This window comes from Vagococcus sp. (assembly GCF_052102835.1).
Lineage (GTDB): Bacteria > Bacillota > Bacilli > Lactobacillales > Vagococcaceae > Vagococcus.
Window position 1 is genome coordinate 57,672 of record NZ_JBQEIL010000006.1, and the last position, 110,577, is coordinate 168,248.

General features: G+C 33.7%; 108 protein-coding genes and 3 pseudogenes (1 of these 111 cut by a window edge). 17 read left to right on the forward strand and 94 right to left on the reverse strand.

The window, feature by feature from the left end; translation table 11 throughout:
• The 4 genes from ACTJFD_RS07345 to ACTJFD_RS07360 form a co-directional block, all read right to left on the reverse strand.
• Window positions 1-381 carry the 5' portion of a hypothetical protein gene (locus ACTJFD_RS07345; protein WP_442260690.1) on the reverse strand. It extends 303 nt beyond the left edge of the window, so only the first 381 of its 684 coding nucleotides appear in the window; its start codon is at window positions 379-381; its stop codon lies off the left edge, out of view.
• 1,096 nt (window positions 382-1,477) lie between these two features.
• Complete coding sequence (locus ACTJFD_RS07350) at window positions 1,478-1,801, reverse strand: DUF3784 domain-containing protein (protein ID WP_442260691.1); 324 nt, start codon at window positions 1,799-1,801, stop codon at window positions 1,478-1,480.
• Window positions 1,802-2,117: 316 nt separating this feature from the next.
• Window positions 2,118-3,239 (reverse strand): YncE family protein, encoded by a 1,122-nt coding sequence (locus ACTJFD_RS07355; protein ID WP_442260692.1) that lies wholly within the window; start codon window positions 3,237-3,239, stop codon window positions 2,118-2,120.
• Window positions 3,240-3,253: 14 nt separating this feature from the next.
• The gene (locus ACTJFD_RS07360; RefSeq protein WP_442260693.1) at window positions 3,254-3,562 is read right to left on the reverse strand and encodes a hypothetical protein; all 309 of its coding nucleotides are present in this window, start codon (window positions 3,560-3,562) and stop codon (window positions 3,254-3,256) included.
• 161 nt (window positions 3,563-3,723) lie between these two features.
• On the opposite strand from ACTJFD_RS07360, the gene xerS reads away from it, so the two are divergent.
• Window positions 3,724-4,800, forward strand: a complete 1,077-nt coding sequence (gene xerS / locus ACTJFD_RS07365) for a tyrosine recombinase XerS (protein ID WP_442260694.1) — start codon at window positions 3,724-3,726, stop codon at window positions 4,798-4,800.
• A 60-nt stretch (window positions 4,801-4,860) separates the two neighbouring features.
• On the opposite strand, the gene ACTJFD_RS07370 is transcribed toward xerS, so the two are convergent.
• The 21 genes from ACTJFD_RS07370 to ACTJFD_RS07470 form a co-directional block, all read right to left on the reverse strand.
• Window positions 4,861-5,811, reverse strand: coding sequence for an alpha/beta fold hydrolase (locus tag ACTJFD_RS07370; protein ID WP_442260695.1), 951 nt, complete (start codon window positions 5,809-5,811; stop codon window positions 4,861-4,863).
• A complete protein-coding gene (locus ACTJFD_RS07375) occupies window positions 5,808-6,458 on the reverse strand; it encodes a TetR/AcrR family transcriptional regulator (RefSeq protein WP_442260696.1) in 651 nt (216 codons plus the stop codon). Before ACTJFD_RS07375 ends, ACTJFD_RS07370 begins: the two co-directional genes overlap by 4 nt.
• 99 nt (window positions 6,459-6,557) lie before the next feature.
• A complete protein-coding gene (locus tag ACTJFD_RS07380; protein WP_442260697.1) occupies window positions 6,558-7,034 on the reverse strand; it encodes a GNAT family N-acetyltransferase in 477 nt (158 codons plus the stop codon).
• A gap of 5 nt (window positions 7,035-7,039) precedes the next feature.
• A complete protein-coding gene (locus ACTJFD_RS07385) occupies window positions 7,040-7,432 on the reverse strand; it encodes an MmcQ/YjbR family DNA-binding protein (RefSeq protein ID WP_442260698.1) in 393 nt (130 codons plus the stop codon).
• A gap of 160 nt (window positions 7,433-7,592) precedes the next feature.
• Window positions 7,593-7,772 (reverse strand): 50S ribosomal protein L32, encoded by a 180-nt coding sequence (gene rpmF / locus ACTJFD_RS07390; RefSeq protein WP_442260699.1) that lies wholly within the window; start codon window positions 7,770-7,772, stop codon window positions 7,593-7,595.
• A 56-nt stretch (window positions 7,773-7,828) separates the two neighbouring features.
• Window positions 7,829-8,395, reverse strand: a complete 567-nt coding sequence (locus ACTJFD_RS07395) for a YceD family protein (protein ID WP_442260700.1) — start codon at window positions 8,393-8,395, stop codon at window positions 7,829-7,831.
• 91 nt (window positions 8,396-8,486) lie between these two features.
• Window positions 8,487-9,416, reverse strand: a complete 930-nt coding sequence (dnaI, locus tag ACTJFD_RS07400; protein ID WP_442260701.1) for a primosomal protein DnaI — start codon at window positions 9,414-9,416, stop codon at window positions 8,487-8,489.
• A 3-nt stretch (window positions 9,417-9,419) separates the two neighbouring features.
• Window positions 9,420-10,838 (reverse strand): replication initiation and membrane attachment family protein, encoded by a 1,419-nt coding sequence (locus ACTJFD_RS07405; RefSeq protein WP_442260702.1) that lies wholly within the window; start codon window positions 10,836-10,838, stop codon window positions 9,420-9,422.
• Between the two features lie 24 nt (window positions 10,839-10,862).
• Window positions 10,863-11,321 (reverse strand): transcriptional regulator NrdR, encoded by a 459-nt coding sequence (gene nrdR / locus ACTJFD_RS07410; RefSeq protein WP_442260703.1) that lies wholly within the window; start codon window positions 11,319-11,321, stop codon window positions 10,863-10,865.
• Between the two features lie 121 nt (window positions 11,322-11,442).
• Window positions 11,443-12,057 (reverse strand): dephospho-CoA kinase, encoded by a 615-nt coding sequence (gene coaE / locus ACTJFD_RS07415; RefSeq protein WP_442260704.1) that lies wholly within the window; start codon window positions 12,055-12,057, stop codon window positions 11,443-11,445.
• A 16-nt stretch (window positions 12,058-12,073) separates the two neighbouring features.
• Window positions 12,074-12,904 carry a DNA-formamidopyrimidine glycosylase gene (gene mutM / locus ACTJFD_RS07420; protein WP_442260705.1) on the reverse strand — a complete coding sequence of 277 codons (831 nt, stop codon included), beginning with the start codon at window positions 12,902-12,904 and terminating at the stop codon, window positions 12,074-12,076.
• 12 nt (window positions 12,905-12,916) lie between these two features.
• Entirely contained in the window at window positions 12,917-15,565 is a 2,649-nt protein-coding gene (polA, locus tag ACTJFD_RS07425; protein WP_442260706.1) for a DNA polymerase I, read from the reverse strand.
• A gap of 97 nt (window positions 15,566-15,662) precedes the next feature.
• Entirely contained in the window at window positions 15,663-16,772 is a 1,110-nt protein-coding gene (locus ACTJFD_RS07430) for a DUF1648 domain-containing protein (protein ID WP_442260707.1), read from the reverse strand.
• Window positions 16,769-17,161 carry a GntR family transcriptional regulator gene (locus ACTJFD_RS07435; protein ID WP_442260708.1) on the reverse strand — a complete coding sequence of 131 codons (393 nt, stop codon included), beginning with the start codon at window positions 17,159-17,161 and terminating at the stop codon, window positions 16,769-16,771. The genes ACTJFD_RS07430 and ACTJFD_RS07435 overlap by 4 nt, the downstream gene beginning before the upstream one ends.
• Before the next feature lie 133 nt (window positions 17,162-17,294).
• On the reverse strand, window positions 17,295-17,981 hold the full coding sequence (locus ACTJFD_RS07440; protein WP_442260709.1) for a Bax inhibitor-1/YccA family protein: 687 nt from the start codon (window positions 17,979-17,981) through the stop codon (window positions 17,295-17,297).
• Entirely contained in the window at window positions 17,974-18,465 is a 492-nt protein-coding gene (locus tag ACTJFD_RS07445; protein ID WP_442260710.1) for a MaoC family dehydratase, read from the reverse strand. Before ACTJFD_RS07445 ends, ACTJFD_RS07440 begins: the two co-directional genes overlap by 8 nt.
• A 40-nt stretch (window positions 18,466-18,505) precedes the next feature.
• The gene (gene murC / locus ACTJFD_RS07450; protein ID WP_442260711.1) at window positions 18,506-19,843 is read right to left on the reverse strand and encodes a UDP-N-acetylmuramate--L-alanine ligase; all 1,338 of its coding nucleotides are present in this window, start codon (window positions 19,841-19,843) and stop codon (window positions 18,506-18,508) included.
• A gap of 131 nt (window positions 19,844-19,974) precedes the next feature.
• Window positions 19,975-20,760, reverse strand: coding sequence for a hypothetical protein (locus tag ACTJFD_RS07455; protein ID WP_442260712.1), 786 nt, complete (start codon window positions 20,758-20,760; stop codon window positions 19,975-19,977).
• Window positions 20,761-20,908: 148 nt separating this feature from the next.
• A complete protein-coding gene (locus ACTJFD_RS07460) occupies window positions 20,909-21,232 on the reverse strand; it encodes a hypothetical protein (protein ID WP_442260713.1) in 324 nt (107 codons plus the stop codon).
• 144 nt (window positions 21,233-21,376) lie between these two features.
• Window positions 21,377-21,769: a RidA family protein gene (locus ACTJFD_RS07465; protein WP_442260714.1), complete on the reverse strand. Its 393-nt coding sequence runs from the start codon at window positions 21,767-21,769 to the stop codon at window positions 21,377-21,379.
• A 308-nt stretch (window positions 21,770-22,077) separates the two neighbouring features.
• The gene (locus ACTJFD_RS07470; protein ID WP_442260715.1) at window positions 22,078-22,515 is read right to left on the reverse strand and encodes an OsmC family protein; all 438 of its coding nucleotides are present in this window, start codon (window positions 22,513-22,515) and stop codon (window positions 22,078-22,080) included.
• Between the two features lie 211 nt (window positions 22,516-22,726).
• Here ACTJFD_RS07470 and ACTJFD_RS07475 point away from each other — a divergent pair, with 211 nt between their 5' ends.
• Window positions 22,727-23,005 carry an amphi-Trp domain-containing protein gene (locus ACTJFD_RS07475; RefSeq protein ID WP_442260716.1) on the forward strand — a complete coding sequence of 93 codons (279 nt, stop codon included), beginning with the start codon at window positions 22,727-22,729 and terminating at the stop codon, window positions 23,003-23,005.
• A gap of 42 nt (window positions 23,006-23,047) precedes the next feature.
• On the opposite strand, the gene cbpB is transcribed toward ACTJFD_RS07475, so the two are convergent.
• From cbpB to ACTJFD_RS07525, 10 genes are all read right to left on the reverse strand, one after another.
• Window positions 23,048-23,512: a cyclic-di-AMP-binding protein CbpB gene (gene cbpB / locus ACTJFD_RS07480; protein ID WP_442260717.1), complete on the reverse strand. Its 465-nt coding sequence runs from the start codon at window positions 23,510-23,512 to the stop codon at window positions 23,048-23,050.
• A 28-nt stretch (window positions 23,513-23,540) separates the two neighbouring features.
• Window positions 23,541-24,059: a metallophosphoesterase gene (locus ACTJFD_RS07485; protein WP_442260718.1), complete on the reverse strand. Its 519-nt coding sequence runs from the start codon at window positions 24,057-24,059 to the stop codon at window positions 23,541-23,543.
• A gap of 4 nt (window positions 24,060-24,063) precedes the next feature.
• Window positions 24,064-25,425 carry a ribonuclease PH gene (gene rph, locus ACTJFD_RS07490; RefSeq protein WP_442260719.1) on the reverse strand — a complete coding sequence of 454 codons (1,362 nt, stop codon included), beginning with the start codon at window positions 25,423-25,425 and terminating at the stop codon, window positions 24,064-24,066.
• A 4-nt stretch (window positions 25,426-25,429) separates the two neighbouring features.
• The gene (gene racE, locus ACTJFD_RS07495; RefSeq protein ID WP_442260720.1) at window positions 25,430-26,245 is read right to left on the reverse strand and encodes a glutamate racemase; all 816 of its coding nucleotides are present in this window, start codon (window positions 26,243-26,245) and stop codon (window positions 25,430-25,432) included.
• 35 nt (window positions 26,246-26,280) lie between these two features.
• Entirely contained in the window at window positions 26,281-27,315 is a 1,035-nt protein-coding gene (tsaD, locus tag ACTJFD_RS07500; protein WP_442260721.1) for a tRNA (adenosine(37)-N6)-threonylcarbamoyltransferase complex transferase subunit TsaD, read from the reverse strand.
• A gap of 15 nt (window positions 27,316-27,330) precedes the next feature.
• The gene (rimI, locus tag ACTJFD_RS07505; protein WP_442260722.1) at window positions 27,331-27,783 is read right to left on the reverse strand and encodes a ribosomal protein S18-alanine N-acetyltransferase; all 453 of its coding nucleotides are present in this window, start codon (window positions 27,781-27,783) and stop codon (window positions 27,331-27,333) included.
• A gap of 2 nt (window positions 27,784-27,785) precedes the next feature.
• Window positions 27,786-28,319 (reverse strand): ribosomal protein S18-alanine N-acetyltransferase, encoded by a 534-nt coding sequence (rimI, locus tag ACTJFD_RS07510; RefSeq protein WP_442260723.1) that lies wholly within the window; start codon window positions 28,317-28,319, stop codon window positions 27,786-27,788.
• The gene (gene tsaB, locus ACTJFD_RS07515; RefSeq protein ID WP_442260724.1) at window positions 28,303-29,016 is read right to left on the reverse strand and encodes a tRNA (adenosine(37)-N6)-threonylcarbamoyltransferase complex dimerization subunit type 1 TsaB; all 714 of its coding nucleotides are present in this window, start codon (window positions 29,014-29,016) and stop codon (window positions 28,303-28,305) included. Before tsaB ends, rimI (ACTJFD_RS07510) begins: the two co-directional genes overlap by 17 nt.
• Window positions 29,017-29,099: 83 nt before the next feature.
• A complete protein-coding gene (locus ACTJFD_RS07520) occupies window positions 29,100-30,260 on the reverse strand; it encodes a hypothetical protein (RefSeq protein ID WP_442260725.1) in 1,161 nt (386 codons plus the stop codon).
• Between the two features lie 234 nt (window positions 30,261-30,494).
• Complete coding sequence (locus tag ACTJFD_RS07525; protein ID WP_442260726.1) at window positions 30,495-31,844, reverse strand: acetaldehyde dehydrogenase (acetylating); 1,350 nt, start codon at window positions 31,842-31,844, stop codon at window positions 30,495-30,497.
• Window positions 31,845-32,055: 211 nt separating this feature from the next.
• Here ACTJFD_RS07525 and ACTJFD_RS07530 point away from each other — a divergent pair, with 211 nt between their 5' ends.
• From ACTJFD_RS07530 to ACTJFD_RS07545, 4 genes are all read left to right on the forward strand, one after another.
• A complete protein-coding gene (locus ACTJFD_RS07530; protein WP_442260727.1) occupies window positions 32,056-32,832 on the forward strand; it encodes a helix-turn-helix domain-containing protein in 777 nt (258 codons plus the stop codon).
• Window positions 32,833-32,845: 13 nt separating this feature from the next.
• Window positions 32,846-33,391: a GNAT family N-acetyltransferase gene (locus tag ACTJFD_RS07535; RefSeq protein ID WP_442260728.1), complete on the forward strand. Its 546-nt coding sequence runs from the start codon at window positions 32,846-32,848 to the stop codon at window positions 33,389-33,391.
• Window positions 33,392-33,886: 495 nt separating this feature from the next.
• Window positions 33,887-34,429, forward strand: coding sequence for a TetR/AcrR family transcriptional regulator (locus ACTJFD_RS07540; RefSeq protein ID WP_442260729.1), 543 nt, complete (start codon window positions 33,887-33,889; stop codon window positions 34,427-34,429).
• Window positions 34,430-34,569: 140 nt separating this feature from the next.
• A complete protein-coding gene (locus ACTJFD_RS07545; RefSeq protein ID WP_442260730.1) occupies window positions 34,570-35,484 on the forward strand; it encodes a DUF5692 family protein in 915 nt (304 codons plus the stop codon).
• A gap of 54 nt (window positions 35,485-35,538) precedes the next feature.
• Here the strand turns inward: ACTJFD_RS07545 and ACTJFD_RS07550 are convergent, their stop codons facing one another.
• The 21 genes and pseudogenes from ACTJFD_RS07550 to rhaB all read right to left on the reverse strand — a co-directional run bounded on the left by ACTJFD_RS07550 (window position 35,539) and on the right by rhaB (window position 61,537).
• Entirely contained in the window at window positions 35,539-35,907 is a 369-nt protein-coding gene (locus ACTJFD_RS07550) for a hypothetical protein (RefSeq protein WP_442260731.1), read from the reverse strand.
• A 258-nt stretch (window positions 35,908-36,165) separates the two neighbouring features.
• Window positions 36,166-37,002 (reverse strand): annotated as a pseudogene (locus ACTJFD_RS07555) (sugar ABC transporter permease); the annotation flags it as partial.
• A gap of 70 nt (window positions 37,003-37,072) precedes the next feature.
• Window positions 37,073-38,339: pseudogene (locus ACTJFD_RS07560) on the reverse strand (extracellular solute-binding protein).
• A gap of 97 nt (window positions 38,340-38,436) precedes the next feature.
• A complete protein-coding gene (locus ACTJFD_RS07565) occupies window positions 38,437-40,188 on the reverse strand; it encodes a glycoside hydrolase family 13 protein (RefSeq protein WP_442260732.1) in 1,752 nt (583 codons plus the stop codon).
• 25 nt (window positions 40,189-40,213) lie between these two features.
• Window positions 40,214-41,881: a glycoside hydrolase family 13 protein gene (locus tag ACTJFD_RS07570; protein WP_442260733.1), complete on the reverse strand. Its 1,668-nt coding sequence runs from the start codon at window positions 41,879-41,881 to the stop codon at window positions 40,214-40,216.
• Between the two features lie 174 nt (window positions 41,882-42,055).
• Complete coding sequence (locus ACTJFD_RS07575; protein WP_442260734.1) at window positions 42,056-43,024, reverse strand: LacI family DNA-binding transcriptional regulator; 969 nt, start codon at window positions 43,022-43,024, stop codon at window positions 42,056-42,058.
• A 117-nt stretch (window positions 43,025-43,141) separates the two neighbouring features.
• Complete coding sequence (locus tag ACTJFD_RS07580; protein WP_442260735.1) at window positions 43,142-44,224, reverse strand: hypothetical protein; 1,083 nt, start codon at window positions 44,222-44,224, stop codon at window positions 43,142-43,144.
• 69 nt (window positions 44,225-44,293) lie between these two features.
• Window positions 44,294-44,944, reverse strand: a complete 651-nt coding sequence (locus ACTJFD_RS07585; protein ID WP_442260736.1) for a YfbR-like 5'-deoxynucleotidase — start codon at window positions 44,942-44,944, stop codon at window positions 44,294-44,296.
• Window positions 44,945-45,055: 111 nt separating this feature from the next.
• Window positions 45,056-45,949: a ribokinase gene (rbsK, locus tag ACTJFD_RS07590; RefSeq protein ID WP_442260737.1), complete on the reverse strand. Its 894-nt coding sequence runs from the start codon at window positions 45,947-45,949 to the stop codon at window positions 45,056-45,058.
• 151 nt (window positions 45,950-46,100) lie between these two features.
• Complete coding sequence (locus ACTJFD_RS07595) at window positions 46,101-46,490, reverse strand: alpha-L-rhamnosidase C-terminal domain-containing protein (RefSeq protein WP_442260814.1); 390 nt, start codon at window positions 46,488-46,490, stop codon at window positions 46,101-46,103.
• Window positions 46,476-48,835 (reverse strand): annotated as a pseudogene (locus tag ACTJFD_RS07600) (family 78 glycoside hydrolase catalytic domain); the annotation flags it as partial. The gene ACTJFD_RS07595 and the pseudogene ACTJFD_RS07600, both read right to left, overlap by 15 nt.
• A 49-nt stretch (window positions 48,836-48,884) precedes the next feature.
• Window positions 48,885-50,075, reverse strand: a complete 1,191-nt coding sequence (locus tag ACTJFD_RS07605) for a Na+/H+ antiporter NhaC family protein (protein WP_442260738.1) — start codon at window positions 50,073-50,075, stop codon at window positions 48,885-48,887.
• 139 nt (window positions 50,076-50,214) lie between these two features.
• Window positions 50,215-50,742, reverse strand: coding sequence for a hypothetical protein (locus ACTJFD_RS07610; RefSeq protein WP_442260739.1), 528 nt, complete (start codon window positions 50,740-50,742; stop codon window positions 50,215-50,217).
• A gap of 97 nt (window positions 50,743-50,839) precedes the next feature.
• Window positions 50,840-52,975, reverse strand: a complete 2,136-nt coding sequence (locus ACTJFD_RS07615) for a hydantoinase/oxoprolinase family protein (protein ID WP_442260740.1) — start codon at window positions 52,973-52,975, stop codon at window positions 50,840-50,842.
• Window positions 52,976-53,019: 44 nt separating this feature from the next.
• Window positions 53,020-53,817 (reverse strand): 3-keto-5-aminohexanoate cleavage protein, encoded by a 798-nt coding sequence (locus ACTJFD_RS07620; protein WP_442260741.1) that lies wholly within the window; start codon window positions 53,815-53,817, stop codon window positions 53,020-53,022.
• Window positions 53,814-55,235 (reverse strand): four-carbon acid sugar kinase family protein, encoded by a 1,422-nt coding sequence (locus tag ACTJFD_RS07625; RefSeq protein ID WP_442260742.1) that lies wholly within the window; start codon window positions 55,233-55,235, stop codon window positions 53,814-53,816. The genes ACTJFD_RS07620 and ACTJFD_RS07625 overlap by 4 nt, the downstream gene beginning before the upstream one ends.
• 48 nt (window positions 55,236-55,283) lie before the next feature.
• Window positions 55,284-57,242, reverse strand: coding sequence for a glycoside hydrolase family 127 protein (locus ACTJFD_RS07630; RefSeq protein WP_442260743.1), 1,959 nt, complete (start codon window positions 57,240-57,242; stop codon window positions 55,284-55,286).
• On the reverse strand, window positions 57,242-57,925 hold the full coding sequence (locus tag ACTJFD_RS07635) for an aspartate/glutamate racemase family protein (RefSeq protein ID WP_442260744.1): 684 nt from the start codon (window positions 57,923-57,925) through the stop codon (window positions 57,242-57,244). Before ACTJFD_RS07635 ends, ACTJFD_RS07630 begins: the two co-directional genes overlap by 1 nt.
• An 87-nt stretch (window positions 57,926-58,012) precedes the next feature.
• Window positions 58,013-58,834 carry a rhamnulose-1-phosphate aldolase gene (gene rhaD, locus ACTJFD_RS07640; protein WP_442260745.1) on the reverse strand — a complete coding sequence of 274 codons (822 nt, stop codon included), beginning with the start codon at window positions 58,832-58,834 and terminating at the stop codon, window positions 58,013-58,015.
• A 34-nt stretch (window positions 58,835-58,868) separates the two neighbouring features.
• On the reverse strand, window positions 58,869-60,122 hold the full coding sequence (gene rhaA, locus ACTJFD_RS07645) for an L-rhamnose isomerase (protein ID WP_442260815.1): 1,254 nt from the start codon (window positions 60,120-60,122) through the stop codon (window positions 58,869-58,871).
• A 5-nt stretch (window positions 60,123-60,127) separates the two neighbouring features.
• Window positions 60,128-61,537 carry a rhamnulokinase gene (rhaB, locus tag ACTJFD_RS07650; RefSeq protein ID WP_442260746.1) on the reverse strand — a complete coding sequence of 470 codons (1,410 nt, stop codon included), beginning with the start codon at window positions 61,535-61,537 and terminating at the stop codon, window positions 60,128-60,130.
• Between the two features lie 199 nt (window positions 61,538-61,736).
• On the opposite strand from rhaB, the gene ACTJFD_RS07655 reads away from it, so the two are divergent.
• Complete coding sequence (locus ACTJFD_RS07655) at window positions 61,737-62,597, forward strand: AraC family transcriptional regulator (protein ID WP_442260747.1); 861 nt, start codon at window positions 61,737-61,739, stop codon at window positions 62,595-62,597.
• A gap of 81 nt (window positions 62,598-62,678) precedes the next feature.
• Here the strand turns inward: ACTJFD_RS07655 and ACTJFD_RS07660 are convergent, their stop codons facing one another.
• The gene (locus tag ACTJFD_RS07660; RefSeq protein ID WP_442260748.1) at window positions 62,679-63,869 is read right to left on the reverse strand and encodes a coenzyme F420-0:L-glutamate ligase; all 1,191 of its coding nucleotides are present in this window, start codon (window positions 63,867-63,869) and stop codon (window positions 62,679-62,681) included.
• 118 nt (window positions 63,870-63,987) lie between these two features.
• On the opposite strand from ACTJFD_RS07660, the gene ACTJFD_RS07665 reads away from it, so the two are divergent.
• Window positions 63,988-64,881: a LysR family transcriptional regulator gene (locus ACTJFD_RS07665; RefSeq protein WP_442260749.1), complete on the forward strand. Its 894-nt coding sequence runs from the start codon at window positions 63,988-63,990 to the stop codon at window positions 64,879-64,881.
• 38 nt (window positions 64,882-64,919) lie between these two features.
• On the opposite strand, the gene ccpA is transcribed toward ACTJFD_RS07665, so the two are convergent.
• The 3 genes from ccpA to ACTJFD_RS07680 all read right to left on the reverse strand — a co-directional run bounded on the left by ccpA (window position 64,920) and on the right by ACTJFD_RS07680 (window position 66,978).
• Window positions 64,920-65,921, reverse strand: coding sequence for a catabolite control protein A (ccpA, locus tag ACTJFD_RS07670; RefSeq protein WP_442260750.1), 1,002 nt, complete (start codon window positions 65,919-65,921; stop codon window positions 64,920-64,922).
• A gap of 208 nt (window positions 65,922-66,129) precedes the next feature.
• Window positions 66,130-66,534 carry a YtxH domain-containing protein gene (locus ACTJFD_RS07675; RefSeq protein ID WP_442260751.1) on the reverse strand — a complete coding sequence of 135 codons (405 nt, stop codon included), beginning with the start codon at window positions 66,532-66,534 and terminating at the stop codon, window positions 66,130-66,132.
• 15 nt (window positions 66,535-66,549) lie between these two features.
• The gene (locus ACTJFD_RS07680) at window positions 66,550-66,978 is read right to left on the reverse strand and encodes a DUF948 domain-containing protein (protein ID WP_442260752.1); all 429 of its coding nucleotides are present in this window, start codon (window positions 66,976-66,978) and stop codon (window positions 66,550-66,552) included.
• A gap of 116 nt (window positions 66,979-67,094) precedes the next feature.
• On the opposite strand from ACTJFD_RS07680, the gene ACTJFD_RS07685 reads away from it, so the two are divergent.
• Entirely contained in the window at window positions 67,095-67,988 is an 894-nt protein-coding gene (locus tag ACTJFD_RS07685) for a mechanosensitive ion channel family protein (protein WP_442260753.1), read from the forward strand.
• Between the two features lie 15 nt (window positions 67,989-68,003).
• Entirely contained in the window at window positions 68,004-68,393 is a 390-nt protein-coding gene (locus ACTJFD_RS07690) for a PH domain-containing protein (RefSeq protein ID WP_442260754.1), read from the forward strand.
• Window positions 68,394-68,493: 100 nt separating this feature from the next.
• Here ACTJFD_RS07690 and ACTJFD_RS07695 read toward each other — a convergent pair whose 3' ends face one another.
• From ACTJFD_RS07695 to ACTJFD_RS07760, 14 genes are all read right to left on the reverse strand, one after another.
• Window positions 68,494-69,048, reverse strand: coding sequence for a DNA-3-methyladenine glycosylase I (locus ACTJFD_RS07695; protein ID WP_442260755.1), 555 nt, complete (start codon window positions 69,046-69,048; stop codon window positions 68,494-68,496).
• 220 nt (window positions 69,049-69,268) lie between these two features.
• The gene (locus ACTJFD_RS07700; protein ID WP_442260756.1) at window positions 69,269-70,048 is read right to left on the reverse strand and encodes a DUF3800 domain-containing protein; all 780 of its coding nucleotides are present in this window, start codon (window positions 70,046-70,048) and stop codon (window positions 69,269-69,271) included.
• A 77-nt stretch (window positions 70,049-70,125) separates the two neighbouring features.
• Window positions 70,126-70,929: an HAD family hydrolase gene (locus ACTJFD_RS07705; protein ID WP_442260757.1), complete on the reverse strand. Its 804-nt coding sequence runs from the start codon at window positions 70,927-70,929 to the stop codon at window positions 70,126-70,128.
• A 108-nt stretch (window positions 70,930-71,037) separates the two neighbouring features.
• Entirely contained in the window at window positions 71,038-72,768 is a 1,731-nt protein-coding gene (locus ACTJFD_RS07710) for a class I mannose-6-phosphate isomerase (protein ID WP_442260758.1), read from the reverse strand.
• A gap of 22 nt (window positions 72,769-72,790) precedes the next feature.
• Window positions 72,791-73,213, reverse strand: a complete 423-nt coding sequence (locus tag ACTJFD_RS07715) for a PTS sugar transporter subunit IIA (protein ID WP_442260759.1) — start codon at window positions 73,211-73,213, stop codon at window positions 72,791-72,793.
• Between the two features lie 17 nt (window positions 73,214-73,230).
• Window positions 73,231-74,055, reverse strand: a complete 825-nt coding sequence (locus ACTJFD_RS07720) for a PTS system mannose/fructose/sorbose family transporter subunit IID (RefSeq protein ID WP_442260760.1) — start codon at window positions 74,053-74,055, stop codon at window positions 73,231-73,233.
• Window positions 74,055-74,864: a PTS mannose/fructose/sorbose/N-acetylgalactosamine transporter subunit IIC gene (locus ACTJFD_RS07725; protein WP_442260761.1), complete on the reverse strand. Its 810-nt coding sequence runs from the start codon at window positions 74,862-74,864 to the stop codon at window positions 74,055-74,057. Before ACTJFD_RS07725 ends, ACTJFD_RS07720 begins: the two co-directional genes overlap by 1 nt.
• Window positions 74,865-74,866: 2 nt before the next feature.
• On the reverse strand, window positions 74,867-75,367 hold the full coding sequence (locus ACTJFD_RS07730; RefSeq protein WP_442260762.1) for a PTS system mannose/fructose/N-acetylgalactosamine-transporter subunit IIB: 501 nt from the start codon (window positions 75,365-75,367) through the stop codon (window positions 74,867-74,869).
• A 91-nt stretch (window positions 75,368-75,458) separates the two neighbouring features.
• Window positions 75,459-76,169, reverse strand: a complete 711-nt coding sequence (locus ACTJFD_RS07735; protein ID WP_442260763.1) for a GntR family transcriptional regulator — start codon at window positions 76,167-76,169, stop codon at window positions 75,459-75,461.
• A 238-nt stretch (window positions 76,170-76,407) separates the two neighbouring features.
• Window positions 76,408-78,390, reverse strand: a complete 1,983-nt coding sequence (pbp4, locus tag ACTJFD_RS07740) for a penicillin-binding protein PBP4(5) (protein ID WP_442260764.1) — start codon at window positions 78,388-78,390, stop codon at window positions 76,408-76,410.
• A 380-nt stretch (window positions 78,391-78,770) separates the two neighbouring features.
• On the reverse strand, window positions 78,771-79,487 hold the full coding sequence (locus ACTJFD_RS07745; RefSeq protein ID WP_442260765.1) for a YebC/PmpR family DNA-binding transcriptional regulator: 717 nt from the start codon (window positions 79,485-79,487) through the stop codon (window positions 78,771-78,773).
• A 92-nt stretch (window positions 79,488-79,579) separates the two neighbouring features.
• Entirely contained in the window at window positions 79,580-79,963 is a 384-nt protein-coding gene (locus ACTJFD_RS07750; RefSeq protein WP_442260766.1) for a DUF1722 domain-containing protein, read from the reverse strand.
• 78 nt (window positions 79,964-80,041) lie between these two features.
• Window positions 80,042-80,269: a hypothetical protein gene (locus tag ACTJFD_RS07755; protein ID WP_442260767.1), complete on the reverse strand. Its 228-nt coding sequence runs from the start codon at window positions 80,267-80,269 to the stop codon at window positions 80,042-80,044.
• A gap of 287 nt (window positions 80,270-80,556) precedes the next feature.
• Window positions 80,557-82,086, reverse strand: a complete 1,530-nt coding sequence (locus ACTJFD_RS07760) for an L-lactate permease (protein WP_442260768.1) — start codon at window positions 82,084-82,086, stop codon at window positions 80,557-80,559.
• 281 nt (window positions 82,087-82,367) lie between these two features.
• On the opposite strand from ACTJFD_RS07760, the gene ACTJFD_RS07765 reads away from it, so the two are divergent.
• Window positions 82,368-83,780 carry a CAP domain-containing protein gene (locus ACTJFD_RS07765; protein ID WP_442260769.1) on the forward strand — a complete coding sequence of 471 codons (1,413 nt, stop codon included), beginning with the start codon at window positions 82,368-82,370 and terminating at the stop codon, window positions 83,778-83,780.
• 58 nt (window positions 83,781-83,838) lie between these two features.
• Here ACTJFD_RS07765 and ACTJFD_RS07770 read toward each other — a convergent pair whose 3' ends face one another.
• Window positions 83,839-84,729: a LysR family transcriptional regulator gene (locus tag ACTJFD_RS07770; protein ID WP_442260770.1), complete on the reverse strand. Its 891-nt coding sequence runs from the start codon at window positions 84,727-84,729 to the stop codon at window positions 83,839-83,841.
• A gap of 122 nt (window positions 84,730-84,851) precedes the next feature.
• On the opposite strand from ACTJFD_RS07770, the gene ACTJFD_RS07775 reads away from it, so the two are divergent.
• The gene (locus ACTJFD_RS07775) at window positions 84,852-86,237 is read left to right on the forward strand and encodes a pyridoxal phosphate-dependent decarboxylase family protein (RefSeq protein ID WP_442260771.1); all 1,386 of its coding nucleotides are present in this window, start codon (window positions 84,852-84,854) and stop codon (window positions 86,235-86,237) included.
• A gap of 53 nt (window positions 86,238-86,290) precedes the next feature.
• Here the strand turns inward: ACTJFD_RS07775 and ACTJFD_RS07780 are convergent, their stop codons facing one another.
• On the reverse strand, window positions 86,291-87,118 hold the full coding sequence (locus tag ACTJFD_RS07780; protein ID WP_442260772.1) for a hypothetical protein: 828 nt from the start codon (window positions 87,116-87,118) through the stop codon (window positions 86,291-86,293).
• Between the two features lie 709 nt (window positions 87,119-87,827).
• Between ACTJFD_RS07780 and ACTJFD_RS07785 the strand changes: the two genes are divergently transcribed.
• Together ACTJFD_RS07785 and ACTJFD_RS07790 are read left to right on the forward strand one after the other, a co-directional pair.
• Window positions 87,828-89,450: an ABC transporter substrate-binding protein/permease gene (locus ACTJFD_RS07785; protein WP_442260773.1), complete on the forward strand. Its 1,623-nt coding sequence runs from the start codon at window positions 87,828-87,830 to the stop codon at window positions 89,448-89,450.
• 13 nt (window positions 89,451-89,463) lie between these two features.
• Entirely contained in the window at window positions 89,464-90,195 is a 732-nt protein-coding gene (locus tag ACTJFD_RS07790) for an amino acid ABC transporter ATP-binding protein (RefSeq protein ID WP_442260774.1), read from the forward strand.
• Between the two features lie 46 nt (window positions 90,196-90,241).
• On the opposite strand, the gene ACTJFD_RS07795 is transcribed toward ACTJFD_RS07790, so the two are convergent.
• Together ACTJFD_RS07795 and serS are read right to left on the reverse strand one after the other, a co-directional pair.
• On the reverse strand, window positions 90,242-92,173 hold the full coding sequence (locus ACTJFD_RS07795; protein ID WP_442260775.1) for a GTP-binding protein: 1,932 nt from the start codon (window positions 92,171-92,173) through the stop codon (window positions 90,242-90,244).
• Window positions 92,174-92,305: 132 nt separating this feature from the next.
• The gene (gene serS, locus ACTJFD_RS07800) at window positions 92,306-93,577 is read right to left on the reverse strand and encodes a serine--tRNA ligase (protein WP_442260776.1); all 1,272 of its coding nucleotides are present in this window, start codon (window positions 93,575-93,577) and stop codon (window positions 92,306-92,308) included.
• Window positions 93,578-93,785: 208 nt separating this feature from the next.
• Here serS and ACTJFD_RS07805 point away from each other — a divergent pair, with 208 nt between their 5' ends.
• Window positions 93,786-94,460, forward strand: coding sequence for a helix-turn-helix transcriptional regulator (locus tag ACTJFD_RS07805; protein WP_442260777.1), 675 nt, complete (start codon window positions 93,786-93,788; stop codon window positions 94,458-94,460).
• Between the two features lie 44 nt (window positions 94,461-94,504).
• On the opposite strand, the gene sdaAA is transcribed toward ACTJFD_RS07805, so the two are convergent.
• From sdaAA to recQ, 4 genes are all read right to left on the reverse strand, one after another.
• Window positions 94,505-95,392: an L-serine ammonia-lyase, iron-sulfur-dependent, subunit alpha gene (gene sdaAA / locus ACTJFD_RS07810; RefSeq protein WP_442260778.1), complete on the reverse strand. Its 888-nt coding sequence runs from the start codon at window positions 95,390-95,392 to the stop codon at window positions 94,505-94,507.
• Between the two features lie 14 nt (window positions 95,393-95,406).
• A complete protein-coding gene (gene sdaAB, locus ACTJFD_RS07815) occupies window positions 95,407-96,111 on the reverse strand; it encodes an L-serine ammonia-lyase, iron-sulfur-dependent subunit beta (RefSeq protein WP_442260816.1) in 705 nt (234 codons plus the stop codon).
• Between the two features lie 16 nt (window positions 96,112-96,127).
• The gene (locus ACTJFD_RS07820) at window positions 96,128-97,153 is read right to left on the reverse strand and encodes a PTS sugar transporter subunit IIC (protein WP_442260779.1); all 1,026 of its coding nucleotides are present in this window, start codon (window positions 97,151-97,153) and stop codon (window positions 96,128-96,130) included.
• Between the two features lie 480 nt (window positions 97,154-97,633).
• A complete protein-coding gene (recQ, locus tag ACTJFD_RS07825; protein WP_442260780.1) occupies window positions 97,634-99,385 on the reverse strand; it encodes a DNA helicase RecQ in 1,752 nt (583 codons plus the stop codon).
• 201 nt (window positions 99,386-99,586) lie between these two features.
• Between recQ and ACTJFD_RS07830 the strand changes: the two genes are divergently transcribed.
• Window positions 99,587-101,302 (forward strand): ABC transporter ATP-binding protein, encoded by a 1,716-nt coding sequence (locus tag ACTJFD_RS07830; protein ID WP_442260781.1) that lies wholly within the window; start codon window positions 99,587-99,589, stop codon window positions 101,300-101,302.
• Between the two features lie 67 nt (window positions 101,303-101,369).
• Here ACTJFD_RS07830 and ACTJFD_RS07835 read toward each other — a convergent pair whose 3' ends face one another.
• Complete coding sequence (locus ACTJFD_RS07835; RefSeq protein ID WP_442260782.1) at window positions 101,370-101,549, reverse strand: hypothetical protein; 180 nt, start codon at window positions 101,547-101,549, stop codon at window positions 101,370-101,372.
• A gap of 156 nt (window positions 101,550-101,705) precedes the next feature.
• A complete protein-coding gene (locus ACTJFD_RS07840; RefSeq protein WP_442260783.1) occupies window positions 101,706-102,338 on the reverse strand; it encodes a CatA-like O-acetyltransferase in 633 nt (210 codons plus the stop codon).
• Window positions 102,339-102,828: 490 nt separating this feature from the next.
• On the opposite strand from ACTJFD_RS07840, the gene ACTJFD_RS07845 reads away from it, so the two are divergent.
• A complete protein-coding gene (locus ACTJFD_RS07845; RefSeq protein ID WP_442260784.1) occupies window positions 102,829-103,014 on the forward strand; it encodes a glycine zipper family protein in 186 nt (61 codons plus the stop codon).
• A 76-nt stretch (window positions 103,015-103,090) separates the two neighbouring features.
• On the opposite strand, the gene ACTJFD_RS07850 is transcribed toward ACTJFD_RS07845, so the two are convergent.
• The 10 genes from ACTJFD_RS07850 to ACTJFD_RS07895 form a co-directional block, all read right to left on the reverse strand.
• Window positions 103,091-103,720 carry a bifunctional 2-keto-4-hydroxyglutarate aldolase/2-keto-3-deoxy-6-phosphogluconate aldolase gene (locus ACTJFD_RS07850; protein ID WP_442260785.1) on the reverse strand — a complete coding sequence of 210 codons (630 nt, stop codon included), beginning with the start codon at window positions 103,718-103,720 and terminating at the stop codon, window positions 103,091-103,093.
• Window positions 103,721-103,725: 5 nt separating this feature from the next.
• Window positions 103,726-104,268: a 6-phospho-3-hexuloisomerase gene (gene hxlB, locus ACTJFD_RS07855; RefSeq protein ID WP_442260786.1), complete on the reverse strand. Its 543-nt coding sequence runs from the start codon at window positions 104,266-104,268 to the stop codon at window positions 103,726-103,728.
• Window positions 104,265-104,891 (reverse strand): orotidine 5'-phosphate decarboxylase / HUMPS family protein, encoded by a 627-nt coding sequence (locus ACTJFD_RS07860; protein WP_442260787.1) that lies wholly within the window; start codon window positions 104,889-104,891, stop codon window positions 104,265-104,267. The genes hxlB and ACTJFD_RS07860 overlap by 4 nt, the downstream gene beginning before the upstream one ends.
• A gap of 4 nt (window positions 104,892-104,895) precedes the next feature.
• The gene (locus tag ACTJFD_RS07865) at window positions 104,896-105,852 is read right to left on the reverse strand and encodes a sugar kinase (protein ID WP_442260788.1); all 957 of its coding nucleotides are present in this window, start codon (window positions 105,850-105,852) and stop codon (window positions 104,896-104,898) included.
• Between the two features lie 31 nt (window positions 105,853-105,883).
• Window positions 105,884-107,158 carry a gluconate:proton symporter gene (locus ACTJFD_RS07870; protein WP_442260789.1) on the reverse strand — a complete coding sequence of 425 codons (1,275 nt, stop codon included), beginning with the start codon at window positions 107,156-107,158 and terminating at the stop codon, window positions 105,884-105,886.
• Window positions 107,159-107,169: 11 nt separating this feature from the next.
• Window positions 107,170-107,412 (reverse strand): hypothetical protein, encoded by a 243-nt coding sequence (locus tag ACTJFD_RS07875; protein ID WP_442260790.1) that lies wholly within the window; start codon window positions 107,410-107,412, stop codon window positions 107,170-107,172.
• A 1-nt stretch (window position 107,413) separates the two neighbouring features.
• Complete coding sequence (locus ACTJFD_RS07880) at window positions 107,414-108,148, reverse strand: sugar phosphate isomerase/epimerase family protein (protein ID WP_442260791.1); 735 nt, start codon at window positions 108,146-108,148, stop codon at window positions 107,414-107,416.
• 183 nt (window positions 108,149-108,331) lie between these two features.
• Entirely contained in the window at window positions 108,332-109,321 is a 990-nt protein-coding gene (locus ACTJFD_RS07885) for a LacI family DNA-binding transcriptional regulator (protein ID WP_442260792.1), read from the reverse strand.
• Between the two features lie 129 nt (window positions 109,322-109,450).
• Window positions 109,451-109,987, reverse strand: coding sequence for a dihydrofolate reductase family protein (locus ACTJFD_RS07890; RefSeq protein WP_442260793.1), 537 nt, complete (start codon window positions 109,985-109,987; stop codon window positions 109,451-109,453).
• A 39-nt stretch (window positions 109,988-110,026) separates the two neighbouring features.
• Window positions 110,027-110,577, reverse strand: a 551-nt coding sequence (locus ACTJFD_RS07895; protein WP_442260794.1) for a MucBP domain-containing protein, incomplete at its 5' end; no start/stop codon positions are given.

Below are 110,577 nucleotides of genomic sequence, written 5' to 3' on the forward strand. Positions count from 1 at the left end.
AAAGGCTTTGAATTCGGAATTTCTCTTATTATTATATTTTTTTTTATGAGTTTTACCTTTATTCAGTCGATTAAATCCGCCACCCAGTGACATAGGTCCAAACAAAGCCATCAACAAAAGTTCATATTGATTTTCATATTTTGGAAGATCTTTTTCATTCTCGAGTTCAATTTCGATGGCAAATATACTATTGTATTTGCCATCCAATATTTCATTTCTTACAGTATCCTCCATTGGAAATCTACTCACAAATTGGGCTTTAGAAGTACCTTTAGCATGTTTTGTTAATCTTTCTTCTAAGCTCTTATCTGTAATTCCAACATAGTATTTGTTCTTGATGCAAGGTAATCGGTATAGGTAGCCTTTTGTTTTATCGCTCATGATCTAAATTCCTTTCCTAAGTTAAGCTATATATTTGGTGAAAATCACTTCGCAGCATACCACTGCTTTAATAAAAATATTGGTTGTTTCATCGTCCTTTTGATGGTTTCCTTTTTTGCGCATCGCTCATATATATGTACGTCTAATTGAGTGGATTTTAGCTTGGATTCCAAAGGCGTCAAGCCACATCTTGGACAATTCATATTATCTCCAGGGGTATTTAAGAACTCTTGATTGTACTTAATTATTAGATCTTTACTTGTCAAAAACTCACGTCTTTATTTTACTATTACTTTATTATAGCATTAAAAAATAGAATTTGGGCCAACCAAATTTAACGTTAGATTCAAAACAGGAGCTTAATGTGAGATAAACAAAGTAATTATTAAGAACAAACAAATTACGAAGAGTAGTTATTTGTTTGTTGAAGAACATCGTGTTTTTCATAAAAAACACGGAGTTAGCGAGAGAATAAAAAGAGATTCAATTCAAGTGGATTGGGTAACTGGATGAACGGGAAGATTGTTGGTTCTTGCGTTTAATCTCTAGAATAATTATCGTCACGGCAGGTGCTCGTAGCAATAATTTCATTTATTGGAGTTTTGTATGCTGCTAATAAAGGGTCGCAGGAAAAAACATTTAAAAAAGGTGAAGAGTTTGCAAAAAGAACTACTAATAAAGATTTTAATTTTTTTATTTCTGATACTCAATTTTCGTACTACGCAGCGGTTATTGTTGAAGAAAGGAATTGGTTTGGATAAAGCTTTTAAATTTGCTGCTAACGGAGGTTTTTATGATAAAATTTTAGTTAATAAACATCACCATTATGTAAGTAATGTTTATGGATATTAGATTTAACGGAAGTAGGTTGGGCCTGCATCCATAAAAACAAGTCTTGGTTTACATAATATATATTATGGGAAGTTGATAAAAAGAGAGGGAATTAGGTTTTTATTGTTAACAATGATTTGTTTTTATGTTTGACGAGTGTTTTATTTTTTTAACGTGCTTGTAAACATAAAAAATGATCGATTAGAATTCTTTTTCGTATTAATTCTCTTTTTTAATCGATACGATTGTATTTATCTGATAATTATTAATCGTTTTTTATCCAGTCGCTTAGTGAATTGATGACAAGAAATAAACTTAATATGGTAATGATACCAATAATAAAAAGTATAAATTGTCGATAATTTCTTCCGAGAAATGAAACGAACCCTAATGAAATACAAAACAAACCACTTAAGTAAAGTAGTATTCCGGAAGACTTACCTAGCTTTTCTGCTTTTTCTTTTGAAAACTCGTTAAAGTTGTTACCAGCGAGTGATTTTAACCATTTCCCTCGACGTAATTGATAGCCCCATACAAAGAATAAAATAGCTAAAGGTCCCGTAATTATAAGCATTAAAAACGTGAACATCTTATTCGCCTCCATAGTTAAAGTTGACTAGATTATATCATGAATTAATGATTATCGTATCATAATAGTTGTTAATACTATATTACAACTTCGTGTAGTTCTTGAGAGCAATAAACAAAAGGATTTGAATTTTACTTGTTATCTATTGCAATTTTATCTAGTGTTGATAAATTTCAAAAAAATTCTACTTATTAAATTAAATGTAGAAACTATTGATATTTTTAAAATAAATTACCGTCATAACTTAAAACCTACCTTTCTTGAAAGAAGTTACTTTCCGGAAAGGTAGGTTAAATTTTTATTATTTTGATAAATATTATCTTTTAACTTTTGTAAGTGGATTGTTCAAAACTTTTGTTAACTGATTTACATCGAATTGGATTACTCTATCTACTTTTGTAATTTCTGGTAACTTTCTAAATCTTTCGGTTGCTGATTCAAAAATAGTATATAGTTTATCCCCTTCTACTGTGATTTGTTCTAAGTATGGTGGTGCTTTTATTCTCAAAACAGTATCTTTATCTAAATATTTTCTTTCTTTTTGATTGATATCGAAAACTAATATTTCTGAATCTCTCATACCATAAGATTGTGATAGCAGCATCCAGTTTTTATAAAAGGTAATCCCTTGAATACCATGCCCTACTTTCGTGAAGTATTCAGGGCGTAATAAGTCATCTTTTGTAGTTAGTAAGGTTCGATGCTTAAGTTCTTTGATTAAGGTCCCTTCTGCATCGATATCGTACTCATCCAGACCACCTTCATGCTCTTTAGAGAAATACCCAATATAGAGCTTATCGTCGTAATAGGCGATGTAAGAAGCCCGTTTTATATTATCTAACGCAATGTTTTGACTATACTTAATCGGTTGCTTCTGTCTATTAAAATCATAAGCTTCTAGTTCTTCCAGAGTGAAGGCTGCAACGGCAGCTTTTTTATCTTTTGTAATTGAACAAACCCAAATATTTTGATGCTTAGAATCGTAGGCTATTCCTCCAACATGTGGGTTACCTTCTAAAACGACTGTCTTAATAAATTGATGCGTTTTTCTATCCATTACATAAATGACCGAATTATGCTGTTTATCATGGCTATAAGCAGATAATAAGAGATAGTCTTCAGTTAGTGTGATTCCTTGAGGATCCATTGAATAACTAGTACTAACTTTATTTTCTTTATTTAAAGCGAGTGTCCGTGTTTTAATAAGGCCAGGTAAAATATAAGTACCGTCTTCCTTTTCAGTACTACTCTTAAAGTTAGCTGCGTTATAGAGGATGTCATAATTTTCTAAATGTTCTTCTTGTTCTTTAAGAGTGTAAAGTGTCGGGGTGATATTCGTACCATTTTTTATTTTTATCTTTTTCACTTCATCGTTACCGCAACTAACTAAAATAAATGTTGCAGCACATATCAATAGAAGTTTTATTAACCTTTTCATTGGTATACCTCCTTTTATTTTTGTAATTGTCGCCATTTTACTTCTAAGATAATTCTAAAAATAATTAAATAAAGGATGAAAAACAAGCCAATTACTGAATCAGAAAGAGTAAAAGGTATAAAGTAACTTATAAAAAGGACACATAAAGCAATTAATCCGAGGAGTAGTAAGTACTTCCCTCTGAAGCGATTACTAAAAGCTAAATATTGTTTTTTATTTTGTCTAAACAAATAAGTGATATCATTCCAAGGAACATCAGGTGTCCAAATGGCTAAACTACTAATGATCCCAAGTAATGCAATGCTTATTAACATAAAAGTCATGAGAGCACTCCTTAATTTTTACATTTTTTATTCTAATCATTCTTAAGTTTATCATATTATTAGAAATAAAAAAAACAAACCTATATTGACAAATTGGTATAGGCATATTATACTCTATTAAAGCGAACTTATGTTCGTTTTAATAGAAAGGTTGTGTTGTTTTGAGAAATCAAAGTGTTTATAATCGGTTGACTGAAGAATTAACGACTCTTCCTTGGTTCGTTCATGAATATGTTCAATCAAAAAGCATTATCCCCTACTCTATAGTGACATTATATGAATATTCAAAAGAGTATCGTCGTTTTTTCGATTGGTTGTATCGTGAAAAATTAGTCTCTTCTCCCCCACATAAATTAGAAATTATAGATTTAGAAAAACTAAAAAAAGAAGAATTTGATTTATATAAATCACATCTATTACATTCAGTTAAGGTAGGTACTGTTAACGATGGACGTGTTCGTTCTTTTGTGACCATTCAGAGAACATTAACAGCGCTCCGTTCTCTTTTTCGATATTTGGCTGAACAAACAGAAGATAAAAATCAACAACCTTACCTTAGTCAAAATGTCATGATGAAAGTTGAAAATGTTAAAACCGGTAAGACATTGCAGGAACGTTCTAGAGCAATCGAAAAAAAATTATTACTCGATGATGATGCGATTAATTTTTTAAAATTTATTGAAAATGACTACCAAAAATTATTAAAAAGTCATCAAGCATTAGCAGCTTTTAATCGGAATAAAATTAGAGATTTAGCAATCAATGCTTTATTTCTTGGTACGGGGATGCGTTTATCTGAGTTAGTGAATTTACAAATGAGTGACCTTGACTTATATAATATGGAGGTCTCTGTTATTCGAAAAGGTGGTTATCAAGATACTTGTTATATCTCTTCTTTATTTATTGATTATATCAATGACTATATCGAATCGAGGAAAATACTTTATCAACCAGATAATGCTGAAAAAGCTTTATTTTTAACGACCTATCGAGGTGCTGCTAAGCGAATTGATCAGTCAACAGTTGAAAAAATGGTTGCTAAATATAGTACCCATTTTAAAGTACGTTTAACTCCTCATAAATTACGTCATACAGTAGGGACTCAACTATATAAAAATACCAATAGCTTATTAACGGTTTCTCATCAATTAGGTCAGACGGGAACATCTGCAACAGCTATCTATACTCACATTGTTGATAAAGAACAAAGAAATGCAATCAATGACCTGTGGCTTTAAAAAAAGAGCGTTTGAAGTTTAAGTAAGACTTCAAACGCTCTTTTGGTTAGTTAAATTTAATCACTTGATATTTTCTGTCATAAATTGTTTCGTTTTTTTAGATATTTTTTTGGTTTGTTTGTGATGTAAATAGTGGGAACCTTCTAACTCAATAACTTCGCCATATTTTAAGCTTTTAATTTGATCTTGATGGAGCTCTAACCAATTTTTCATTGTGTTATCATTATGGGCAACGAACAATAAAACAGGCATGTTAACAGGATATTTTAACCCTTTTGAATCTGGAAAGCTATGATCTAATTCTTTTAATTCTTCTTTCATATTTTGACTATTGATATTTTTCATTGTTAAAAGTTTTAATTGCTGAAAATCAGGATTTTCTTTAGAAGTACCCAAACTTTTAATCGGGTTTAAATTAATAATGGTTCGAAAAACACCTGCTTGTTTTAAAAAGTCTAAAAAGCGTAAGTCTACCCCTGGCCACGGTTGTTCAGGTGTGCTCGAATCAATCCCAATGAAACCTGTCATTTCATCGGCATATTTTTGAGCATAATTAACCCCATATAATCCAGTAATAGAATGTCCCATCACTGTATATTTTTTTATATTTAATTGTTCTACAACGGCGTGAATTTCTTCAACGATGTTACTAACTGTCCGCTCGCGTTTTGTTTGAGTGCTCAAACCATAGCCGAAGGGTTCAATTGTAATGACGCGATAGTCTTTAGCTAAATTTTTGATTAGAGGTTTAAAATCTAAATATGGAGATGCAGTTCCTTGCCCTGGTAATAAGATAATTGTTTCTTCACCTTTACCTTCAATTACGACATTGATTTTCCCGTCAAAAACATCTATTTTTTCTCCATAGTGCACAATTTCTTTTTCTTCTTTTTTTAAGCTGATTCTATCAATAATGGTAGTTGCTGCAAGTGTAATAGTGATTAGAATAATTAGTGTTAATAAAGTGAAGCTAAGTATTTTTAATCCTTTTTTCTTTTTTTTATTGTTCAATTTATGGTTATCCCCTTTTCGGTCAAGCGATTTAAAATTTTTTGTAAAACATCCTCATTTAAAACATCAACTCCACTTTGTTTTAAAACGTATTGACAAGCCGAAACTTTATCCCAAAAAGTATCCGCAGTGTTTGGATATAATTCTGCTATAAACCAAGTGCTAATTAAAAGAATCATGATCTCTGCCATTTGTTTAGGTTGAGGTGTATTAGTAGATTGATCTTGATTACCTTCTAAAAGATAGCATTCGATTTTTGGACTTAGAATCTGAGTCATTTCTCTTATGTAAATGGAATAAAAAACAGGATCATTTAACAAAAGATAGGCTTCTGGATTATTTTGTTTTTGATCGTGATTAAACATCGTTTCAAGTAATAGGCTTTGAATCTTTACTAAGCCATTTTTGCTGTCATCTTCGTCAATTTGCCGTAAGTCATCATCTGTCGGAAAAAAACGTCTTGCAACACCAATAATAATCCCGTTTTTTGAGCCGAAATGATGATAAATAGCTCCCTTAGTTAGCCCATCTAAATTTTTAACGATATCTAAAATAGAAGTGTTTTCATATCCTTTTTTGATGAAAAGGTGAGTAGCCACGTCTAATATCATGTTTTTTGTTTGTTTCGCTGTATATTTTTTTCCCATGTTCTTCCTCCTCTCTCTGAAAACATTCAATCGGTATGTTTTATATGATATAGAAAGAGATTAAGTTTGTCAATTGAATAAAAATAAACACTATTCGCTTCAATCATTTTGAATGCGGTAGTGTTTAATAATATGTTGATTAACTTTTTTGCGATACATTAATTGGCCTTTATTTTTTAAGATGATTTTTTCTGAGGTTAGATTTCCTTCGCGACAAGATATTAGTATATTCGTAATCTTTTTTTGTTTAAGTAGATTTAAAGCCCATGAAAATGAATAGGTTCCATAACCTAATTTTCGATAGTCAGGAAAAATAGTATAAGCAATATGGCCACCTTCTAAAGCATCGTAAGCTGTTAGTTTAAATTTTAAATGAATTATACCAATTACTGATTGATCTTGCTTAGAGATAAGAAAAAACGCTTGTTTCGATGCTCTGCGAAGCCAAGCTTCGAAATCTTTCGCTTGAGATAAGCCGCAGTCCCCATGCATGATATCTTGATGAAGTTGAGCCTTCTTTTTTTGAGCAAGCAGCACCTTTTTATCTTTTAAAGTTGGTTTTCTAAATAACAACATACTTACTAGTTCCTCTGATTTAAAATAAAGGTTTTCTCTTTTTTTGTTAGTTTTTCAAAAACTAAATCATATGAAGTTTTTATAAGTTGGTTTAAAAAATCGCTTGTCACTTCATCAGGCTTCAATTTAATTGAATTCCAATGCTTTTTATTTGTGTAATATCCAGGGATAATAATATTTGGATAACTATCTCTAAGCTCTAAATTTATATCGGGTTTATTTTTCAATGTAATAAAGCTTTCTTCAGTAGCCTCTGGCTTCATTAAACCAAACTGCTTATTAAAGAGTTCAAAGTATAAAGTTCCCCAGTCTTCTCGAAAGTAAACCCTCGCCCCAGCTAAGCTAGAAGCAAAAGTTTGGCAAGTGATCATTTTATGTTTAATTAATTCAATTGACATGTACTATCCACCTCTTTTATATTTTCTTTATTATAAGTCAAATGACTAACAGTTTTTATAGTTTACATAATTATATTATGTAAACTATAAAAAACAAAAATAAAAACCCTCAGACTTCCATGGTTAGTCTAAGGGTTTTATAACATTTTCAAAAAATGTTTTATGCTTCTTTAGTCATAACGTCTTTTCCATCATAATGGCCACATGCTGGACACACGTGATGGTTTTTTCTCATTTCACCACAATTGCTACAAGCTGTTAAACCTGGAGCTGATAATTTGTAATGAGTACGACGTCTAGCTTTTTTAGCTTTTGAAGTTCTTCTTGCTGGTACTGCCATGTATATACACCTCCTTAAAAAAAGATGTGTAAAAAATTACACAATATATTCCAATCTTACTCACTATCATCCTTTAATAATTCTGACAATTTTGCAAGACGAGGATCAATTTTTTGTTCTGAATCAGGACTGTTCTTTTTTTTCATAACGTCTTCTTCAGATAAAACTTGCCAAAAATCACCCGCAGGTAAATCGGCATCATTATTTTTTTCTGCTTCTGTTAAGATTTGAATTGGCAAGTTCAATAATATAAAGTCTTGTACTGCTTCATTCAAATTAATCATATCTTTTTCTAAAGGCATGATTAAGCTTTTTTGCTCTTCACTAACATCAGTCAATGCCTCAATATCACTAGGACGCATGTAAACCTCATCTACCATAAAAGACAATGGTAAAGTAACAGGTTCTAACGAGCGACTTGAAGGTAACACTACACTTGTGTTAACAGAAAAGTGCGCCAAGTAGCTTGTTCGATCAACATCAATTGTTCCTTTGACTTCCACAGGCAAGACCTCAATAATTGTTTGATCTCTTCGTTGAAGTTCTTCAGTTAAATTGATTCGTTCATCAAATATAAGTTGGCTTCCTCTAAATTTATTTAATTCAGCTAATGCCCATTTCATAACTTCACTCCTTAAGCAACAAAAGTAATTATACTAGCCTAACTTACCTTTGTCAATTAGTTTATTTACAGTTTATTATAACATTTTAAATTTAATTTAAACGTCGATTTTGTCCAATCATATTGACCTCTTTAGCTAAGTAACGAATTCTCTCCATTATTCTTTTTGCTTTTAACGGTTCAACTTCGCCCTTTTGAGAAACTCTTAAGTGCTCATTTTCAAGTTGTTTCATATCAAAATTAGAGCTAAAAAAAGTAGGTAATTGTTCTTGCATCCGGTATTGTAAAATAACGCCTAGAATATCATCTCTAATCCAACTACTCATAGAGTCAGCGCCAATATCATCAATCATTAAAATCGGTGCTTTTTTTACATTTTCAAGCTTCTCAAAAACAGTCTCTGTTCTGATTGAATTTTTCATTTCAACTGCGAACGTAGGAAAATGAAGTAGCGTGGTACGATAGCCTTTTTCAGCTAATAAATTGGCAACAGCGCCTAAAAGATAAGTCTTACCAACACCAAATGTCCCTTGGAGATAAAGACCTTGATGAAAATGTTTAGGTTCGTCATCGTAGTTACCGACAAAATCTAACGCTAAACGAAGAGCCTCTTTTCTTTCATTGGTTAATTCAAAGTTATTTAAACGAGCTTCTCGAATATCTTTTGGCATATCCATCGCTTTCACTCGGTTTTTAATTTCTTGTAAAGCAATTTTTTCTTCTAAGTCTTTAGTTGGAATATAAGTAACATCAATAAAATGATAGTTCATAAATAAACGAGGCTCATATCCTGGAGCAATCATAGTTGGATCATTTAGTAAAAACTTTTTCTTTTCTTGGACAAATTCATATAATTTTGCCTGACTTTTTGAAATGTTGTCATCTGTTAAACGTTCACGATTTTCTGAGATAAATGCTTGCACATCTGGATCAGCCATAACTTCAGCCATAATTTTTTCTAATTTCCCTAAACGACCTTGTTTTTTTAATTGTTGATTTAAACCTTTACCAATGTTTTCCATCGCTTATTTTTCCCCCTCTCGCATAGCGGTCACTTTTTTCAATTGTTCTTCAAAGAAAGTTTGTTCTTCACTCGACAATGGCGTTTCAACACGAGCTTCATCCGATTTAGCCCACTCAGGCAGTGTTTCTTGTCGTATTGATTTTCCATTTGTTTTTGAGTAATTCGTTTTACGGTTGTATTTATTTTGGCTTTCTTCTTGATATTCTTTAACTTTACTTAGCGCAGCTTCTGGTGAAAACAATTTTTTTTGTACCCAATCATTCGCAATAGAATTCATCATATTTTGATTAAGTGACGTCTCATCTCGACCGACTAAACAATAGTGAATTAACATATTAATAACACTATCGGGTAAGCCGGATTGATTTCTGATGTTCTCAACGGTCCATCGCTCATTATTAGCAACATATCCACCTTTTTGTTCTTTTATTGACTTTAAAAAAATCAGTGGTGCGATGTGTTCGCATGATAAAATAACCTCAATCTCTTCAGCGGTATATTTTTCACGTTTCAGCGTGTTTTTTCTAAAAGTATTTTGTTCTTTCTCGGTTTGGAGTGTTTCTTGTTTCAAAGAAGTTGTTTCTTGTTGTTTCTTTTTATTATGATAATCACGATAAATAAGTTGTTTTAAATCTTTTAAGTTAACTTGGTTGGTCACAACATCTAGGGCAGAGATAACGTATTGTTGCATCTCAAGTTCATTTATTCCATAGAGATAATGAAAGGTATCAATTGTTTTTTTGAATTGATTGGTCATGTTGTTTAGATTTACAGGTAGTTTATCCATCAACTGACGAAAGAAATCCCAATCAAATGATCGATTATCAAGATTAATCGTTTTCGGTCTTTCAAGAGTTTCTGTTGTTTTTAAAGCTTCTTTTGCGCTATTTATTTGAGGTTCTTCACGACTTAATAAGTTTTTATCCAATGTAAAAACATCAGTAAAATTCTGAGTAATTTCAGAATAACTTGTCAAATCATCGGTTTTAGTTTTGAAAAGTTGAACTAATTGTTTAAAACTATTTTCACCAATTTTATCTAATAGTAAGAGAGCCATGACATCATCAGTCAGAAAGAGCTCTGGACTAACAGGACGCATAATTAAATAGATAAAATGATGTCCTTGATCTATTTGTCGAGTGTAAGTTCTTAATAAGCCAATCGCTTCTAATCGACTACGTGCAGCATAAAAATTAGGTAAACCAATGTCGAGTTGGTCAAATAGAAAAGCATGCTCGACACTCTCTTTGGTTCTCACTTTTGAATGATGTAACAAATTGGTCAATAATGAAAATGCTGTTGTACCAATTAATGGTTGATAAAGTAGTGTTAACGTTTGATAATCTACCTCATTGTAGCCACCAGTCAAACGAATACTGAATTGGTCTTTTGGTTTTAATTTCTCCCAAGCATTTGTCACTGAAAGACACTCCTTTAAGCTTACTTATTTATCACGTTCTATAATTTCTTGTAGTTCTTGTAAAAAGACACTCATATCTTTAAATTGACGGTAGACGCTGGCAAAACGGATATAAGAAATTTCATCTAGTTTAACTAAATCCTCCATAACAAACTCACCAATGAGTATTGTAGAGACTTCATTTTCACCTAGGTTTCTAATTCTATTTTCAACATTATCAACGACTTGCTCCATCTGTTCCATAGAGACCGGACGTTTCTCTGCTGAACGGATTAAACCACGTAAGACTTTATCGCGACTAAATTCTTCACGTGCACCATTTTTTTTGATCACAAGTAATGGTGTCACTTCGATTCTTTCAAATGTTGTGAAACGAAAAGCACATTTTTCACATTCTCTTCTTCTTCTAATAGAGCGACTTTCATCTGCTGGACGACTGTCTACTACTTTTGAACCATTATAATGACATTTAGGACATTGCATGAGTAACACCTCTTTTTTTCTTTTATGGTTTATACCACTTGATATTATTCACATTATAGCATGTTTTTTAGTGTAAGGGATACCCTTTACTAAGCTAGTAAAGTAAAAAGGAAAAGAGGAGTTAATCCATCTTTTCCTTTTGTTCACCAAAGCTTTTGAGCCACCTGTCTAGTTGCATAAAGGTAACATCAGTAGCGTCGGAATTATCGATAATAAAATCAGCCTTTTTAGCTTTTTTATCAAGTGGCCATTGACTCATAATTCTTTTCTCTGCCTCTTTTAAGGTTAGTTTATCACGTTGTCGCAATCTTGAAATTTGAGTCTGATGATCAACCCAGACCACCATGATACTATCGACCAGTTGATCATATTTAGCTTCATAAAGAAGTGGAATATCAAGTACAATCAGGGCCTGTTTTTGTTTTTTAAAGTTTAAGATTTCTAAAAGAATAGCTTGATGAATATATTCTGCAAGTAACTCGTCTAGCAAACGACGCTTTTTAGCATCATTAAAAACGATCGTTCCTAATTTTTTCCGATCTAGTGTCTGATCATTCAGTAAAATATCAGGTCCAAATACTTTGATAATCGCATTCAGTCCAGGAGTCCCGATAGCAACAACTTCACGAGCAATCTTATCGGCATCAACAACAGGAATTTCTTTTTGTTTTAAATAATGGCTCGCGGTACTTTTTCCTGATGCAATACCGCCAGTTAATCCTAAAATATAAGTCATGTCGCATGTCTCCTTCTTACAGATGAATTCTCTGACAAAGGGAACAAAAATGTGTTCCTCTTTGAGCCACTTTAATTTTCGTGATTTCCGTTCCACAGTTTGGGCAAGGTTCACCTGTTTTTCCATAAACCATTAAATTAACTTGAAAAGTTCCTGCTTCACCTAACGCATTTTTATAACTTCTGATTGTTGTCCCGCCCGCTTCGACAGCTTGAGCTAAAACGTTGATAATTGCCACGTGAAGACGAGTAACTTCGTCAAAGGTCAAAGTGTTCGCTGTTTGTTCAGGATGAATTTTAGCTTTAAATAGAGCCTCATCAACATAAATATTACCTAACCCTGTAATAAGTGTCTGATCCAAAAGTAATGGTTTGATTGCTTTATGATGTTTTTTTAGTTGTTGATTAAAGGACTCGAGTAAAAATTCTTCAGGAGTAGGTTCTGGTCCTAATTTTTTGATGCCTTTGTAATCCATGGCTGTATTTTTGGGTAAGAGTGTTAATCTTCCAAATTTGCGAACGTCTAGATATCTAAGTTCGGTATGATCGGTAAAGATGAAACGAACATGCGTATGTTTCGTAACCGAAGTATCTGGTTGAACATAATCAAATTTACCTTCCATACGTAGGTGGCTAATCATATCGTAATGTGTCAAATGAAAAATCAAATATTTACCACGACGACTAACGGAATCAATTTTTTCTCCAATTAACTGGTTCGTAAAATCTTCAATATTTGGGCGTTCAATTATTCGGTCCCATGCTACGAGGACCTCTTTAATTTTTTTATTTAAGACTAGTTGTTCTAACCCTTTACGGACAGTTTCAACTTCAGGTAATTCAGGCATTAGAATCCTCCTTTATTTAGCTTCATACCATGTCTTACCAATGCTACTATCCGAAACAAGTGGAACGGATAGACTGACTGCATCAGCCATAGTTTCTTCAACCAACTGTTTTAGTTGCTCAATCTCATTAGCCGGAGCTTCAAAAACCAGCTCATCATGGACTTGAAGTAACATTGTTGCTTCCATTTTTTCTTCTGCTAAACGCTGCTTAATTTTAATCATTGCTATTTTCAAGATATCTGCAGCACTACCTTGAATAGGAGTGTTAATCGCTGTTCGTTCTGCGAATGAGCGGATATTAAAATTACGAGCATTGATGTCTGGTAAGTAACGTCGACGCTGGTAAAGTGTTTCGACATAGCCTTTTTCTTTGGCCTCTCTAACGACCTCTTCCATGTAGGTCTTGACACCAGGGTATTTTTCAAAGTAACGATCAATAAACGTTTTAGCTTCTTTTCTAGTAATCCCTAGATTTTGAGATAAACCATAATCACTAATACCGTAGACAATCCCAAAGTTTACGGCTTTAGCTTGACGACGTAAATTACTATCGACTTGTTCCGCACTTTCAATACCAAAGACGCGCATTGCTGTACTAGAATGAATATCTTGCCCTTCAATAAAGGCTTCTTTTAGATGTTCATCATTTGAAATATGAGCAAGTACTCGAAGTTCAATTTGAGAGTAGTCAGAAGAAAATAGCAACCAATCTTTTTGACGTGGAACGAAAGCTTGTCGTATTTTTCGTCCTTCTTCTAAACGAATGGGAATATTCTGTAGATTGGGGTCAACCGAGCTTAGCCTTCCTGTCTGGGTTAACGTTTGAACATAGCGAGTATGAATTTTTTGATCTTCAAAGATAACTTTTAATAAGCCTTCAACATAAGTGGATTGAATTTTTGCGATTTGACGGTAGGTTAAGATATCTTCAATAATAGGTGACTGCCCTTTTAGTTTTTCTAAAACGTCAACTGCAGTAGAGTAACCAGTCTTCGTTTTTTTAATCACTGGTAAATTCAATTTTTCAAAAAGGATAACGCCGAGTTGCTTAGGCGAATTTAAATTAAATTCTCCCCCTGCTTCTTGATACACTCTTTGCTCGATTTCTGTCAATTTTTCAGCGAATTCACCTTTCATTTCAATCAGGCGTTGAGCATTAACCGTAATACCAGTAATTTCCATATCACCAAGAATTAAAGCCAAAGGTAATTCAATCTCATAATATAAATCGGTTTGTTGAGTTTCATCTAGCTTATCTGCTAAAACGGGATACAATTCAACGATGGCTTGAATTTTCCGAGCTAAATGTTCTGTAAAGCGAGCTTCTTCCTCTGGTAACCCTTTTTTAACTCCTTTACCATAGATGATTTCATCATTATCAAGGTCAAGAATGTTAAAGGTCGCAGCGACTTCAGCGATATCCTCACTAGTATTTGTTGAATCAATAACATAGGCTGCTAATAAAGCATCAAACTTTGCGCCTTGTAGTTTTAAATCATAGCGGTGTAGAGCGACATACGTTCTCTTTAAGTCATAAACTAGCTTGGTCCTTAACGCATCTGTTAACCAATTTTGAAATAAAGGTTCACTTAAGACCCAATCTCCTGTGGTTACATAGTATTGTTCCCTGTTTCCCCAAGCAACTCCTTCAATTGGAGAGGTGTGGTAATTTTCAGATAACATCTCGACATAAAGCCCCATCTCTGTCGTAAACATCTCTTCTGTTAAAGTCTCCACCACTTGATAGATAATGGCTTGGTGTTCTTTGACTTCTGGTACAATACTACTATCTAATTTACTTAGAAATGAGTTAAAATCCATCTCTTTATAAAAAGGAATTAGCTTATCTAAATTTTTTCCTGAATAGGCCAAAGAATCAACGTCAACCTCAATTGGGCTGTCGATATCAATTGTGGCTAGCTGTTTACTTAGAAAAGCAATTTCTTTTTCATTAATTAAATTTTCTTTCATTTTGCTTTTCTTTAGATCAGCAACGTGTTCGTAAACGCCCTCAACAGAGCCGTATTCTTTCAATAATTTAATGGCTGTTTTCTCCCCAATTTTAGTGACACCTGGGATATTATCTGATGCATCACCTGCCAGACCTTTCATGTCAATAATTTGTAGAGGTGTTAATTCGTATTTTTCTTTGATATGTTCAGGAGTATAGGATTCTATCTCACTAACCCCTTTAACGGTAACGTCAACGGTGATATTACCTGAAGCCAGTTGTGTTAAATCTTTATCTCCTGTTAAAATAACGACGTCAAACTCAGCTGGATCAACGCGTTTTGCCAGAGTACCGATAATATCATCTGCTTCATAATTATCTAACTCATAGTGCTGCATGCCTAGTCCTTCAATTAAATCTCTTAAATAAGGCATCTGCTCTTTAAATTCACTTGGAGTTTTCGAACGCCCCCCTTTATACTCTTCATAAAACGCATGACGAAACGTTGTTTTCCCCGCATCAAAAGCTACTAAAGCGTGCGTTGGTTTAACGGCGGTTAATATATTTTCTAACATATTATTAACCGCATATAAAGCGTTAGTGTGTAGCCCTTGTTTATTTTTGAAACGTTCTAATGATTGATAAAGAGCAAAAAAGCCTCGAAAGGCGATGCTGTTACCATCAATCAGTAACAATTTATTTTTTTTCATTAAGCCACCCCATCTTTCTATTCAACCTATTCTAACAAATTATGAGAAACAAAGCGAAAAGAAAAACCCAATCACTAAAAGCGAATTGGGTTTTTGATTATTTAAAAAAGAGAGCCATAACAATTGGAATGAGTAACAAACCGATGATAAGTAACCAACTTTCCCAGCGTGCAAAATTTGTCGTTAATCCCATGCCAGTTTTTTTCATTACCCAAATACTTGGATCTTGTGGATTATAATAGAAAACGCCAAATTTCCAAATATCATCATCAGTTCGTGTATCAAAGTTAACTTCTGGAGTTAAGCCTTCCCCGCTTTGACGATATTTAAATCCAATAAACAAATTAATACCAACAATACTAACTAATGTTAAGACAATCAGTGGTAAGAATAGTGAATAGTTAGTGTTAGGTGTGATAGTCATCCATTGTATAAAAGTGAACAGTGTTTGCATAAGGATAGAAGTGAACAATAAACTAATAGAAGTCGCTTTTCTAAATTGACGATCATTTTGATTGTAGATTTTGGAATCTTTTAAAACACTTTCTTGTTTCGCTTTAAGTAAAGCTCCATTGGTAACTGTAAAGACAACTAATAAAAAAACTTGAAAGATTGGCGCAAACAACACAGTAAAAAGCGATTTTGAAGAAAAGCTTGTTGGTTGCATCATGGCATCAAAATTAGTTGGAATTTCCTGTGGTATTTTCGGATAAATTAAGAACGTATAAACTAATGAAAAAAGGATAAAACTACCATTAAGAAACACAAAAACCCAATTAGGTAAAATGAATGGATTTGAACGAAAACTTAAATCGACAGTAATTTTTTGTTTCGATTGATTAATTTTACTAGGCGTTTCGAGCAGAAAATGAGCTAATTTTCTTCTTGTATCAAAATATAAAATAAGAAAAGCAAGGAAATTAATTAACATCGCAGCTAAGAGATAAATAGAAAGAAAATTCGTTGTTTTTTCAACATCTTTCATTAATAATGCCAGTATAAACGGTAAACTTAATGGGATATTTAAACTAAGTAATGTCTTGGTGAAAAAATAAACTAAATGGGTTATTTCCTCTGAATTTTGTAAATCGCTTGGAATAGTCAGACCGAATAAGTTACTGCGTCGGCTTATTCTAGGGGTAAACGCAAGGCTTATATTAATTAAAAGGGTCATTAGAAACATAAAACCAATAAAAAAATAAATCATAAGTTATCCTCTTCTTTCATTAATTCGTTTTGTAATTTCAGGTAGAGTTCTTGAAATTCTTGTTTAGATAGTTGGAATAACGATTGATCAATCATTAGTTTTTTTAATCGAAATTCAAAATCCTCTTTTATTTGTTGTGTCATTTTACGTGTGTTGAGTGCGTTTACTTGATAACCGCGGACAACTTTAGACAAAACTCCTTCATCGACTAACTGATTATAGGCTTTGTTGACTGTATGTAGATTAATCCCTAAATCACCAGCCAAAGCTCGTACACTTGGCAATCGATACCCTTCAGTCATTTGATCAATGATAATCAAACGTTTTAATTCGTAGACCAGTTGTAAGTAGATAGGTTCTTCACTTGTTTCATCAATTGTGATCAACATTTTACCCCTCCTTGTTATAGTTATTCTATAACGAATATCGTTCTATGTCAACTATAACATTAAAGATTGATTTATATCAAAAAAAGAACAAAACCATAATCGGTTTTGTTCTTAAAATAGCGTTTCTTTTTTTCTAGTTGCGATTAAATAATCTTAAGAAAGCATAGAATAAGTTAATTAAATCTAGGTATAGGCTTAATGCGCAATAAACAGCTAAATTTGTTGATGCTTGTCCACCATTACTTGCATACAACGTTTTTATTTTTTGGTTGTCATAAGCAGTTAAACCAGCAAAAACAACGACCATGACTAGTGAGATGAAGAAATCAACCGGTCCACTTTTTAAGATAAATATATTTAAAAGTGAAGCGATAATAATCCCTAAAACTAAACTATATAATGCATGCCCAATAGCACTTAAATCTTTCTTAGTCACCATACCAACAACAGACATCGCTGCAAACGTACCAGCAGCAGTCACAAATGCCGAAACAACGGATTGTTGTGTATACATTGCGACCGTGACAGATAAAGTAATCCCTGTTAAAACAGAATAAGCAACGTAGCCAATGAGTGACATCCCTGAATCAGAAAAAGCATTTTTACTTAAACTAAAGACTAAAACAAGTTGTGCGATCCAAATGGCCCAGAAAACTAAAGAATTACCTGAAAGTATACCAGCAATCTGGCTCCAAAAAACGTTAATACATAGGTAAGCGGTCAATGCACTGATCCCGATACCTAAACCTAAAAAACCATACACTTTACCATAAAATCTAGTTAATCCTTTTGCTTCAACAACATTTTGATTATTATTCATTGACATCGTCTCCTTCTTCTTCATTTGTTTCTTCTAAGACGGATATTTTAGGAGGGCGTACCATAAGTACACTATCGAGTACACGCTCTTCTTTAAAATTATGTGCTGTAACCGAAATAGTGACTACGTCTTTCATTTTATCAATCTTTATTATTTCAAAATGAAAGGTTAATGTCTCGTAATGATAAACGGGTTCTATTAAATTAAAAGAAAAATTAACAATATTAGATCCTGGTCCAGGCAGATGTTTAGAAACTGTACTAGAAATGGTTCCCATCAACATAATAGATGGAACAAGTGGTTTTCCATATTCTGTTTGTTTTGTATAACTATGTTGAATAAACAATGGATTAGCATCATTTGTTAGCCCTAAATAAAGCAATAACTGATTGTCTTCGATTGTTTCGGTTAAACTTAAAGATTCTCCTTCTTCGAGTTCTTCGATAGTCTTACCAATTTTAGTATTTTGATCTAAAAGCTTCATCATTAATCTCCTCTTTGTATTCAACCCTGCATCTTTACTTCTACATAATATTTTTTCGTGTACTGCTTAATAATTTTTCATAAGCTTGTTCAAATTTTTGAACATCACCAGCACCCATGAAAATAATAACTGAATCATGATAATCCAATAATGGAGAAAGGTTATCCACATGAACGACTGCTCCACCTTTGCTGATTTTTGCACCTAAATCTTCAATTTTAACTGTGCCGACTTCTTCACGAGCAGACCCAAAAATATCACACAGATAAACTTTATCAGCCAAATCAAGTGATTTAGCAAAATCATCAAGTAATGCAATTGTACGAGTGAACGTATGTGGTTGGAAAACAGCTATGATTTCTTTTGTTGGGTATTTTTGACGAGCCGCATCGATAGTTGCTTGAATTTCAGCAGGGTGATGTGCATAATCATCCACGATAATCATGTCGTTAACTTTCTTTTCACTAAAGCGACGTTTGACTCCGTTAAAAGTAAGCATCTCTTCTGCCACTTTTTTCATATCCAGTCCTTCTAAATATGAAATAGCAATGACACCAAGTGCATTTAACACATTGTGTAAACCATACGCAGGAACAGAAAACGTACCGATTTTTTCGTTTTTATAGGAAACATCAAAATGTGAACCGGTAGTGCTTCTTTCAATATTTTGTGCTTGGAAATCATCAGTATCATTAACACCATAATAATAAATCGGTGCTGTGACATCTAATTTTCTTAAATAAGGATCGTCACCAAAAGCAACAATACCTTTTTTAACTTGCATTCCAAATGTTTGAAAGGCATCGTAGACATCTTCAATACTCTTATAGTAATCAGGATGATCAAAATCAATATTTGTCATAATAGCATAATCAGGAGAATAAGCTAAAAAATGACGACGGTATTCGCAAGCTTCAAAAGCAAAGAAAACCGCTTCAGGTTCACCATGCCCTGTTCCATCACCAATTAAATAGCTTGTTGGTGTAATACCTGAAAGAATATGAGCCAACATTCCTGTTGTGCTTGTCTTACCATGTGATCCAGTAACAGCTATACTAGTAAAGTTTTCAATAAATTCACCTAAGAATTTGTGATAGCGTATCACAGTTAGGCCTTTTTTTAATGCAGCTTGAATTTCAATATGATTATCGGGAAAAGCATTTCCTGCGATGACGACTAAGCCATCATGAATATTTTCTTCAGCAAATGGTAACATCGTGATATTTTCTTTTTCTAATTCATGTTGCGTAAAGAAATATTTTTCTACGTCCGACCCTTGGACTTTATATCCTTTTTGATGAAGCAATAAAGCGAGTGAGCTCATTCCAGAGCCTTTAATTCCTACAAAATGAAATACATTGTTTTTATGAATATCCATAAAAATCCTCTTTTCTATGTTCTTACATCCTTATTATCATTAAAACTTTGAATGTAACAAGTATTATCGTATATTTTTTGTTACTTTTCAATAAAAAAACTTACATTGATGTTAAAACAATGTAAGTAAAATCAATCAAAATAAGCGTTATCAAACGGTTTACTTCCTTCATCCTTCATAATTCCAGATAAAGACTTGTCTAATCGATTATTTTTTTTACTAAGTAATTGCTCTTCAGTATTATTCGAACGATTATCAGTCATTGAGGTTGTATCCATTGTCATAAATTGATCTTGCGCTCTTTTTTTTATTTGATGCTTCAATTCCTCTTTTTTAGGATTAGAATAGCCCTGTTTGGTATCTTCAATCATGGATACCGGGATGTATTTAGGTTCAAAAGCTTTTTTTTCAGGTTCACCTGGTAAACGGTAGCTTGATTCAAACTTTCGTCGTCGACTGACAGGTAATTGATGTTTTGCGCTTCCTTTTTCATTAGTTTCATAAAAACGATTAGCATAACTAGCTTCTGGTGCACGGTATCTTTCTTTTGGATCTACAAATGCTGATTCATATCGATGCTGTTCATCTTTTCTAGTTGGTCGTTCAAAAGGTGAACTATCTTCATGAGGCTTACTAACTTGTGCGGCAACTGGTCGTGGACGATTAGGAGTCGCTTTTTTTACATATGAATCTAATTGATCCGTACCAAAATAAACAGGATCTTCAGCCATATCAACTTTATCCATATCAATCAAATTTCTTTTATTCTTGTCTTTTCTTTGAGAGTCGTAAACAAAATCGTCGTTTAAAACATCTTTTAAAAAGTCACGTCTACGTTTTCGATTTAACTTTACACCTTCATTATCATCATAAGCTGGAAATCGAAAATTCTTTCTACTTTCAGAAAGTCGTACCATTTGACATCATTCCTTCTCAATTACTGAATATAGTCTATCATAACTGTCTAAATAAAAAAAGAGATGTTCATTAAATCTCAAAGTTTATTCACAAATAAAAAAACAAGTATCCAGATTTAAAAGAATACTTGCTTCTTAAAGTCCTTATTTAACTACCTTTACCAAAAAGACGCCAGATAATAGGTAGATACGCATCAAATAATGGAGCTAAAATAGAGAATGCCAAAACAGAAGCAACTATTATTCCAACCACAACAATGCCGACCTTTTTTGATCGTTTTAAAATAAAGAAAGTTATAATTGCGATTAATCCAATCACTAAAACAACGGCTAATTCGATGGTTACTATATCAATAGTATCACCTGAAATTAATTTCGAGATGACTTCTGAGTATAAAAACCAAACAAGTTCGACGACGTATACAGCTAAGATTATTTTTAAAATCCATTTTTTAGCTTTTTCTTTATCCATGTCAAACCTCCTCTTCTACAACACTTAACAACAAGCATTATAACAAAGTTATTGTTAAATGTTAAATAAAAAAATAGAAATAAATAATTTAATCTTTTAAAATAAAGACTTACGTTATTTATTTCTATTAATTCTTTTGATAGATTATTCTGGTTTGGCTGCGAATATTTCAATCTCAATTTTTATTTCAGGTAATCCTAAGGCTGAGATATAAGCAATTGTCATTGAAGGATTGACGGAAAAAAAATCCCCCCAAATCTCATAAAAATAATCCCAATCAATTGGATCAACTGACCAAATATTAACTTTTACGATATTATCAGCAGTTAATTTTTCTGATGATAATACACTTTCGATATTTTTAAATGTATTTTTAATTTGTTGTTGCAGGTTATTAGGTAAATTGCCTTCTGCATCAATCCCAATCTGTCCCGAAAAAGTATAAAGTGTACTGTTTTTAGGGATAATAGTCACGTGACTATATTCTCCAACAGGAGCAGGTACTGTACTTGGATTTCTTCTTATAATCTGGTTCATGTTATTTCCTCTTTTTCTTTTTTATCGTCCAACTTTTAAACTATTTATAAGCTGGACAATTTTAGAAGAAAACAGCAGTTGAATAACCGATACCCATTGCTAAAAATTTTAGACTCTTTTTCTTCAACTGATTATTCACCCCACTCTCAATTGAGAATATAGCATATTGCATAACCAAAGTAAAATGTAAGCCTCTTTATTTTGGTGAAAAGGGGTGTCGGAACATAAAAAGTCTTAGCATGATTGCCAAGACTTATTTTTTCTGATTAATAATTAATATGATTGAAAGCAAAAGTTACTAAGCTATTCTATAAAAAAAGGTTGCTTTCCATAACCGGTGCATTTTTGATGGTGTCCGCTACGGGACAAGTTGCATTAATGAAAGCGACATAAGCTTTTATTTCTTCTTCAGTATTGTCGGCTTCAATATAAAAGTTAGAGACAATTTTTGAAAAACCGATTTTGGCATTTGGATTTTTACCCATAAAACCATCAGTATCTAATTCACCTTCTAATTCGATACGAACTGATTTTAAATTAATTTTATGTAAACGAGCAAAACTTTTAGCTGCAATTACTTTACAAGCACCTAGAGAGCCAAGTAAAGCTTCAACTGGGTTCATACCTATATCGGTTCCACCTAGACTTTTAGGTTCATCTAAAATAAATTCAAAATCACGAGCTCGACATGAAACTTGTAAGCCATCAATACTTTCAGTTACCGTTTTAAATACTTCAATAGCCATTTTTAATTCCTCCATCTATTTTTAAGATACTTATATATTATCATAAAATGAGAAGGCTTTCTTGTGATTATGTGTTTTTTTTCACATTATCATCATTTGTTCCTTTTTACGTGCTGTTGTTGAATTTTAAATAACTGATTAACATATATAATGCACGATTTTCGTATTATTGGTATAATTAAATTATAATAAATAAAGGAGGATTATTAAGATGAAAATTGAGAAAAAGAAAACGACAGAGGTCATGATTGATCGTGAAGAAAAACAAACTGTTGCTGAATTAGCTCTTTTTTTAGAAACGATGGCAATTAAATTGAAAGAAGCACAGTCTTTTAGTTTTATAGAAGGTGATAAACAAACTCTTATCTCTCCTTCTGATCCTTTAAAGGTTGAGTATAAATATGAAAAAAAAGGCGATAAACACTCTTTTGAGATTGAATTCGATTGGTATGAAGGAAACGCAAAACGCCCACCATTTTCGATTAGTTAATATAAAAAATGCCACCTCTCAACTTTTTGGGGTGGCATTTTTCTATTTGTTTTCCAAATGATAGCGTGTCTCAAGTTCGTGAACTAAATGATTAACTGCTTTTAAAATTTCCTTACGTGTCACAATACCTTTAAAAACGCCTTCACTATCAACAACGTGTGCAAAGTTGGCATCAACCAATAAATTAAGTGTCTTTTCAATATCGAAAGGTTGTTGAAGGCATTTTACTTTTTGATCCATCACTTCCGATACTTTTTTTATTGCTAAAAGATCAGGGTCAATTTCTTTGGTCGTAATCATCTCTGAAACCACCATTGATAAGGAAATAGAACCTACTAATTTTTCGTCACGATCGACTACGGGAATACGACTATATCCTATGTTGGTTAACACTAAAAAAGCATGTTCTAATGTATTTGTATCTTGTAATGTTGCTACATTTTCTGAATCAACCAAAAAATGATCTTCATTTTCTAGTAATATTTCTTTGACAGTTTGTCCAATCATCACTGATCCTCCATTGCTACAATAAAATTTAAGAACGTTTAAAAAAACGGGATAAGGCAGTCACTTCTTCATGTTGTTGATTGAAATAAGTGACCTGATACCCTTGCTCGAATGTCTCAATTATAGCATACGTTTTCAAGGGGGCATATTGACCTCGAGGCTGAGAAATACTACCTGAATTAACAAACAAAATATTATTAGTTAATTCACAAGCTAATTTATGTGAATGACCATAAAGGGCAATCGTCGCCTTTTGTTCCTGTGCCACTAAGTTAAGTGAGTTTAGACCGCTGTTAACTTGATACAAGTGCCCATGTGTGATAAAAATGATGTCATTCTCTAGCTTGATCGTGCTTGATTTAGCGAAAGTCGGATCATAATCACAGTTTCCTTTGACAACAACAAAATCTTGCCATAAAGTGTCGGAAGCTTCTAATTCAGAATCTCCACAGTGGAAGAAACCATCTACCTTACCTTGCCATTGATTTAAAATATCAACTAAACATTCACGTTGTCCGTGGTTATCACTGACTACTACAATTTTCATCTTTTTACCCCTCTTTTTCTATCCATTGATCGAAACGAAGCATTAATTTTTCAATTGCCTGACGACGATGACTTATTTTATTTTTTTCTTCCGCTGAAACTTCCGCTAAACTTAAATTAAGTTCAGGAACATAAAATAAAGGATCGTAGCCGAAGCCATTCTCTCCTCGAGGAATCGAAGCGATTTGTCCTTTTAATTCACCTGAAACAACTAAGCTCTCTTGATTTGGTGCGGCTAAAACAAGAGTACAATGGAATTGAGCGGTTCTTTTTTCAGGAGAAAATCCTGTCAGTTCATGAAGTAATTTGGCATTATTGGCACTATCTCTTTTATCCTCTCCCGCATAACGAGCAGAGTAAACTCCTGGTTGCCCATTTAAAGCATCAACCATTAAACCAGAATCATCAGCTAAAACCATTTTACCTAGCTGTTGGGCTATGGTTTCAGCCTTCAAACGTGCATTTTCCTCAAAAGTAGAACCCGTTTCTTCAACATCTTCGATTTCTGGATAATCTAATAAAGTTTTGATTGTGTAGCCTTTTTGATTAAAAATAGCTTTAAACTCATTTGCTTTACCTGAATTACGTGTAGCAATCAGTATTTCTTTGGTTAATGTTGGTTGGTTGCTCTGTTGTTTTAACGATGAATTAATAGCTAACGCTTCTTTTTGTTTAATAAAAAGTTCTTTAATCCCTATTTCAGCAAGATCTAGCAATGTATTTAATTCTGTTCTTGAGAAAGTAGCCTCTTCACCAGTACCTTGGACTTCAATAAATTTACCAGACTCTGTCATAACCACATTCATATCGACTAAAGCGTTTGAATCTTCACTATAATCTAAGTCTAGGACAGCTCCCATTTCAGCAATAAGACCAACACTTACAGCAGCACAAGCTTCTTTGAGTGGGTTTTCGAGTAAGATGTTTTGCTCAAGTAGTGTTTGTATTGCTAAATTCAGAGCAACATAAGCTCCAGTAATACTGGCTGTTCGAGTACCACCATCCGCTTGGATCACGTCACAATCAATTACAATTGAACGTTCACCTAGTTTTGTTAAATCAATAACTGATCGAAGACTTCGACCGATAAGACGTTGAATTTCCATTGTTCTTCCAGTGAGCTTCCCTTTTGAACTTTCACGCCGATTTCGGGTATTCGTTGCTCGAGGTAGCATGCTATATTCAGCAGTGACCCACCCTGTTTCACTCCCTCTTAAAAAAGGAGGAACATTTTCTTCAATCGTTGCATTAACAATGACTTTAGTTTGACCAAATTCGATTAAAACGGAACCTTCTGGGTGAATAAGATAATGAGGTGTGATTTTAATCTCACGCAATTGACTTATTGTTCGTTGATCATGTCGCATTTTTTTATTTCCCTCCTGTGATGGATACTCGATGGATATCATATGAATTAACCTCTAACCAATCATTTAATATCTTTTCAAAGATTGCTTTAGAACCTGTCATGAAAAAGTGGTGTTTTTTTACTTCTAATGTTGGTTGGGCAGCAATATCGTAATAATCTAATAACATACTGACTTCACTGACTGTCTCTGCGCCAGAATCAATCAAAATGACTTCTTTCCCCATCTCATCTTGAATGAATTTTCTTAATAATGGATAGTGAGTGCAACCTAAAATTAAGGTATCGACTTGCTTTTCTTTTAGTGGTGCTAGAGTTTCATGGACGACTCGACGTGCAATTTCAGAATGATATTCCATACTCTCTACTATGGGAACGAATTTGGGACAAGCCAAACCAAAAACTTCAGATCGTAATGATTTACTCTGAATGGCAACTTTATATTGTTCGCTGTTGATTGTTCCAATTGTTCCAATCACACCAATTCGATTGTTCCGAGTCGATTTTATTGCCGCTCTTGCGCCTGGGTAGATAACCCCAACAACAGGAATTGTTAATTTTGTACGGATCTCTTCTAAGACAACTGCTGTCGCTGTGTTACAAGCAATAACAATCATTTTGACTTCTTTTTTCAATAGAAAATTAACCATATCCCAAGTGAACTCCTTGATTTGTTCAACTGGACGAGGACCATATGGACAGCGTTCAGTATCACCAATATATAAAAAAGTTTCATTTGGAAGTTGTTTTAATGCTTCACGAATCACCGTTAATCCCCCAACTCCAGTATCTAAAAAACCTATTGGAGTATTATTAAACATTGTATCGCCCTCTTCAATTTATATTTAACTGACTTTTAGAATATTAAACTTGGTTTTGCGTTTAATTCCAGTGGTGCAAAATGTCCTTTTTCAGCTTCGATAAAAGCAGCAGCTCCAATCATTGCGGCATTATCACCACAAAGTTTTAACTGTGGTACAGAAAAAGTCATGTCAGGCAACGTTTGCTTTAATTCTGTTTCAAGAGCAAGACGTAAACCTTTATTGGCAGCAACCCCACCAGCTACGATGAGCTGTGTAACGTCGTATGTTTCACAGGCGCGAATGGTTTTTTTTACCAAGACATCAATGACACTTTGTTGAAAACTGGCTGCTAAATCAAACGCATTGAGTTCTTCTCCTCTTTGTTCAGCATTGTGTACCAGATTAATAAATGAACTTTTCAGTCCGCTAAAACTAAAATCAAAATTATTTTCATTAATCATTGCTCGTGGAAAATGATAATTATCTTTTCCTTGGTGAGCCATTTCGTCAATTATTTTGCCACTCGGATAAGTTACACCAAGAACACGTCCTATTTTATCGTACGCTTCTCCGGCCGCATCATCTCTAGTTTCACCTATGACTTGATAATCGCCATGTTCTTTCATATACACGAGCTCAGTATGTCCACCACTAACAAGCAATGCCATTAATGGAAAAGTCATTTCGTTACTAAACCGACTAGCATAGATATGTCCCGCCATATGATTAACTGGTATCAATGGTAATTGATTAGCCCAAGCAAAAGCCTTTGCTGCTGTTATGCCAATTAATAAAGCACCAACTAAACCTGGTCCATAAGTGACAGCAACGGCTCCTAAATCTTCTGGGTTGATTTCAGCTACTGCAAGAGCATCTTCCATGCAGCCAATGATTTGTTCAACGTGGTGACGGCTAGCGACCTCTGGTACAACGCCGCCAAATCGTTCATGACTTTTTATTTGTGAAGCAATTATATTTGAAAGAATGATCGTTCCATCTTCAACGACAGCAACACTTGTTTCATCACAACTACTTTCAATTGCCAATATTAATTTTCTGGATTTATCTTTAAAAATTGTTTGTGTCACTTTTTTCACACTTTCTTATAAAATTAGTTTCATTATCAAGGCATCCTCTTGAGGAGCATGATAATAATTTTTTCGAATCGTTAAATTCGCAAAACCGAGATTTTCATAGAGTTTTTGAGCAATAAGGTTACTTTTTCTCACTTCTAAAAAAAGTGAATAACAGCCTTTTTTCTTTAGAAATTCAAGGCTAAATTGAAGGAGTTCTGTTCCAATTTTTTGTTGTTTAAAATCAGAATGCACAACTAAATTTATGAGTTCGGCTTCGTCCAAGACAATTTGATAGGCTGCAAAAGCTACCACTTGTTCATTCACTTCTTTATAAAAATAAAAGACTGTTTTCTCTGCTAAATGTTGATTAAACTGTTCTTCTGTCCAACCGTAATTTTCTTTAAAACCAGATTGGCTAATTAAATAGCATTGATGAGCAAAGGACTCAGTTGCTAATGTTTGATTAAACTGTACAATCATCACTACTCTCCTAACCAATAAATCATGTCTAAGGCATCTTCAAGATCTTCTTTATAGTATTCTTTTTTTAATCCCTTTATTTCAAACCCCAAACGTTGGTAGAGACGAATGGCTCCTTTGTTTGAACGTTTAACCTCGAGTGATAAGGAAATACAGTCATTATTTCGCGCATATTCTTCCGCTTTTTTTAATAAAAGCGTGCCCAAGCCTCGCCCTTGAAAAGTAGGGGTGATAGCGATATTAGTAATATGGGCATCTGCTCTTTCAATTCTAATTCCAATAAAACCAACCACCACCCCTTCAAAGCTTATTTTTAAGTAACGTCCATTGTCTTTTCGACTGAGTTCCAATAAAAAAATGGTGTAGCTCCAAGGTGAGCGACCGTCATAAAGTTGTTTTAAAATATGTTGCAACATAGGAACATCCATTAGTTTAACATCATCAATGACAAATTGGTCATCAGGTAAATGTTGACTTACTGGTATTTGCTGAAGTGGCATTTCTTCGTTTATAAAAAAGTTATACCCTTTCCACATAACTCGTTTCCTCGCTTTTATGGTTTTTTAGCCAGTTCTCTTCGGCCTCCACTAATTTTAGATAATTAGGTGTAAACGCATCAATTGATTCTATTGGTTTAGCTAGTGTTTTTGTTTCAATTATTTTTCTTGCGGATAAAGAAGTTGTAATAATTTTGGTAGCGGGAAGGATTTCCAAGATAAGTTGCTCAAAAAGAGCCGCATCTTCACCGATAAATACTACTTCTTCGTTTAAATCATTTAAGTACGTTAACCAATCAATGAGAGCTATATGACAATCTTCCACTTTTTTTACTAATTCTCCATTTTCCCACTGATAAATCCCAGTATATACATTTTGTCGACGAGCATTGATTAAAGGGATGATCAGCCCTTTAAACTCTTGAGAACTTGTTGCCGCGATGGTCGCTAAACTTGAAACACTAAATAGATTTAATTTAAGAGTCCAAGCTAGTGTTTTAGCGGTTGTTACCCCTATTCGAAGACCTGTATAAGAACCTGGGCCACTTGCAATGATGATTTCTTCTAAATCATGTGGAACAAGTTGATTTTCTTTTAATAAAAAGTCGATTGCAGGCATTAAACTAACACTATGATTTTTTTTATTTGTTGATGTATATTCTGCTAATAGTTGGTTTTCTTTAAATAAAACTACTGCCATTGTAGTATTTGATGTATCAATTCCTAAAGTAATCAAAAGTCATCTTTCCTTTACATATTATTCTGTTATATTGTAGCATATTTCGAAAGAATCAGTTTTATTAATTCCAATCGACAAAGTTAATCCCTCTGTTTTAATTTTAACAAGAGCTCTTTTAATAATGTGGCTTGCTCTTTCTTGCTTAATGGGGCTAGTAAGGTCACCATTTCATTCAAAATGGGCGATGCATCTCTTTCAGATTCTTCATTAACTATATCGTTTTTTTGGTTGACATAAAAAAATTCTAGTAACCCTTCACGGATAAAGGGATGAATAACATTTAAGAAATCTTCTGTGTATCCCAGTTGATAGAGCGCCTGACTTATTTGCGTATAGACTTCAGGTTGAATCCACTTGCCAAGTCCACGCAATGAAAATAAATCTATTTCAGCTTTTATTTTTTCTATCGTTTGCATTTCTATTTTAGTTAATAAGTAATGAAAGGCTTCAAAGTATCGTTTCGGCATTTTGGGTTGTTCTTTTGTTTGTGACATACGCTCTTGAATTTGTTTTACCCAGAGAGCTGTTTTTTGATAGAGTGTCTGGGAAGTTAAATAGTCAGTAATATTTTCTTGAAAGTATTGATAACCTTTGGACTGAATATCGACCGAATTTACTTCCAAATCAAGATTTAAAAATTGTTGTATCGCTTGATAATCTGCAGTATAAATCGGCATATCTACTTCAGCAAAAGCAAAAATACGTTGAACTAAAGTTAAATTAAAAGCTTGATTTTTTTGGTTGTGATTTAAATTAAAAAGTTGTTTTCTTACACGCTCGATTAGTTCAGATGGGAACGTTTGATTCTTTCTTTTTAGCCAAAGTAGTTCGTCTAAAGCATAATCAACGTTATTGATTTTAGCACTAATTTCATTTGCTACATGTTGTGGAATATTGAGATGGTCTTTAAAATGCTGACTCCCCAATTTTATTTCTTGACCCGTTTTTTTTGAAGCAATAATATACTGGTATTTTAAGCGGCGACCGCATTCACAATAGAGCATATATTTCGTTTCATATTTTTCAGGATAACGAGCATCGATTTTCAAATCGACGAAGTACCAATCTGAAGCTTTTAAATAAGTGTTTTTTACAAATTCAGAACGGACTAAATACTTACGATGGGCATCAATGACTGCTCGCTGTGGGGTTGTTAATTTAGCGTACGTTTCCCAACGTTCTTTATTCGACAATGGTCGAAATTCTACTAGCCCATATTCTTCTTTATCATTATCTAACATTATCTAACCTTCTATCTTTATCAAACTTATCTTACCAATCATACCAAATTTTTTTAAGAGATGGTAAATTTTACTTTTGAAAAATTGTTAAAAAATCAATTAAGTATCAAAAAAATGAAGTAACTTTTAAAAATGACGATCGATGAGTTAACATAATGACTTAAGTTCCACTTTAAAACAAAAAAAGATCATCACGAATGATGATCTTAGGGATAAAGGAAAAGAACGATTCAATTAACGTACACCGTAAGCGATGATATTAGTATTGATTAATTCAGCAACATGAACATTTTCAGAAAGACTACTGCCACCAATCGCTCCACAGCCTAAAGTCAATGATGGAGCAAGATTAGTTGTTCCCCCGATTGCACCTAGTGCTGCTAATGTATTGACAAGAATTCTTGAAGCAGGCATCACTAGGCCAAACTCTTTGACAACCTTATCATTTTCAGTATGAACGACAGCAGTGTGACCTGCCCCTTCATTGAATAAAAGTGTTCGACTCATTTCAATCCCTTCACGATAATTTTGGACGGTATACATTGCTAAAATAGGCGATAATTTTTCACGTGAGTATGGATTATCTTGGCTAATTGTTGTTTGTTCTGAAATTAAAACTTTTGTTTCTTTCGGAACATCAAAACCACTCATTTTAGCGATTTCAATTGCAGGCTTGCCAACAATTTCTGGATTCATCGAACCATTTTCACGCATAATAAAAGCACCGACTTTTTTGCTTTCATCTTTATTCATGAAGTAAGCTTGTTGTTTTATTAATTCTTTAATCACCTGCTCTTTAATTGATTGTTCAACAATTAAAGCTTGCTCTGAAGCACAAATGGTTCCGTTATCAAAGGTCTTACTAGTGATGATCGCATCTACTGTTTTTTCAATGTTGGCTGATTTTTCGATTAAAACAGGTGTATTCCCTGGACCAACGCCAATTGCAGGGTTACCAGAAGAATAAGCGGCACGGACCATTGCAGATCCTCCTGTTGCTAAAATAAGCGCGGTTTTTGGATGTTGCATTAATTCTTGAGTTCCTTCCAAAGTGGGATGAGCAATCACTTGGACTAAATTAGCAGGTGCTCCCGCGCTAATGGCTGCTTCGTTAATGAAATCAACAGTTGCTGTAATAGATGCTAATGCTTTTGGATGTGGTGATAATACAATAGCATTTCGTGTTTTAAGTGCAATCATTGCCTTGAAAATAGTAGTAGATGTTGGATTAGTAGACGGAACTAATGCCGCAATAATCCCTAGCGGAACGGCAACTTTCATTAATTTTTGTTCAAGGTCTTCTTCAATAATTCCTACTGTCTTCATATCGATGATACTTTCATAAAGTGTTTCACTTGCGAATAAATTTTTTGTTGTTTTGTCTATGACATTTCCAAATCCAGTTTCTTCATGAGCTAATTTGGCTAAACTAACAGATTGTTGCGCTAAATTTTTACTAACGGCAGTGACAATTTTATCGACAGCATCTTGTGAAAAATGAGCGTATTCCATTTGAGCCTTAGTTGCCTTTTCTATCAAATCGTTTACTTCAGTTGTGTTTGCTACTTCGTAATCTAAAATCATGTTTTATTCCCCCTTGTTTTCTTATAAGTCCATCTTACTATGAGAGTAAGCGTTTTTTTAGGACGATTAGAGGCACAATTAGGATTATCTTAAGCAACTTTGAAACATTTAACACAAGCCGTTAAATTATCACCAAAAGCAAGGGTTGTTCTTTTTCACAAAGTAAAGATTATGGTATAATTGTACTATCGATAAATGAGGAGGAAACGTAATGTGTCATGTTCTTATTGCAACAACTTTTGAGACTGATCGCCAATTTTTAAAGAAAATGATCCGGCAAGATTTTTTTAACGTTGTTCTTTTACCAGATGCGAGTACAACAGAACAAGCCATCCAATTATCAAAATCACATAAAATTGATCTACTAATTTTAGATGTTAGTCCACAGATGAATGAACCTTTTCGTTACAAAACAGAAATCTTACAAAATCAGCCCAATATGAAAACAATTTTGATTGATTCGGTTGAAAACTTCAAAAATTTACATAAGTCTTTGCGTTGTGGAGCGATTGATTACTTAGTTCGTCCCCTCAATCAAGCAGAATGTCAGCAAAGTATTCACCGAAGTATCTTAGCACTTAATCAAGTTTCCTTGCTTCACTATACTTCTGAACCCATTACAGATAATAAAAAAGAATTAACAAATCAAATGATTCAATACATTCATAAAAACTATCAAGAGTTAATCACTTTAGATACTTTAGCAGCATTCTCTCACCTTCATCGGAACTATGTTAGTAAATTATTTAAAGAAGCAGTGGGAATGACTTTTGTAGAGTATTTAACTTTTTATCGTTTGGAACAAGCAAAAAAAATGTTGACGACGACTGAAAAAAGCGTCGCAGCAGTTGCCGAAGCGGTTGGTTATATTGACCCGGCTTATTTTAGTCGTATTTTCAAAAAAGAAATCAAGCTTACCCCAGTTCAATATCGTCAGACGTATACAGGGAAAATGACTCCTGCCGATTTTGAATTCGCTTTAAGCTAGAAGGAGTGGACAGATGATACGTCATGTTGAAGAAAAAGACCATGAAGAGGTAGTAACCTTGATTAAAGGAAGTTTTGCAGAGAGTGAGCATGGTTATCATGGTGAAGCTGAATTGGTTGAACGGCTTCGATTGGAGGCTTCTCATTGTCCAGAATTTGAGTTTGTTTATGAGAAAGAAAACCAACTAATCGCTCACTGTTTCTTAAGCGAAGTCACAATTATTAAAAATAATAAAATACAGTGTAAAGGTTTGGCAGTTGCTCCGTTATGTGTTTTACCTCATTTTCAAAGCCAAGGAATTGGCAGTCAACTTATGCAAGCTCTAGAAACCACGATTAGTTTGGGTGATTACCAATTTATTAGTATATTGGGTGATCCTAACTATTACCTTCGTTTTGGTTATCAAGAAGCGAAAAATTTTTCCATCACTCCTCCATTTGATATCTCTTCAGAATATTTTCTAATTAAACCAGCGAGTAGTGAAAGTCTAGTCAAAAAGAGTGGTGTCTTAACTTACCTATCTCCTTTTAATACTAATCCCCAAAACAGAGATCACTAATAAGAATTCCCAATCATTTATTAAGCTATTCATAGTCATTAAGATTAATTTCTTAATATTTTTGACTGTTCTCTTTAGCAAAAGTCAACTTAATCGGCAAGAATAAATGAGTTAAAAATCAGAATAAAAGATACTTAAGAGATAAAATTCGTAGTGTCTTTTATTCTTTTTTTACCGCATAAAAGAACGGTTGTTTTCTTGTTTTAGTTGACCGTTTGACTAACGCCTCATAAGTTAACACGCTTCTTTATTCTTGCTATTTATATGCTGGAAAACTTATTCCCCCTCACTTGTTGTTCGATACCTTTTTCTTCCTTTACTTGTTAATTATATTACAATAATTAATTGCTTAACATTAAAAAATAAAGAACAGATTTTTAGTTTGTTAACTATTTACATATGTTACAATAAGATTTATTTGAAAAATTTACTACGCTCGTTTTAAAAAATTTAACCAAAATAAATCTAGGGAAAAGTTAGAAAGGAAGTATCTGCTTGAATTTAACTAAGTCAGCCCTATCCACTGCTTTAAAAGAAGTAATGCTCATTATTCCTTTTGATAAAATAACAATCCATGATGTAACTGAAAAAGCAGGTGTTTCTCGGAATACCTTCTATTATCACTTCTATGATATCAATGAATTACTTGAATGGACTTACGCTCATGAAATCGTCATTGATCTTGAGGCTTTTCGCCAGCTTGATAATTGGAAAGAAGGACTTATGAAGGTCCTTAATTATACAGAAGAAAATAAAAAGTTTTGCTTAAATACTTTTAATTCACTCAGTCGTGATCGCTTAGAACTTTTTTTATACGATATCACGTACGATATGTTAATCAGTATTACTGAAAAATATTGTGTTTCTCAGAAACTCACCCATGAAATCGCTGATTTTTACGGACGAGGAATTGTAGCACAAGTCGTTCATTGGTTAAATACTCGACTTGAAGAACCGAAAGTAGATTTAATTAATCGTATTGAACGTGTCACCCGCGGCGTTATTCAGTTGATAGTCTCTGATAATCACAATAAATAAGATTAAAACGACAGGTGAATTCCCTTAATTTAGGCATTTCACCTGTTTTGTTTATATCTTTTTTTAAAATAACAACTTATGATAAAGGTGAATTCAATCACATGTGAAAAAGAATTTAATTTATTGTTGGAGGTTTTTTTATGTTTTTCTTTGAATCTATCCCTTGGTATTCTGTTTTAATGTGGTTTGGCGTTGTAGCTGGACTCATGTTGATGAATGAACTTGCTCGATCAAACAAGTGGATTGCTATTATTTTATTTACAGCATTACCAATTATTTTAACTATTTTTGTATGGCCCACTACTGCTGGCGCTGGTAGTAGTACTGGAACTTGGTTTCACTGGGTTAAAGTTTATTCTGCTTTAGCTGGTTGTTTAGGCTTTTTAGCCCTTCGTTTTATCAAGGGAGCAGATAAAAATAAATATTTACTTGCTTTTCCAGCGCTTATATTAGCAATCAACATTATGGAAGCTGTGATTAGAGATTTTCAAGTCTATTCTCTACATGGTATGATTGACGGTGTTTTCATGAATGGTGGAGTTTGGAATATTATGAATGGTGTCGCAGGTATTCTTAATATTTTAACTATTTCAGGTTGGCTAGGAATCCAAATTAGTAAAGACAAACAAAAAGATATGATTTGGGCAGATCAAATGTGGTTCTGGATCATCGCTTATGATTTATGGAATTTTGCTTACGTATATAATTGCGTCTCAGACCATTCTTTTTATGCTGGGGCCGCACTATTAATATCATGTACTATCCCAGCCTTTTTCATAAAAAAAGGGGCTTGGCTACAGCATCGGGCACAAACTCTTGCTTTTTGGATGATGTTCACGATGTCATTTCCTCAATTTGTCGGTGAATCTAAATTTTCTGTTCAAAGCAGTCACAGTTCAAAAGCATTATTCATTGCGAGTTTCGTAGCGCTTATCGCTAATATCGCAGTCTTTATCTATCATATTTATCGAATTAAAAAATATCACAAAAACATACTTAAAGATGAGGTTTATGCTGGATTATCAGCCTTTGAGGAAGTAAAACAAAATAATTAAAAGAACTGGGAATGACTTCAATAAAGAAGTCATTCCCAGTTCTTATTTTATATTTTAGGTTAAAGTATTTGTCAAACTGCTTTCTTCTTTTGCTAAGCTATCGTTAAATTTAGTTTTAACAAAAATCATTAAGATCATCAAGGCTAATCCCATCGATTGAACAGTCAACATTAATGTAATATCGTATTGAATAAAACCTATAATCATCGCACTAAGAGTAGGAATAAAAGAAGCATTAAGGATTAAATTTAAAGCTTCTTTGAACGTTTTAATATTTGATAAATGATTTTTTCGTGTCAGCCAAATAAAAAAACTAGTTCCAAAAACAAAGAAGGTAAAACTAATCGAGATGAGTAGGGTTAATAATAAGATAGAACTCAAACGTCGATAAATCGCATTTTGATTGTTCCATTCATCATTCAATTTAGTAATAAATTGTTGTTTAGTTTTAATATTCTGACCATCAAATTTTTTAGGATATTGTAATGAAAAACTTATCTTATTACTATCTTTAAGATCTAAAGATTTTTTTTAAAAGCCATTCCATTTTTTAATGTTTCAAATTCTTTTATTGATGGACTGATTAGGATGTTAGAATTTTTTAAATTAGACGGCATTGCAATTAATTGATATTTTTCAATTTTTATCGTTTTAATACGTTCTAAATCTTCATCCGTGATAGACTGGAGCGATTTCAACAAGTGGTAAGTGATTAATAAAAGGAATTACCTGGGTATTAATCGCTCCGATACTATCATTAAATATATTTGAAAAACTTAAGATAGTAATGAAAGCTGGTACTGCCCATGGTAATAGGAAAATCACCCCAAACCAACGTTTTCCTTTGATAAAGGATTGGTTAGCAATAACAGCTGTTAAAACACCTAGAACAATTTGTAAAGTCGTTGCACAAACAGTCCAAATAATCGTCCAGCTGAAAACTGAGGTGAACGTGGCACGATAAGAACTTAAAAAGAAAATACTAAAGAAGTTTTTAAAGCCAACCCAATCAATTAAGCTTGCTGGTGGGATATGTTTAAAATCATAATTTGTAAAGGCCATGAACAGCGTAACCATAACTGGAAAAATAATAGCAACAATCATCACCAAGTAAGCTGGTAATGTTAATAAATAAGGAAAACCTTGATCCAATACAGCTGTTACTGTTTCTTTAGCTGTTGTATTAACAGCCAAACCTTCATTCCACTTTTTAGCTATTTTTTTAGCATCAATTAAATTGAAAATATAAAAAATTAGAAAGATAATGGTAATGATAATTTGCATGGTACCCTCAATCAGTAAAAATAAGGAATGATCTTCCATTGGGACAGTACCAAGAGTGATGAAGTTTTCGATGGCATTAAAGCCAAATGAAAATAATTCGAATAAAAATAGAATAAATACTCCTAAAAAGAGTGTCCCTTTTACTTTTTGTTTATTATAAAATTGACCGAGTCCAGGAATTAGTGACAACAGGATTGCTTTTTTGACATTTTTTTTATTTGTTGAGTTTGTCATGACTTTTCTCCTATCTTTTAAAAAAAACAGCAGAGAGTTTATTTAAAATCTCCGCTGTTTAAAATACTTTTTATTCTCCGTATTTTTGGGCAATATTTTCATCAATAATTTTAACAGCATTATCTGCGGCTTCTTTAGGAGTTTGTTTTCCTGAGGCAGCATCAAACATTAGATTTTCACCACCAGCCCAAACTTCAGCCATTTCTGGAATATTTGGCATTGGATCGGCACTTTCATATTGCTCGATAACGGCTTTTGTTAATTCATCCTCACTCTTAGCAGCAAATTCTTTGGCTTTACCATTTGCAGGCACTTCATTGGTTACTTCATATAATTTCTTTTGATTTGCTTCATTTGTTAAGTAATCTACTAATTTTTGAGCAACTTCTTTATTTTTAGCATAGTTACTAATAACCCAAGCTTTACCTCCACCGAAGGCTTCATATTTTCCACCATTCACAAGAGTTGGTATTTTAGAAGTTCCAAAGTTTACGCCAGCATCTTTGTAGCTAGCAGCAGCCCAAGGTCCATTAATAATTGCAGCTGTTTTTCCGCCATTGAATTGAGTGTCAATAAAGTCTTGTGAACTTTTAACATCCATCATTCCTTTTGGCCAAACATTTTTAAACCATTCTGTTGCGTAAGTAATCCCTTCAATCGAACCTTTATTATTTAAGCCGACATCTTTAGGATCAGTCCCATCTTTACCAAAAACATAACCGCCGTAACCAGCTAATAATCCATAAGTACTATAAAAAATCAGTCCATTTTGCTAAGAAACCAACATTTTTCCCTTTTTCTTCTGGAAAAGCATATTTTTCGTCTTTCGCAATTTCTTCTAATTCTTGGAAAGTTGTAGGCGCTTTATCAATTAAATCTTTATTATAATATAAAATTAAGGTTTCGATAATCGCAGGTGCTCCGTAGTATTTACCATCTACAGTTACTTGACGTTTATCCCGATCATTATAAATTGAATCGTCGCTTAATTTGACTTCAGATAAATGACCTTGTTGGCCTAAGGGTCCTAATCGGTCGTACGCTGACATCATAACGTCAGGTGCTTTGCCAGCGGGACCATCTAATGAAAGCGCCTCTAATTGTTCGAACATATCTTTTTCAACTAGTTTAACTTTCACTTTATTTTCTTTCTCGAAGTCCCCTTTAATTTCTTCAAGGTATTTAATATACCCTTTGTCAACTGAAACGGTTAATGTATTATCATCTTCTTTTTTGTCAGCTTTCTTTTTATCACTATTTCCACAAGCAACTAAAGTCAAAGCTAACCCAGCGGTTAATAAACCTAGACCAAATCTTTTCAAATTCTTTTTCATGATGATTAAACCTCCTAAGTAATTGTTGTTTACACTCTTAGATTAGAGTGTTACACCTTTCAATGCAACCGTTTTTATAATGTTACCGATAACAGCTTAACTATTTGATAATTAGAAAACCATTTTTACTGATTATCGCTTTATTTCCCTCAACAGCAACATTTTGAGTCAGTAGTAGCGTTCCATTAATGATGACTTCCTGTTCAGTATCGTCACTATTAAAATAAGCCGTCACTTTTGAGTCTTGCTCATTTCTTGAAAACACAAGAAAACGAGTATCGTTGTTTAATTCATTGAAAATTAATTGGCCATAAGACAGTACCTTTTGTTCTTCTTTTCTTAGTTGAATTAATTTTTTCATAAAACTTAAAAAGTCTAAATCTTGTTTTTCAGGATCCCAGACCATACATTTTCGACAATCAGGATCATTTCCGCCATCCATTCCAATCTCTGTTCCATAATAAATACAAGGAGATCCTTGTTGTAGGAAAGTAAATGCCAATGTCATTTTGGCTAAGTCTTTATCTCCGTTACATAATGTCAGTAACCGAGCCGTGTCGTGTGAATCAAGACAGTTGAACATGACTTGGTTTGTTTGCTCGCGGTAAAGCATCAATTGTTCAAATAGCCCACTAGCTAACTTAGTTGCTGAAATTTCTTTTTTAACAAAATAATTAACAATCGTTTCAGTATAGGCATAGTTCATTACAGCATGGAATTCATCTCCTTGTAACCAACTTTGAGAAGAATGCCAAATTTCACCTAAGATATAAAAATCAGCTTTAATTGCCGTAGTTGCTTTGTAAAATTTCTTCCAAAAATGGTGATCGACTTCATTAGCAACGTCTAATCGCCAAGCATCAATATTAAATTCTTTAATCCAATAGGTCGCAATCTCTAATAAATAATCAATAACTTCAGGATTTGCTGTGTTTAATTTCGGCATACGAGGGGTAAAGGCAAACGTATCAAAGTTTAAATCACGCCGACTGTCCTCATCTCCTTCTTGAACTGGAAAGTCATGAATTTGAAACCAATTTTTATACTTTGAATGCTCACCATGTTCTAGAACATCTTGCCATTGGGGTGAATGATTTCCAAAATGGTTGAAAACAGCGTCTAACATGATTTTAAAGCCTCGTTTGTGAGCTTCATCAACTAATTCTTTAAATTTAGCTTTGTCGCCAAAATCAGGATCAATTTCAAAATAATCAATTGTGTCGTATTTATGATTAGATGTGGCTTTAAAAATGGGACAAAAATAAAGACCATTAATGCCAAGTTCTTCTAAATAATCTAAATGATCAATCACCCCTTGTAAATCACCACCAAAAAAATCCGTTGTCGCTGGGTTTTTACTCCCCCATTTCAGGGTCCCAGCAGGATCATTACTCGCATCTCCGTTATCAAACCGTTCTGGAAAAATTTGATACCAGACAGTTTCTTTCACCCATTCAGGCGCTTTGAAACGATCGATTTCTTGAAAGTAAGGCATTCTAAAATAATTTTCAGCTTTCTCTTTGACTGTATCCGTTAGTTTAAAAATACCTCGATCACCATAAAAAAGTTGTTCTCTATCCCATCCTGTTAAAGCAAAGGCATATTGAACCCGACGGTATTTTGCCCCTAATTCGATTAACCAATAATCGTAATCTTCAGTTTGAGCGATTTTTTTCATTGCTTGTGTTTCTTCATACCACTTATCTTCATTAATTAAATAAGGATCACCTGAAATAATCTCAACACTTTTAACATCATCTTTTTTGGTTCTAAGACGAACGTGTAGTTTATCTGCTTTATACAGATAGGCGTATTCACTATCTGGTCGGTGTAAAAATGCTGCTCTCTCCATAATTAAAAATCCCCTTTATTTGTCATTATTTATTTTTTAAAAGATAAAAATCATAGGGTGCTAAGTTAGTCTTGGGTAACTGGTCGTTAGTCCCCCGTTCAATGGTCCAATCTGAATAATTAGCAAGCCACTCAGGTACTGAACTTGTTCGTTCACTTAGATTACATAAAATAAGAGCTCTTTCTTGTCCAAGTCTTCTTTCATAAGCAATTTGGAACTCACTCGTTTCTAAAAAAGTCACCTGTCCTTCTTCAAAAAGTGGCGTTGCTTTTAACTCTAATAAAAAGCGATAATGGGCCAATGTCGATGTTTGATCTTCATTTTCAAATTCAATATTAACAGTCTTTTCTTCGTTAACGCCTAGCCAGGGCTGTTTACTAGAAAAGCCAGCATTGATCGTACCATCCCACTGCATTGCTCCTCGACTAGCCTCTTTATTGACATTTGTAATTCGATTAAGTGCCTCTATCCGATCAAATCCATTTTCTAAAAGATGAATATAGTGTCCCATTGCTTTAGGTTCACTAAAAAGATTGATATTGGTAATCTCTAAATTTTTCATTCCTATTTCTTCACCATAGTAAATCACTGGAATTCCACGAAGTAGATACATTGCTGTTGCTAAAGAGAGACTACTTTTAAGCCGATACTCAGCTGTATTACCAAATCGAGAGACGACTCTTGGCATGTCATGGTTGTTCCAATAAAGAGTTGGCATTACAGTATCAGCTAACTCCTCTTGCCAAGCCTTAATCTTCTTTTTAAAATTAGGAATATCAAGTGTCCGATGAGCGATTTCTTTTGGTACTAAGCCATTTTTCTCTACTATTTTTTCGGTAAAATGATCAAAAGAGATAACCGTATTACACAGCGTCTCTCCAATATACTCTTTGGCCAGTTTAGGAGTGGCCGAAGCGGCTTCACCAATAATAAAGATATCGGGCTTTACAGCTCTCAGCTTTCCGATGAATTCAGATAGGTAAGGAACTACACTTGGCAAATTAGCATAATATTCTTCTGCAATGGCAATGTCACCAAGAGGGATATTCTCAACCTGTAATGAAAAATCAGCTTTTGCCATATGAATAAATGCATCTAAACGAAAGCCATCAATCCCTTTATCCAACCAAAAAAGTGCAATATCTAGCATAGCACGCCGAACTTCTCGATTTTTCCAATTTAAATCGGGCATTTCTTTAGCAAATAAATGAAAATAATAGTCATTACTTAATTCATCTTTTTCCCAAACAGAGCCTCCAAAAAAAGAAGCCCAATTATTTGGAACGTTTTCATTCTCAGCTGGTTTTTGCCATAGATAATAGTCACGATAAATATTATCTGGTCCCTTTAACGCTTCTTTAAACCATGGGTGTTGATTAGAAGTATGATTCAATACTAAATCAAATAAAATTTTTATATCTCGTTGATGCGCTTCATCAATCAACTTTTCAACATCCTCAAGGGAGCCAAAAATCGGATCAATCGCATAATAATTAGAAACATCGTAACCGTTATCAATTTGAGGTGAAATAAAAATCGGATTTAACCAAAGCGTATTCACTCCGATTGATTTGATATAATCCAAAGATTCAATAATCCCAGCAATATCTCCAATCCCATCATGATTTGTATCTTTAAAACTTTTTGGATAGATTTGGTAAACAACTGCATTCTGCCACCAAGATTTCGACAAAGTTATTTCCTCCTTTATAAACTTACTTCATCCATAGTTTAGGGAAAGTTAACTTAATAAACAACACTAAAATGAGTGTTAACGCTAACAAAATGAGAGAAGGAATCCTCTTTCATTAAAAGGTATTTAAATGAAAGATTAAGTAAAATAAAAGACTGACTTTGAGTCAGTCTTTTATTTTTTACTATTTTCTTTTCGTACAGTGCTCGAACGAATGATTAATTCTGGCTCAAATAATTGATTACCTTGTGGCGCCCCTTGTTGTTTTATTTTATTTAACAACATTTTTGCACAGGCTGCGCCCATCTCTATAACATGTTGTTTAACTGTAGTTAAGCGTGGGTAGGCAATTTGGTCAAGAAAAACCCCATCAAAACCGATGACACCAAACTCTTCAGGAATTTGTCCTTCCATTTCAAGAATTCCACGTTGAATGCCAATCGCTAATCGATCACTACTACAAACGAAAGCTGTTTTCTTCTTAAATTGATGAAATTCATTTACTATAAACTGGTACGAATATCGCGAACGATTTTTAAATCGATAAATTTCAGGAACACGTTGATATTTTTGCATGGTATTGATGTAACCGGCCTCTCTCGAATATTCAAAAGGCTCTTTTACATCCATTCCAATAAAAACGATTTGATCAAATTGATTATCAATTGCATGCTGTGTTGATAGTTTAGTTCCATTAGCATTATTCGTATCAACAAAGTCATAACCATACCGGTTTTCTCCAAATAAAACAAAAGGTTTTTCTAAACCATCAATCCATTCATAATCATCATCTCGCATGCCAGTAATGATGTATCCATCACTTTGTCCGACATCAAAGCTATTTTCCGTTACCAATTGAAGTGAGTACTGATGTTTATCTAACTCTTTCGAAATCCCCATCAATAAATTCATATAATAAGGTTCTGTTGTATCAATTTCTTCTAAAATAAAAAACTTGATAACTTGGGTGCGATTGTTGGCTAATGCTTTAGCAGCGACATTTGGTTTATAATTAAGTTCTTTCATCGCTTTAAAGACTAACTCTTTTAATTCATCTGTTACTTTTTCAGGATGGTTTATGACACGAGAAACGGTCATTTTTGATACGTTTGCTTTTTTAGCAACATCAGATAAAGTTGGCATGATGTCCCTCCGATAAGAATTTCATTCAATAGATTTATTATACTATTTTATGATTAGAAAGATAGTACTAGCGAGAATATGTTTTTCCTTGCTTTTAAAAGTCATTCTTTTTCCTGCTTAATTAATCATCTCATTAACGATTTCATTTCGGAACCATTCAATTTTTTCACAGATTAATTTTTGTTCCACGAGGCCATTTTCTTTTCCTAACAGTGATTCGGCTAAATCAAGTTGCTCTAAAGCAGTGACTTGATCTTTATCTTGGCGCCAAACCAAAACAGCTTTAATTAAAATATTTTCAGCTTTACTTTCTTTTATATATCTTTGAAAGGTTTGCTCATTTTTTAGATTCGCTACCTCTTTTTCATTTTTATCTAAATATCCCCAAACATAATAAGCCTGTTTTTTTAATTCTAATTGATAAGGTAAGATTAAAAAGGAGAGGTCTTCCCATTTTCGAGAAATAATTTCATCCGCTCTATCCCAATCGTTCTGCTCTAAAAACAAGCCTAATGACAAGAAGTCAAGATAATCATCTAAATAAGTTTTTTTGTTTTTTGAAGGAGCCTGTTTAAATTTAAAATAGTCTTCTGGTAACTCTTGATAAGTTTCTCCTCTATTCATTCGTTGAACAACATCTAATTGTATCCAAAGTTTATAAGCATTCTCTGGATTTTTTAAAGCCAATTGAAGTGTTTTTCCATCGTTAAACCCCATTGGTATTAGATTGATAAAACAAAAAAGGGAGCCTAATAAAAAGAAAGACCAACTAAAAGGAGAGGTTGGAAATAAAATTAAAGCGAAAAAAGATAGAAGTATATTTGCTACTCCCCCACCTAACAAGTAAAGTTTAAAATGAAACTTTTCACGCAAAGGAGGGACCATAATACACTGACCGAGTGTACCAGGAACCTTTTCTTTTTTTAATATCCATTTAGTCTCTTGACTACGCACGAATATTAATGAAAAAACTCTGAAACTTAACAAGTCATACCCAGAAATTTTTCCGAAAAAAGCGTGTCCTGCTTCGTGAATAAATAAATGTAGGATGAATGACACCCCACCAAACAGAATAAACCATAGTAAATCTTCCATCGTCAAAGAAGTAACTCTTCCTGATTTTCCTAAAAGATAGCCAATTATAGCGCTCACTAAGATAAGTAATAAAAAATAACTTAGAGAACGTAGTTTTTCTTTCATCTGATTCATCCTTTCAAAAAAGTCTGTCTTTATCATAACAAAAAGAGTTAGATAAAAACAGACTAGACTTTAGATATTCAAAGATGTTTCTGCATTAATAATAGTATTTACCTGTTGAATAAACTTGTTTTTACCATAAAAATCACGATTAACAAGTTCAGGATAGATGGTTTCAAAAAAATAACGAACAGAAGCCAAATGTTCAAAGGAACTAATTGTTTTAACAGCCTCAAAAAACATCTCTTTATAAACTGGTTCAGGATTATTTTTGACAATTTCTTCAAATGACTCATAAAGTAGATCAACTTTATCAGCCACAGCCAAAATTTGACCTTCTAAGGTTTCGTCTTTTCCTTCACATAATCGGCGCTCATAGATTTCTTGAAATTCAAGGGGAATTTCTTGAGAGATAAATTCAGCAGTCATTTTTTCTTCAACAATTTGTAACATGCCACGTAATTCTTTATTTGCATATTTAACAGGAGTTTTAATATCGCCAATAAACCGCTCAGTGTAATCATGATTTAAAGCTTTTTCATAGAGTCTTTTCCAATCAATCTTTAAACCTGCTTGTTCCTCAATGTCAGCTAAGACTTGAGAAATCGAAGCCACACGATACGAATGGGCTGCAACAGTGTGTTCCGTAAATTTAAAAAAGCCAGGAGCACGTGTAATCATTTCTAAATTACTAAGACCTAAAATAAATTCATTTAATCCCATTATTATTCCTCCTAATTTTTCTAATCATCATACCATACTGTCAACAAACTGCAAGAAAATAATTTAAAATAATCACAAATAGGATTCAGGTCCTTCTTTTTATAAAGTAGACTAAGAATTTATTTTAGCTAATACGTCGGCCATCAAAGGTATCCCTTGTTGTGCTCCTGCTTTTTGTATGCTTAGACCAGCTGCTTTATTTGCTAACTGGATGCTTTCAAAAAGTGAATACTCTTGCATAATACAACTTGCAAAATACCCATTAAAAGTATCCCCGGCTCCTGTTGTATCAATAATTTTATCCACAGTGACTTTATCGGCAGGAACATAAACGACCTGCTTTCCATCGTGATAAACCGCTCCTTTACTTCCTAGTGTTACAATTAACCGATTTGGATATTTTTTGAGAACGTCATCTAATTCTTCATTAGGAAACATCACAGCAAATTCAGTTTCATTGGGTGTTAGATAAGCTACTTTTTCCAATAATTCATTAGATAGTAAAATCGCTGGAGCAGGATTAAACAAAACAGGAATCTTCCATTCATCACATTGATTAATCACATATTCAATTGTTTCAAAAGGTATTTCATTTTGCATTACAATTAAATCCATTGTTTGTAATTCTTTTAAATAAGGTAAAAGTAACTCTTTGGTGAGGCAATAGTTGCTTCCAGGAACAATAACAATTCGATTATCTCCATCTTTTACTTGAATATGAGCAGAACCACTTGAAACCCCTTCAACAACAGCCATCATTCCCACTTGAACATCATTAGATTCTAAATTATTAACGATAGCTTGACCATATGAATCGTCTCCTACCGCACCTAGCATAAAAGTCTTAGCTCCGGCACGGCTGGAAGCCACAGCTTGATTGGCCCCCTTTCCTCCTAAAAAAGTGTTAAAGCTAGAGCCAATTACTGTCTCTCCTTCAACTGGAATGATGTCCGTTGTGACTACAAAATCAGTTGACATACTACCAACAATTGCTATTTTTGTCATTTTATCCACCTCTATTTTCTATTATAACTACTATTATAAAACGAATCCTCGTTATTTTCTAATTTATTTAAAAAAGTTCATAAAAAATAAATTTGCTAACTAGACAAATCTATTATCTTATGAACTTAATCGATAAAATTGAGTAAAAATATTATTTTATATTATAAATAAAAGTATAATTACCCGACAGAATATCTGCTTCGTAGTCTTGATTGACACTTTCAAATAAAACATCGTCTGCCTCTAAAATTTTAATACAATTAACTAAAGTAACTGTAGCCGAAGTGTTTACTGGAATGCTCACGTTAAGTTTCACGGTTTGTTTGTCAATATACTCCCAAAAAACAGAAATTGTTCCTCGGATACTTTCATAAGAGCCTCCAGCATATTCTAAATGATTATTTACTAAAGGTTTGATCTTTATTTTTTTATAACCTGGATTCTGTTCATTTGTTTCGATACCCAGTATTTTTTCATATACCCATTCTCCAATCGCACCATAAGCATAATGATTAAATGAGTTCATATCAGGGCTCCACATTGTCCCATCTTCTCTAATACCATCCCAATGTTCCCAAATGGTTGTTGCTCCTTGTTTGATTTGATAAAACCAAGATGGAAAATCTTCTTTTAATAATAAGTCATAAGCTGCATCAACATAGCCATTTTCACTAAGAGCATGACAAAAGTAAGGTGTGCCTACAAAACCAGTGACTAAGTGCCCATCATGTTCCGCTAATAATTCGATTAATCCTTCGGCAACGCCAGCTTTCCACTCCATTGGAATTAAATCAAAATACAATGAGATTATGTGAGCTGTTTGTGTTTCGATTTTTAAAATCCCGTCGCTAGTGAAGAACTCCTGTTGATATTTTTTAATAATATTTTTGTATAGATTTGTGTATTCTTGTGCTAGTTCATCTTTCCCTAAAATTGAGCATATTTTTGAAAATAGGTTTGTTGAATAGGCAAAATAAGCAGTGCACGTTAAATCATTAGGTGTCGCACCAAAATAACTACCTTCTTCAGCATCAAGAGCTACCCAGTCTCCAAATTGAAGTTTATAGTTCCAAATATAGTCAACAGAATTTTTTTCATGAAGTCAATCCATTTTTTCATACTGTCAAATTGTTGAAGTAGTATTTCCTTGTCGTCAAAATTTAAATATAAGACCCAAGGGGCAATGACGGCCACATCTGCCCAAGCTGCTGCAGAGTGAGTCCCTTGGCTTAACAACCAATCATCAGCAGCTTTGGGATGTCCTGTGATGATATCTGGAACGACATGAGGAACACCTCCCTCAGGTAACTGATCCGCCTTAACATCTTGAAGCCATTTGCTGAAAAAACCATAACTGTTGGTGATGAAGTTTGCTGTTTGACAAAAAATTTGAGCATCTCCAGTCCAGCCCATTCGCTCATTTCGTTGGGGACAGTCTGTCGGTACATCAACAAAATTACCTTTTAAACTCCATTGAATGTTATGATGAAGTTGATTTAACAAAGGATGACTACTTTCGAACGCTCCAGTAAATTCTAATTTTGAATGAATAACTTCTGCTTTAAAATCAGCAGTATTCAGGTTACCAGGATATTCTGTGATTCTAACATATCGAAAACCTTGAAAAGTAAATGAAGGATGATAAATTTCCTCTCCTGTTCCTTTACAAATATAAGTTATTTTTTGTTTTGCCGTTCTTAAATTATCCAAATAAACATTTCCATCTTGATCTAACACTTCAAAACACTCAAGAACAACCCTACTGCCCGCCGGCGCATCGACTTTAAATTCCACCCATCCGGTTAAAATTTGCCCGAAATCTAAAACACGTTCTTTTTTAGGGGTCTCTAATAATTGCTTAACCTCTAAAACGTCATTGACACCCACACGATTCGCTGGTTGTGAAACAAGAATATTTTTAGATACGGGGCTCTTTTTCGCTTGTTTCCACTCACTGTAATCGTTGAGAGTTCCCTGATTTAACCATTCCTCTCTTTCAAGTCGTGCATCATAAGTTTCACCATCGTAAATTTCAGAAAACGTAATTGGACCATCATGCCCGATAAAATCTTCAGATGTTCCCCAGACTAAGCTCGTTCCATCAGTAAAACGGATAAGTAATTGACCTAAGAATGTCGTTTGCTCGCCGTAATTATTTCTTTGATCTAAAAAGCCCATCTTTCCTTTGTACCAGCCTGCACCAATCGAAGCACCTAAGATATTCTCACCATTGGTCAGCAAGTCTGTCACTTCATATGTTTGGTATAGTAAACGTTTATTATATGATGTCCATCCTGGAGCGAGCTCATCGTCCCCTATTTTAATCCCATTTAAATACGCTTTATATAAACCTTGAGCTGTAAAAAAAGCATAGGCTTCTGTAACCTCTTTTTCAATTTTAAAAGAACCTCTTAAAAGTGTATTTTTTGAATTATCCTTATCTTCACTTGTTTCAATTGAGATAAAATCACTTTTCCATTCTGGAAGAGTCAGAACTCCAGTAACAAAAGAGGCCGATTTACTCCAGGGACTTTCCTCATTTAAATTTGAGATGACTTTAATGCGTACAAAATATCGTTTTCCACTGACTAATTTTAAATCAGCATCTGTGAGAGAAATACCAGAGTTACATTCAGAAGTGATCCAAGAACTAGAATAAATTATTGTTTCAAAGTCATCTGAATTCGATAGTTGGATCCAATATTTTTTTTGTTTAATTCCTCTTTGATCAGATTTGAGTGACCAAGAAATTCGTGGGTGCGTTTCAATTCCCATTAATTCTTCTTCATGATTTAACTTAATTTTATCAATTTTTATCATTTGTTTTCTCCTTAGTTTTAGTGCAATATTTATAAATAAAAAAATAGTGCAGCGTCTAAAAATCATAGTTATTTCAAATGATTTAGACGCTACCTATTTAATTAAGACAATGGTTCTAAAGTGCGATAACGACACCTAGAATAATTGAAATTGCGACACCGCCGACACACCAGAAAAGTGTTTTTCTTAAATAATCGATCACATCAGTTCTAGTAAAATCAGCAATCCAAATTGTATAAGATTGAGTTGGATCAGAAATGCCTTGTAAAACGCCAATGGCTTGCATTCCGATGAATACCATGACTGGGTTCATACCTCCAGGGATCATCAAGGCACCAATACCTGCACCCAGTCCATAAAGAGCTAATGGTCCACGATAGATAGCAAGCGGTGATAACAATGTGAAGAAGGCAATATAGCCTAGCGGACTAGTAGGAATAATCATATTTAAAATTGGTGATATCACGCCTGATACTTCTGGTGTTGCTACAGAAGATAAAAGCATACCAATACCAATAAATAATGCAATTGGACTTGCCACATCTTGAATACCTTCAATTAAACCTGAAGACAATACTTGCATTGGGCGTTTGGGTCTGATAATGATTAGTGCTACGAGAATTGAAATAATAATAGCTGGAATAATATCCATTTTGAAAATATAAACTAGTAATACAGGAACAAGTGGTGAAAGGAATGAAATCATAGGCACTCGATTATTCTTTTTACCTTGAGTTTCCTCACTTGACATTGACCATGTTTTACGTTTTCCTGTATCTTTTTTAATTGAAAATACAATTAAGATTAAACAAATAATTAAAAATGAAATAAACGGCATCCAGATATTTCCACGGATAATATCCATACTAACACCTAACGTTTGTTCCATGACGATCCAACCAGTAACATTCATCATTGAGCCCATTGTTCCACCCAGTAAAAGGATTAAGCCAGCATTAAAAGCTGAAACCCCTGTTGAAATCATGATTGGAATGACAATGTTACCTACTAAGATATACATACCAAGACCACTACCACCCGTGAAGATAATCCCAGTAACGATAAAGAAGACGATAGCATTCAGTAATGGCTTTCCACTACCAAGTTCAGCTGCTTTTTTAACAATGCCTTTGGTGATGCCCAAACGATTTAGAATTTGAGCAAACCAAGCTCCAAATATTAACCCCGCGGTTGCATCAGCCATCCTCGATGCACCCTGTTGGACAATTGATTTGAAAATAGTAATGTCTTCAGCATTATTAGACATAAAAGGGACTCCAGCAATAAGAGCAAAAACAACCGCCATTATTGGTAACGCTAAAATTGTGGGGATTTTTTTGAAACGAGTAAACCAACAAAACCTAAAAAGATAACTAACATTAAAATACCTTTGATCATGGTTAAAGAATCCACATTAAATTCCTCCTGTTTTCTATTTCTTTTTTTTATTTATTTTGATGATACAAATAATGGAGATCATAGTAATTAGGTAAAACTTTTAAACGACAAAATTGTTTAGCAAACGAATGAGCCGCAATTTCAGAACATTCAATAACATCAACCTTTCGAGCAAAGTTTAAAAGAACAGGTAACTTTATTTTTCCTAATCTTTCAGAAACAGTTACTCCTGATTTGAATTCTAAAAAGTGAAAAAACTCATGAGCTAAATGCAATTCTAGTGCTTGTTTTTCACTTAATTCTAAACTTTTAGGTAATCGATGTCGGTGATCTAAATAAATCGAATGAATAGATTCATCGTAAATCGTGATGTTACAACTTTCTTTTTTAAAATTAATATCACCACGTAAGACAAAGTTCTCGTATTGCTTTTTAGTTTTTTTAACTTCATAGCAGATTTTATGTTCATCGAGTAATTGGTAAATGTTTTTATGGCTTAAAAGATACTTTTGAGCTTCTTCTTTTCCAATTCGTAAAGATTCATTGATAAAATAACTTATTTGTTCTTTTGACATTCTTTCATAAATCGGGCTTTTTTAGATCTCTCTTTGAGCTAAATCAAAAGAAGATAAAGGAATATTTTGGTTAAGCAAACAAACACCTCCCACCCTCTTAGCTATAGGCTACAGCTAAGATTTTTTCATTACTGTCTAATGAACTAATTTTTTCTTCCATGATAGACTTCATTTGTTCAGCCGTCTGCATCCCAGTTAAATCCAACATTTTTTCTCTATAGAATAAAAACATTCTAGGAATCGTTGCATTCGCATCACCAAAAGAAGTATTATCATATAAAAAATCATCAAAAATTTCATTATCATTTTTAAGGAATAATAGATAAGCGGCATTCTGGTTTTTAAATCTAGCAACTCCTTCACTATCTAAAACGGCGACTGGCGTTTGTTTTGATTTAATTAAACCAAAAAACTTCTTCTTAGTGAGTTGTCCACTGAAGACAGACCAGCGTCCAGCTGAAGCTTTGATCGAAACTTCTGAGCAATTTAAAGTTGTTGCGGCTACTTTTTGTAATTCCTCTACTGTTAGTTTTTTCTCACCTAAATTTTTAGATCTTAATTCTGTTGCACCGGTTGCGATTGCTCTTAAGATGCTGTGTTCTGAATCAATTTCTACAGAAACATCCACGGTTTCTTCTAAAGCACCAGACTTTACGATCTTTTCAATAATATCTTGACGTATTTTTCGGATATCTTCTTTAGAAGGATTTCCAATACTTCTTTCTAATGTTTCTCGGACCATAGCTAAAGCAACACCGATAGTTGAAATAAATGGAGCGTTGTTTGAAACTTTCCACTTCATATGCGTTCCATATTTTTCTGCTAACGCAGGAACAAGGATTGGCGCACTTCCACCACCACCGACTAAGACAAGCATATTGGGATCTAAATCATATTCTTCAATTAAATCGTCAACGACTACCTTTAACTTAGTAATAGCTAAATCTAATGCTTGTTTTGCTGCGGCTTCACCACTTTGGTTGACTAATTTACCGACAGCATCCCACGCTATTTTCGAAGTTACTTTGTCACCTTCCGCATAATCTCCTTCTGGAACATAGCCAAGTAAATTAGCAGCTCCACAAAGTGTAGGAGAAAAACGATTTCCCTCTTGATCTTCGACAATAACATAATCCGAAGGGTCTCCTTCTTTCGGAGAAATCAGGTGAGCTGTAGCACTTTTCATGTTTTTTGCTTCATCAAAACATTCGTAAGCAACACCGGCAATATGTGCGCTTCGTGGTCCAACGTCGATAATTTTACCATCCTTGATTTGAGCCATTGTTCCCCCAGCTAAACCAAGTGTACGAACATCCAAAGATTGTAAATATGTTTTGTGCCCGCCTACTTGAGCATATTTAATCATAACTTTACCGTTTTTAATTACTGATATGTCAACACTTGTTCCACCTGTTTCAAAGAAGATACCATCAGTGATTTTTTCATACATTAGCGCTCCTGCTACTCCAGCAGCTAATCCTGAAAGCATGGTTAGAATTGGGCGTTTTCGCACCTCTTCGATGTTCATAACACCACCATCACAGCGCATAATCATAAGTTCAGTACCGATGTTAGTTCCTTTAACAGCTTCTTCTGTCATGTTAGCAGTAACAATCATTTTTGGAATCAGACTGGCATTAATTACAGCTGTTGTCGTCCTCATTTTCAAGCCGTATAATTCTGACATTTCATGTCCAGCCGTAAATAAGAGTTTTCGCTTGTTAGCCACTTTTTCAACCATTAATTCTTCAGAAGGATCATCCACACTAAATGCACCAGAAGCAACAATCACTTCACACTTTTCGTTTGTTAGTTTTGAAATTTCTTCATCAATGACACTTTCAGATAAATTTTTTGAATCAATAAAACTGGTATTCGTTTTAAGATATTTATTTAAAGATAATTCAATATCGCCAATATTCGTTTCTTTTTTACTTGATCTCGCATCGGATCCTGTCCCCATCCCGACGATACCAACTCGAGCCACATCTCCTTCAAGAAGTGCATTCGTTGCTTGGGTTGTTCCGTGAGCGATAAAGACAACATCACTAGGATTGATTTCATTCTCCGTCAAAATATCATTTACTATCTGGATAATTCCTTGCGCTACTCCATCTTTATGAGTTGTCGGTATTTTTTTTACTGAGATAATATCATATGTGGCATTATCAATAGCTACTGCGTCAGTAAACGTCCCTCCAACATCAATTCCAATTCTTACTTTTCTACTCATTTCAAGGGTCCTTTCTGAATAAAATTTTTCCTCGTTTTCATTCATTAGTCATTTATTTTTAAAATTTGCTTCGCCTCTTCGACTGTTGCAACAGAGTAGCCAATCGCGCTTATAATTTGGGTTAATTTTTTGACTAATTCAGCATTTGTGCTAGCTTCAACTTTAGGATTGAGATAAGCACTATCCTCAAAACCTATTCTGACATCTGTTGCTCCTAAAATAATTGCAGCTGTTAGGAACTCCCAATTATCTCGACTATAATGAGTGACTCCCCATAAATCCCCAGCAGGAACAAATGAGCGGAAAGCAATCAGGTTTTCTATTGTTGCATCCATCCCACCTGGATGACCAAAAACTAGATTATACAATTTAGGTTTTTTAAAAGGCACTTCTTTTGCTAGTTTTTCTATCGCTTGAATCATTCCGATATCAAAAACTTCAATTTCTGGATAAATTTCTTTCTCATAAGCTAATTTAGATACATAACGAATATCATCAAATGAGTTAATATAAACATGCTCTCCAAGGTTCGTTGACCCAGCGTTTAAAGAGCAACTTTTTACAATCTCATAGTGAAGAGGACTACATCTCTCTTCAATCGTCATCTCAGAAATACCTCCTGTCGAAGCTTGAACGATGACTTCTTTTTCTTTTGAGATATTTTTAAAACAATCAATCATTTCAATACAGTCTTCCACAAGGTCTCCATCTGAATTTCGACTATGTAAATAACAAATCGAAGCACCATTATCGATTGATTCAACGATATCGTTAGATAAGTGAGCATAATTTATTTTAGTTCCTGCTTTAACTGGTGCTAAGGCAATAATTATTTTTCTCATTTTGAATATCCCTCCAATTTTTCTACCACATCTCTTAATGTATTAGTTGTTCCAACATTACCTGGAAAAATGAGATAAGGCATTTGAGAAAACTTACTCTTTTTATCTGATAACCAAACTGGAATTCCCGCATCTGCTTGTCCTAAAACGAGAGCTTCCTTAATCCCAAGACCTTTAGTTGCGATATCACTAGAGGTAATTCCACCTTTGGATATGATATATTTGGGTTGGCTAACTAAACTTTGAATAATTTTAGTTAAGGCAACTGAAACCTCGACTGACATAGCTAAAACCAGTTCTTTATCGACTGATTTTGGAATAAGCAGGTCTCGACTTGTATAAATCACAACACTCTTACCATTACGAATTTGTTTTTCTACTACTTTATTTACTCGTGAAATTTCATCATCGTATGTTTTTTTTTCTAAATAACTAGCGACATTAAATTCAATAAATGTTAAATCAAGAGTAGACTCTTTTAATTGATTCAATTGCAAAGTTGATAATTTTACATGAGAGCCAACAATTATCAAACCGCCATTAATATTATCTTTAGCAATGATAGCTTCTTTAGGTAAATAGTCAATGGTTGATATATCAGCGAGTACTTTAGGTAAACTAGCTGCAGTTCTAAAAATAAATTTTTTACCTTTTTCGATAGCACCTAACAAAGCAATCACAAAAACTCTTAACTCTTCATAATTTGTAGCATTAACAACTACTTTTTGAAATTTATGGCAAGTCATTAATTTTTTTTCAATTAAAGCAACTTGCTTATGTCTTAAATCGTCAATTGAAATTGAAAGAATATCCGTTTTTTCAATTGTTTGTTGACTTTTTTCTACGATATAGTCAATCAAGTTTGATGAAATAAAACCAAAAGTTTGATCTTTGGCAAACTCAGTTTCTCCAACAGGGATACTTTGATTTTCTTTTTTTAGATAGTGAACATTATCAAGCGTGTATCTTCCCCCTTCGAAAAAGGAGAAACAAAGAATTTCACCATCGATGGTTGTGAACATCTCTTTTTCAAGTGTTTCTTTTAAAACTTCTGTTTCAAGTGGATAATGCCCTCTTAAAGTTGAATCACCTCTAGAAATTATTGTAAATGAAATTCCTAATTCCAGTGAAACTTCCGCGATTGTCTTGGCAATCTCTTGATGTACATTTTTGGTTTTTTCTTCAGAAAAACTTCTAGAATTGGTTAAAATATAAAACATTTTGTCTTCCTTTTTAAAAGCTTCGTAGAGGCTGTCTTTCGTCCAATCAGTGTAAACCACTACATCATGTACAGTTTGAGTTCCAGTTGGATCGTCATCGAGAACGATAATCTTACCATTAAACGCTGCTGCTTTTTCATGATAAAGATCATCAATTTCACTTTGGTTTAAACTATTTATCTCATTATTTCCATCCATCTTAATCGATTGCTCCTCTCACAAAAATTACTTTCCTCGTTGTTTAGATTATCTGTATAATACTGGCATCCATATCTTCATTTCACCATATCCGCGATTATCCCAAGCAAAGTAAGGAACAAGTCTTACCTCAGTTTTTTTCAATTCAACTTGATTTAAAGTTTGATATAACTGTTTTCCATCATAATGTTCCATTTCTTTATGTAACATTGTTCCTTTTAAAGCCATCATTTTACTACCACAAAGTTCGTACGGTTCTGTTGAAAATTCAGTAGTTGCATCTACTAAGCAGTTGTCTAGTGTTTCAAGAGAGCAATCTGGAGTTTCCATACAATAAACTAAAGGACCTCTTTCAATAGCTACTTGATTTGTATTTTCTTCAACATAAGGATGAGCAATTGTGTAGCGAACCGGCATATCAAAAACAACTTCAATTTTTCCTTCACTATCACTTTCTGAAATAGTCACAGAATGATATGTTCCTGACATTTTTCCATCTATTTTTTGTTGCTCATTGTTAATGGTTATTGACCCTTTTTGTACCCAATTAGGAATTCGAAGATTTATGTTAAAAGGAGCAGTTCCACTAATTCGTGTCACTTTTAAAGCAATTTTCCCTGAAAATGGATAATCTGTCACTTGTTCAATGCTAAATTTCGCACCGTTATCTAAACTGATTTCGCCTTTATTACCACCATATAAACCAATCCAAACAGTATCGTCTGAAACAGTATACGCGTATTCAAAGGCTTCAGCTAAAACTCTAGCTAGATTAGGAGGACAACAAAAACTTGAAATATAACTTTCACGAGTGAGCGGCCAAATTAAATCGTAATCTAATTTTTTTGTTCGTCGTAACATATTTTCATAAAAAAACTTATCGCCGTTTAAATTCATAGCTGCTAAGTTTGTATTTAACATTGTTTTTTCAATGATATCGAAATATTCTGCTTTTGGTTCAATTTGGAACATTCTGTATGCCCACATGACGTTACCAATTGCTGCACATGTTTCGTTGTAAGCTGTTACATTTGGTAGCTGATATTCATAGCCGTACGCCTGATGCACCATGCCATCCTCAAAGAAATTACCATATGGAGACGTTCCATTGTATAAAGCGCCACAGCCACCAGTAATGTAGATTTTTTTATCAATTAAATTGCGCCAAACTCGATCTAACATCTCTTTGTATTCAGCATCTCCCTGTTCTAAATACAAATCAGAAACACCAGCATAGAGATAATTCGCTCGTACCGCATGACCTATGATTTTTTTATGTTCCTTCAACGGTAAGCGATCTTGATTATCATCTGTCCCATTAGTAACTAGGTCTCTTAATTCGATGGCAAGCTTAGCTAAATTTAAATATTTCTCATTATTTGTTGTTCGATACAATTCTACTAATCCCATATAATGTGAAGGACATACCGCTGTTTGAACTTCACCCGTTCTTTGATTTTCTTCATACATTTTATCTAAATAAAGAGCTGCTTTTTCAGCAATATCTAAAAAATTAGTTTTACCTGTGATTCGATTGTGAAGGCAAGCAACTGTAAATAGGTGCCCAAAATTATAAACTTCAAAATCATTAATATCGTTAAAACGTTTAATTCCGTTATCTTGACGTTCACCAATAATTTGTTTCGTTGAAATATAACCGTCTTCAAGTTGACATCGTCCCACTAAATCAATATAGTCATCAATTTCAATAAAAGCAGCCTGATTATCTGTCTTTGCTGCATTGTAGAGAAATGCTTCTAACCACTTATAAAAATCACCATCTCCAAAGTCAGTTCCACCAAACTCACCCTCATGATCGCCAGAACAAACTTTAAAATTTTCAACCACATGACTAATTTCGGATGATTCAAATAATTCTTGTATATGAGAAATTGTATTTTGCGACGTTTTTTCCACATCTGCCCATAGTCCGTCAGTCCAAGAAATACTATCCCAACTTAACGGGTGTACTTTTGCAAAAGCTGATTTTTTTGTGTTTGTTAACATTATTGATCCTCCATTTTTCCAATGTTGATGAGTGCTCTTTTTAAATCTTGCGCTCCTAATTTAGGGCTGGATAATGTTTTTATTCCGAGTTGTTCCTCTAAATATGCCTCACTAAAGGCCATTGAACCTTGGCACAAAACAAAAAGGTCAACCTCTTCTTTAATTTCTTCAGCCTTGGATAAAATCATTCTTTTAAATTCTGTTTGATCGATGCCAAAAGCACCATCAATTAAGCCTTCAACAAGAACTGGATAGTTTCCCATCTCGCGCGCTACTTTTATAATAGTAGACTTAGTAGGAGCTAAGGTCGTAGGTAAAGTAGCTAAGACACCAATTCTGTTTTCTTTTCTAGCAGCTTCTCGACACATTTCTTCATCAATTCTGACAATGGGAACACCTATATATTTTGATAAATCTTGAACACTATCGACGACTTCTCCAACAGAAGAACAGAGATTTAAGATTGCATCTGCACCATCAGCAACCGCTTTCAAAAACATGTTAACCAATCGAGTTGCTGCTTGTGTTGTGACTAAACCATTTTCTCTAACTTCTGCTAATATCGATGGGTCTTGATAGCTTAAAAGAATAGCTTCAGGTCCAAGTTCCTCTTTTACATATTTTTCAACCAATTCAATTAATTCAGGTGTGGTACTCGTATAAACTAATCCTACTTTAACCAATTTGTAAAACTCCTTTTCTATGCTACTTTATTTTATAATTTACTAACTATTTGATTTTTGATAACCAAACAGCTAGTAAATAAATGATTATTTTAAGTACCCCTCTCGCGGTACCACGTTAAAGCCTCGTGCTAAGCTAACTAATTGTTCATCCGTAATCGTCTGCTTAACTCCTCCTTGTGCCATAACATAAGTATAAACTTGAGCTGCTTTTTCAGCAGTTTCTATCAATCCAAATGCTTCATCCATATCTTTTCCGGCACCATAAATACCGTGATGTGGCCAAACAACTAAACGAAATTCTTTCATTTTTTCAGCAGTTGCTTCCCCAATTTCATTTGTTCCTGGAACAATCCAAGGGACAATTCCAACACCTTCAGGAAATACAACTAAACATTCGGTACACATTTGCCATAGCGTTCTCGTAAATGCTCGCTCTGTTAGTTCATGTGTGAAAGTCATTGCCAATAAATGAGTGGCATGATTATGCATCACAATCCGATTTTCTGGATCTACTTTTAAACGTTCAATATGACTCATGAAGTGAGCCGGCAATTCGCTAGTAGGTAAGCCTCCATCAGTAAATCCCCAGAGTAACTCTAACGTTTGACCATCTTCTTTAATTCGCACAATCCCTAAACCTTCATCAGGGTTTTTGCTTATATTTTTGAAATATTTACCAGATCCAGTTACGATGAAATAGCGACCTGCTAATTCTTTTCCATTAAAATTCATCGGTATTTGGCGGATGACCGTTTTAGTATCTATAAAAGGTAAAACATCTGCTTCCTGTAATAAGTAAGAAATATTTCCTCCATTTCGTTCATCCCAACCTAAACGATATAAGTTAGACGTTGTTTCTATCATTTCCTGAACAAAAGGGGCGTGTAATAAATCGATTTTTTTCATTTTTTTCTCCTTTGTTGATAATCAAAAATTATCGTTAACGTTTTGATAATACTTCATCCTCATATTGTTTAACTTCTTTCAACCAATCCATTCCAACTGGCACATTTTTGATTTGACAATAATAATTCCAAACATCAGCAAATGGAAAGTCTTTAAGTTCTTCAACAAAAGCTAAACGAGTCGTATAATCGCCATCAAGTTCAATTTTTTTCAATTCTTGAATAGGTTCTAACATTGCTTTCAGAAGAGCTTTTTGAGTATTACGTGTACCAATAACCCAAGCAGCGACACGATTAATCGTAGCATCAAAGAAATCCAAGCCAATATAAGTTCGTTCTAACAAATCATTTCGAACTAACTCTTGAGCAATTTCCATTAACTCATCATCCATAATCACGACATGATCACTGTCCCAACGTACCGGACGGCTGACATGAAGTAAGATATCATTACCAAACAATGATAATGAAGATAATTTATTACTAACAACTTCTGTTGGATGATAGTGTCCAGCATCCATACAAATCACTTTATCTCGTGTTAAACCATATCCCATATAAAATTCATGAGAACCTACTGTATAAGATTCAACACCGATACCAAATAATTTACTCTCAATTGCATCTAATGTATAGGCTTTATTCATTTTTTCGCTAAAAATTTCATCTAAAGACTCCATTAATCTTTTGCGAGGGGCTAAGCGATCAATTGGATTATCTTTAAATCCATCTGGAACCCAAAAGTTATTAATACTTGTTTGTCCTAATTCTTGACCAAAATAAGCGGCGACACGACGAGTGCGCTTACCATGTTCAATCCAAAACTCACGTACACTATCATCTGCTGAGGATAATGTAAAGCCATCTTTTAACATTGGATGAGAAAAGAAGGTCGGATTAAAATCAATCCCTAAACCTAATTTCTTAGCCCATTGTACCCATTTTTCATAATGTCGAGGTTCAATCTCATCTAAGTTGACAGCTTCGTCTGTATCTAAATAAATAGCATGTAAGTTCAACTTGTGTTTACCAGGAATTAAAGAATATGCTTTTTCTAAGTCTTGCCTTAACTCATCTGGAGTGCGAGCAGCGCCTGGATAATCACCTGTTACTGAAATACCACCCGTTAATTCACCATCAGGGTTTAAAAAACCTTTAATATCATCTCCCTGCCAACATTGCATTGAAATTTTAACTTGATCAATGGCTTTTAGTACTTTATCGGTATCAACACCAATACTTTGATATTTTTCTTTTGCTAATAAATACTTTTCTGTGATAATCGTCACTATTTTCATTCCTCTCTCTTTGGATAAAACGTTTTCATTTCAAAAGAATATCTTATTAATTTCCTTGCGTTTTCTAGATTATCTAACTCCCCCGTTGTTAACATCTGCATAATGATATTCCCAATTGCGGTTGCTTCTGAGGGTCCTGCTTCAATCTCAACTCCAGTTTCATCAGCAGTTAACTGATTTAAGATATTAGCATTAGAGCCACCACCAACAATATGTAATTTCTTTATCGGTCTTGTTAAAGCCTCTAAGTTTGCTAATTCTTTTTTATAACAAACAGCTAAGTTGTGATAAATCGTGATAGCAAGTTGGGCGGTGGTGATTGGCACAGTTAATCTATTTCTTTGACAGTAGCTTTGAATAGCTTCAATCATATTTTCCGGGTTCAAGAAATCGTTATCATTAACATCCAATAAAGGAATATTAAATTTACCGCTCTCTTGCTCAGCTAACCTAGCTAGTTCTTTAAAAGTATACTGATTATCTTTCAATCTAGAAACCTCTTGAATTAACCAAAGTCCCATAATGTTTTTCAAGAAGCGGGTCGTTGCAAATGCACCAGCTTCATTTGAGTAGTTGGATTTCAACGCTTGTGAATTGACGACTGGTTGTGCTAACTCTGTTCCTAACAAAGACCAAGTACCACTACTAATAAAAGCCCAATCTTCATCGACAGCAGGCGTTCCAACAATCGCTGAGGCTGTATCATGACTTGCTACTGTAATTATTGTTGCTTCTGGTAAATCAAATTCAGGAAATCGGTTGCGATTTAACTCCCCTAATCTCGTTCCTGCCTCAACAATATCTGGAAATTGATGAGAGGATAAGCCGATTAAATTTAATAATTCTGGATCTAATTCCCCAGTTTGAATGTTTAAGAGTTGGGTTGTTGAAGCATTCGTTCTTTCAAGGACTGCTTTTCCTGTTAAGACATAACCAATGTAATCAGGAATTAAAAGTATTTTTTTCGTTGCTTTTAATAACTTTTTATCTTCCACAAATAGTTGAAATAAAGTATTGAAGGGTTGAATTTGAATTCCGGTTTTTTTATATAAGTCATCCAGTGGTACCCACTTTGAAAGTTTCTCTACAGCATGATTTGTCCGACTATCACGATAAGAAATTGGTTGACTAAGTCGTTGTCCATCCTCACCAATCAAGCAATAATCAACTCCCCATGTATCAATCCCAATCTGGCAACTCTCCACCCCTGATTTTTTTAATTTTTGCAAACCTTTGAGTATTTCTTGGATTAATTGATCAATATCCCAATATCTAAGGTCTCCCTCTTGATAATAACCATTTTTAAATCGATGGATTTCATCTAGTGTTAGCTGTCCGTCTTCTAAACGGCTTTTCATTAACCGTCCACTAGAAGCACCAATATCAACTGCTATGTAAGTTTTCACTATTTTTTCCTCTCCATTCAAAATCACATAACAAATAAATGACACATATTAGTATCGATTAACTCGTATTCGTTTTTTGATTGTAATCAACTTATAAATCAATTATAATCGGTAGTGTAAGAAAATACAGCTACAAATATTGGTAAAAAAATGCACATTCTTGGTAGTTTAAAAAAACTATATTTTAAAGGAGTATATAATGAACGATTTTTGGCAAAAAGCAAATAAGTCTTGGACTAGTGATTCTACTCGCTATATCTTGACTCCTTCAAAGAAAAATCAAGATATGTTTTATTTCATTCAAGAAATCGGACATTTCAAAGCATTAAAACCTTATTATACTGAACGAGAACACCTTACCTCTTATTTGATGAAGTATACATTGAGCGGGAAAGGAAGATTAATCTATCAAGGAAAAGAATATTTGCTTGAAAAAGGGGACATCTTCCTTATTGATTGTCAAAACTATCAGTATTACGAAACAATAAGTGATGAACCATGGGAAATGGTATGGCTTCACTTTTATGGCGGCAGTTCGGCTCTATTTTATCAAGAATATTTAAAAAATGGTGAACAAACTTTTACAACAGAGACCAAAAGAATAGGTCAAATTATGGAAAATTTATTAAATTTACAAGAGCACCGCAATGCACGAACTGCTTTCACCTGCTCCCTAATTATTCATGATTTATTAAATGAGCTAGTTATTCAAAAAAATCTTTTAGATTTTTCTGATACCGATGTTCCACCTTATATTTTTGAGTTACAAAATTTCCTAGATAATCATTTTAAAGAAAATATTAATTTGGAAGATTTAGAAAAAAAGTTTTTGGTTAATAAATATCAATTAAATAAAGAATTTTCTAAATATATTGGAGCGCCTCCCATTGAATACTTAATAGCTCAACGAATAAATTTAGCTAAAGAATTATTGCTTTATACAACTAAACCAATCAAACAGATTGCAATGGAGATTGGTATTGATAATGTGACTTATTTTTCAAGATTATTTAAAATAAAGACAGGTGTTACTCCTAATACTTATCGAAAAAACGGATAATCTAAAAAAAGATCGTATCAATCAATTGAAACTTTTTTAGTCTCGTTGATTGATACGATCTTTTATAATATTTTTTAAAAATTATTTTGTAAAGTTATCAAAGTAACCTTGTATGTAAACAATAGGAGTTCCTTTATCGCCACTACCTGAAGTTAAATCAGCTAGAGAACCGATTAAATCAGTTAAGCGACGCGGTGTTGTTCCTTGTGCTTCCATTTGGCCAGTCAAATCAGCCTCTTTTTCATCAATATGTTTCTTAATTGCGGTTTCAAGTTCAGCTCCACGTAAATCAGAAAAGTTATTATCAGCTAAATATTTTAATTTAACCTCATTAGGAGTGCCGTCTAAGCCTTCTGTAAAAGCCGGTGAAACAACTGGATCAGCAAGTTCCCATATTTTTCCAACTGGATCTTTGAAAGCACCATCGCCATAGACCATGACTTCTACATTTTTACCTGTTTTTTCTTTCATCATTTCTTGAATTTTATCAACAACAGGTTGACAGTCACGTGGAAAGAGTTTAACAGCATTTTCTGTTGATTTATTTGATCCTAATAAACCATATTGTTTATTAAAACCACTTCCATCGATTGATTCTGCTAAAATATCATCCAAAGTATAAACTTTTTCAGCTCCATTTTCTTCCAAGATACGTTTTGTTCTAAAACGTGTATGAATATCACAAGTTAAAACATATTTTGTATAATCTAAAATCGTTTTTGGCTTTTGTGAGAAAACTACTTCACATTCCGCTCCTTCTGATGCGATTAATTCTTTGTAATATTCAATATAATCAACACCAGTGAAAGTGTGTTTGTTATAGCCAAAATATTCTCTAAATTTTTCTTCGGTTAAAACATCAGTCCAAGGATTAATTCCTTTTTCATCCAATTCATCCAAAGAAATTAAATGATTGCCAACTTCATCCGCTGGGTAACTTAACATTAAAACAATTTTTTTAGCTCCTCGAGCAATTCCTCGTAAGCAATTTGAAAATCGATTCCGACTAAGAATCGGAAAAATCACTCCCACTGTTTCATTTTCAAATTTTTGTTTGATATCTTTAGCGATTTGGTCAATACTGGCATAATTACCTTGTGCTCGAGCTACGATTGATTCTGTAATAGCAATGATATCTTTATCTCGCACATCATAATTCTCGCTTGCTGAAGAAGTTAAGACACTTTCTACAACGATTGACTCGATGTTGTCTCCTTCATTAATAATAGGGCAACGTAAACCTCTAGTGACTGTTCCTACTGTTCTTTCCACAAATAATCGCTCCTTAGGCTTTAAAGCCATCTATTAATTATCGTACTCTTGTATAATACCTTTTTTTGTGATATAAGTAAAATTAATATACTATATAACTGTCATAAGGAGAACTTATATGATAACTAAATTAGACTCATATCGCGTATTCAATGCTGTTGCTGAACATCAAAGCTTTTCAAAAGCCGCTAAATCACTCCATTTATCGCAACCAAGTGTCAGTCAGTCAATCTCACAATTAGAAGGAGAACTCAAAGCCATTCTTTTTAACCGCACCTCAAGAGGAGCTAATTTAACTGAAGAAGGAAAACTACTTTATGAATATACATTACCTGCATTAAACTTATTAAATAATGCGGAAAAAAAATTAACCGATATCCAAAATTTAGCAGCGGGACAAATTACCTTAGGGGTCGCAGATACATTATCTCGCTATTTCCTATTACCTTATTTAGAAACATTTCACGAATCATACCCTGAAATTCATTTTAAAATTTTAAACGGGACAACTTTGGAATTGTGTCAGCTATTAAAATCTGGAAAAATCGATTTAGCCATCTGTAATTTTCCAGTTGAAGATCCACAGTTAGAATTAATCACTTGTCAAAGCATTCAAGATATCTTTGTTTGTGGACCTGAATTTTTTAAAAAATTACCTAATAAATTAAACATTCAAAAATTAACAAATTATCCTCTAATTATTCTGGATGACAAATCAAATTCACGTCAGTTTTTGGATCAATTTTTACAAAAACAAAACATCAATGTTACCCCTGAATTTGAATTAGGTTCACATGAACTCTTATTAGAGTTTGCCAAAATTAATTTGGGGATTGCTTGTGTGACTAAAGAATTTTCATTGAATTACCTAAATAGTGGCTTGGTTCAAGAAATAAAATTTACTCCTCCTATTCCTAAACGTTCCTTAGGTATTATTTATTTGAAAAATGTTGCTCTCTCACCGGCATCGCAAAAATTAATTGAAACACTAATTGAAGGTATCGATTTATAAAAAAACCTAGTACTTTTAAAAGTACTAGGTTTATCTTTTTATCTTGTTGAGTCTTTTTTTATTAAACCATAAGGTAAAATAATTGATTTATCTTCAATATCTTCTTTGTTCATTAGTTTAGTTAAAAGACGCATCGCAACTGCTCCAATGTCATAAAGAGGTTGTGAAATACTTGTAATTCTTGGGCGAGAAATTTCAGTATATAATGAATTATTACTGGTAATAATTTCAAAATCTTCTGGTACTTTTACACCATTATCTGTTAAAGCATTTAGAAGCCCTACTGCTAACTCATCATCAGCAACGACAGCAGCTGTTGCACCACTATTAACAATACGTTCATAAAGCGCTAAACCTGATTTATAACTATAATCAGATTCAAAAACGAGCCCTTCATTGAAGGTTAAGTTTCCAGTAGCTAATGCTTGTTTGTAGCCAGTTAATCGACTGATACCATTAATAGGATCTATCAATGCTCCAGAAATAAAAGCAATTTTTTCGTTTCCGCTATCAATTAATGCTTTTGTAGCATCTTTTGTAGCTTCTAAGTAATCAATATTAACTGAACCTACTTGGTTATCAGGGTCAATCGAACCAGCTAAAACAACAGGTGTCTTAGATCTTGAAAACTCTCCACGAACTTCTTCAGTTAAATGATGCCCCATGAAAATAACACCATCCACTTGTTTTGCTAGTAAAGTGTTTAATACGCTGACTTCTTTTTTGTCATCACCATCAGAGTTAGCTAAAATGATATTATATTTGTACATTGTTGCAACATCGTCAATTCCTCGAGCTAATGATGAAAAGTAAGTATTAGAAACGTCAGGGATAATAACACCGACAGTTGTCGTTCTTTTACTTGCTAAACCTCTAGCTACTGCATTTGGACGATAATCTAAACGTTCGATAACTTCTAATACTTTCTTTCTCGTTGCAGGCTTAACATTTGGGTTACCATTAACCACACGAGAAACAGTTGCCATCGATACCGATGCTTCACGCGCCACATCGTAAATCGTAATTGTTTGTTTTTCCATAATTGTTTCTCCTTCTATTTTCCCATTGAACTTTTAAAAATGTATATAAGTTCAAGGTTTATCGTTATGATAATATCAAACTTACTCCAATTATGCAAGCGTTTTATCGACCTTTTCATGAAAATTATATTTTATTTTCATATTTAAAAATAAAAAAGCCTTTTAATCGACACAATTATAGAATACGATCAAAAGGCTTCTTATTTAATTAAATTTTTTCAACTTCGATAACTTCGGTTAAATCATGAGTAACATCGCTTGTTCCTAACTGAATCACTTCTTCAGGCTTTTCAATTAAAGGCTTTGTTGTTGCTTCAAAATCTTTTGATACTGTGTTTGCACGTTCTTTAAATTGTTCCAGTGCTTCTTGAGAAGTCAATTTTGCTTGGTCAACACGTTGATGAAGCGTTTCGCCTACCCATTCGTATTCTTCCGATTTTCTTTTGGCTAAATCTTTGTACTCCGTTGCTTTGCCGTCAGAAAGACTATCTAGTTGTTCTAATAATTCTACGCGCATTTCTTTTCCACTTTTAGGTGATAGTAACAATGCCGCACCAGCTGCAGCCGCACCACCAATAATAGCTCCTAAAATGAAACCTGTTTTTTTTCCCATCCTAACTCCTCCACTCTACTTTTGTTTTTTAAATAAATGACTCGCTGTTTGCGCAGCTTTACCAACTAAACTAGCTGTCGCGACTTTTTTACTTGCATCGCTAACTTTAATTATTGCTTCTTTACTAGATGTATTGAGTTCTGATAAACTAATACTTAAGTCTGCGATTGCTTCAAATAATGGATCAATGGTTTCCACTTTTTGATTAACATCTGCTAATAAATCATTGGCATTCCCCATAAGCGTTTCAGACTGTTTTAACAAAACATCGACATCTTTTGTTAAAATCGTAACGGTTTGATTCGTTTGATCCAAAATTTTGTTGACCTTCAGTGTTGTTTTACTAATGTGTTGATTCACTTGTACAAGGAAAAACACCAAAACGATTACTAAAACAACAAAGGCGATTGCTGCAATGATTGCTGCTAACTCTAATCCTGACATGACAGAATGCCTCCTTATGTTTAATTTAATCCTAAATTCAGAATAACACTATATAGTTAATTTCTCAATCAATAAATGGTACAATATACAAAAGAAAAAGAAAGGAGTTGATTGTTATGGACGCTTCAACCTCAGCAACTGAGACTATTCCTTTATTAAAACAAACCGAAAAAAGTTTAAATCTTTTTCAAAAATTTTGGGATAAATTAGATTGGGATAAAATATTAGGAACAGTCATTTCAAAAGGACTTAGTATTATTATCATTTTAATCATTATTGGAATTACACGCAAAATCATATTAAAAGTACTTGCAAATTCTTTTAGTAATTATAAAAAGAAACAAAGTACAAACGTAGGGCGAATTGATACTTTAGAAACGGTCGCGCGCAATTTTTTACAATATTTTTTGTTTTTCATTGCAATTTATGCAGTATTAACAATTACGGGCGTTCCTGTTGGTTCCTTAATAGCCGGAGCTGGAATCGCTGGGGTGGCAATCGGACTCGGTGCGCAGGGCTTTATTAGTGATGTTATCTCAGGGTTTTTCATTATTTATGAACGCCAATTAGATGTTGGAGACCACGTATTAATTAATTCAATCGAAGGGACTGTCACACAAGTGGGACTTAGAACGACTCAAGTCAAGAGCTTCAATGGAACAGTTAATTTTATTCCTAATCGAGAAATTTTGACCGTGAGTAATTTATCCCGTGGTGATCAACAAGTGCTCATTGACGTACGTGTTAATCCAGAAGATGATATTGAAAAAGTCAAAGATCTTATTTTAGAAGTAAATGAACATATTCGCGAGAATATTCCAGAATTAAAATCAGAAATTACCATTGTTGGTTTAGTCAATTTAGAAAACGGCTCTTTCGCTGTTCGCGTGGTCGCTTATGCAGAAGCTGGTACGCAGTTCACTGTGAAAACTAAATTAACAACGGCTTATATTGAAAAATTAACAGCCAATGGAATAACAATTCCATCGTCACCTATCAAATTAGTTTAAAGAGGAGAAAATAAAATGAGTTTATTCGATGGATTATTAGGAAATGCAAACGAAATTAGTCACGAAGAGGTTAACAAAGAATTAACATCAGTCTTATTATCTGAGGAATCAATTGATTTAGCTTTCAAATTAGTCCGTGATTTAATTGTCTTCACGGAGTATCGCTTGATTTTGGTAGATAAACAAGGTTTAACAGGAAAAAAAGTATCTTATAAATCAATTCCTTATCACAGTATTTCACGTTTTAGTGTTGAAACTTCTGGTCATTTTGATTTAGATGCAGAATTAAAAATTTGGATTTCAAGTGGTGTAGAACCTGCTGAAACACTACAATTTAAAAAAGATAAAAATATTGACGTTATTCAAAAAGCACTTGCTCTAGCAGTCCTTAAAACTAAACTATAATAAAAACCTCGTTTCAATGACAAAAGGATAACTTGTCATTGAAACGAGGTTTACTTTAACTAATATCTGGCTTAAAATCATAATACTAACGGTTTTAAGCTTATCTAAAGTCACATGAAACAAGATGGTCATTCACCATGCCAATCGCCTGCATATACGCATAAACAGTTGTTGTTCCAAGGAATTTAAAACCTTTTTTCTTAAGCTCTTTACTGATTTCATCAGATAACGGCGTTGAAGCCGGAACGTCAGTGATTGTTTCCCACTGATTGATAATCGGTTTCCTATCAACAAATGACCAAATGTAACAATCAAAACTACCATGTTCTTTTTGAATATCCATAAATCGATTGGCATTGTTGATTGTTGCTCTTATTTTCAAATTATGACGAATAATACCCGGGTCTACGAGTAGTTGAGCAATTTTATCTTCACCATATAAAGAAATTTTTTGATAATCAAAAGCATCATAAGCTTGTTTTAATGTCTCTCTTTTTTTTAGAATAGTTAACCAACTAAGTCCTGCTTGCATACTTTCAAGAACTAAAAGTTCAAATAATAGGTGCTCGTCATGAAGTGGCTTTCCCCACTCTTGATCATGATAATCACGTTCTAAATCATTATGTTCCGCCCAATCACAGCGTTTTCCCCCCATATTTATCCCTACTTTCCATATTAAGCAAAAAGAGGCAACTTTTAAATTGCCTCAATCAAAAAAACCAGCGTAAGTGACAAATAAAACCACTCCGCAACCATAAAAAAAACCGCAGATTGAGATGTTTTAACAACATCTAGAACTGATACAAACAGCAATCCCGAAATCAATTCAATTATACACCTCTACACTAAGTTATTCAATGTATATCTATTATTAATTATGGTAATTGAATCATACCAAAACGTTTAATATCATTGACGTAGCCGTCGTATAATTGTTGTTCTAGAATATCCATCATATTGATTGTATGTCTTTTCAACCCTACCCGCTGTCTAGCAAAATTATTAGGAATAAAATCGGCTAATTGTAACCCTGTATTATTGTCAGTTTTTCTTAAAAATTGAATACCTGTCAATCGTGATTGAATATCATTAGCTGGAATAATGGTTGTTCCGATGGCTTTAACAAAATAATACTTCGATTTAACCAATAAATCGGCTGAATTTTCAACCGTACTGTCTAAACTACGACCTTCTAAAATAATTTTTCCTACCGCATCATTAATCAACAAAAACTGAGTGAAATTTTGCATCAATAATTCAATGGCCGAACGGTATCCATCAATTTTTTGAGTTGTTTTATAAAATTTTTTGAGTTGATTTGTATCAATACAAACACCGACAACTTTTAGATTATTTGACTTAATAATATGACCTAACCTCAGATAAAGATCTCGACAATGCCCTTTGCTCCGATAGTACATAAATTCTTCTACCTTAGGATGTTTTGTCCGTCGATTATTGACCTCACGAATTTCTTTTTCATGAAAAGTAATCGAGGTTTTACCAAAATGAGCTCGTTTTATTTCATTTAATTCCGCTTTAATGGTGAGTTCTAACGACTCAGGGATAATGATCCCTGCAACACATAATACGCTATTTCCACTAACCGCATCAAATGCGTTACTTTCGTCTAAGTATAAAGTATATTTTTTCATATATTTCTCCATTCACTATCTAATAGTAGTTAATTGATGCATTTATTTCAAGTGAAATGAAAAAATAATCCCTAAACTTATTTTAATAGTGCCTTAAAGCTATGAGCGACTCCATTTTCATCGTTCGTTTTTGTCACGAAACAAGCGATTTCCTTCACGTGGTCTTTCGCATTGCCCATTGCAACAGGATATTTTGAAAGTTTCAACATAGGGATATCGTTGTCACCATCACCAATGACCATAATGTTATCAGAAGTTAATTGTAATTCATTCAAAACTTGTTGAACACCATTAGACTTTATGGCCTCTGCGTGTGTAATTTCAAAATGATAAGGACTAGTCTGATGTGCATTAATCCCTGAGATTGCTAGCAAGGTAAACATTTCTTCTAGTACTTCAAGCTCTAGGGAGTTAAAAGTTACCATAGTAATCTTAAATACATTTAGTGGCTCTTGAACTAAAACCTTACGAATATCACAAATAGTAGGTTTTCGACCGGTGACTTTCCGTTGATGCTCAACACCACTATCTTCTCTATCTGTCAACCATTCTGTCTTTCCGTATAAATTAATACTTATGTTAGGAAGTTTTTTTCTGACGTCAAGAAAAATATCAAGGACAATTTGAGGGTCAATATATTTTTCAAAGAGCGTTATCTCCTCGTCATTTTCGTATCGGATAACAAGACCACCATTGAAAGAAACTTGATACTTAGAGACACCAAGAACATCAGTAGCCCACTTCATCTCAATTGGAGCTCGTGCTGAAACTAACGTTGTTTCAATCTTGGTTTCTGTAATGGCTTCGATGGTTTCCTTTGTTATTTTCCCATCAGAAGTTAATAAGGTTCCATCCATATCAGAAAAAATGTGCTTTATCATTATTTAAAAACTCCTTTAAAAAAATTTGATTATTAAAAAGAAAGAGATGAATAACAAGTATCCCTCTCTCTTTTCTTATTTAATCATTTTTAATTTTAAAACCAGTGACTAACGAACAAAAGCTTTTAATGTCATTATTTCTTTGCCTATACTTTTTCCGATGGGTTCAATATAATATTCTCTTATTGACGCAGGAATAATAAAGGTTTGAGCATAAGTTACTTTAAAAGGTTCAAAACGATTATCAACACTTGTCACTAAAGCTTCCTCACCTTCAACTAAGTTTAAAACATTGACACTGCCATGATTGATGTGGTGGACTTTTTTAGAAAACTTATGTCTTCTTGTTTCAATAAACTCAGTTTCATGTAAGCCCGTTCTTTCTTCAGACCACCCTTCACCTTGCTCAATAGGTTCAATTACGTTGACTAATTCTTTTTCTACCCAGTCAGCGTCTTTATAAATATCAATATTATGTTTTCCATGGTTAACATTAACGGGACGTGGTAAACCATCAAAATCAACACGATCCCAATCCCATAATTTAAAAGTAAAGCGATTAGGCGTTGCACTTATTTCGAGAACTACTGAATCTTTACCGCTTGAATGAATTGTTCCAGAAGGAATCAAGAAATGATCATGTTTTTTCATAATATGACGGTGAATATATTTTTCATCATCAAATTGACCCGTTGTTTCTGCTTCTTCCAATGCCTGAATAAGGTTCTCTTCTTTGACCCCATTTTTTACTCCTAAATAAACGACAGCATCTTCTTCCGCTTCAAGAATATAATAACTCTCATCTTGTGTATAATGCGCTCCAAAATTCATTTGTGTATAGTCAACTTTAGGATGAACTTGTAAACTTAAATTCTGTCCCCCCATAGTATCTAGGAAATTAAAGCGAATAGGAAACTCATGACCAAATCGCCCAAACGCACGACGACCTAGGAGCTTTTCAGCATGTTCAAAAATCAGATTATTTGCGGGGATTTCAATTTGAGTACCACCGAAATCTAAAAGTAAACTATTCTCTTCCGGAACGCCATTAAAACTCCACGCAAGATTTTCTTTCTCTTGATCAACGCCAAACGTTTTTTGCATCCAATTTCCTCCCCAAACACCAGGGTCGAAGAAAGGTACTAAAGAGAAAGGCTGAGATGCCACTTCTTCAAGTGCAACTAAATAAGACGGATAATCAATCATTTTAGGTGCTGCTTCATCATGAATATCTAATAGATAATCAATTTTATGAGATAATTCACGTTTATAACGATCAGCTACTCGCCATTCAAAGAAATAACCTCGTTTAATCATTCTCAATGGATCTTCACCTGCATTATTTGCTTTCCAGTTACTATATTCCCCAGAACGATAACGCGTTTGGATTTCCCAGCGAGCTAAATCAACGTAAATAATTAAATCTAAGTTTTCGATCAAACTAGCGCCCATCCCATAAATGATATTTAATTTTTTTTCTGTTGAATTAAATTGATCATTTATTCTGTCGTAACTTTTTTGATCAATAAAGTCTGTTAGTTGATGGTGACTCATTAAACCAAAAATACGGTCATCCGTTAAATTAGTTTTTATCATATCTGTTACTTTTTTAGATGAATAGAATAAATCACTGGCTTTAACAACATTATCTGCTTTTAAAGGTTCAATCATTTTTTCTTTGATTAAATTTTCATTTGTTACTGGATAACATTCGATACCAATTGAGAAAGGTAACTCACCTATTTTATTCTCAATTGTTTTGATAATTTCATCATACGATGTTGCAATTGTAGCTTCTTTTTTTATAGTTATTTTTGGACGTACTACTGATGATTCCAAGAGATCTCCTCCATTTATTTATTTAAAAATCTTCTTCTTCTGTATCACTTTCGGCTAATTTTGCACCAAAATCAATAATCGCTTGTTGACTGCTAGTAATTCCATCAGCAATTAATTCAGAAGTGATTTTGGATTCTCTCATTAACAACATCTCAATTACTAGGGGTAAATTCATCCCAGAAACAAGTGATACATGACCTAAATGATTTAATTCAGTAAAAGAAGTCGTTCCAGGAGAACCAGAAGGAATATCTGAAATAAGAATGATTTCCTGATCGTCAAAATTTTTACTTAATTCTTTTAATCGCTCTTTAAAAGAAGTGATTCCTTCGTTATCAAGTTCAATCGCGTAAAAATCTGCTTGCTCACCTAATATAAATTCAGCTGCTGTTTTCATACCTTTAGCCAATCCAAAATGACTAACTAAAACAATCGTTTTTTTCAATTAAACCGCTCCCTTAATCATAAGAATAAATAACCAATACCCACGCCTACAAATGCTACAATAAAGTAAATTAAAATTAGTTTAACTGGAGATACTTTTTTCTTAGACATTAAGTACCAAGAACCAAAAATAATCGCTAATGGTAACAATTTAGGGAAAATACCATCCAAAATGCTTTGAATGTCAATTTCAGCACCTCTTAGTGCAACTTTTGCTTTTAAATCAACGTTTACATAAGATGCCGCAACCCCACCGATAACCGTCATTCCTAAAACCGTGATAGCACGAGTAATTTGTTGTGCTTTCTCGCCGGTAAAGATATCAATCGATTCAGCACCAAGTTCATAGCCTTTAAAAAATAAAAAGCGAGTTCCAAAATACATAATAAGGTTATAAGTAATAACGTAGAACAAGACGCCTAGGGGACTACCGTTAGAAGATAAGCCCATTCCAATTGATAAAAGAATAGGAATCAACATTCCAGGGATCATTGAGTCACCAATTCCTGCAATCGGGCCCATTAAACCAATTTTTAACCCGTTTATTAAATCTCCAGTAACCCCTGTGTTTCCAAGCGCTTTTTGCTCTTCAAGACCAACCGCAATCCCTGTAACTAATGCACCGGCTTGTGGTTCGGTATTATAGAAGACTGTATGACGTTGCATCATTTCTTTTTTCTTTTCTGGTTCATCTTTATAAAGCTTATCAGCAACAGGCTCCATCGATAAAGCAAATCCCAAAGCTTCTAAAAATTCAAAACTCATCGCAACCAAATTGTACTTCATCCAATTATTATAAGATTTAGTTAGTGTTTTTTTGTCTAAAAGTTTTTTCTCTTCCATTAGAATTCGTCCTCCTCATCGTCTTCAGTATTACCTGAAACTACGACTGTTTTTTTAGATGTTCCAATATAAAATAGATAAGCAATAACACCTGCGACAATTGTTAATGCAATCATATTTAATTCTAAAAATACGATACAAACAAATCCGAATAAGAAAAATAAAAATAATGATTTTTCTTTAACAACGGCTGTTAATAACATCGCAATCCCAATTGCTGGTAAAGCTCCACCAAGATAGCCCATCACATCAATAATATATTGAGGCATAGATTCTAACATTTCTTTTGCAAATGAAGAGCCAAAATAAATGACTAGAAAAGAAGGGATAAAACGAGTTAAAAAATTGACCAATTGTGGTCCGAAGATCGCATTAAAACGGAATTTTTTATAATCTTCTGCTTCAATCGCCGCGATTGCACGATGGTTCCAAAATGAGTTCGACACTTGATATAAGTTGAAGACAATTGTTCCTAAAACACCAATTGTTGTTGCAAGTGTCACTGAAACTTCAGTACTTGCGTTAGTCAACATTGCCAAAGCGATTGCCGGATAAGCAACAAAGTTTAAGTCTGCTGGCATCTGTCCACCAGGTGTGACCATCGCAATATAAACGGTCTGAATTGCTACCCCTATTAAAATTCCTTGTTTCATATCACCAAGTATTAGTCCCACAATCATTCCAGAAACTAACGGTCGCGAAATTGTATACCAACCTCCTGTTAAACCAAATAACCATGGTGTTGATAAAGCCCCTAAATAACCAATAATTGAAATAATAATTGCTTGTACTAGAAGTGTGCCATCCATTATTATTCTCCTCCTTCAGCTTTTAAATCCGTCCATTTTTTTATTTTTGAATCTGGTACTAACTGATATTTAACTTCCATTCCACGATTTTCTAATTCATCAAAAGCTTCTTCTTCCCCTTTTGTCATACATAAGTTTTTCCCGTATTTAGTTGTATTATCTCTTGCGCTCATTGGGCCAACATTTAATTCTTTAACTTCGCTGATAAAGTCAACCCCATTATCTAAAATTCGTACCAATGTTTCGGGAGTTTTTGCGATTAAAAAATAGTTACGTTTACTCCCAACAATCTTAGGCCACTTTTCCTGAATTTGTTCTTCCGTTAATACAAACGCTTTCAATGGAGCCGGTACTGCAGACTTTAACATTTTTGATAAGATTGGATTTTCAGCAGAGCCATTATCAACTGCTACTACCCCATCACACGGTCTCTCACTCATCCAACGTGTTACAACCTGTCCATGAATAATTCTGTCATCGATTCTTACAAATGATATTGCCATAATATTCCTCCTAATGTTATGTTGTAATGACATTATAATATAATAAAAATATATTTCCAAGTCTTATTTAGAAATATATTTAAATTTTTTATTAATCCACGTAATAACGATACTCATTTCCGATATAAAAACATTCCGAATACTCTAAAAAATCATTGGGCAAATGTTGAGCCATACGAACTCGCTTTAACATCGGGCTATTTTCTGTAATCGGCAGCTCCCTCATTAAAGTATCGTTAGGTAATACAGCTTCTAGATATTCCTTAGTCAGCCCCATTTGAATTCCAAATTGGCCTAAATAAGTATAAAATGAACCATAGTAATCTTTATCATCTGTTGAAAATTCTGTGTGCCAAGTAAAATAAGTATCAAAGAATACAAAAGGTGCTCCTTCCGTACCAAAGACACGTTGAAGGTTCATCACCTTACTACCCACAGGTACATTTAAAAAATTAGAAATTTTTGGAGAAGCTTCTATTACTGAAATGCTTGCTTTTAAAGTCTTGACTGCTCGGCCAATATCATTCATTTCTTGTGTAAAACTCCGGATTTTATCTTTATGTTCTATTCTTTCAGGTTGGCGATTAGCGACAAAGGTCCCAATCGCTCTTTTTTTATAAATGTAACCTTCATTCACTAGTTCATCAAAAGCCTTGCGAACGGTGATGCGGCTAACATCATAAATTGCACAAAGATTTTCCTCTGTTGGCAATTGTTCATTCACTTTCCATTCACCTGAATTTATTTTAAATTTTAAATCACTTGCTATTTTAATATATAAGGGTAATCGATTATTAACCATACTGTCCTCCTTGCCTTTCATTCTATTGTCATAACAATAGCACAAAAAGAATGGAATTTCAAATGATAAATAGAGAGATACGATTAATTTCATCAAGGTAAGATATTATCTTTTTTTAACCAATAAGCTAATTAAATAATATAAAAAAGATGAATCTGAGAAAATCTCACATTCATCCTTTTGCGCACCTTTCATTTCAAAAAAAGCAAGTTTAGTATCTTAAAACTAGCTTTATTAATTATTTCAAGGACTGAATAAAGTCTTTGTTCTTTTCTACTGCTGAAGTCCCTTGTACATTTTCAATCATACTGAGTACTAAAAAGCGTCCTTCATCAGCATCAAACGCAAGAATGAAACTATTCTCCAGTCCTTTGATATCTTGCTTTTCTTTAATTTCAGCCGTTCCAGTTTTAGCTGCAATACGATAATCACTCTTTGATAAAAGATGAGCCGTTCCATTCGGATTTTCAACCGTTTGGATCAAAGCCTTGCTAACTTCCTCAGCTGCTTTTGGAGAAATAACATTATCTTCTTTTTTTATTTTACTATCAGCAAGTATTTGTGGATAAACCAAATGACCTTTATTAGGAAAGACCGAGTACATTACCGCCTGCTGAATAGGATTAATCAATAATTGTCCTTGCCCATAAGACGTATCAGCTAATAATATGTCTGATTTAATTTTTCCATTACTAATTTGAGCAGGGGTCATTGGAATATGAACATCCATGTTCTTCCCAAACGGAAATTTTTTAAGTCCCGCAACATATTTAGCTTCTCCCATCTCTAAAGCTTCCTGAGAAAAATAAATATTGTCCGAATAGATAAGAGCCGTTTCCATGTTCACTGAAGTTACAGCATCAGATACACGAGTCACTCTATAATTTCCCCACGAGCTGTCTTTTTGCCATTTTAAACCTGATATTTCATGTGTTTTTTCAGGTGTTGTGACTTTTTCATCTATCCCAATTGCTGCTGTAATCGTTTTAAACGTAGACCCTGGGGCATATCCCGTTGCAAAACGAGCAGAAAAAGGATGTTGTGGATCTTTGGCATACGCGTCGTAGTCTTTTTGACTGAGACCTAAAATAAATTTATTAGGATCAAAAGAAGGAGAACTAACGACCGCTTTAAGATCACCATTAGTAGGATCGGTTACCACGGTAGCACCCGACAAATTATCTAGTGCTACAAAAGCTGCTTTTTGAGTTTGAGAATCAAGCGTCAATTGAATTGTTTTTCCGTCCTCTTTTTTTTGCTCGATTAAAACTTCCTTTAATTCATCCTTTTCATTAAGAATGTTGATTTTCCCACCATTTTTCCCACGTAGTTCTTTATCAAATTGAGCTTCAAGTCCCATTTTACCTATTTCTTTAAAATTAGAAAGCTCAGGTTTTTTCTCGATTTCTTCAGCTGTAACATTTCCAGTGTAACCAATCAATTGAGCAGCGGCTTCTTTTAATGGGTAATACCGCTTTTCAACATCTTGACTTGCAACGCCATCCATTTGGTATTTCTCTACTGGTTCATTGAAATCAACGATTTTTATAGGAACAAAACTATCTTCTTTGACCCACTCTTGAGAAAGAAGTTGATTTAAATCATCCACGGAAACATCAAATTTAGTCCCGATATCCGTAAGTTTTTTATTCTTGTCTTCTCCTGAACCTAATTGATTAGGAACCATCCCATAACGAGGATAAATATGATTCGTTGCTAAGGGTTGCTCGTTGCCATCTACTATCTCCCCTCTTTTAGCAGGTTCGCTAATCCCATAAACCTTATCACCTTGTGTCATCTTCGGAAAAATTAAAGAATAGTCCCAGACAATTTCATACTTCTTTTTATTTTTTACAAGCTGTCCTTGATAATCCAACTTTTCTATTTTTCCGAAAGGTGTGTTCATGCTAAAAGAAAGTTTAAATTTATTTTTTTCTAATTGTTTAATCTTTCCCTTTATTTTAGAAATTTCTAAACCATTAAAAATAGTGTCATACTTTTTAATTATCCCAATTTCGTCTAATTTTTGTTTCTCTAGCGATTTTGAAGATAAGGTTTGAGTCAATCCTTTAAAATCTTTTTTTTCAAATGATTTGATAAACGTTTGGAGAACTTGTTCCTTCTCTTTTTCTTGGTATTTCGTATAGGCAAAAAATGCACCACCTGAGATTACTAAAATAGCTGATAAACTACTGAGAGCAATTCTTAACTTCTTATTCATATTAAAAACCCGCTTTCTTGGAACTCTATTAATGATTATCATAAAAAATAACAATCATTATTTTTATAAACTTTCAATTAATCTTAACATAACCACCTGATATTATATATATATTGACCATCATTATTGTGCTATTTCCATCCCGTTTCAAAGGAATAAAAAATGATAAGCAAGTCATTATTATTTTCGTATTTTTTATATAAAAAAACATATCTTCTTTCTATTCTAGGTTTTAAAAATTACAAAACCAATGAAAGAAAGAACAATATGTCTTGACTTACCTTTTAACTCAAAAATAACTATCTGCCTCATTTGACGCTAAGCTTAAGAGTTCAACCAACCATCCATCTCAACATTGGTTAGTCCAATAAAAATTAATTTTAATCAATCGCAACATTGTGAAACACATGTTGGACATCTTCTAGAGAATCCAGTACGTCTATCATTTTTTCGAATTGTTCTAAATCTTCGCCTGTCAAACTTACTTCCGTTTGGGGTAACATTTGAATTTCAGCAACACTAAACGCTTCGACTCCCTTTTCTTTTAGTGTCTCTTGGATGATATGAAAATCACTAGCTTCACCATAAACAATAATTTGATCGTTTTCAGAGAAGACATCTCGAACATCAATCTCTTGATCCATTAAATATTCTAAGATATCATCTGCATCGTTTCCTTCGAATCCAAAGATTGCAGTATTGTCAAACATATAAGCTACCGCACCCGATACACCCATATTTCCACCATTTTTACCAAAAGAAGAACGGACCTCTGCAACCGTTCGATTCACGTTATTTGTTAATGTATCGACAATAACCATTGAACCATTTGGCCCAAATCCTTCATAACGTAATTCTGAATAAGTTTCATCACCTGCACCTTTTGCTTTTTCAATCGCGCGATCAATAATATGTTTCGGTACGTTATACGTTTTTGCTCGTTCGATAACGAAACGTAGCTTTTGATTAGCGTGGGGATCCGGTTCACCAGATTTTGCTGCCGCATAAATTTCTATTCCAAATTTTGCATAGATTCGGCTGTTATTAGCATCTTTTGCTGTTTTTTTCTCAACAATATTAGCCCATTTACGTCCCATGTCTTCACTTCGCTTTCCAATTTTTAAAAATATCCTTGTTCATTATACTCGCCAAACCAGTCAATGAAAAGAACTTTTTTCATTTTTACTAATCAAGTTAAACCATCCTGAATAATTCGTGAATTCAAAAGATAAGTCACTTGATATTTTTTACTTAAATTGATTAAAAACAAAAGAAATTCTTCACTTTGAGTCGAGATATTTTCTAAATAGTTAAGATATTCTTGTTTTTCTTGAACGGTTGATATTTTTTTGAAGTATCCCCAAATATGTTGGTATGCGTTAGTCAATGTCGCTTTCGTAGGTTCCTTTTTTTTAGCTTCCTCTAAAAAGAAATGATATGCTCTTTCTTTTTTACTGTTCCAATCATTTCCTTTAAAAAGCAAACGAATGTTTTGGTATGCTTCTTGAGAATGAGCCATCACCCAATACTTATGATATGCCCAATCTTTTTGTAAGTCTTTCAACAAGGACACCTTCTTCCTTAAAATAGCGTGATAGTGACCCGAAAAACAAGTTTTGGATCACTATCAAGCCAACGATAAAATTTTTAACTAATCAATGACTTGTTTCACAACAAATGATTTTGTTTCTTTTGATTTTACCTCTTGATCTGCTAGTTCAAAAAGAACATGCTGTCCGCTAGTTTTATCTTCAACAATAACCAATTTACCTAATGGTTTTCTATTATCTTTGACCACTTGTGCTTCACGCATTAATTCTTTTGGATCAAACTTTGATGCAATTGCATTTCCTAAATTAAAGAATACCATTTCTTCCATTTGAAAGACCTCCTTTTTAATACCTACTCCTCAAAGTAATGATAAGGATGTAGCTACTTTAATTATACCACCCTTTAATTAAATAAAAAAACATTAATCTATCTATATCCAATAAATATAATAGAGGCACAGGCTCATTTTTTTCAAACCTCGTGGCAAGCATTAAATCTTTAAATACAATTATTTTATTATCAATCCATTCCTTTTTTAGCTATTATAAGAGATTAATGAATAAAATAGACTAAGAGTGTTGAAACAAGTTAGTTTCAACACTCTTGCTGATTTTTTTAAATAAATTGAAAAACTTTGCCTAAGCCAAAAACAACAACACAAATAATCAAAATATAAATAGCACAGTATTTCATCGCTTGTTTTAAGATATTGCCTTCTTCACCAACCAAACCTGTCGCTCCCGTAGCAACAGCAATACTTTGTGGTGAAATCATCTTACCTGCTGTAGCACCAGCCATATTTGCTGCGGCTAACCAATACGGGTCAATTTTTAAACTATTCGCGGCTTGGACTTGTAATTCTCCGAAAAGAACATTTGAAGAAGTATCACTTCCCGTAATAAAAGTACCTAATGCACCGATGATTGGCGCGATAAATGGATAGAAAGAACCTGTCAAAGCCACTAGAGTGACTGCAATCGTGTCAATCATTCCACTGTAACCCATCACTTTTGAAAGTCCAACGATTGATCCTACAGTAATCATTGTCTTCCCCATCTGCTTCATCGTTTTAACTAAAATATGGACAATTTGTTTAAGCTTTAACCCTTGAACAAGTCCGCCAACAAAAGTGGCTATTAAGATTAGAGTTCCTGGAGTCGTTAACCAAGCAATCGTATAAGGTTTTGCCCCTTCTCCCGTATAAATTGGAATCTGAGTTGTCACACTATTCAATATTTTATAAATGCTTGGAAACAAAGGTGAACTAAAAATAATTAAAATAAAGACTAAAATAAAGGGGGTCCAAGCTTTAATTCCTTGTTCAAAAGTGACTTCTGTCGTTGGTGCTTTCTCGGTACCAATAGGGGACATTTTTTTAGCAACAAGAATAGTCAAAGCAATACAGACCAATGAACCAACAATAGATGGCAACTCAGCACCTAGATATTTAGAGACAATAATTTGTGGAATCCCAAAAGACAACCCTGATACTAAAGTGATTCCAAAAACACCTTTCATTGACTTAACTCCTTTATTTTCCGTCAACATAACTAGTATAAAAGGGATTAAAACAATGAGTAAAAAAAGTTGTAAAGAAACAATGTAAGAGAGTTGCTTCACTTCTAATCCTGTCACTTGAGCTAATGTAGAAACAGGTAATCCAATGGCACCGAAAGCTGTTGGTGTAGTATTTGCAATTAAACAAATAACAGCTGCTTTTACTGGTGACATGCCGAGAACCGCAAGAATACTTGCCGGGATAGCTACTGCTGTACCAAATCCAGCAACCGCTTCCAAAAATCCACCTAATCCCCACGCCAAAAGCAATACCAAAACACGTAAATCCGTTGAAATTGAAGTTAACATATTCATAATAGTATCCATACCACCGGATTCTTTACTAACATTATAAATAAAAACAGCTGAAACAATAACATAAACGATAGGCCAAACAGCCATTGTAATTCCTTCAAGAGCAGCTGTCATACTATTCAATATTGGAAAATTAAAACTAATAATACTTAAGATAATAGTAATCCCTAACCCAATTAAACACGCTAAATCACCACGCATTTTAAAAACACCTAACGATAAAATCAACCAAACAATCGGAATAATTGCTAAAAGAGTCTGTACGACATCCATGTTTTTCCCTCCTATTTTTAGCTATTTTGAATAGCTAATTAAAAAATAAAATGATTTATACTGAAATTCTTATAAACGAAACCCCTTTCTATAACACCTAAATTAGAATAATTACATTACAATAATAATTATATTATTTATCATCCGTTGTTGCAATTCTTTTTTTAAATTCCTAACTTATTCCACTTATTTGACACATAACGCCGATAGGTGTATTTACTTTCTGATTTTTTCATGATAAAATAACAATGTATTCAAAATAAAAAGTTGGAGGCTGTTTTATGAAAGGTGTAAAAAGATGGAGTTTGTTTTTATTAAGTTTATCATTAGGAATGATTTCTTCAGAAGTGGTCCGCGCGGATTCAACGACTATTGAAACTAGCACAAATGAGAGCGTTACCGTTTCGGATGAAGCCCAAGAAATAGGTACTTCAGCAACTCAAAATATTTTAACGACTACTGCATCGACAAGTAGTAGCGAAGTGAACGATGTTGAACAACCGAAACAGAAATCTGCTAAATTATCAAGTGTCACAGTGGTTAAAAAGCAAAAGAAAGAAGAAAATACTAAGGCTTATTACGCGGACGGTCGATATGTAAAAATAACGAATCGTTATTACAATACTTGGAATAATTTTAATTGGGTCAAACGTAGTTCAAGTGCTTCATTGTTTGGTAAGACCTTTCAAGCACGCGGACGATATGAATTCAGCAATGGCGCGACTTACTATTCCCTATTTGATAATCAAGGGAGATGGTTTGGTTATTTGAATTCAACTGCCACACAAAACACTACCGGCCAAGGTCATTATCTTTCGGATGGTCGTTTAGTTAAAATCAATAAGAAGGGCTGGTCCTTGTATAATGGATTTAACTGGACTTATCGAGGGTCATCAACTGATTTATATGGTCAAACTTTAAAAGCACGTGGTCGTTACGAGCACTTCAACGGAGCCACCTACTATTCTCTCTATGATCGAAAAGGAGTTTGGAAAGGTTACCTTAATGCTGGAGCAACGATAAATACAACCGATCAAGGAACCTATTTTTCTGACAATCGCTATGTCAAAATTCACAAAAAAGGATATGGCGTTTGGAATAATTTTAAATGGCAGCGCCGTGGTAATTCAACCAGTTTATATGGAAAAACATTACATGTTCGTGCCCGTTATGAATTTTTCAATGGTGCCACCTACTATTCTTTGTACGATAATCAAGGAAAATGGCAAGGATATCTTAATGCTTCAGCAACCATCCCTTCAAATGCCAATGCTTCTGAAACAAAACCAACTGAGTTCACTCAAGAACTCCTACGTTTGGTAAATGATGAGCGAAAAAAACGTAAGTTGAGTCAAGTTCAGTTCAGTACGCCTCTTTTAAAAGCAGCTGAAATTCGTGCGAACGAAATCACAAAAGTATTCGACCATACTCGACCAAACGGTAAAGAATATCATACGATACTTGATGAAGTAACTCCCGGTGTCAATTATTTAACGTCATCAGAAAATATTGCCTATAGTACTTCACGATATTCTCAAAAAGAAGATGCACAACAACTGTTTAGAATTTGGATGGATTCACCTGGTCATAAAAAAAATATTTTAACACCTAATCATCGCTTTTGTGGTTTTGCAGCAAAGAAATCAGGTTCTAGAACTTATGGTGTCCAATTGTTTTCTGCTGGAACTTTTTAAAAAATAAAAAAAGTAGGTATCCTGATTATTTGGATTACCTGCTTTTTTTATTTGATTTTTATTTATTTTGATAATTTTCGATAAACAAATCAATAAACAATTTCATCGCTTGAGTAGTTTGCTTATTTTTATGCTGTACCAATTGGATTTTTATATTCGAACTCGGAACTGGATAATCTATCGTTTGAAGTGAATTCAAGTGATGGTTATGCTCTATTACAAATTTAGGTAAAAAAGATAAACCAAATCCTTGGTTTAAAAGTTGTAAAATGGTTTCAGGATTAGATATTTCTAGTTGAGGTTGGACGGTCATCTCTTCCACTGCTAACATAATTTCTAACTCTTTTCGATAACTTGCCCCACCTTGTGTTAGGATAAATGGCACAGATAGGATATCAGCTAAAGTTGGTTTTTTAGGTAGTTTTTTCAGGCACCGTTCAGAGCCTACGAAAACACTTTCCTCTTCTTTTTCAAACCATTTTATCCAGTCGCCACCATAGATTGGATAATCTAACGTTAAAAGCAAATCTATTTGATGATTTTTTAATTTTTTTTCTAATTGTGTCGTCGTTCCGTTGGTTACGATACTGTTAACCTGTGGATATTTTTTATGAAACTCTAATAATATAGGGGGGAGAACAACTGTTGAAAGTGATTCAACGGTCCCTATTCTTAATCGTCCTGAAGGCGTTTCTCGCTCCTTCAGTTTTGCTTTGGCCCGCTCTACCTGACTAATTATTTCAATCGCTTCATTTAAGAAAAGATTGCCTGCCTCAGAAAGATAAACTTTTCGGCCGATGCGCTCAAATAAAACAACATCTAATTCTTTTTCAAGTTGTTGAATATGAACACTTACAGCAGATTGAGAATAGCCAAGCGCCTCTCCCGCATTTGAGAAACTTAAAAGTTGAGCGACTTTAATAAAAGTTGTTAATTGATTGAATTCCATTCACTGGTCCTTTCAGATTAATATTATTAATCAATTTAATAAAAAACTTGAATATTTATAATCTCAAATCCATGCTACACTATTAAACAGTGAGTATCAATAGTTTTAAGGGGGAGTTTATAATGGAAATGAAAGAACATATGAAACAATTTATTGATGATTTTTACCAGGAAGATACTAATTATGATGAGTTGCCAGTTGTTCAACTGATTGAGCAAGAAGAGTTTTCAACCCTTTCAGAGATGCCAATTCCTGAGGACGGTCAATCCGTTGAAGAGATGGTTCATATTTTAAGAAAAGAAGTTTATCCAAATCGAAGTATCGGTGAACATCCACGTAATTTTGCATTCATACCTGCACCGATTGAAGAGGTTTCTAAATTAGGGGATTTAATCAATTTATTCTACAATCCAAACGCTAGTGGTTGGTACCCTAGTTCTGGTACAGCGTGTATTGAACATTCATTAATCAACTGGCTTTGTGAACAAGCTGGTTATTCCGATGATGCTAGTGGTATCTTTGTCTCAGGAGGCTCTATTGCTAATTTAACCGCGGCCATTGCAGCAAGAGATAATAAATTAAAGCCAGATGATATCTCCAAAGGGGTCGCTTATATTTCTAACCAGGCTCATCATAGTGTTAATAAAGCATTACATATTATCGGTATCCCAGAAGAGAGAATTCATCGTTTAGAAACAACCGCCGATTTAAAAATTTCTTACGATGATTTAGAAAGACAAATTGAAATTGATCAAGAAAAAGGGTTCAAACCATTTTTAGTTATGGCAACAGCAGGGACAACAAATGCCGGAGTAATTGACCCCATTGAAAAATTAGCTGAAGTTAGTCAACGCCATAATCTTTGGTTACATATTGATGGTGCTTTTGGTGCCTCACTACTTTTATCAAAAACACATAAAAACCAGCTTAAAGGAATTGAATTAGCAGATAGTATTACTTGGGATGCACATAAATGGCTTTTTCAAACTTATTCTTGTGCAATGTTACTTGTTAAACACCGCTCTACACTATTAAATAGTTTTAGCAATCGACCTGAGTACCTAGAAGATGCGCATCAAGCAGATCGAACTGACTTTTGGGATTTAGGTATTGAGTTATCACGTCCAGCACGTGGAATAAAACTTTGGTTGACCCTTCAAACACTGGGTACCAAAAAAATTAGCGAACAAATTGATTACGGTATTGCTTTAGCAGAATTTACTGAGACCCAAATTCGTCAAACGAAACATTGGGAAATTATGACACCAGCACAAACTGCTATAATTAATTGGCGTTACAATAATCCTAAGTTCACTGATGCTGAATTAAATAAAATAAACACACAATTATCAGAAAAAATGACACATTCTGGCTATGCTCAAGTTTTAACTACAAAATTAGCTGGAAAAACAGTGTTAAGAATGTGTACCCTTTCTCCTTTAACAACTGAAACTGATATTGTGAAAACGATTGAAAAATTAAATCAATGGGCCAGTGAAATTAATTAATAAAAAACTTGTAAATCCCTCATTTATTTTTGAGTGATTTACAAGTTTTTATTTTAACCTTTTAATCTTTTAAATGAGTACTCTGCTTTTCCCGTGTGTAATTGCCAAGTATACCAAAATACAAAAGGAATAGCGATAATCGCATTAATTATTCCCCAGTACTTCATAAATTCGGGATGATACCAAGTACTTGAATTCATGATTTTAGGAAATAATTCAGGCACAATTGCGCGGACCAAGAGATGAGTTGCTAAAGTATACACTCGAGCAATGACATACAATTCAGGTCTTTTTTTAATGAGAGGATAAATTTCAGCTGCTAGTAAAATACAAATCGAACTGGCAAAGAAAGTTGCTCCTTCAGCGTAAACAAAAGCCATATTCCAAGTCGTATATAAAAAGTTCCACATGATTGTGGTGTAAACTAATAAATCACCATTTGGAGAGTTTTCAATCTTCCAATATTTCGGTGCATAAGGTATCGTAATACATAATATAAGTCCAGCTAACGCGTTATAATAATTTCCCATCTGTAAATCTTTTATCGTTGCTTCAGTAATATTTAAAAATAAAATGCCGTATAAGAACCACAACATCCAATTTCCACGTAAAAAATCCCATACTTTTCCAACATTATGATCTGCATTTGCTACTCTAGAAAAACCTAAAATGATGGTTGGTAGAATGACACTCAAAATCTTAACCCAACGAAACCATCCTGTTATTCCCCCACTCATAATCCACAACGGAAAAGTTAATAGTGTGCCTAGCCAAAACCAACTTGAAAATCGATAATTTTTCCGCATCACCTCGACAATGAACATTAAAATAACAATATAGATTATCATTGTTAATCCATACTTTAAAAAAATTCCTCCCATTTTTATCTCCCCTTACTTTTTTATGTTTCTTTTTTTTAAGAACGTTTGTAATGTTTACCGCACGTTCTAAATTATAACAGAAAAAAAATGTCTTTCAAGCACAATTTGATGAGAAAAAAGTTTTAAAAAGCATTGATTTAACTGTAAAAGTATCTTATTTCAATTCGCTTTATATTTTAAATAAAAACAAATAGTAGATAACATTTTTTCAATAAACGTTTAAGAAAAAATGAAGTTTAAAATTTCAAAAATTTAAGCCTCATTATCCGATATGTATTTATCTTTTATATAAAATAACAACAAACATAAAATAGTAATCGTTCTTTTTCATGAGTGTTATTTCCCTCGACCATCCTCTTTTCTAGGTTACTAAAAAAAGAGTTGACAAAGCAAAGAACTGTGTGTAACATGAGAAACATCAAATTGAATGAGGGAGGAAAAAATGATGTCAATCCAATTAAAAACTTCAACTTACTATTACGCTGTTTATAGATAGTGTTTGCATTTCACATAGATGCAAACACGTATGTTTGTGTCTATGAGGAGCTTAGTTTTTGATGCCTACATAGATCACTTGAATCTAATGTAGGCGATGAGAATATTGAGATTGATATCTTTTTTCTATACCCTAAACGTTAAAACGACGGCATTAGATTTTTATTTAATCTAATGCCGTCGTTTTTTATTTTGATTATAAGGAGAAAATAAAATGAAAAAAACAAAAAATAGTTTTAAATTATTATTTTTAGTCATTGCTTTTATAGGAATGAATTGGACTCTTTTTTCTAATAAAACAAGTGTCTTAGCTAAAGAAAAACAAGTAATTACTGTCGGAACTTCTGGTCAAACCAAACCAATGAATTATTTTGATACACAAAAACAATTAACAGGTTTCGAAATTGAGTTACTAAAAAAAATGGAAAATCAATTAGACGATATCGAATTTAAGTTTGAAATCACTGAATTCGCCTCTTTATTCGCAGGTTTAGATTCTAATAAATTTGATTTAGTCGCTAATAACTTAGGGGAAGGAAAAGAACGTCGTGAAAAATACCTTTTTTCAAAACATCCATATATCATTACTCACAATGTTTTAATCACTCAAACAGGGCAACCTAAAAATTTGACCATCGGGGACTTGAAAGGTAAAAGTATTGGTGTTGTCCCTTCTTCTCCACAATCGCAATTTTTAGAAGCTTGGAATAAGGAAAATCCCAAAGAAGCCGTTACTATTAAATATGTTGACTCAGACCCATCCCAAATCATTCGAGATGTTCATACTGGTAAATTTGATGCCACGATTTATGCTACAACTTACTTAAATGATGTAAAAAAAACATTTGGTATCGACCTGCAATCACACCCGATCAAAGAAGAAGCAGCAATCAGACCGCCAGGTTCCTATTTTATTTTTCGTAAAGATGACTTGGAGTTGAGAAATCGAATGGATCAAGTTATCGAAGAATTTAGACAAGATGGAACTTTAAAACAGTTGAGTATGGATTTCTTAGACGAGGACAATACTCAATTAACTCAAGATTTAATTGTCCAAAATGAGCAAGCAGAAAAAGAAATGATGAAGGAAACAGCAAAAGTTAAAGACAGTAATCGAACAAAAACAGATGGTAAACTCTTTGCGCCTGAAATAATACCAACCATCATTAAGGATTTATTGCCAAAACTTCCTATCACATTATTGATAACCATCGTTTCTGCACTACTAGGCTTAACTCTTGGTTTTTTAATCGCTTTAGTAAAAATAAAAAAGGTTCCTGTTTTATCGCAAATATTAACCTTATTTGTTTCTTTTATGCGCGGAACACCACAATTAATCCAACTATTTTTAGCTTTCTATGGTTTTCCACTTGTCATGGAAGCTCTAAATCAACGTTTTAACTTCAATATCAATGTTAATAATATTCCGGCTATTCTGTATGTTTTTATTGCTTTAGGCCTTAATGAAGCCGCTTATACTTCAGAGACTTTCAGAGCCGCTATTTTATCTGTTGATAAAAAAGAAATAGAAGCCGCACGTTCTATTGGGATGAAAAACTCACAGATCCTTCGTCGAATTATACTCCCTTCAGCTTTAATTGTGGCAGTACCAAGTTTAGCTAATAGTATTATTGCTCTATTAAAAGGGACTTCTTTAGCCTTTACCGTCACCGTTATTGAAATCATGGGACAAGCTCGGATTATTGGTGGAGCAAACCTGCGCTTTTTTGAAGCTTATATTGGAGTTGCTTTAATTTACTGGATATTCTGTATTTTGATTGAACAACTTTCAAGCAAGCTTGAAAAACGATTAACCAAAGGACTATCAACAAACTGAAAGGATGATACACATGTTAAAATTGTCAAATTGGTCTAAATCATTTAAAGAAAACACCGTTTTAAAAAATATAAACTTAGAAATCGGAACAGGTGACGTTTTAAGTATTATTGGGTCAAGTGGTTCTGGTAAATCAACTTTGCTTCGTTCGATTAATTTCTTAGAACCGGCTGATTCAGGGAGTATGGTATTCAATGGTACTGAACTTAATGTAGAAACGATCACCAAAAAAGAAATTCTAAAAATTAGACAACAAACAGCGATGGTTTTCCAAAATTATGCGTTATTTTCAAGAAAGACAGCGAAAGAAAATGTAATGGAAGCTTTAACACAAGTTCAAAAACTTACTAAAGAAGAAGCGATGACACAAGCTGAACACTATCTGACACTAGTAGGGATGGAACAACGAATGGATTACTATCCTACTCAGTTATCTGGAGGACAACAACAACGTGTTGGTATTGCTAGAGCTTTAGCTATCCAACCTGATATTATTCTTTTCGATGAACCAACCTCAGCACTCGATCCTGAAATGGTCGCAGGTATTTTAGATTTAATTAAACAAATTGCACATCAAGAAACAACCCTTATTTTAGTCACACATGAAATGAATTTTGCGCGTCAAGTTTCAGACCAAATCATTTTCCTTGATAAAGGGACTATCCTTGAATCTGGCTCGCCCACTAAAATTTTTGAAGCACCAGAACATGAACGAACCCGTCAATTTATTAATGGTTTTCAATAAACTTAAAACGACCTAAAACCTGATACATTTGGTTTTAGGTCGTTTTTCAATCTCCATAATGCTCTGACATTTCAAACCATTTGACTTCGTAACCTGCTCCTTTTTTAAATAAAATAGAACTTGAAGGATAGTCTAAATCACGTTCTTTTTGATAACCTATTTTTTTAACCACTTCACTCGTCGCTAAACAAGGCAAATAATCATAAAATTCAAAGTGAACGCTCCCTTTCCCTTTAGTTAAAGAAGCTAATTCTTCTGGGTAATCAACTAGTTTACTAACTGGTCCTTCTCCTTTAATAATACAAATCATTTCTTTTATTTCTGGAGGCAGAAACCGACAATTTAAACGTTGCAAATCGGATAAAATATTCCCCATATAATCGAGGTTTGCAATAATTTCAAAAGAATACCACGGTTCTAACAAGATAGTTACTGCTTGTTCTAACCCCTGACGAATCGCTCGCCAAGTCGCTTCACGAGTATCTCCTTTACTGGTATGAATCATGCTCACCTTTCCTTCTAAAAGAGTGATATGGACTTTAGTTATAGGCGAGCCAGTTAAGACACCTTTTTGTACTCGTGAAAAAAGACTGGCTTCAATTATATTTTGAGTTTGCTTCGATAGTTGTTCTATATGGACATCACTTGAAAAAGTAAGTCCTTCTGTTTGAGAGGGTTCTATCTTTAATTTGATATGGGCATAATGTCCGAGAGGTTCATAATGTCCCAAACCGATGACAGAATTGGCAATTGTTTCTCGATATAATATTGTGTAATCTTCAAAGGATACATCAGAATGATAAACATCTTCCAGTATCTCTTGGAAAATCTCTAATTGAATTTTCCCCATAAAACTAACGTAAACTCTATTTTTAGAATCAGAGGGATAGTCAAATGTTAATAATGGGATTTGATCTTCTAAATGGTTTAAGTTTTGATAAAAAACTGGATCAAAATCTTGAGTCCCTTTTAAGGTCACACGCATCATTGGTAAATGATTAGGGATAAAATCGGATCGATACTCTCCAATTCCCATTCCTAAATGCGTGGATTTAAGACCGGTTACCCCAACAATATCTCCAGCTTTAGCACTGTTCTTACTTTGATACCTAAGACCAGAGTAAACTCTAATATCATTAATTTTTTCTATGCTTTCTCCAAATGATAAGGCTTGTTTTATTTTTAGTTCTCCAGACATTACTTTAAGCAAAGTAACTCGTTCTTTTTTTTCATCAAAAATAACTTTGTAAACATAACCTCCAAAATCTTTATCAGGGCTAGATGTTTTTTTGAGTATTGTTCCATCTAAAACTTCCATCAGCTCAATGACACCCGTTTGTTTTAAAGCACTACCACCTAATGCTAAGTAAATTTTCTGTTCGGCGATTAGTTTTTGACATGTTTTTCTCACTAATTCAGAGGTTATACAATTTTCAAAATAAGCCTCCATGAAGTGCTCATCAAAATTACACAACCATTCAATAAACTCATTCGATTTCAAATCGACTGGCGAATGAAGATAATAAATCGCAGGACTGATGAATTGCTTTAGACTATCTAAACTAGCTGTTAAGTCACCGGTTAGATTGTCTAGTTTATTAATAAAGAAATAAATCGGAATTTTATGTTTCTGTAATAAACGATAGAGCGTTAAAGTATGGCCTTGCACACCATCACTACTATTAATAATTAAAATAGCGACATCAATTAATGGTAAGGTTTGTTCCATTTCAGTCACTAAATCAGCATGTCCTGGTGTATCTAACAGTTGATACGATTGCTGCTGATACATAAAGTGAGCAGTATCACTAAAAACCGTAATACCTCTACGTTTTTCAATCTGATGATAGTCCATCACTGTGTCTTGATTGTCTACTCGTCCTCTTTTTTTAATCGCATCACACTCATGTAATAGCGCTTCACAAAAAGTGGTTTTTCCCGCATCAACATGAGCATAAACTCCAATTGTTTTCTTCATTCTCTTCTCCTTAAATTGAACAGTTATCTTTAATAGTATAACGCGAAGTTAACTTTAAAGCTAAAAAACTGGTTTGTTTTCCTAATAAAAATAACGTCAAAAAAGCAGAGTTTTTAAACTCTGCTTTTAAATCTATTTAATGACAGTCACGCCACCCATATATGAAACAAGAGCTTCTGGTATCGTAACTGAACCATCGGCATTTTGATAATTTTCTAAGATAGCCGCTACTGTACGACCTACTGCAAGACCAGAACCATTAAGCGTATGAGCAAATTTAGTCACGCCATCGGCTGTTTTATATCTAATTTTTGCTCTTCTCGCTTGGAAACTTTCACAGTTAGAACAAGAACTAATTTCACGATAAGTATCCTGAGCTGGCATCCAAACTTCAATATCATTTGTCATTGCAGCTGAGAAGCCCATATCACCCGTACATAAGACAATCGTACGATAAGGTAAATTCAAACGTTCTAGAATATCTTCTCCATTTTTAGTCAATTTACGTAATTCTTCATATGAATCTTCTTGTGTTGAAAACTTAACCATTTCCACTTTATGAAATTGATGCAAACGAATTAGGCCTCTTGTGTCTCGACCCGCACTACCTGCTTCTGAACGAAAACATGGGCTTAACGCAGTATAATACATTGGCAAATCTGCTTCTTTTAAAATTTCATTACTATGGTAGTTAGTTAAAGGAACTTCAGACGTTGGTATTAGGGTGTAATCAGAATTTTGAACTTGGAAAACATCTTCTTTAAACTTAGGAAATTGACCGGTTCCAAACATTGATTGACTATTAACTAAGTAAGGAGTAACCATTTCAGTATACCCATGATCATTAACGTGGACATCCAACATAAAGTTATAAACGGCCCGTTCTAAGCGAGCACCTAATCCTTTATAAAACAAGAAACGACTCCCTGTTACTTTAGCTCCACGTTCAAAATCTAAAATACCTAAATTTTCACCAACTTCCCAATGAGGTTTTGGTGTGAAATTAAATTTTGTTTGTTCATTCCAACGATGGATTTCAATATTTTCTTCTTCATCTTCACCGACAGGAACACCTTCGCCAGGAACATTTGGTAAAGAAACGGCAATTTCATATAATTTACTGTCAATTTCTTTTAAAATACTTTCTTTGTCTTTGATTTCTGCATTCACTTTTTTATTATCGATAATATTTTGATCGATACTTTGCTTATTTTTTTTAAGTTCAGCAGTTTGATCAGATAGTTCATTTCTTTTTTGCTTAAGTTGTTCTACCACTGGTAAAAGTGCTCGACGTTTTTCATCTAAAGAAAGTAAGGTAACAACACTTTCTTTGTCAACACCTCTTGTTTCCAATACTTGAATCATTTTTTCAGGATTACTTCTAATTAATTTTAAATCTAACATTAATAACATCCCTTTCCATTTTTTTATAATAAATTATTCTGAGAGTCAGAATAATATTAAACCCGTTAATTTTAAACTTCTGACACTTATAGTGAATTTTATTTCATGTTTACGCTCTCTATAGTGAAATTTTTTTCACTCATTTTGATTGAATTATCTTTAAATAATGTTATAATTAAGCATTATCAAGACTAAAAGGAGCCTCGTCATGAGTGAAAACTATTTAATACTAACTGAAACCGATAAAATCATTCTAAATTCATACAATACACTTATTGATCACCTTGGGAATTACCTTGGAGATGGTTATGAAATCATTCTTCACAGCTTAGAAAACCTTGACCAGTCTGTTATTAATATCTACAATAGTGACTATTCAAACAGAAAAGTGGGAAGTCCGATTACTGATTTAGCTCTTTCTATGTTAGAAACACTAAATACAGAGGGCACAGAGCCACCACTGACTTATTTCAATATCAATCAGTCAGGAACCCGCATGAAATCTTGTACCATACCGGTTAAAGGAGAAAACGATCGCATTATTGGTTTGATTTGTATGAATTTTTACATGAATACTACCATCGAAATGATGCTCAAAAAATTATCACCACTTGATCAGATGATGATTGAAAATCAGCCCATTACTGAAACTTACTCTGATACGTCAGAAGAACTAATCTGTCGAACCGTTAAACGTGTTCAACAAGAGATTTTTCAAAATAGTGCTATTAGTCAACAAAATAAAAACAAAGAAATTATCAAAAATCTAAATGATAAAGGTATTTTTAATTTAAAAGATGGTGTTATTCAAGCGGCGGATACTCTAGGTATTTCAAAAAATACGGTTTATATGCACCTCAGAAAACTAAAAACTAAAAAATGATTAAAAAGGTTGAGTTAAGTGATAACTCAACCTTTCTTTAGTTGTTATACTTTTAAAGTTTGACCAAAAATTTTAAATTTAATATTTTCACCCGTTGGAGTCCCCGCAATACCACCTAGACCTGTTTCACGTAATTCACGAGGCATATTTCGTCCTACTTTACGCATCGCTTCGACGACTTCATCCGCTGGTATTTTATTATCGATTCCAGCTAAGGCCATGTCAGCGGCGATTAAAGCATTTCCTGCACCAATCGCATTACGTTTAACACATGGAATTTCTACTAAACCTGCCACAGGGTCACAAACTAATCCTAAGAGATTTCCTAATGCGATACCAAAAGCATAAGAAGATTGATCCGGCGTTCCACCAGAAGCTTCGACAGCAGCTGCGGCAGCCATTGCAGAGGCACTACCGACTTCTGCTTGACAACCTCCCATTGCACCAGCAATCATGGCATTGTTTGCAACAACCATCCCAAATAAAGCTGAAGTGAATAAGAAACGTATTTTTTGTTCTCTTGATAAATGTAATGTTTTATCAATCGAAAATAGAACTCCCGGTAAAGTTCCGCTCGCACCTGCAGTTGGAGTGGCACAAATCACACCCATTGAGGCATTAACTTCATTCGTTCCAAGTGCGTCTTGAACCCCCTTCATCATTCTATCACCAGAAAGAGTTTTACCAGCTGCACGATATTTTTGAATTTTAACCGCATCCCCACCTGTTAAACCAGTGGGTGAAAAGACACCATCACCTTCAATTGATTTCGCGGCAGCATTTTCCATCGTTACTAAGTTTTTTTCCATTTTTTCCCAAACTTCATCAAAGCTTGTTTGAGAAAACGCCATTTCTTGTTCAATCATTAAATCAGATAAACTTTTCCCCGTTTTATTTGCTTCTTCCGTAAATTCTGCGATCGAGTTAAACATATTTTCTTCTCCCCTTACAGTACAATAATTTCAGCTTCATCTTTAAAAGAAAACAATTTTTCTTTTAAAGCTTCAGATGGACGCGAATCTAAATCAAATTGATATAAAAAGACTTGATCATTTTGATATTTTGTTGTTTGATTAATCTTTATTTTATTTTCAGCTAAAATATTTTCAATATTTTTCTTCAATATTTCATTCTCAGTTTCAACTAGCAAAACAGGCAATGTCCCTTGAGGTTCTAAAACAAAATTATTTATTTCAATATACTTAACTTCAATTGTACCCCCACCAACAGATATTCCGGTTACATGAATTTCTTTATCATCATCACTGGCTGTAATACAAGCTGTATTGGCATGATTAACTGGACTATCACCAGGCATTTCTAGAAATTCAATGTCAATCCCTTCTTTTTTAGCAATTTCCAACGCATCCGGAACACGTGAGTCATCGGCAGCAAAACCTAGAATACCGCTGGCAATTGCATAATCTGTTCCATGTCCTTTATGGGTTTCTGCAAAAGATTCATAATATTTTACGAGTACTTTTTTAGGTTTACCTTGAAATAATTTATTAGCTAGTTTGCCAATTTCAATCGCACCAGCTGTATGAGAACTAGATGGACCAATCATAATTGGTCCAATCACATCAAAACAGCTTTTATAATTTGTTACTTTTTTTTCTTTCTTTTCTGTGGGTAATTTAATTGTATTCATCATTTTCATTCCCCTCCTATACTGTTGTTGTTTTTCTTATTTCACTAACTAAAATTTTCTTATAATTTTTAAAGACTAATGATCCTAAATAACCGACTAGAAGACTAACGACTGTTACAATAATAACTGCTGGTATCGTACGACTTAGAGGATTGTTTCCAAGTGTTACTAAAAGACCAGCCCACGGAGTAGCCATACCTGTAACAGGAATTTGTAAACCGAAATAAGTAATAATCATCCCATTGATAATACCAGCAACAGCATTTGTTACATAAATTGGAACGGGGTTTGAACTAATGACATCGACTTGAGTTAAGGGTTCAATCGCAACAGCTAAAGCTGTTGTATCATCACCAAATTGCATTTTCTTGAAAAGCATTCCATTTAAGATTGAACTACCATAACAACCAATCGCACCTATGGCCATCGGAACACCCGTTAAACCAATTAAGGCTGTTAAAACCATTGAACTTAATGGTGTCATACCAACAATTGGAATAATACCACCAAGAACGGCCCCCATAACATATGGATTACCGTCGACTGCACTTAAGATAGTTCCGCCAATGGTTCCTAAAACACCTAAAACAACTGGTGCTGTCAATTGAGCGACTAAGTAGCTTAAAGCAGGTACAATCAAAATAATTACAATTAAATCAATACCTTCTGGAATTCTTTTTTGTAGTTGAACTGTTAAAAATGAAACTAAGTAAGCAGCAACGAATGCTGGTAGTAATTTGAAATCATATAAAGCAACACCAGTGATGACTGCAAATACAGGACTTATACCAAATGCAAGTGGTACTAAAATACCAACAGCTAGACCACCAAGTCCTCCCATTGTCGCACCTATCTTTGAAATAAACTCAATATGAAAAACGTCACCAATCGCGTAATGTAAAAATGCTTCTGGTAAAAACGTTGCACATGCTGCGCCAGATAAAGCGCCCAATGCCTTTTGTCCTTTTGGTGCTTTAAATGCAAACAATGACATACCTACTAATACTAATAAGAGCATTCCGATACCTAATAATGTTTTCAAGAAAAATTCCCCCAATAAAATCATATTTTCGTTTAAGTCTTTTCACGTGAATGATACTTAAATCTTACAACCTAAAATTATCACTGAAATATAGTTTAGTCAATGAAATTTTTTGTTTTATTTCGTGTTATTTTGTTCATAAAAAAAACAAATAGAAAAACAGATGAATTAACTGTTTCACTTTTATGTTAACATCCTTTATATATAGGTAAAAAACAATGAACATATGTTGTGTTATATGTTTTATGTAAACTAATTTCATTATTTATAATAAAAAAAATCAAAGATGAGGTTTTAGTAAGAATTAGAATAGTTTTCATTAAATAAAATATAAAAATGTAATAAAATTAATATTGTTCATTATTTTTTTATTAAAAATTAACCTTGAAAAGACAGCGTTGCCCCTGTTTTTTTCCATTAGAATCAAAAAAATCAATCCTTTAATCTAAGAATTGATTTCATTATTGTATTTAGTTAAAATTAAAAACTTTCTTTAATCAATTGCATGAAAGCTTCGCCATATTTATCGAGTTTATTTTGCCCCACTCCTTTAATTTGTAAGAATTCTAAGGGGGTTTGGGGTTGCTTTTCCGCAAACTCTTGCAAAGTTTTGTCTGAAAACACAACATAAGGTGGTAAATTTTGTTCCGATGCTAAATCAGTCCGTAATGTTTTCATCTTCAGAAGAAGTTTATCATCAACCTCCAACTGTCTAACAACTAATTGTTTTCTAAAAACTTTTTTCTTACCTAATAAAACATCGATACCTAGGGGTGAAATCGTTAATACTGGATATTGTCCCTGCGTGGGGACCAAATATTGTTCTGCTGTTAAATAATCAATTAACTGGACGACTTCTTTTTGTGTCCATTCTTTCATTAATCCATACGTTGACAATTGATCAAACCGCCATTGTTTGATTTTTTGATCATTCGAACCCGTTAAAACTTTACCAATCAAAGCTTTACCAAATTTTTCATCCATTCGTTTAACACAAGATAAAATTTTTTGAGTCTCTAACGTAATATCAACAGACTCTCGATCATCCAAACAATTACTACAACGGCCACAATCCGTTCCTTTTTCTCCAAAATAACGTAAGATATAACATTGTAAACACATTTGCGTATGCGCGTATTGATTCATTTCTCTTAACTTTAAATATTCACTTTGCTGATAATCTAGACTAGCTTCAGATTGCTCAATAAAATACTGATGAATTTGACTATCCTGCGCACTATAGAGGAGCACCGCTTCACTTGGGAGTCCGTCTCGGCCCGCCCGTCCTGCTTCTTGATAATACGATTCTAAATTGCCGGGCATTTGAGCATGAACAACAAAACGAACGTTACTCTTATTGATGCCCATTCCAAATGCATTGGTTGCTACCATGACTTGAATTCGGTCATACGTAAAAGCTTCTTGACTACTAGTTCGCTCTTGTTCCGACAAGCCACCATGATATTTCCCCACTTGAATTCCTATATGTGAGATCAAGCGATAGATCCGTTCAACCTCTTTACGTGTACTCGCATAAATAATACCCGATTGCTTCTTGTTCATCTTTAAAAATTCTAACAAATAGTTATCTTTTTGATCTTTAATCACTTGAAAAGCTAAATTTTCCCGAGCAAATCCGGTTTTGATTTGATTCTCTTTTGGAATCGAAAGTAGTTGGCAAATATCATCAGCAACTTCTGGCGTCGCAGTTGCTGTTAGAGCAACAATCGCGGGACGAACATTAAAGGATTGTAACGTCTTTGCTAAATCTAAATAACTAGGTCTAAAATCATGTCCCCATTGAGAGATACAGTGAGCTTCATCAATCGCTATTAAATCAACCGTCACGTGACGTAATAATTCTAAAAAATCGGCGGATGCTAATCGTTCTGGTGCAACATAGAGTAATTTTATATCACCACGTGCTGCCTGACCTAACCGATGCTGAATATCTTCATATCTCAAAGTACTATTGATAAAAGTCGCTGAAATCCCCATATCATTCAAACTATCGACTTGATCTTTCATCAATGAAATTAATGGTGAAATAACCAATGTTAAACCTTCCAAAACAAGTGCTGGAAGCTGATAGCAAATCGATTTGCCTCCACCTGTCGGCATGATACCTAAAACATCTTGCTTCAGCATAATCCGATTTATAATTTCTTCTTGACCTTTTCTAAATGTTTGATAACCAAATTTTTCTTCTAATAGTTGTTTAATTTCTTTCATCATTTGACTCCTCTTCCACTAGTCATTATACATTAATATAAAAATTTAGGTAGAACTATTCCTACTATTAAAATAAGTATTTAACAATTTTTTGATTAAATAAAGAAAGACTTCTCTGACCAAGTTTACATTTAAAGTATTTTAAATTATGGTATAGTTAGTCTTTAACTAAAGATTAAGAAATTTTATTGGAGGAGTTTTATGTTAAAACGTTTTTTTAGCTATTATCGACCTTATAAGTCGCTATTTTTATTAGATTTTGGTTGTGCGACCATCGCCGCCATTTTAGAGTTAAGTTTTCCTATCATTGTCAATCGAGTAATTGATGATATCATGCCCAGCCGAAATCTAAAATTGATTTTAGTGGTCTGTGCTGCTTTGTTTGGTTTTTATATAATTAATACTGCGCTTCAATATGTTGTTGTTTTCTTCGGGCACAAGCTAGGCGTCAACATCGAAACAGATATGCGTGATGACTTGTTCCAACATCTTCAAAAACAGCCCTTTGAGTATTACGATAATCAAAAAACAGGAAAGTTAATGACCCGATTAACGACCGATTTATTTGAAATTTCCGAACTTGCTCATCATGGTCCTGAAGATATTTTTATCACTGTGATGACACTCGTTGGTTCTTTTATTTTGATGTATAATATTCATCCACAATTGGCCATTATTACAGCCATTATGGTTCCTTTTATCACAATTGCTATGGTCTTTTTCAATAAAAAAATGACGAAAGTCAATACAACGATTTTTGAAAACCTGGGCGAATTTAACTCTGGAATTGAAGCGAGCGTTAGTGGAATTAGAGTCACACAAGCCTTTGCTAATGAAGAATTTGAAAACACTAAATTTAGCGGGTTAAATCAGCTCTATCGTCGGTCAAAACTCGCTTTTTACAAAACAATGGCCATTAGCTCTTCTTACAACTATTTTTTAATTCGTCTGATTAGTTTATTTGCTTTATTATTTGGAGCCTATTATACAATTAAAGGCGATATCACAGAAGGTAATTTTGTTGGCTTTATTCTTCTGTCTAATGTCTTTGCACGCCCCATCGAAAAAATTAACGTAATGATCGAAAGTTATCCTAAAGGGTTTGCTGGATTTAAACGTTTCACTGAAGAACTTGATAAAGAAATTACGATTAAAAACGCACCTGACGCTGTCGTTGTCAATCATTTAAATGGTAATATTAAATATGATCATATTTCTTTTAGTTATAGTGATGGGACACAAGTAATCAAAGATTTATCTTTAGATATTAAAGCAGGTGAAATTGTGGCTTTTGTCGGACCAAGTGGCGCTGGAAAAACAACGCTTTGTCACCTCCTACCACGTTTTTATGATATTGATAGTGGAAAAATCACGATTGATGGATTAAGTGTTAAAGAAATGACTTTAACCTCTCTTCGCCAACAAATCGGTATTGTTCAACAAGATGTCTTCCTTTTTCCTGGAACGATTCGTGAAAACATTGCTTACGGAAAACTTGGCGCATCCGATAGGGAAATTCAAGAAGCAATTAAACTGGCACATTTAGAACAGGTCATTGATAATATACCAGAAGGTTTGGAGACTATTATTGGAGAAAGAGGCGTCAAACTTTCAGGCGGACAAAAACAAAGAGTCGCGATTGCAAGAATGTTCTTAAAAAATCCACCAATCTTAATTTTAGATGAAGCAACCTCCGCACTTGATACAGAAACAGAGAATGTGATTCAAGAATCTTTAATGTCACTTTCAGAAGGACGAACAACGTTAATGATTGCCCACCGGTTGGCAACTATTAAACATGCGACACGCATCGTTGTCATCAATGAAACCGGAATTGCTGAACAAGGAACACATGAAGCACTTATGAACTTAAATGGTGCTTATCGAGCCTTATACGATGCCCAATTTAGAGACTAAAATAAAAATGGTGATGAGAATTGATATTCCTTTCTCATCACCATTTTTTTATCTCTTTTTTATTTAATTAGACTGAATAAGTAACTGTTGTTAATATTTTTAAATCCCCATATTGTGAAGCTCGCGTATCGATTAGCGATTTTATGTCAATAACTTCGTCATTATTTTTAGAGATTTCTGAAAGAAATTGATTAACAGTTACTTCAACATCTGCTTCCATGCCATAAAAATTTTTGATTTGTTTCATCCTAAACACTCCTTCTTACTTAAATTAAGTTCATTATTTCCAAATAAAAAAGAGGCAAAAGACAATAACAATAAGTTACTTGTCTTTTGCCCTTTGAGCTTAATATAGTATCTTCATTATAGCATAAGGAATTAGTCTTGCGTATCTCGACAAAGCCTATTGATTCAACTCATTTTGAAGTTTTTCAAAAAAAAGCGCAATATGATAGCCATCCATCGTAGCATGATGAACTTTTAAATTAACAGGCATACTAATTTTCCCCTGAATCTCTTGATATTTCCCTGTGGAAATCATCGGATGTAAGGTAACTGGACTAAATTTATTATTGGCTGAAATACTTTCAAAAGCTAACCAAGGGATTGTTGAAATATTAAAAAGATTAGCTGGTTCATTACTTATTGGACTAATATGATTAGCGTTTTTATAGTGTTCAACTAATGCTTTAAATTCTTTATCAAAATTTAGATAATCTCCTTCACACTCAATCCATAGCGCATGAAACAATTTTGTTTGTTCATTAAAGCTTGTAAAACTAGGCGTAATTTTATCCCATAAAATAAGTTCATCATCTAATAAATCATAACGCATATTTTCAATTGAATTAACAACTTTAGTTAGACAATAAATAGAATAACCGTAAAAACTTAACGCTTCTTTTTTACATTTTTTCAAAGCATGTGTCACATCAACTTTAGAAGTTACATCCAAAGTCGTACCTACACTCATAAAATAGTCATAGTACATGGCCCTTTCAAAATGATCGATTTTAATTTTTTTATAATTATTCATCTCTTTCACACCTTCATCTTTATTTGACTCAAACACAACTATAGTCAATTTAGATAATAGAAACATTAAAAATAAATGAAGCGTTTTTGACCACTTTAGGATATTTAGTAAAGATAAAAAAAATTAAATGCTTTCTGTAACTCCTCTGAGACCCAAAAAAGGCTTTTTTCTAATCAAAATTTTAGATATTTTTTTTAAAATTTATCTAAACATTGCTACAATCGCATTTTCATCTTCATTTTAAACTAAAAAAAAAGAGAGCCAAAAAAGACTTCTTTTTCTAAATTCAAGACTTGAAAGAGGGATCTCCTATAACAATTGTTAAACATTTAGCTAGGGGCAATAATTGGGATGTGACTCAAATTGTGGCGGGGAAATTAGAAGATTAATTATTACCGTGTTTGCGATAATAGTGGTAAATATTCTAATCTTTTGCCTCTTTTATAAAAACTTTGAATTTGATATACTTTAATTAAGGAGTTGTTGATAGATGAGTAAACATAAAAAATCATACGATGATGATTCATACCTTACTTTAGGTTTATGTTTCGGTGTTTCCTTCGGCCTTATATTCAATCATTTAGCCCTTGGAATAGCTCTTGGTATCAGTATTGGCGCTGCTCTAGATGGACAAAAAAAGAGTAATATCAAGAAAAATAATAAACAAAAGCATTAACTTTTTCTTGGTTTCTTACAAAATAAACTCGATTAGAATTTGGTATTCTAATCGAGTTTATTTTATTTCAGTTAAGTTAAGTTCGAGCTTTGTTTTTGAACCACGTTTGGACATACTGACTGGATAATAGCGTAATATCTGCTAGATTTCCTTTTAATAAGTTGCCACCAACACCTACCAAAAGAACTCCAGACGCTTGCCATTCTTCTAAATTTTCTAAGTTAATACCACCAGTTGCCATAATGTTTGCTTGAGGTAATGGTCCCTTAATCGCAGAAACCATCGATGCCCCCATTACACTGGCTGGAAACAATTTAATAACATCAACCCCATATTGTAAAGCCGTCGCTACCTCTGTTGGTGTCATACAGCCAGGGAGATAAGGAATCTGATATAAATTACATAATTTAGCAATTTCTTTATCAAAAGTGGGGCCTACAATATATTCTGCTCCTGCTAAAATAGCTAAACGAGCGGTCTGTTTCTCTAAAACAGTTCCTGCGCCAATCACCACATGGGGATAACGATGGCGTAACTCACGAATCACTGTCTCAGCGTTGGGGATTGTATAGGTGACTTCAATTCCCAACATGCCTCCAGCAATAATTGCCTCACTTACTGCTAACGCCTCAACAGCAGAATCACCTCTTACCACAGCAATAACACCTGACTTGACTAATTTTTTTAAACCATTCATTTTATTCATCCTATCTACTCAACATTGGTATGTTGATTTAATGCAGCTTCATTAGACGTTTGATCTCGCTCTGCAAGCATAAGCGTTAAGGTATCCAATGTGATATGAACGGTCTGGTCAAACAGTGAAGATAGTAGCTGAACTGATTTAATACCTGATCCCGTTTTAGTTGCACCAGGTACGATGATCACTGTATCCGCTAATTTAGCTAATGGCGAATTAATTTCACTCGTCAAAACAACAATCTGCAAACCTATTTTTTTCGCTTGTTCAGTATCCGCTACAATCCCTTTGGTTGTTCCAGACCCTGAAATAGCCACCCAGGTATCGCCTTTTTGAATCGACGGTGTGATTGTCTCACCTATCACGTAATCTGTATAGCCAATATGCATTAGACGCATAGCAAAACCTTTGGCTTGAAACCCACTACGCCCTGCACCAATAACAAAGATCCGTTTGTTTTTTTGTAAATAGGGTAAAGCCGAGACAAGTTGTTCATGATCCACAAGATTCATGACTTCATTTATTTCTGCCATAATTGTTTTTATTTTATTCATTTTTTGATTACCTCCATAAATTGATGAACTGTTTCTAATGGTGAAATTGTCTTTGTAATACTTGATCCAACAATAATAATTTCAATTACTCCTTGATCAGTCAACTGTCTCGCTTGTTCTAAGTCAATTCCTCCTGCGATGGCTAATCGCTTAAGACTTGGAAATTTTTGCTTAAATTCTGCCACACTTGTTGTTGCCTTTAATTTATCTTCACGATCAACAGAGTGATGAATAGCAAATACAGCTTCTTCGAACTCTACAAGCTGTTCAATCTTTTCATCCGTTACTTCTAATAAATCAATCATCATTGTTTTTTTGTGTGCTTTTGTCACTTCATAACATGCTCGGATGGTAGCAACTGAAGCGGCCCCCATCACTGTTAAAATATCACCACCATATTTAAATCCTTGTTTGAATTCATAAGCACCTTCATCCATCGTTTTAAGATCGACTAATAAATCTGAGTCTGGTAATTGCTGTCTAATTTCTGCAATCGCTTGATTGCCATAATCTTTAACTAAAGAAGTTCCTATTTCTAATAGGTCTACTTTTCCATTAAATAAAAAAGCAAACTCTTTTGCTTTTGCTAATGTTACTCGATCAATCGCTACTTGTAGTTTCATTGTCTTACTTCCCTTGCTCTTTTAAAAATTTTTGTAACTGTTCTGGCGTTGGATACCCGTCATTGTCCCCAGGTGATTGGACTGCTAAGGCACCTATTGCATTGGCACGAATCACGGAGTTTTCCAGTGTTTCTCCTTCTAATAGGCCAGTAATTAAGCCTACTGCAAAACCATCTCCAGCACCAACTGTATCAACAACGTTAGAAACGCTAAAACCAGGAACGATATATCCTTTTTTACCACGCTCCTTAACATAGGCACCTGCTTCACCTAATTTAACAACAACCGTTTCTGTTAGTTGACTGTTTTCAAGATAAAAATCGGCAATGGTTTCTGGATCACGACTACCTACTAAAATTTCACCTTCATTAATTCCAGGTAAAATAATTTTTGAATGTTTAGCGAACTCATTAATTTGTTGAACCATCGTTTCTTGATTTTTCCATAATTGAGGTCTTAAATTTGGATCAAATGTTGTTAGGACATTTGCTTCTTCTAAACGTTTGATAAGTAAACGAAAAGCATTATTGGCTTCTAAAGATATAGCCGGAAATATTCCTGATAAATGGACAACTTTTAAATCTGAAACATCAATCTTTTCAATGACCTCTTTTTCAAAGTGAGCAGCGGCTGAATTTTTTCTAAAATAAAAGATACTTGGATCACCTTGACTCACACGATCTTTCAATTGAAAAGCAGTCCAATAATCACTAGTTGATTCAATATAGGTATCTCCTATGTTATTTTCTTTTAATTGATCCAGAATAAACTCACCAAAAGGGTCTTGGCCTAAACGAGTCACATATTCTGTAGAATAACCTAGCCGTGAAACTCCTACTGTAACATTTAACTCAGCTCCTGCTAAAAACTTTTGAAAATGATTAGCATCTTTCAAGCTTTTATCGATTTCTTCTGATCCGAACAACGCAATTGGTTCACCAATAGTTAAAAATTGACTCATTTTAATCTCCTCTTTTCAATAGATTCATTTATTATAGTAAGAAATAAACAGCGACAAGATTTAAAGCTGTTGCCGCCCAGGCCCACGGAACACCCGTTTTAAAGAATGTTTTAGTATCTAATTCTGCATATTGAACTGCCCATAAATTCCATGATTGTGTGATACAAGATGAAATCCCCATCATGGAAGGAACGACTAGTAATCCATATAGGAAATATTGATCAAACATTTCAGTTCCAACTAAAATTGCAGCTGTCGCAGCACCGGCCCCATATAACATTAACGGACCACGGAAATAAGCTAAAGGAGCAATTATTGCTATAATCGCTAATAATAAAAGTTTGTTATGTGGAATGATGGCTTGGAAAATATCCGTGAAGCCTGACATAGCATGAACAGCTGACGCTTGGAACATTGTTAAAACGAATAACATAATTAACAACCCAGCAATATCACTAATAGCATGCTTAGCCGTATCATTCATAATAGTAACCAAGCGAGCATAACTCTTCATATATCCCGTTGCAGCAAACGCGACGATAATTGATAATAGCAAAGCAGGGGCTGCATCCCATCCAGCAAAAATACTTAGAATAACTGGTAAAACAGGAAGAACATAGGTCCAAATAGGAACTTCTTTCACTGCTTTAGTCTCTTCAGTTTCTTCAATGAGGACTGGTTTACCCTTTCTAATCTTCTTAGCATTAAAAAGAATAAATAAAATGACAATTAGCATTTGAATACCCATTGCTACAAAACCAAATTTTTGATAATGTAATCCCCACTCAACTTTGGGGAAGAATACTTGAAATTGAACAAATAAAACATTATTGACATACATTGCAGCTCCAACGGATAAAGTAAAAACAGTTACTGCTATGTTTTTGGGTATTCCAATCGAAAACATAATAGGAAAGATAATAACCCCAACAGCAATTGCTGATCCGACTCCATAAGAACTAGTAAAAATCAAAGCAATTATTAATGCTGACAAAACAGTCGCTAAAACGGGTCTTTTTTTCCCAACCTTTTCTGTTTTCCGACTAATACTGCCGGCTATTCCTGTATCAACTAAGACTCGACCAAACCACGAGCCAAAAATAATATACGTTGCTGTTTTTCCATAGTTTAAGATTGGTTCCGTAAATATTTCAATCAGAGCTTTGTTAAAGGGTACTCGACCAATAATCGTCCATAAAACAGCCATTACAAAAAATCCAACCGTTAAATTTCCACCCTTCATGGCATAAATAACAAAAATAACAAAAGTAAGCGCTAGCAAAATAGCAATTATCACACTTTCCATCATGTCTCCTCCTAGTATTGATTCAACTCGCTCAATATTTTTTGATATGTCGACACATGTTTCTCATGATTTTCAATAAAAAAATCATTTTCTAAATTATTGAAACGTTGGGCAATGTAATAAGCGGTTAAGTATGCGGCCAGTGCTTCTTTAGCAGCATCTTCCATATCTTCCGTTTTCATCGTTGGACGATTCACTGTATCCATAAAATGATAAGCGAACTTTTCTGGATCAATTTTGACTTGTTTTTCCATTTTATAACACCTCTTCTACTAATTTTTTAGCCGTTATAATTTCTGCTGCTGATGTCGTTGGGTACTCGATTGCGACTGGAACATTACTTGGTAATATGGCTAGTACTTTTCGCCAATCAAGGCTCCCTTGATCTAAACATGCTGCTTTTGGTTGTTCTGCTTCATAAGCTACATCTTTAAGATGAATGTATCGAACAAACTCTTTTAATTTTTTAGCAGCCATTAGTTCATCCTCACCAACAAAACGCCAGTTACCTAAGTCATAAACATAACCAATATCTAATCCTTTTTTATTTATGACTTTCATAAAATCAGAAATGGCTTGACTTGTTCCTGACGTCTTTGTCTGATCATTTTCGACATTAATTTCAATATTTTTTGTTATTAAATCCCCCAGTTCGTCGACTGAGCTTTCTGTGGTAAAATCGCCAATGTTCCATTTAATATGGCTAACGCCCATTTCTTCTGCTTCTTTTAAATACGCTTTCAATTTCGGATTAAGTTTTCCTTCAATAAATATTTCATCCGGAACACTATAAAAAAGTTCGATTTTTTCTGTCTTTGCTATTTCTTTGATAACAGATATTTCCTGAGAAATATCTTTAAAATACTCTCGCCTAAGTTCAACTTTACTAAAACCTAGTCCTTTTGCTCTTTTTAATAATTCCTGTTGTAAAATCCCTTGTTTGATATCTTCTTCAAATACCAAAAAATTTAAAACTAATTTTTTATCCATTAAAAACACCATCCCCTCAATTTGTTAACCGGTTTCCATAGGTAAATAGTAAACCGGTTTCCAAAAAATGTCAACGGTTACTTTTTAAAAGAACATCTCTCAAAATAATAAAAAAAAAGAAGAACCCATAACTGTGTTAGGTTCTCCTTGTCTATAAAAAAATAAAAAAATTAAATAACTTAACTAAATAGAACTCCGCCATTTAATTTTTGTTTCAACAATTGTTTCAAAAGAAATTGTCTCGTCTTGATTTATAATTGCCATTATTTGAGTTGCCGCTACCTCCCCTATCTTTTGTGACTGTTGTTCGATACTCGTGATGCCTGGACCTACTAATGCTGTTAAATTCCAATCATCAAATCCTGTTATGCCAAATGATTCTGGAATAGCAATTTTTTCTGCTATTAAAATCGTTAATAATTCCATTAGCATCCGACCATTTGAAGCAAAAAATAAAATTTTTTGATCTTTTAAAAGAATATCTTTTACTTTATTCATTAAATCTTCTACTTGATAAATCTCTATTAATACAAATTCTTTATTCGCTGCTTCTGTATATTTTTTAACTGAATCATAACGAAGCTTTCGTGTGCTTACTTCTTTAATTGGCTCAGTGACAAACAAAACTTTTGCATAATCTTGCTTTAATCCCCTGCTCAAAACTTCTTTAACTGAAGCTTCATTATTGGTGACGACGGTCGGCCACATACTATTTTTGATGGTCCTATCTACTAAAACAACTGGAATTTTGCTATCTTCTAATAATTTATAGTGACTTTTATTTTCTGATGCTGGTTGTAGAATGATACCTTCCACACTTTGATCCAACATTCGTTCAATTAATTTTTGTTCTTTTTCCAGAGAATTGGCAGCATCTACGATTAGCATTTGATAACCTTGTTGTTCTAAGATAGTCCCTATCCCTTTCAATAAAAGGGAGGAATACATATTTGAGATGTCTGCTACAACCACACCAATTAAATAGCTACGCTTTGATTTTAAGGACTGCGCTTGCTTATTCGGTCGATAATTTAAACGTTCAATCACTGCCGCAATATTAGCTCTCGTTGCAGTCGACATGTTGCCATAGCGCCCATTTAAATATCTTGAAATCGTTGTTTTAGATACTCCTGCTTCTGCAGCCACGTCATTAATGGTTACTTTTTCTTTCATAGTTCATCTCCATGATTTCTTTTTCTAATCTTAACTCACTATCACTATTATAACTGATTTAATTAATCAAATCAGTTATAAAACAAAAAGAAACTCCTAGTAACTATTTCACTAGGAGTCATCATAAATTTATTTTTTTGTAAACGTGTGGTAACAAATACTGTTAATATGATACGACTCTTTTAAACTCATAAAAAGTGAGTGATTAAATCGATTAAACAGTGGAATTCCATCGCCTAATAAAACAGGCACCGTTGCGATCCGATACTCATCGATTAAATTCTGCTCAACTAAAGGCATGATGATACTATTTCCACCAATAATCCAAATATCTTTTCCATTCTCTTTCTTTAATCGCTCAATAAGGCTAGTTACTGTCTCACTATAAAAGTTTATATTCGCTCGACCATCACCAGGTCTACTCGTTAAAACATAGTTTACTTTATCTGAATACGGATAATGATCTGGAGATAATTCATTCACGACCTGATCATAAGTCGTTCTCCCCATAACAACAGTATCGATCGTCTGATAAAAGTCGTCATATGTTTTATCTTCTTTTAAATCTGTCATTTCATCTGCATTTAACCACTCAATCCCTCCCTGGTTATCAGCAATGAAGCCATCAATACTTGTAGCAATATACAGAATTACTTTTCTCGTCATTTCTTCATCCACCTTTTATTTATAGCCTATTTTAACATTTTAAAAAGGAATAGCTATTGGAGTTATCGTCACAGCATATTTTATAATCGTTACTGCTTCCGTGACGATTGTATTGTCAGAAGGTATTAATTCTCCACGATAATCGGTAAAACCACTATAATGTAAATAATCAGGATTACCATTATCAATTTTTGATAATAATTCTCCTTGCTCATTATATAAATCAAAAGAAATTTTGCTAGGAACTTTAATACTGTCTCCCATTTTAACGTTATAAACAATATCCTCTAAAGGTACATTTTGCTCTATTCTCTCTGTTTCTCCAGCTATGTTTCTTACATAATAATAGTCACTAATATTTGGATGGTTATCAATTAACGAACCATCACTATAAGTTAAAAGATTAATTGAATTAGTCGGTAATAAACTATTTTTATCTACAAACTGAATGATTAATTTAGCAGAATTAGCGTTATATATATAAACGATGCTAATTGTAGAATTCGAGATAACCCCGCTCGTTTCTCCTTTGACTTCTTTAAAGGTATAACCAGGAATATCTTTTTGTTTTGATGTGTAACTATCGCCTA

What these genes read in the sequence shown, in the direction of transcription:
- ACTJFD_RS07350 (WP_442260691.1), bottom strand. Translation starts at nt 1,801, where the DNA reads ATGTTCACGTTTTTAATGCTTATAATTACGGGACCTTTAGCTATTTTA.
- ACTJFD_RS07355 (WP_442260692.1), bottom strand. Translation starts at nt 3,239, where the DNA reads ATGAAAAGGTTAATAAAACTTCTATTGATATGTGCTGCAACATTTATT.
- ACTJFD_RS07360 (WP_442260693.1), bottom strand. Translation starts at nt 3,562, where the DNA reads ATGACTTTTATGTTAATAAGCATTGCATTACTTGGGATCATTAGTAGT.
- ACTJFD_RS07375 (WP_442260696.1), bottom strand. Translation starts at nt 6,458, where the DNA reads ATGGGAAAAAAATATACAGCGAAACAAACAAAAAACATGATATTAGAC.
- ACTJFD_RS07380 (WP_442260697.1), bottom strand. Translation starts at nt 7,034, where the DNA reads ATGTTGTTATTTAGAAAACCAACTTTAAAAGATAAAAAGGTGCTGCTT.
- ACTJFD_RS07385 (WP_442260698.1), bottom strand. Translation starts at nt 7,432, where the DNA reads ATGTCAATTGAATTAATTAAACATAAAATGATCACTTGCCAAACTTTT.
- rpmF (WP_442260699.1), bottom strand. Translation starts at nt 7,772, where the DNA reads ATGGCAGTACCAGCAAGAAGAACTTCAAAAGCTAAAAAAGCTAGACGT.
- ACTJFD_RS07395 (WP_442260700.1), bottom strand. Translation starts at nt 8,395, where the DNA reads ATGAAATGGGCATTAGCTGAATTAAATAAATTTAGAGGAAGCCAACTT.
- dnaI (WP_442260701.1), bottom strand. Translation starts at nt 9,416, where the DNA reads ATGGAAAACATTGGTAAAGGTTTAAATCAACAATTAAAAAAACAAGGT.
- nrdR (WP_442260703.1), bottom strand. Translation starts at nt 11,321, where the DNA reads ATGCAATGTCCTAAATGTCATTATAATGGTTCAAAAGTAGTAGACAGT.
- coaE (WP_442260704.1), bottom strand. Translation starts at nt 12,057, where the DNA reads ATGACTTATATTTTAGGATTAACTGGCGGTATTGCATCAGGAAAAAGT.
- mutM (WP_442260705.1), bottom strand. Translation starts at nt 12,904, where the DNA reads ATGCCTGAATTACCTGAAGTTGAAACTGTCCGTAAAGGGTTAGAACAA.
- polA (WP_442260706.1), bottom strand. Translation starts at nt 15,565, where the DNA reads ATGAAAAAAAATAAATTGTTACTGATTGATGGTAACAGCATCGCCTTT.
- ACTJFD_RS07430 (WP_442260707.1), bottom strand. Translation starts at nt 16,772, where the DNA reads ATGATTTATTTTTTTATTGGTTTTATGTTTCTAATGACCCTTTTAATT.
- ACTJFD_RS07435 (WP_442260708.1), bottom strand. Translation starts at nt 17,161, where the DNA reads ATGTTGATCACAATTGATGAAACAAGTGAAGAACCTATCTACTTACAA.
- ACTJFD_RS07440 (WP_442260709.1), bottom strand. Translation starts at nt 17,981, where the DNA reads ATGAATAATAATCAAAATGTTGTTGAAGCAAAAGGATTAACTAGATTT.
- ACTJFD_RS07445 (WP_442260710.1), bottom strand. Translation starts at nt 18,465, where the DNA reads ATGAAGCTTTTAGATCAAAATACTAAAATTGGTAAGACTATCGAAGAA.
- murC (WP_442260711.1), bottom strand. Translation starts at nt 19,843, where the DNA reads ATGGATATTCATAAAAACAATGTATTTCATTTTGTAGGAATTAAAGGC.
- ACTJFD_RS07455 (WP_442260712.1), bottom strand. Translation starts at nt 20,760, where the DNA reads ATGGTACGACTTTCTGAAAGTAGAAAGAATTTTCGATTTCCAGCTTAT.
- ACTJFD_RS07460 (WP_442260713.1), bottom strand. Translation starts at nt 21,232, where the DNA reads ATGGATAAAGAAAAAGCTAAAAAATGGATTTTAAAAATAATCTTAGCT.
- ACTJFD_RS07465 (WP_442260714.1), bottom strand. Translation starts at nt 21,769, where the DNA reads ATGAACCAGATTATAAGAAGAAATCCAAGTACAGTACCTGCTCCTGTT.
- ACTJFD_RS07470 (WP_442260715.1), bottom strand. Translation starts at nt 22,515, where the DNA reads ATGGCTATTGAAGTATTTAAAACGGTAACTGAAAGTATTGATGGCTTA.
- ACTJFD_RS07475 (WP_442260716.1), top strand. Translation starts at nt 22,727, where the DNA reads ATGAAAATTGAGAAAAAGAAAACGACAGAGGTCATGATTGATCGTGAA.
- cbpB (WP_442260717.1), bottom strand. Translation starts at nt 23,512, where the DNA reads ATGATTGGACAAACTGTCAAAGAAATATTACTAGAAAATGAAGATCAT.
- ACTJFD_RS07485 (WP_442260718.1), bottom strand. Translation starts at nt 24,059, where the DNA reads ATGAAAATTGTAGTAGTCAGTGATAACCACGGACAACGTGAATGTTTA.
- rph (WP_442260719.1), bottom strand. Translation starts at nt 25,425, where the DNA reads ATGCGACATGATCAACGAACAATAAGTCAATTGCGTGAGATTAAAATC.
- racE (WP_442260720.1), bottom strand. Translation starts at nt 26,245, where the DNA reads ATGTTTAATAATACTCCAATAGGTTTTTTAGATACTGGAGTTGGGGGA.
- rimI (WP_442260722.1), bottom strand. Translation starts at nt 27,783, where the DNA reads ATGATTGTACAGTTTAATCAAACATTAGCAACTGAGTCCTTTGCTCAT.
- rimI (WP_442260723.1), bottom strand. Translation starts at nt 28,319, where the DNA reads ATGTGGAAAGGGTATAACTTTTTTATAAACGAAGAAATGCCACTTCAG.
- ACTJFD_RS07520 (WP_442260725.1), bottom strand. Translation starts at nt 30,260, where the DNA reads ATGTTAGATAATGATAAAGAAGAATATGGGCTAGTAGAATTTCGACCA.
- ACTJFD_RS07525 (WP_442260726.1), bottom strand. Translation starts at nt 31,844, where the DNA reads ATGATTTTAGATTACGAAGTAGCAAACACAACTGAAGTAAACGATTTG.
- ACTJFD_RS07530 (WP_442260727.1), top strand. Translation starts at nt 32,056, where the DNA reads ATGTGTCATGTTCTTATTGCAACAACTTTTGAGACTGATCGCCAATTT.
- ACTJFD_RS07535 (WP_442260728.1), top strand. Translation starts at nt 32,846, where the DNA reads ATGATACGTCATGTTGAAGAAAAAGACCATGAAGAGGTAGTAACCTTG.
- ACTJFD_RS07545 (WP_442260730.1), top strand. Translation starts at nt 34,570, where the DNA reads ATGTTTTTCTTTGAATCTATCCCTTGGTATTCTGTTTTAATGTGGTTT.
- ACTJFD_RS07565 (WP_442260732.1), bottom strand. Translation starts at nt 40,188, where the DNA reads ATGGAGAGAGCAGCATTTTTACACCGACCAGATAGTGAATACGCCTAT.
- ACTJFD_RS07575 (WP_442260734.1), bottom strand. Translation starts at nt 43,024, where the DNA reads ATGCCAACTTTATCTGATGTTGCTAAAAAAGCAAACGTATCAAAAATG.
- ACTJFD_RS07580 (WP_442260735.1), bottom strand. Translation starts at nt 44,224, where the DNA reads ATGAAAGAAAAACTACGTTCTCTAAGTTATTTTTTATTACTTATCTTA.
- ACTJFD_RS07585 (WP_442260736.1), bottom strand. Translation starts at nt 44,944, where the DNA reads ATGGGATTAAATGAATTTATTTTAGGTCTTAGTAATTTAGAAATGATT.
- rbsK (WP_442260737.1), bottom strand. Translation starts at nt 45,949, where the DNA reads ATGACAAAAATAGCAATTGTTGGTAGTATGTCAACTGATTTTGTAGTC.
- ACTJFD_RS07595 (WP_442260814.1), bottom strand. Translation starts at nt 46,490, where the DNA reads ATGTGGAGCCCTGATATGAACTCATTTAATCATTATGCTTATGGTGCG.
- ACTJFD_RS07605 (WP_442260738.1), bottom strand. Translation starts at nt 50,075, where the DNA reads ATGGCGGTTGTTTTTGCTCTTATTGCTGGAGTCCCTTTTATGTCTAAT.
- ACTJFD_RS07610 (WP_442260739.1), bottom strand. Translation starts at nt 50,742, where the DNA reads ATGTCAAAAGAACAAATAAGTTATTTTATCAATGAATCTTTACGAATT.
- ACTJFD_RS07615 (WP_442260740.1), bottom strand. Translation starts at nt 52,975, where the DNA reads ATGAGTAGAAAAGTAAGAATTGGAATTGATGTTGGAGGGACGTTTACT.
- ACTJFD_RS07620 (WP_442260741.1), bottom strand. Translation starts at nt 53,817, where the DNA reads ATGAGAAAAATAATTATTGCCTTAGCACCAGTTAAAGCAGGAACTAAA.
- ACTJFD_RS07625 (WP_442260742.1), bottom strand. Translation starts at nt 55,235, where the DNA reads ATGGATGGAAATAATGAGATAAATAGTTTAAACCAAAGTGAAATTGAT.
- ACTJFD_RS07630 (WP_442260743.1), bottom strand. Translation starts at nt 57,242, where the DNA reads ATGTTAACAAACACAAAAAAATCAGCTTTTGCAAAAGTACACCCGTTA.
- rhaD (WP_442260745.1), bottom strand. Translation starts at nt 58,834, where the DNA reads ATGAAAAAAATCGATTTATTACACGCCCCTTTTGTTCAGGAAATGATA.
- ACTJFD_RS07655 (WP_442260747.1), top strand. Translation starts at nt 61,737, where the DNA reads ATGAACGATTTTTGGCAAAAAGCAAATAAGTCTTGGACTAGTGATTCT.
- ACTJFD_RS07665 (WP_442260749.1), top strand. Translation starts at nt 63,988, where the DNA reads ATGATAACTAAATTAGACTCATATCGCGTATTCAATGCTGTTGCTGAA.
- ccpA (WP_442260750.1), bottom strand. Translation starts at nt 65,921, where the DNA reads ATGGAAAAACAAACAATTACGATTTACGATGTGGCGCGTGAAGCATCG.
- ACTJFD_RS07675 (WP_442260751.1), bottom strand. Translation starts at nt 66,534, where the DNA reads ATGGGAAAAAAAACAGGTTTCATTTTAGGAGCTATTATTGGTGGTGCG.
- ACTJFD_RS07680 (WP_442260752.1), bottom strand. Translation starts at nt 66,978, where the DNA reads ATGTCAGGATTAGAGTTAGCAGCAATCATTGCAGCAATCGCCTTTGTT.
- ACTJFD_RS07685 (WP_442260753.1), top strand. Translation starts at nt 67,095, where the DNA reads ATGGACGCTTCAACCTCAGCAACTGAGACTATTCCTTTATTAAAACAA.
- ACTJFD_RS07690 (WP_442260754.1), top strand. Translation starts at nt 68,004, where the DNA reads ATGAGTTTATTCGATGGATTATTAGGAAATGCAAACGAAATTAGTCAC.
- ACTJFD_RS07695 (WP_442260755.1), bottom strand. Translation starts at nt 69,048, where the DNA reads ATGGGGGGAAAACGCTGTGATTGGGCGGAACATAATGATTTAGAACGT.
- ACTJFD_RS07700 (WP_442260756.1), bottom strand. Translation starts at nt 70,048, where the DNA reads ATGAAAAAATATACTTTATACTTAGACGAAAGTAACGCATTTGATGCG.
- ACTJFD_RS07705 (WP_442260757.1), bottom strand. Translation starts at nt 70,929, where the DNA reads ATGATAAAGCACATTTTTTCTGATATGGATGGAACCTTATTAACTTCT.
- ACTJFD_RS07720 (WP_442260760.1), bottom strand. Translation starts at nt 74,055, where the DNA reads ATGGAAGAGAAAAAACTTTTAGACAAAAAAACACTAACTAAATCTTAT.
- ACTJFD_RS07725 (WP_442260761.1), bottom strand. Translation starts at nt 74,864, where the DNA reads ATGGATGGCACACTTCTAGTACAAGCAATTATTATTTCAATTATTGGT.
- ACTJFD_RS07730 (WP_442260762.1), bottom strand. Translation starts at nt 75,367, where the DNA reads ATGGCAATATCATTTGTAAGAATCGATGACAGAATTATTCATGGACAG.
- ACTJFD_RS07735 (WP_442260763.1), bottom strand. Translation starts at nt 76,169, where the DNA reads ATGGTTAATAATCGATTACCCTTATATATTAAAATAGCAAGTGATTTA.
- pbp4 (WP_442260764.1), bottom strand. Translation starts at nt 78,390, where the DNA reads ATGAATAAGAAGTTAAGAATTGCTCTCAGTAGTTTATCAGCTATTTTA.
- ACTJFD_RS07745 (WP_442260765.1), bottom strand. Translation starts at nt 79,487, where the DNA reads ATGGGACGTAAATGGGCTAATATTGTTGAGAAAAAAACAGCAAAAGAT.
- ACTJFD_RS07755 (WP_442260767.1), bottom strand. Translation starts at nt 80,269, where the DNA reads ATGGAAGAAATGGTATTCTTTAATTTAGGAAATGCAATTGCATCAAAG.
- ACTJFD_RS07760 (WP_442260768.1), bottom strand. Translation starts at nt 82,086, where the DNA reads ATGGATGTCGTACAGACTCTTTTAGCAATTATTCCGATTGTTTGGTTG.
- ACTJFD_RS07765 (WP_442260769.1), top strand. Translation starts at nt 82,368, where the DNA reads ATGAAAGGTGTAAAAAGATGGAGTTTGTTTTTATTAAGTTTATCATTA.
- ACTJFD_RS07770 (WP_442260770.1), bottom strand. Translation starts at nt 84,729, where the DNA reads ATGGAATTCAATCAATTAACAACTTTTATTAAAGTCGCTCAACTTTTA.
- ACTJFD_RS07775 (WP_442260771.1), top strand. Translation starts at nt 84,852, where the DNA reads ATGGAAATGAAAGAACATATGAAACAATTTATTGATGATTTTTACCAG.
- ACTJFD_RS07780 (WP_442260772.1), bottom strand. Translation starts at nt 87,118, where the DNA reads ATGGGAGGAATTTTTTTAAAGTATGGATTAACAATGATAATCTATATT.
- ACTJFD_RS07785 (WP_442260773.1), top strand. Translation starts at nt 87,828, where the DNA reads ATGAAAAAAACAAAAAATAGTTTTAAATTATTATTTTTAGTCATTGCT.
- ACTJFD_RS07790 (WP_442260774.1), top strand. Translation starts at nt 89,464, where the DNA reads ATGTTAAAATTGTCAAATTGGTCTAAATCATTTAAAGAAAACACCGTT.
- ACTJFD_RS07795 (WP_442260775.1), bottom strand. Translation starts at nt 92,173, where the DNA reads ATGAAGAAAACAATTGGAGTTTATGCTCATGTTGATGCGGGAAAAACC.
- serS (WP_442260776.1), bottom strand. Translation starts at nt 93,577, where the DNA reads ATGTTAGATTTAAAATTAATTAGAAGTAATCCTGAAAAAATGATTCAA.
- ACTJFD_RS07805 (WP_442260777.1), top strand. Translation starts at nt 93,786, where the DNA reads ATGAGTGAAAACTATTTAATACTAACTGAAACCGATAAAATCATTCTA.
- sdaAA (WP_442260778.1), bottom strand. Translation starts at nt 95,392, where the DNA reads ATGTTTAACTCGATCGCAGAATTTACGGAAGAAGCAAATAAAACGGGG.
- sdaAB (WP_442260816.1), bottom strand. Translation starts at nt 96,111, where the DNA reads ATGAATACAATTAAATTACCCACAGAAAAGAAAGAAAAAAAAGTAACA.
- recQ (WP_442260780.1), bottom strand. Translation starts at nt 99,385, where the DNA reads ATGAAAGAAATTAAACAACTATTAGAAGAAAAATTTGGTTATCAAACA.
- ACTJFD_RS07830 (WP_442260781.1), top strand. Translation starts at nt 99,587, where the DNA reads ATGTTAAAACGTTTTTTTAGCTATTATCGACCTTATAAGTCGCTATTT.
- ACTJFD_RS07835 (WP_442260782.1), bottom strand. Translation starts at nt 101,549, where the DNA reads ATGAAACAAATCAAAAATTTTTATGGCATGGAAGCAGATGTTGAAGTA.
- ACTJFD_RS07840 (WP_442260783.1), bottom strand. Translation starts at nt 102,338, where the DNA reads ATGAATAATTATAAAAAAATTAAAATCGATCATTTTGAAAGGGCCATG.
- ACTJFD_RS07845 (WP_442260784.1), top strand. Translation starts at nt 102,829, where the DNA reads ATGAGTAAACATAAAAAATCATACGATGATGATTCATACCTTACTTTA.
- ACTJFD_RS07850 (WP_442260785.1), bottom strand. Translation starts at nt 103,720, where the DNA reads ATGAATAAAATGAATGGTTTAAAAAAATTAGTCAAGTCAGGTGTTATT.
- hxlB (WP_442260786.1), bottom strand. Translation starts at nt 104,268, where the DNA reads ATGAATAAAATAAAAACAATTATGGCAGAAATAAATGAAGTCATGAAT.
- ACTJFD_RS07860 (WP_442260787.1), bottom strand. Translation starts at nt 104,891, where the DNA reads ATGAAACTACAAGTAGCGATTGATCGAGTAACATTAGCAAAAGCAAAA.
- ACTJFD_RS07865 (WP_442260788.1), bottom strand. Translation starts at nt 105,852, where the DNA reads ATGAGTCAATTTTTAACTATTGGTGAACCAATTGCGTTGTTCGGATCA.
- ACTJFD_RS07870 (WP_442260789.1), bottom strand. Translation starts at nt 107,158, where the DNA reads ATGGAAAGTGTGATAATTGCTATTTTGCTAGCGCTTACTTTTGTTATT.
- ACTJFD_RS07875 (WP_442260790.1), bottom strand. Translation starts at nt 107,412, where the DNA reads ATGGAAAAACAAGTCAAAATTGATCCAGAAAAGTTCGCTTATCATTTT.
- ACTJFD_RS07880 (WP_442260791.1), bottom strand. Translation starts at nt 108,148, where the DNA reads ATGGATAAAAAATTAGTTTTAAATTTTTTGGTATTTGAAGAAGATATC.
- ACTJFD_RS07885 (WP_442260792.1), bottom strand. Translation starts at nt 109,321, where the DNA reads ATGAAAGAAAAAGTAACCATTAATGACGTGGCTGCAGAAGCAGGAGTA.
- ACTJFD_RS07890 (WP_442260793.1), bottom strand. Translation starts at nt 109,987, where the DNA reads ATGACGAGAAAAGTAATTCTGTATATTGCTACAAGTATTGATGGCTTC.